The sequence below is a fragment of the Paraburkholderia sp. EG286A genome (genome assembly GCF_040965375.1).
In the GTDB taxonomy this organism is placed as follows: Bacteria; Pseudomonadota; Gammaproteobacteria; order Burkholderiales; family Burkholderiaceae; genus Paraburkholderia.
Genome location: NZ_JBFRCB010000011.1, coordinates 57,304 through 172,646, shown reverse-complemented (window position 1 = coordinate 172,646; position 115,343 = coordinate 57,304). Strand labels below are relative to the sequence as shown.

Annotated in this window: 96 protein-coding genes and 16 pseudogenes (1 of these 112 running past the window's edge); 56 read left to right on the top strand and 56 right to left on the bottom strand. The window is 60.9% G+C overall.

Annotated features, from left to right (window positions below; genetic code table 11):
* The 3 genes in view from AB4Y35_RS37170 to AB4Y35_RS37160 are tightly spaced (at most 34 nt apart) and all read left to right on the top strand, a layout consistent with a single transcriptional unit that may run on beyond the window.
* Positions 1 to 614: the 3' portion of an ABC transporter ATP-binding protein gene (locus AB4Y35_RS37170; RefSeq protein WP_368708352.1), read on the top strand. The gene continues 130 nt to the left of window position 1, outside the view; 614 of the gene's 744 nt are visible here — the last part of the coding sequence; the start codon falls outside the window, past its left edge; it ends in the stop codon at positions 612 to 614.
* A 34-nt stretch (positions 615 to 648) separates the two neighbouring features.
* Entirely contained in the window at positions 649 to 1,656 is a 1,008-nt protein-coding gene (locus AB4Y35_RS37165) for an NrtA/SsuA/CpmA family ABC transporter substrate-binding protein (RefSeq protein WP_368708351.1), read from the top strand.
* A gap of 22 nt (positions 1,657 to 1,678) precedes the next feature.
* Positions 1,679 to 2,920, top strand: coding sequence for an acyl-CoA dehydrogenase family protein (locus tag AB4Y35_RS37160; RefSeq protein WP_368708350.1), 1,242 nt, complete (start codon positions 1,679 to 1,681; stop codon positions 2,918 to 2,920).
* 21 nt (positions 2,921 to 2,941) lie between these two features.
* Here AB4Y35_RS37160 and AB4Y35_RS37155 read toward each other — a convergent pair whose 3' ends face one another.
* A complete protein-coding gene (locus AB4Y35_RS37155) occupies positions 2,942 to 4,003 on the bottom strand; it encodes an LLM class flavin-dependent oxidoreductase (RefSeq protein WP_368708349.1) in 1,062 nt (353 codons plus the stop codon).
* Positions 4,004 to 4,249: 246 nt separating this feature from the next.
* Here AB4Y35_RS37155 and AB4Y35_RS37150 point away from each other — a divergent pair.
* Positions 4,250 to 5,237, top strand: a pseudogene (locus AB4Y35_RS37150) (aliphatic sulfonate ABC transporter substrate-binding protein).
* Positions 5,238 to 5,246: 9 nt separating this feature from the next.
* Here the strand turns inward: AB4Y35_RS37150 and AB4Y35_RS37145 are convergent.
* A complete protein-coding gene (locus AB4Y35_RS37145) occupies positions 5,247 to 6,704 on the bottom strand; it encodes an NAD(P)-binding domain-containing protein (RefSeq protein WP_368708348.1) in 1,458 nt (485 codons plus the stop codon).
* Between the two features lie 226 nt (positions 6,705 to 6,930).
* On the opposite strand from AB4Y35_RS37145, the gene AB4Y35_RS37140 reads away from it, so the two are divergent.
* The 5 genes and pseudogenes from AB4Y35_RS37140 to AB4Y35_RS37120 all read left to right on the top strand — a co-directional run.
* Entirely contained in the window at positions 6,931 to 8,007 is a 1,077-nt protein-coding gene (locus AB4Y35_RS37140; RefSeq protein WP_368708347.1) for an LLM class flavin-dependent oxidoreductase, read from the top strand.
* Between the two features lie 19 nt (positions 8,008 to 8,026).
* The gene (locus tag AB4Y35_RS37135) at positions 8,027 to 8,857 is read left to right on the top strand and encodes a class II aldolase/adducin family protein (protein ID WP_368708346.1); all 831 of its coding nucleotides are present in this window, start codon (positions 8,027 to 8,029) and stop codon (positions 8,855 to 8,857) included.
* Entirely contained in the window at positions 8,857 to 9,453 is a 597-nt protein-coding gene (locus tag AB4Y35_RS37130) for a cysteine dioxygenase (RefSeq protein ID WP_368708345.1), read from the top strand. Before AB4Y35_RS37135 ends, AB4Y35_RS37130 begins: the two co-directional genes overlap by 1 nt.
* On the top strand, positions 9,450 to 11,057 hold the full coding sequence (locus AB4Y35_RS37125) for a rhodanese-related sulfurtransferase (protein WP_368708344.1): 1,608 nt from the start codon (positions 9,450 to 9,452) through the stop codon (positions 11,055 to 11,057). The genes AB4Y35_RS37130 and AB4Y35_RS37125 overlap by 4 nt, the downstream gene beginning before the upstream one ends.
* Before the next feature lie 156 nt (positions 11,058 to 11,213).
* Positions 11,214 to 11,423 (top strand): annotated as a pseudogene (locus AB4Y35_RS37120) (sulfite dehydrogenase); the annotation flags it as partial.
* Positions 11,424 to 11,603: 180 nt separating this feature from the next.
* Here AB4Y35_RS37120 and AB4Y35_RS37115 read toward each other — a convergent pair.
* From AB4Y35_RS37115 to AB4Y35_RS37075, 9 genes are all read right to left on the bottom strand, one after another.
* Positions 11,604 to 11,993 (bottom strand): type II toxin-antitoxin system VapC family toxin, encoded by a 390-nt coding sequence (locus AB4Y35_RS37115; protein WP_368708343.1) that lies wholly within the window; start codon positions 11,991 to 11,993, stop codon positions 11,604 to 11,606.
* Positions 11,990 to 12,241, bottom strand: coding sequence for a type II toxin-antitoxin system Phd/YefM family antitoxin (locus tag AB4Y35_RS37110; protein WP_368708342.1), 252 nt, complete (start codon positions 12,239 to 12,241; stop codon positions 11,990 to 11,992). Before AB4Y35_RS37110 ends, AB4Y35_RS37115 begins: the two co-directional genes overlap by 4 nt.
* Before the next feature lie 39 nt (positions 12,242 to 12,280).
* Positions 12,281 to 12,487 carry a hypothetical protein gene (locus AB4Y35_RS37105; protein WP_368708341.1) on the bottom strand — a complete coding sequence of 69 codons (207 nt, stop codon included), beginning with the start codon at positions 12,485 to 12,487 and terminating at the stop codon, positions 12,281 to 12,283.
* A gap of 29 nt (positions 12,488 to 12,516) precedes the next feature.
* Complete coding sequence (locus AB4Y35_RS37100; RefSeq protein ID WP_368708340.1) at positions 12,517 to 12,999, bottom strand: RES family NAD+ phosphorylase; 483 nt, start codon at positions 12,997 to 12,999, stop codon at positions 12,517 to 12,519.
* Positions 12,996 to 13,502, bottom strand: coding sequence for an antitoxin Xre/MbcA/ParS toxin-binding domain-containing protein (locus AB4Y35_RS37095; RefSeq protein ID WP_368708339.1), 507 nt, complete (start codon positions 13,500 to 13,502; stop codon positions 12,996 to 12,998). The genes AB4Y35_RS37100 and AB4Y35_RS37095 overlap by 4 nt, the downstream gene beginning before the upstream one ends.
* Positions 13,503 to 13,589: 87 nt before the next feature.
* The gene (locus AB4Y35_RS37090) at positions 13,590 to 15,071 is read right to left on the bottom strand and encodes a UvrD-helicase domain-containing protein (protein ID WP_368708392.1); all 1,482 of its coding nucleotides are present in this window, start codon (positions 15,069 to 15,071) and stop codon (positions 13,590 to 13,592) included.
* A gap of 138 nt (positions 15,072 to 15,209) precedes the next feature.
* Positions 15,210 to 15,641 carry a hypothetical protein gene (locus tag AB4Y35_RS37085; protein ID WP_368708338.1) on the bottom strand — a complete coding sequence of 144 codons (432 nt, stop codon included), beginning with the start codon at positions 15,639 to 15,641 and terminating at the stop codon, positions 15,210 to 15,212.
* Positions 15,642 to 15,739: 98 nt separating this feature from the next.
* Positions 15,740 to 16,315 carry a hypothetical protein gene (locus tag AB4Y35_RS37080; RefSeq protein ID WP_368708337.1) on the bottom strand — a complete coding sequence of 192 codons (576 nt, stop codon included), beginning with the start codon at positions 16,313 to 16,315 and terminating at the stop codon, positions 15,740 to 15,742.
* A gap of 389 nt (positions 16,316 to 16,704) precedes the next feature.
* Positions 16,705 to 21,810: an AAA family ATPase gene (locus tag AB4Y35_RS37075; RefSeq protein ID WP_368708336.1), complete on the bottom strand. Its 5,106-nt coding sequence runs from the start codon at positions 21,808 to 21,810 to the stop codon at positions 16,705 to 16,707.
* A gap of 401 nt (positions 21,811 to 22,211) precedes the next feature.
* On the opposite strand from AB4Y35_RS37075, the gene AB4Y35_RS37070 reads away from it, so the two are divergent.
* The 3 genes from AB4Y35_RS37070 to AB4Y35_RS37060 all read left to right on the top strand — a co-directional run bounded on the left by AB4Y35_RS37070 (position 22,212) and on the right by AB4Y35_RS37060 (position 24,146).
* Positions 22,212 to 22,889: a response regulator transcription factor gene (locus AB4Y35_RS37070; protein WP_368708335.1), complete on the top strand. Its 678-nt coding sequence runs from the start codon at positions 22,212 to 22,214 to the stop codon at positions 22,887 to 22,889.
* A gap of 373 nt (positions 22,890 to 23,262) precedes the next feature.
* On the top strand, positions 23,263 to 23,391 hold the full coding sequence (locus AB4Y35_RS37065) for a hypothetical protein (RefSeq protein WP_368708334.1): 129 nt from the start codon (positions 23,263 to 23,265) through the stop codon (positions 23,389 to 23,391).
* A gap of 362 nt (positions 23,392 to 23,753) precedes the next feature.
* Positions 23,754 to 24,146 carry a response regulator transcription factor gene (locus tag AB4Y35_RS37060; protein WP_368708333.1) on the top strand — a complete coding sequence of 131 codons (393 nt, stop codon included), beginning with the start codon at positions 23,754 to 23,756 and terminating at the stop codon, positions 24,144 to 24,146.
* A 25-nt stretch (positions 24,147 to 24,171) separates the two neighbouring features.
* Here AB4Y35_RS37060 and AB4Y35_RS37055 read toward each other — a convergent pair.
* From AB4Y35_RS37055 to AB4Y35_RS37015, 9 genes and pseudogenes are all read right to left on the bottom strand, one after another.
* Positions 24,172 to 24,370: pseudogene (locus tag AB4Y35_RS37055) on the bottom strand (transposase); the annotation flags it as partial.
* A 75-nt stretch (positions 24,371 to 24,445) separates the two neighbouring features.
* Positions 24,446 to 24,563 (bottom strand): annotated as a pseudogene (locus AB4Y35_RS37050) (transposase); the annotation flags it as partial.
* Between the two features lie 106 nt (positions 24,564 to 24,669).
* A complete protein-coding gene (locus AB4Y35_RS37045) occupies positions 24,670 to 26,142 on the bottom strand; it encodes an efflux transporter outer membrane subunit (RefSeq protein ID WP_368708332.1) in 1,473 nt (490 codons plus the stop codon).
* Positions 26,139 to 27,044: an efflux RND transporter periplasmic adaptor subunit gene (locus AB4Y35_RS37040; protein ID WP_368708331.1), complete on the bottom strand. Its 906-nt coding sequence runs from the start codon at positions 27,042 to 27,044 to the stop codon at positions 26,139 to 26,141. The genes AB4Y35_RS37045 and AB4Y35_RS37040 overlap by 4 nt, the downstream gene beginning before the upstream one ends.
* Positions 27,041 to 27,259 (bottom strand): DUF1656 domain-containing protein, encoded by a 219-nt coding sequence (locus tag AB4Y35_RS37035; RefSeq protein ID WP_368708330.1) that lies wholly within the window; start codon positions 27,257 to 27,259, stop codon positions 27,041 to 27,043. The genes AB4Y35_RS37040 and AB4Y35_RS37035 overlap by 4 nt, the downstream gene beginning before the upstream one ends.
* Positions 27,256 to 29,286 (bottom strand): FUSC family protein, encoded by a 2,031-nt coding sequence (locus AB4Y35_RS37030; protein ID WP_368708329.1) that lies wholly within the window; start codon positions 29,284 to 29,286, stop codon positions 27,256 to 27,258. The genes AB4Y35_RS37035 and AB4Y35_RS37030 overlap by 4 nt, the downstream gene beginning before the upstream one ends.
* A gap of 177 nt (positions 29,287 to 29,463) precedes the next feature.
* Positions 29,464 to 30,153 (bottom strand): response regulator transcription factor, encoded by a 690-nt coding sequence (locus AB4Y35_RS37025; RefSeq protein ID WP_368708391.1) that lies wholly within the window; start codon positions 30,151 to 30,153, stop codon positions 29,464 to 29,466.
* An 842-nt stretch (positions 30,154 to 30,995) separates the two neighbouring features.
* Complete coding sequence (locus AB4Y35_RS37020) at positions 30,996 to 31,430, bottom strand: MarR family winged helix-turn-helix transcriptional regulator (RefSeq protein WP_368708328.1); 435 nt, start codon at positions 31,428 to 31,430, stop codon at positions 30,996 to 30,998.
* A pseudogene (locus AB4Y35_RS37015) lies at positions 31,417 to 31,621 on the bottom strand (cytochrome c); the annotation flags it as partial. The gene AB4Y35_RS37020 and the pseudogene AB4Y35_RS37015, both read right to left, overlap by 14 nt.
* An 869-nt stretch (positions 31,622 to 32,490) precedes the next feature.
* On the opposite strand from AB4Y35_RS37015, the gene AB4Y35_RS37010 reads away from it, so the two are divergent.
* From AB4Y35_RS37010 to cyoE, 6 genes are all read left to right on the top strand, one after another.
* Entirely contained in the window at positions 32,491 to 33,435 is a 945-nt protein-coding gene (locus AB4Y35_RS37010; RefSeq protein ID WP_368708327.1) for a LysR family transcriptional regulator, read from the top strand.
* Between the two features lie 108 nt (positions 33,436 to 33,543).
* The gene (gene cyoA, locus AB4Y35_RS37005) at positions 33,544 to 34,449 is read left to right on the top strand and encodes a ubiquinol oxidase subunit II (protein ID WP_368708390.1); all 906 of its coding nucleotides are present in this window, start codon (positions 33,544 to 33,546) and stop codon (positions 34,447 to 34,449) included.
* A 7-nt stretch (positions 34,450 to 34,456) separates the two neighbouring features.
* Positions 34,457 to 36,454, top strand: a complete 1,998-nt coding sequence (gene cyoB, locus AB4Y35_RS37000) for a cytochrome o ubiquinol oxidase subunit I (protein ID WP_368708326.1) — start codon at positions 34,457 to 34,459, stop codon at positions 36,452 to 36,454.
* Positions 36,432 to 37,052: a cytochrome o ubiquinol oxidase subunit III gene (gene cyoC / locus AB4Y35_RS36995; RefSeq protein ID WP_368708325.1), complete on the top strand. Its 621-nt coding sequence runs from the start codon at positions 36,432 to 36,434 to the stop codon at positions 37,050 to 37,052. The genes cyoB and cyoC overlap by 23 nt, the downstream gene beginning before the upstream one ends.
* Positions 37,053 to 37,054: 2 nt before the next feature.
* Entirely contained in the window at positions 37,055 to 37,387 is a 333-nt protein-coding gene (cyoD, locus tag AB4Y35_RS36990) for a cytochrome o ubiquinol oxidase subunit IV (RefSeq protein ID WP_368708324.1), read from the top strand.
* A 36-nt stretch (positions 37,388 to 37,423) separates the two neighbouring features.
* A complete protein-coding gene (gene cyoE / locus AB4Y35_RS36985; protein WP_368708323.1) occupies positions 37,424 to 38,320 on the top strand; it encodes a heme o synthase in 897 nt (298 codons plus the stop codon).
* Positions 38,321 to 38,529: 209 nt separating this feature from the next.
* On the opposite strand, the gene AB4Y35_RS36980 is transcribed toward cyoE, so the two are convergent.
* The 8 genes from AB4Y35_RS36980 to AB4Y35_RS36945 form a co-directional block, all read right to left on the bottom strand.
* Positions 38,530 to 39,171, bottom strand: a complete 642-nt coding sequence (locus AB4Y35_RS36980) for a DUF6436 domain-containing protein (RefSeq protein ID WP_368708322.1) — start codon at positions 39,169 to 39,171, stop codon at positions 38,530 to 38,532.
* A gap of 77 nt (positions 39,172 to 39,248) precedes the next feature.
* Entirely contained in the window at positions 39,249 to 39,551 is a 303-nt protein-coding gene (locus AB4Y35_RS36975; RefSeq protein WP_368708321.1) for a hypothetical protein, read from the bottom strand.
* A gap of 272 nt (positions 39,552 to 39,823) precedes the next feature.
* The gene (locus AB4Y35_RS36970; RefSeq protein ID WP_368708320.1) at positions 39,824 to 40,105 is read right to left on the bottom strand and encodes a hypothetical protein; all 282 of its coding nucleotides are present in this window, start codon (positions 40,103 to 40,105) and stop codon (positions 39,824 to 39,826) included.
* 396 nt (positions 40,106 to 40,501) lie between these two features.
* Positions 40,502 to 41,779, bottom strand: coding sequence for an MFS transporter (locus AB4Y35_RS36965; RefSeq protein WP_368708319.1), 1,278 nt, complete (start codon positions 41,777 to 41,779; stop codon positions 40,502 to 40,504).
* 117 nt (positions 41,780 to 41,896) lie between these two features.
* The gene (locus tag AB4Y35_RS36960; RefSeq protein WP_368708318.1) at positions 41,897 to 42,514 is read right to left on the bottom strand and encodes a DUF302 domain-containing protein; all 618 of its coding nucleotides are present in this window, start codon (positions 42,512 to 42,514) and stop codon (positions 41,897 to 41,899) included.
* 101 nt (positions 42,515 to 42,615) lie between these two features.
* Positions 42,616 to 43,851: a DUF3734 domain-containing protein gene (locus AB4Y35_RS36955; protein WP_368708317.1), complete on the bottom strand. Its 1,236-nt coding sequence runs from the start codon at positions 43,849 to 43,851 to the stop codon at positions 42,616 to 42,618.
* A 19-nt stretch (positions 43,852 to 43,870) separates the two neighbouring features.
* Positions 43,871 to 44,668, bottom strand: a complete 798-nt coding sequence (locus tag AB4Y35_RS36950) for a 3-hydroxybutyrate dehydrogenase (RefSeq protein WP_368708316.1) — start codon at positions 44,666 to 44,668, stop codon at positions 43,871 to 43,873.
* Positions 44,669 to 44,886: 218 nt separating this feature from the next.
* The gene (locus tag AB4Y35_RS36945) at positions 44,887 to 45,816 is read right to left on the bottom strand and encodes a hypothetical protein (RefSeq protein WP_368708315.1); all 930 of its coding nucleotides are present in this window, start codon (positions 45,814 to 45,816) and stop codon (positions 44,887 to 44,889) included.
* Between the two features lie 543 nt (positions 45,817 to 46,359).
* Between AB4Y35_RS36945 and AB4Y35_RS36940 the strand changes: the two are divergent.
* Positions 46,360 to 46,557, top strand: a pseudogene (locus AB4Y35_RS36940) (inorganic phosphate transporter); the annotation flags it as partial.
* Between the two features lie 209 nt (positions 46,558 to 46,766).
* The gene (locus tag AB4Y35_RS36935; protein ID WP_368708314.1) at positions 46,767 to 52,289 is read left to right on the top strand and encodes an AAA family ATPase; all 5,523 of its coding nucleotides are present in this window, start codon (positions 46,767 to 46,769) and stop codon (positions 52,287 to 52,289) included.
* Positions 52,290 to 52,469: 180 nt separating this feature from the next.
* On the opposite strand, the gene AB4Y35_RS36930 is transcribed toward AB4Y35_RS36935, so the two are convergent.
* Positions 52,470 to 52,634, bottom strand: a complete 165-nt coding sequence (locus AB4Y35_RS36930; RefSeq protein WP_368708395.1) for a hypothetical protein — start codon at positions 52,632 to 52,634, stop codon at positions 52,470 to 52,472.
* Here AB4Y35_RS36930 and AB4Y35_RS36925 point away from each other — a divergent pair.
* A complete protein-coding gene (locus AB4Y35_RS36925; protein ID WP_368708313.1) occupies positions 52,599 to 52,835 on the top strand; it encodes an alpha/beta fold hydrolase in 237 nt (78 codons plus the stop codon). The genes AB4Y35_RS36930 and AB4Y35_RS36925 overlap by 36 nt on opposite strands.
* A gap of 61 nt (positions 52,836 to 52,896) precedes the next feature.
* On the opposite strand, the gene AB4Y35_RS36920 is transcribed toward AB4Y35_RS36925, so the two are convergent.
* Complete coding sequence (locus AB4Y35_RS36920) at positions 52,897 to 53,259, bottom strand: BON domain-containing protein (protein WP_368708312.1); 363 nt, start codon at positions 53,257 to 53,259, stop codon at positions 52,897 to 52,899.
* 1,683 nt (positions 53,260 to 54,942) lie between these two features.
* Here AB4Y35_RS36920 and AB4Y35_RS36915 point away from each other — a divergent pair.
* Complete coding sequence (locus tag AB4Y35_RS36915) at positions 54,943 to 55,164, top strand: hypothetical protein (protein ID WP_368708389.1); 222 nt, start codon at positions 54,943 to 54,945, stop codon at positions 55,162 to 55,164.
* On the opposite strand, the gene AB4Y35_RS36910 is transcribed toward AB4Y35_RS36915, so the two are convergent.
* From AB4Y35_RS36910 to AB4Y35_RS36880, 7 genes are all read right to left on the bottom strand, one after another.
* Entirely contained in the window at positions 55,076 to 55,858 is a 783-nt protein-coding gene (locus tag AB4Y35_RS36910; RefSeq protein ID WP_368708311.1) for an inositol monophosphatase, read from the bottom strand. The genes AB4Y35_RS36915 and AB4Y35_RS36910 overlap by 89 nt on opposite strands.
* Before the next feature lie 100 nt (positions 55,859 to 55,958).
* Entirely contained in the window at positions 55,959 to 56,993 is a 1,035-nt protein-coding gene (locus tag AB4Y35_RS36905; RefSeq protein WP_368708310.1) for a hypothetical protein, read from the bottom strand.
* A 69-nt stretch (positions 56,994 to 57,062) separates the two neighbouring features.
* Positions 57,063 to 57,701, bottom strand: coding sequence for an FMN-dependent NADH-azoreductase (locus tag AB4Y35_RS36900; RefSeq protein ID WP_368708309.1), 639 nt, complete (start codon positions 57,699 to 57,701; stop codon positions 57,063 to 57,065).
* 279 nt (positions 57,702 to 57,980) lie between these two features.
* On the bottom strand, positions 57,981 to 58,760 hold the full coding sequence (locus tag AB4Y35_RS36895) for a substrate binding domain-containing protein (protein ID WP_368708308.1): 780 nt from the start codon (positions 58,758 to 58,760) through the stop codon (positions 57,981 to 57,983).
* On the bottom strand, positions 58,676 to 58,975 hold the full coding sequence (locus AB4Y35_RS36890) for a LysR family transcriptional regulator (RefSeq protein ID WP_368708307.1): 300 nt from the start codon (positions 58,973 to 58,975) through the stop codon (positions 58,676 to 58,678). The genes AB4Y35_RS36895 and AB4Y35_RS36890 overlap by 85 nt, the downstream gene beginning before the upstream one ends.
* Before the next feature lie 294 nt (positions 58,976 to 59,269).
* Complete coding sequence (locus AB4Y35_RS36885; RefSeq protein WP_368708306.1) at positions 59,270 to 59,704, bottom strand: carboxymuconolactone decarboxylase family protein; 435 nt, start codon at positions 59,702 to 59,704, stop codon at positions 59,270 to 59,272.
* Between the two features lie 61 nt (positions 59,705 to 59,765).
* The gene (locus tag AB4Y35_RS36880; RefSeq protein ID WP_368708305.1) at positions 59,766 to 60,197 is read right to left on the bottom strand and encodes a GNAT family N-acetyltransferase; all 432 of its coding nucleotides are present in this window, start codon (positions 60,195 to 60,197) and stop codon (positions 59,766 to 59,768) included.
* Positions 60,198 to 60,298: 101 nt separating this feature from the next.
* On the opposite strand from AB4Y35_RS36880, the gene AB4Y35_RS36875 reads away from it, so the two are divergent.
* Together AB4Y35_RS36875 and AB4Y35_RS36870 are read left to right on the top strand one after the other, a co-directional pair.
* Complete coding sequence (locus AB4Y35_RS36875) at positions 60,299 to 61,711, top strand: PLP-dependent aminotransferase family protein (protein WP_368708304.1); 1,413 nt, start codon at positions 60,299 to 60,301, stop codon at positions 61,709 to 61,711.
* 190 nt (positions 61,712 to 61,901) lie between these two features.
* The gene (locus tag AB4Y35_RS36870; protein WP_368708303.1) at positions 61,902 to 63,116 is read left to right on the top strand and encodes an NAD(P)/FAD-dependent oxidoreductase; all 1,215 of its coding nucleotides are present in this window, start codon (positions 61,902 to 61,904) and stop codon (positions 63,114 to 63,116) included.
* Here AB4Y35_RS36870 and AB4Y35_RS36865 read toward each other — a convergent pair whose 3' ends face one another.
* On the bottom strand, positions 63,117 to 63,674 hold the full coding sequence (locus AB4Y35_RS36865) for an Rrf2 family transcriptional regulator (protein ID WP_368708302.1): 558 nt from the start codon (positions 63,672 to 63,674) through the stop codon (positions 63,117 to 63,119).
* Positions 63,675 to 63,738: 64 nt separating this feature from the next.
* Here AB4Y35_RS36865 and AB4Y35_RS36860 point away from each other — a divergent pair, with 64 nt between their 5' ends.
* From AB4Y35_RS36860 to AB4Y35_RS36845, 4 genes and pseudogenes are all read left to right on the top strand, one after another.
* On the top strand, positions 63,739 to 65,091 hold the full coding sequence (locus AB4Y35_RS36860) for an NAD(P)/FAD-dependent oxidoreductase (RefSeq protein WP_368708301.1): 1,353 nt from the start codon (positions 63,739 to 63,741) through the stop codon (positions 65,089 to 65,091).
* Positions 65,092 to 65,106: 15 nt separating this feature from the next.
* Positions 65,107 to 65,184: pseudogene (locus AB4Y35_RS36855) on the top strand (hypothetical protein); the annotation flags it as partial.
* A gap of 35 nt (positions 65,185 to 65,219) precedes the next feature.
* A complete protein-coding gene (locus AB4Y35_RS36850) occupies positions 65,220 to 65,441 on the top strand; it encodes a hypothetical protein (protein ID WP_368708300.1) in 222 nt (73 codons plus the stop codon).
* Between the two features lie 180 nt (positions 65,442 to 65,621).
* On the top strand, positions 65,622 to 66,509 hold the full coding sequence (locus AB4Y35_RS36845) for an urea transporter (protein ID WP_368708299.1): 888 nt from the start codon (positions 65,622 to 65,624) through the stop codon (positions 66,507 to 66,509).
* Positions 66,510 to 66,867: 358 nt separating this feature from the next.
* Here AB4Y35_RS36845 and AB4Y35_RS36840 read toward each other — a convergent pair.
* A pseudogene (locus AB4Y35_RS36840) lies at positions 66,868 to 67,578 on the bottom strand (IS4 family transposase); the annotation flags it as partial.
* Entirely contained in the window at positions 67,485 to 68,078 is a 594-nt protein-coding gene (locus AB4Y35_RS36835) for a transposase DNA-binding-containing protein (RefSeq protein WP_368708298.1), read from the bottom strand. The pseudogene AB4Y35_RS36840 and the gene AB4Y35_RS36835, both read right to left, overlap by 94 nt.
* Before the next feature lie 245 nt (positions 68,079 to 68,323).
* On the opposite strand from AB4Y35_RS36835, the pseudogene AB4Y35_RS36830 reads away from it, so the two are divergent.
* The 3 genes and pseudogenes from AB4Y35_RS36830 to istB all read left to right on the top strand — a co-directional run.
* Positions 68,324 to 68,620: pseudogene (locus AB4Y35_RS36830) on the top strand (transposase); the annotation flags it as partial.
* A 377-nt stretch (positions 68,621 to 68,997) separates the two neighbouring features.
* Positions 68,998 to 70,521: an IS21 family transposase gene (gene istA, locus AB4Y35_RS36825; RefSeq protein ID WP_368708388.1), complete on the top strand. Its 1,524-nt coding sequence runs from the start codon at positions 68,998 to 69,000 to the stop codon at positions 70,519 to 70,521.
* A gap of 7 nt (positions 70,522 to 70,528) precedes the next feature.
* Positions 70,529 to 71,317 (top strand): IS21-like element helper ATPase IstB, encoded by a 789-nt coding sequence (gene istB / locus AB4Y35_RS36820; protein ID WP_368708297.1) that lies wholly within the window; start codon positions 70,529 to 70,531, stop codon positions 71,315 to 71,317.
* 256 nt (positions 71,318 to 71,573) lie between these two features.
* On the opposite strand, the gene AB4Y35_RS36815 is transcribed toward istB, so the two are convergent.
* Positions 71,574 to 71,894 (bottom strand): hypothetical protein, encoded by a 321-nt coding sequence (locus tag AB4Y35_RS36815; RefSeq protein ID WP_368708296.1) that lies wholly within the window; start codon positions 71,892 to 71,894, stop codon positions 71,574 to 71,576.
* A 1,763-nt stretch (positions 71,895 to 73,657) separates the two neighbouring features.
* Between AB4Y35_RS36815 and AB4Y35_RS36810 the strand changes: the two genes are divergently transcribed.
* Complete coding sequence (locus tag AB4Y35_RS36810; protein WP_368708295.1) at positions 73,658 to 74,047, top strand: hypothetical protein; 390 nt, start codon at positions 73,658 to 73,660, stop codon at positions 74,045 to 74,047.
* Here the strand turns inward: AB4Y35_RS36810 and AB4Y35_RS36805 are convergent.
* The gene (locus AB4Y35_RS36805) at positions 74,017 to 74,238 is read right to left on the bottom strand and encodes a hypothetical protein (protein ID WP_368708294.1); all 222 of its coding nucleotides are present in this window, start codon (positions 74,236 to 74,238) and stop codon (positions 74,017 to 74,019) included. The two genes, AB4Y35_RS36810 and AB4Y35_RS36805, sit on opposite strands and share 31 nt — an antisense overlap.
* Positions 74,239 to 74,718: 480 nt before the next feature.
* Here AB4Y35_RS36805 and AB4Y35_RS36800 point away from each other — a divergent pair, with 480 nt between their 5' ends.
* Both AB4Y35_RS36800 and AB4Y35_RS36795 read left to right on the top strand, forming a co-directional pair.
* Positions 74,719 to 75,108 carry a hypothetical protein gene (locus AB4Y35_RS36800; protein WP_368708293.1) on the top strand — a complete coding sequence of 130 codons (390 nt, stop codon included), beginning with the start codon at positions 74,719 to 74,721 and terminating at the stop codon, positions 75,106 to 75,108.
* Between the two features lie 36 nt (positions 75,109 to 75,144).
* Positions 75,145 to 75,621: a hypothetical protein gene (locus tag AB4Y35_RS36795; protein ID WP_368708292.1), complete on the top strand. Its 477-nt coding sequence runs from the start codon at positions 75,145 to 75,147 to the stop codon at positions 75,619 to 75,621.
* 36 nt (positions 75,622 to 75,657) lie between these two features.
* Here AB4Y35_RS36795 and AB4Y35_RS36790 read toward each other — a convergent pair.
* Positions 75,658 to 76,273, bottom strand: a pseudogene (locus AB4Y35_RS36790) (plasmid pRiA4b ORF-3 family protein).
* An 11-nt stretch (positions 76,274 to 76,284) separates the two neighbouring features.
* The gene (locus tag AB4Y35_RS36785) at positions 76,285 to 76,419 is read right to left on the bottom strand and encodes a transposase domain-containing protein (RefSeq protein WP_368708291.1); all 135 of its coding nucleotides are present in this window, start codon (positions 76,417 to 76,419) and stop codon (positions 76,285 to 76,287) included.
* Here AB4Y35_RS36785 and AB4Y35_RS36780 point away from each other — a divergent pair.
* A pseudogene (locus tag AB4Y35_RS36780) lies at positions 76,387 to 76,635 on the top strand (DUF2063 domain-containing protein); the annotation flags it as partial. The gene AB4Y35_RS36785 and the pseudogene AB4Y35_RS36780 sit on opposite strands and share 33 nt — an antisense overlap.
* A gap of 576 nt (positions 76,636 to 77,211) precedes the next feature.
* Here the strand turns inward: AB4Y35_RS36780 and AB4Y35_RS36775 are convergent.
* The gene (locus tag AB4Y35_RS36775; protein ID WP_368708290.1) at positions 77,212 to 77,493 is read right to left on the bottom strand and encodes a hypothetical protein; all 282 of its coding nucleotides are present in this window, start codon (positions 77,491 to 77,493) and stop codon (positions 77,212 to 77,214) included.
* An 825-nt stretch (positions 77,494 to 78,318) separates the two neighbouring features.
* Between AB4Y35_RS36775 and AB4Y35_RS36770 the strand changes: the two genes are divergently transcribed.
* From AB4Y35_RS36770 to AB4Y35_RS36750, 5 genes are all read left to right on the top strand, one after another.
* The gene (locus AB4Y35_RS36770) at positions 78,319 to 79,437 is read left to right on the top strand and encodes a tyrosine-type recombinase/integrase (RefSeq protein ID WP_368708289.1); all 1,119 of its coding nucleotides are present in this window, start codon (positions 78,319 to 78,321) and stop codon (positions 79,435 to 79,437) included.
* A gap of 308 nt (positions 79,438 to 79,745) precedes the next feature.
* Positions 79,746 to 81,083, top strand: a complete 1,338-nt coding sequence (locus tag AB4Y35_RS36765) for a hypothetical protein (protein ID WP_368708288.1) — start codon at positions 79,746 to 79,748, stop codon at positions 81,081 to 81,083.
* Between the two features lie 466 nt (positions 81,084 to 81,549).
* Positions 81,550 to 82,056 (top strand): hypothetical protein, encoded by a 507-nt coding sequence (locus AB4Y35_RS36760; RefSeq protein WP_368708287.1) that lies wholly within the window; start codon positions 81,550 to 81,552, stop codon positions 82,054 to 82,056.
* 427 nt (positions 82,057 to 82,483) lie between these two features.
* A complete protein-coding gene (locus tag AB4Y35_RS36755; protein WP_368708286.1) occupies positions 82,484 to 82,672 on the top strand; it encodes a hypothetical protein in 189 nt (62 codons plus the stop codon).
* 64 nt (positions 82,673 to 82,736) lie between these two features.
* Positions 82,737 to 83,129, top strand: coding sequence for a hypothetical protein (locus AB4Y35_RS36750; protein ID WP_368708285.1), 393 nt, complete (start codon positions 82,737 to 82,739; stop codon positions 83,127 to 83,129).
* A gap of 323 nt (positions 83,130 to 83,452) precedes the next feature.
* Here AB4Y35_RS36750 and AB4Y35_RS36745 read toward each other — a convergent pair whose 3' ends face one another.
* The 5 genes and pseudogenes from AB4Y35_RS36745 to AB4Y35_RS36725 form a co-directional block, all read right to left on the bottom strand.
* Positions 83,453 to 84,409 (bottom strand): hypothetical protein, encoded by a 957-nt coding sequence (locus AB4Y35_RS36745; protein WP_368708284.1) that lies wholly within the window; start codon positions 84,407 to 84,409, stop codon positions 83,453 to 83,455.
* Between the two features lie 621 nt (positions 84,410 to 85,030).
* Positions 85,031 to 85,744: pseudogene (locus AB4Y35_RS36740) on the bottom strand (IS5 family transposase); the annotation flags it as partial.
* A 59-nt stretch (positions 85,745 to 85,803) separates the two neighbouring features.
* Positions 85,804 to 86,406 (bottom strand): hypothetical protein, encoded by a 603-nt coding sequence (locus AB4Y35_RS36735; RefSeq protein WP_368708387.1) that lies wholly within the window; start codon positions 86,404 to 86,406, stop codon positions 85,804 to 85,806.
* A 41-nt stretch (positions 86,407 to 86,447) separates the two neighbouring features.
* Complete coding sequence (locus tag AB4Y35_RS36730; protein WP_368708283.1) at positions 86,448 to 87,299, bottom strand: reverse transcriptase domain-containing protein; 852 nt, start codon at positions 87,297 to 87,299, stop codon at positions 86,448 to 86,450.
* 392 nt (positions 87,300 to 87,691) lie between these two features.
* Positions 87,692 to 88,072 (bottom strand): annotated as a pseudogene (locus AB4Y35_RS36725) (transposase); the annotation flags it as partial.
* Positions 88,073 to 88,246: 174 nt separating this feature from the next.
* On the opposite strand from AB4Y35_RS36725, the gene AB4Y35_RS36720 reads away from it, so the two are divergent.
* From AB4Y35_RS36720 to AB4Y35_RS36710, 3 genes and pseudogenes are all read left to right on the top strand, one after another.
* Positions 88,247 to 88,516: a hypothetical protein gene (locus AB4Y35_RS36720; protein ID WP_368708282.1), complete on the top strand. Its 270-nt coding sequence runs from the start codon at positions 88,247 to 88,249 to the stop codon at positions 88,514 to 88,516.
* A gap of 140 nt (positions 88,517 to 88,656) precedes the next feature.
* Positions 88,657 to 88,994, top strand: a pseudogene (locus AB4Y35_RS36715) (transposase); the annotation flags it as partial.
* Positions 88,994 to 89,254, top strand: a pseudogene (locus AB4Y35_RS36710) (transposase); the annotation flags it as partial. The pseudogenes AB4Y35_RS36715 and AB4Y35_RS36710, both read left to right, overlap by 1 nt.
* Positions 89,255 to 89,311: 57 nt before the next feature.
* Here AB4Y35_RS36710 and AB4Y35_RS36705 read toward each other — a convergent pair.
* From AB4Y35_RS36705 to AB4Y35_RS36690, 4 genes and pseudogenes are all read right to left on the bottom strand, one after another.
* Positions 89,312 to 90,861: pseudogene (locus AB4Y35_RS36705) on the bottom strand (IS66 family transposase).
* Between the two features lie 87 nt (positions 90,862 to 90,948).
* Positions 90,949 to 91,260 carry an IS66 family insertion sequence element accessory protein TnpB gene (gene tnpB / locus AB4Y35_RS36700; RefSeq protein ID WP_368708281.1) on the bottom strand — a complete coding sequence of 104 codons (312 nt, stop codon included), beginning with the start codon at positions 91,258 to 91,260 and terminating at the stop codon, positions 90,949 to 90,951.
* Positions 91,257 to 91,673 (bottom strand): transposase, encoded by a 417-nt coding sequence (locus AB4Y35_RS36695; protein ID WP_368708280.1) that lies wholly within the window; start codon positions 91,671 to 91,673, stop codon positions 91,257 to 91,259. Before AB4Y35_RS36695 ends, tnpB begins: the two co-directional genes overlap by 4 nt.
* A gap of 262 nt (positions 91,674 to 91,935) precedes the next feature.
* Positions 91,936 to 94,278 carry a PAS domain S-box protein gene (locus AB4Y35_RS36690; RefSeq protein ID WP_368708279.1) on the bottom strand — a complete coding sequence of 781 codons (2,343 nt, stop codon included), beginning with the start codon at positions 94,276 to 94,278 and terminating at the stop codon, positions 91,936 to 91,938.
* A 1,229-nt stretch (positions 94,279 to 95,507) separates the two neighbouring features.
* Here AB4Y35_RS36690 and AB4Y35_RS36685 point away from each other — a divergent pair.
* The 3 genes from AB4Y35_RS36685 (at position 95,508) to AB4Y35_RS36675 (ending at position 97,277) form a co-directional block, all read left to right on the top strand.
* Positions 95,508 to 95,771 carry a hypothetical protein gene (locus tag AB4Y35_RS36685; protein ID WP_368708278.1) on the top strand — a complete coding sequence of 88 codons (264 nt, stop codon included), beginning with the start codon at positions 95,508 to 95,510 and terminating at the stop codon, positions 95,769 to 95,771.
* Positions 95,772 to 95,884: 113 nt separating this feature from the next.
* Positions 95,885 to 96,088, top strand: a complete 204-nt coding sequence (locus AB4Y35_RS36680; protein ID WP_368708277.1) for a hypothetical protein — start codon at positions 95,885 to 95,887, stop codon at positions 96,086 to 96,088.
* A gap of 331 nt (positions 96,089 to 96,419) precedes the next feature.
* Positions 96,420 to 97,277: an HD-GYP domain-containing protein gene (locus tag AB4Y35_RS36675; RefSeq protein WP_368708276.1), complete on the top strand. Its 858-nt coding sequence runs from the start codon at positions 96,420 to 96,422 to the stop codon at positions 97,275 to 97,277.
* Positions 97,278 to 97,596: 319 nt separating this feature from the next.
* Here the strand turns inward: AB4Y35_RS36675 and AB4Y35_RS36670 are convergent, their stop codons facing one another.
* Positions 97,597 to 99,345 carry a thiamine pyrophosphate-binding protein gene (locus AB4Y35_RS36670; RefSeq protein WP_368708275.1) on the bottom strand — a complete coding sequence of 583 codons (1,749 nt, stop codon included), beginning with the start codon at positions 99,343 to 99,345 and terminating at the stop codon, positions 97,597 to 97,599.
* A 387-nt stretch (positions 99,346 to 99,732) separates the two neighbouring features.
* Entirely contained in the window at positions 99,733 to 101,478 is a 1,746-nt protein-coding gene (locus AB4Y35_RS36665; protein ID WP_368708274.1) for a methyl-accepting chemotaxis protein, read from the bottom strand.
* Between the two features lie 404 nt (positions 101,479 to 101,882).
* On the opposite strand from AB4Y35_RS36665, the gene AB4Y35_RS36660 reads away from it, so the two are divergent.
* From AB4Y35_RS36660 to AB4Y35_RS36615, 10 genes are all read left to right on the top strand, one after another.
* A complete protein-coding gene (locus AB4Y35_RS36660) occupies positions 101,883 to 102,359 on the top strand; it encodes a RidA family protein (RefSeq protein ID WP_368708273.1) in 477 nt (158 codons plus the stop codon).
* A 631-nt stretch (positions 102,360 to 102,990) separates the two neighbouring features.
* Positions 102,991 to 103,494 (top strand): cupin domain-containing protein, encoded by a 504-nt coding sequence (locus AB4Y35_RS36655; protein WP_368708272.1) that lies wholly within the window; start codon positions 102,991 to 102,993, stop codon positions 103,492 to 103,494.
* Between the two features lie 644 nt (positions 103,495 to 104,138).
* The gene (locus tag AB4Y35_RS36650) at positions 104,139 to 104,828 is read left to right on the top strand and encodes a response regulator transcription factor (RefSeq protein WP_368708271.1); all 690 of its coding nucleotides are present in this window, start codon (positions 104,139 to 104,141) and stop codon (positions 104,826 to 104,828) included.
* Positions 104,818 to 106,098 (top strand): sensor histidine kinase, encoded by a 1,281-nt coding sequence (locus tag AB4Y35_RS36645; RefSeq protein ID WP_368708386.1) that lies wholly within the window; start codon positions 104,818 to 104,820, stop codon positions 106,096 to 106,098. The genes AB4Y35_RS36650 and AB4Y35_RS36645 overlap by 11 nt, the downstream gene beginning before the upstream one ends.
* A gap of 115 nt (positions 106,099 to 106,213) precedes the next feature.
* Positions 106,214 to 107,611: a TolC family protein gene (locus AB4Y35_RS36640; RefSeq protein WP_368708270.1), complete on the top strand. Its 1,398-nt coding sequence runs from the start codon at positions 106,214 to 106,216 to the stop codon at positions 107,609 to 107,611.
* On the top strand, positions 107,608 to 108,675 hold the full coding sequence (locus tag AB4Y35_RS36635; RefSeq protein WP_368708269.1) for an efflux RND transporter periplasmic adaptor subunit: 1,068 nt from the start codon (positions 107,608 to 107,610) through the stop codon (positions 108,673 to 108,675). Before AB4Y35_RS36640 ends, AB4Y35_RS36635 begins: the two co-directional genes overlap by 4 nt.
* Before the next feature lie 52 nt (positions 108,676 to 108,727).
* The gene (locus AB4Y35_RS36630; protein WP_368708268.1) at positions 108,728 to 111,865 is read left to right on the top strand and encodes an efflux RND transporter permease subunit; all 3,138 of its coding nucleotides are present in this window, start codon (positions 108,728 to 108,730) and stop codon (positions 111,863 to 111,865) included.
* A 141-nt stretch (positions 111,866 to 112,006) separates the two neighbouring features.
* Positions 112,007 to 113,488, top strand: a complete 1,482-nt coding sequence (locus tag AB4Y35_RS36625; protein WP_368708267.1) for a cytochrome O ubiquinol oxidase — start codon at positions 112,007 to 112,009, stop codon at positions 113,486 to 113,488.
* Positions 113,485 to 113,994 carry a DUF2127 domain-containing protein gene (locus tag AB4Y35_RS36620; protein ID WP_368708266.1) on the top strand — a complete coding sequence of 170 codons (510 nt, stop codon included), beginning with the start codon at positions 113,485 to 113,487 and terminating at the stop codon, positions 113,992 to 113,994. The genes AB4Y35_RS36625 and AB4Y35_RS36620 overlap by 4 nt, the downstream gene beginning before the upstream one ends.
* An 89-nt stretch (positions 113,995 to 114,083) precedes the next feature.
* Complete coding sequence (locus tag AB4Y35_RS36615; protein WP_368708265.1) at positions 114,084 to 115,289, top strand: MFS transporter; 1,206 nt, start codon at positions 114,084 to 114,086, stop codon at positions 115,287 to 115,289.
* Positions 115,290 to 115,343 lie beyond the last annotated feature (54 nt).

The following is a 115,343-nucleotide window of genomic DNA, read 5'->3' as shown; positions in this document are numbered from 1 at the left end:
ACGCACTCGACCTCGATATCCGCAAAGGCGAATTCGTCGCGCTGCTCGGCGAAAGCGGCTGCGGCAAGACCACGCTGCTGCGAGCGCTCGCAGGGCTCGACAAACCGGATGCCGGGCAAATTCGCGCGCCAGAGCGGCCCTCCGTGGTGTTTCAGGAGCATCGTCTGCTGCCTTGGGCCACCTTGTGGGAGAACGTCGCGCTCGGCAACGAGTCGAGCGTCGGGCGCACCGGTGCCACCCGGGCACTGGCCGAAGTCGGCTTGTCAGGCCGCGAGGACGACTGGCCGCGCAATCTGTCCGGCGGTCAGGCGCAGCGCGTGGCGCTCGCGCGGGCGCTCGTGCGCGACCCCGCGCTGCTGTTGCTCGATGAACCGTTCGCCGCGCTCGACGCGCTCACGCGCATCAAGATGCACGGGCTCGTGAAGGAGCTGGTCGCGCGCCACGCGCCGGGCGTGCTGCTCGTGACCCACGACGTCGACGAGGCGCTCGCGCTCGCGGACCGGATACTCGTCATGCGCGCCGGGCGCATCGCGGCTTCGTTTCACACCAAAGACCGCACGCCGCAGGCATTGCGGCTCACGCTGCTCGAGGGACTGGGCGTTCGGTCGCACTGATCCGCTCCGCTCTCTACAGAAGGAACCGCCACGAATGAACGATGTTTCACTGACTCGCCGCCAGCTTCTGCTCGCGGCGGGAGGTTTGCTTGCCGGCGCCGCAGCCGCGCCTCTTCTTTCCGCGCAGGCGGCCGAGCCGCCCCGCAAGCTCACGCGCAACACCGACACGGTCCGCATTGGCTGGGGTTACGGCGCCCTGCCCGACATCGCCAGGCAGCGCGGCGTGTTCGAGAAGACGCTCGCCGCGAAGAACATCAAGGTCGAATGGGTCGGTCCGTTCCCGAACCATGCGCCCTCGATCCAGGCTGTTGTTGGCGGTAGCGCGGACTTCGGCTTCTGGGGCTCCACCACGCCCGCGCTCGCCGCCATGCTGGCCGGCTCGCCCATCGTCTTCGCCGGCTTCGACGTCTATTCGCCGCGGTCCACGGCCATCATCGTGAAGAAGTCGAGCGGCATCAACTCGGTTGCCGACCTCGCCGGGCGCAAGGTCGCGGTGAACCGCTCGGGGCTCGGCGAGTTCCTGCTCATCGCGGCGCTGGAGAAGCATCATATCGACCGCGACAAGGTCGAGTTCGTCTATCTCAATCCACCCGACGCGGCACCTGCATTTGCGCAAGGCAGGATCGATGCGTGGGCGATGTGGTCGCCTGCCGTGGATATCTCGCGCTATTCGAATGACGCCAAGGACATTTTCAACGAGGGGCGCGACCTCGACTTCCTCATCGACTACAGCTCGCTCGTGACGCGTCGCAAGTTCTCCGAAGAAAGTTCGGAGCTGGTGCGCGCCGTGCTCGACGCGTATTACGTGGAAGGCGCCTGGCAGTCGGCGCATGCCGCCGAATCGGAACTGCTCGTACAGAGGGAAGCGAAGTATCCGGACCAGGTGCGCGACTATCTGACGAGCCTGAAGCGCGTGAACCAGTTTCACGAACCGGACGACGCGGCCTTCATGGCGCAGTTCCAGCGCGCGGCGGACTGGCTCGCGCAACGCAAGATCATCAACGCGCCCATCAAGGTCGCCGATTACAGCGTCAAGGTGTGACGCACCATGAACGGGAATGCGCATGTCTGAAACCTCCACCCTCCAGCCCGGCCGGATCGCGCTCGTCTCGCCCCTGTCCGCCGCGCTCGGGTTCTCCGAAGCGATAAGCGGGATCGCCGCGACGGCGGCGCAGCGCGAGCGCGAGCAGCGTCTGCCGCACGAAGAGATCGCCACGCTGAAGTCGCTCGGCTTCGGCGCGTTGCGCCTGCCCGCCGATGACGGCGGCCGCGGTCTGTCGTTGAGCGAACTCTTCGCCGTGGCGCGTGACGTCGCCGCGGCCGATTCGAACATCGCCCACGCCTTGCGCAATCACTTCTGGCAAGTGGAAGCCGCGCTCAAGCAACGCGCCCTACCGTTCCATGCGCACGTGCTCGACCTCGTGCGCCAGCGCAAGACGATCGGGCCCAGTTTCGTCGAAAGCGACGCGACGGCGGCCGGCGCGCGGCCGAGCCGCGTGTTGAGCCGCCTGGAATGGGACGAGCGCAAACAGGTGTATCTGGGTTCGGGCGACAAGGTCTACGCGACAGGTAATCTGTACAACGATGCATTCATCGGTGTCGCTGTGGAAAGCCGTGCGAACACAACTGTGCAATACGTGCTCGAACGCGGCGAAGGTGTGAACGACGAGGACGACTGGCTGGGTTTCGGGCAGCGCCTGACGGGCTCCGGCACCGCGCGATTCCGCGACGTCGCAGTAAAGGTCGAGCATGTCTATGCGCCCGACCTGCCGAAGGCGCCCGAAGCCGCGCCGTGGGGCTTCACCTTCCACCAGATCTACCTGACCAACTGCATTGCCGGCATCGTTCGGCGCGTGGTGCTCGATGCGGTCGAGGTGCTGCGAGGACGCAAGCGCAACTTCTACCACGGCGGGGCGGCGCATCCCGCCGACGAACCGGCGCTACAGGCCCTGCTGGGCCGGATTCGCGCCTACGCGGCGAGCATCGAGGCGAGCGCCGACCGCGCCGTGCATGCGCTGCAACGCGCGTTGGATAGCGAAGGCACGAACGAGGAATACGCCGCCACGCTCGCCGCGACGCTCGCGGCTTCGGAGGCCAAGGTCGTGATCGACGATCTCGCGCCGCAAGTCGCGAGCTGGCTCATCGACCTCGGCTCCGGCTCCGTGGTGTCGAGCGTGGGCGCGCTGGACAGGCACTGGCGCAACATCAAGGTCATCGCCTCGCACAATCCGCGCCTCTACAAGGAGCGCCTGCTCGGCCAGAACCTGCTGACTGGCCAGCTTCCGCCAACGGGCGCGTTCTTCTGATCGCGCCCGCCGCTACCCGCTTCACACTGCGAGTTCGCGGCGCACGCGCGGGACGATCTCCTGCGCGAAGCGCCGCATATCGTCTTCGAACGGCTGGAACTGGAGCATGAATAGCTCGACGCCCGCCCGGTGAAAGGCCGCGACGCGACGCGCGACCGTATCGTAGTCGCCGACGAGGCCGGCGGCCGTACCGCCATTGGAACCCACGCGCGCCGAGCGGGCGAAGGTCTTGAACATTTCGGCGTTCGGGTCGATGTTGGCCTTCTGGCGCTCGCGAAGCGGCTTGTCGAGTTCGGCCAGAGCGAAGAGATGCTCGAGATGGGCCTCGGCTTCCGCCTGCGTTTCACGTGCGATCACGAACGCGGAGAGGCCAAAACGCAACGCTTCGTGGCCGGCGGGCCGCGCGCGTGCCGACACGTCGGCGATCAGGGCCGCCACGTCGTCGAGCGGCTGCCCGTTGATGAACCAAGTATCGCCGTGCGCGGCAACAAGTGAGCGCGCCGGTTCAGACTCGCCACCCACGTAGATGCGCGGACGCGCACGGTACGGATCGGCCGGAAGCAGCCGATAGTCGTCGATGTGGAAATGGTCGCCGTGATGGGTCACACGCTCGCCGCGCAGCAACGCGTCAACCACCGAGATCCATTCGCAGCCGTAGTGATAGCGATCGTCGTGCTCGGGAAACGCAATGCCGGCGCGTTCGAATTCAGGCCGATTCCATGCGTTCACGAGGTTGATTGCAAAGCGGCCGCCGCTGATGTGCTCGATCTGCTGCGCCATTTTCGCGAGCACGACCGGATGGTAGAGAAACGGCTTGATCGCGGCGATGATCTCGATGCGCGAGGTGAGCGCCGCCAGCGCGGCTGATGCGGTCCACGCCTCGAGCTGGTCGAGCGCGGGATCGTGCGGATTGACCGTATGCTGCGCCACGAGCACCGAGTCGTAGCCAAGCCGCTCGGCTTCGAGCACGAGCGCCTTGTTGCGGGCCCACGAGGCATCGTAGGGTTCATCGGGGTCTTGCAGCGCCGCGCGGCTTCCGTGCACGAGCGCCCAGATGCCAAAACGTGGGAAAGAACGGGACATCGCGTGAGAACGTCAAAGGACGGAAATGATCGGGCATCCATACTAACGCCACGTGCGTCACGGCCAATCCAATATCTGCTGATATCAAAGCCGTGAAAACGCATTAAGGCGAATCACGCCGCTGATATTGCGCGTTCACCCGGCTAAAGCGCTCCCGCGCGAATCCTTAGCAGAATCGCTTCGTTGCGTTGTGCGCGAAGGTCATCCAGCATTTTCGATTCGTCAACTGAATCCGCTGGATCCGCCATGTTCTCTCCCTCCCGCCGCCGCCTGCTCATTCATGGATCGATTCTCGGCGTCGCGGCGACCACGGGCCTCGCTTTTGCCGCACCGGCTTCCACGCTGCGTATCGGCTATCAGAAGTCGTCTACGCTGATCACTGTGCTCAAGGCGCAAGGCAAGCTCGAAGCCGCGCTCGCGCCGCTCGGCGTGAGCGTGAGCTGGAGCGAGTTCGCGAGCGGCCTGCCGCTCACCGAAGCGCTCAATGCGCAAGCCGTGGATTTCAGCGCCGATGTTGCCGACACCGTGCCGATCTTCGCGCAGGCCGCACATGCGCGCTTCGTCTACGTCGCCCAGGAAGCGCCCTCGCCCGGCGCGCAGGCCATCATCGTCAAGCGCGCGGGTGCGCTGCGCACGCTCGCCGACCTGCGCAACAGGGACATCGCCGTGACGAAAGCGGCCGGCAGCCACTATCTGCTGCTGGCTGCACTCGCGCAGGCGAACGTGCCCGCCGAAGCGGTGCGCATCCATTACCTCACGCCTGCAGACGGGAGCGCCGCTTTCGAGAACGGCAGCGTCGACGCGTGGGTGACGTGGGACCCGTATGTGGCCTCGGTCGACCAGCAGCCCGATGTGCGCGTGCTCGCCGACGGCAAGGGGCTCGCCACCTACCAGCGCTACTATCTCGCCTCCACGCGTTTCGCGCAGGCGCGGCCCGACGTGATCGCCGTGGTCTATGCGCAGTTGCGCGACGCCGGCCAATGGGTGCGCAGCGCGCCGCTGGACGCCGCGCGGCTGCTCGCGCCGGTCTGGGGACTCGATGCGCCCACCATCGCGCGCGCCAACGCGCGCCGAAGCTATCTCGTGCGCGAGGTCAGCGCCCCGGTTTTCGGCGAGCAGCAGAAAATCTGCCGACACGTTCTTCAACGCGCATCTGCTGCCGGCCCCGGTGGAGACGGCGCACGCCGAGCGCTGGGACTTCGCGCAAAAGCGTGCGGTTGCGATCGGCGCGTGAGCCTGGCCGTTACCGCGATTGCTCCGGCTCGACGCGCTCTTCACTGTACACACTGTCCACATACAGCGACGGCTCGAAATCGGCGGCCACCACGGCGCTCATCCGCGCCTCATGCGCCTCGATATCGTCGAGAAACAGATCCTCGCTGATGCGCCGGATCACGGCGGGGATATCGCGCTTCATGCTCGGCACGTCGCCAACGGGCAGCCCGCGGCTCACGAACGCGGCCGGATTGAAGACGTGAACATTGCGCAGGAACGGCGCGGCGCCGGGCGTCTTCTCCAGGTATTCGAGCGCCGCGCCGAGGTAAGGATGCGCGCCGAGCGCCTCGTCCTGCTCGTGCGGCGCCGGCGTGTAATGATCGCGCCAGAGCAGCACGTGATCGGCCAGGTCGGCAAGCTCGGGCCGCGCGTGCAGATCGACGGCGTAACCTGTTCCGGCAATCACGAAATCGAATGCGAACGTTGCGTCGTTCACCCGCGCCGCTACGCGCGTGCCCTCCACCGTCGCGCGTTGCCACACGGCGTCCAGATGCAGATGGAAGTTCGGGAAGCGCGTGGCGCGTGAGACTGCGTCGGCGGGCGGCGTCGATCCCGCGCGCCGAAAGCGCAGTGCCAGGCGCCAGCGCAGCGCGTCGGGCAGCGCGGGATAGTTGTCGTAAGCTCCTGGATACGCACGGGCGCGCGTCACAGGAAGGCTTGGCAACAGCGCGCGACGCACGAAGAGATGCACATCGGCAGCGCCCGCTTCGAGCGCCGTCGCCGCAGCGTCGAACGCCGAAGCCGCGCCCCCCACCACCGCGACAGACTTGCCGCGCAATGCGGCGAAATCGATCGCATCGGACGTATGCGCGAGGTGCGTGCGCGGCAGCACGGCCAGCGGCGCGGCGACGTTGGGCTTGCCATTGCCCGCCACGCCGTTTGCGAGTATCACCTTGCGCGCCGTTTCCACACGCCGCACGACATCGTCGCCGTGACGAACGTCCAGATGTAGCCTGAAGTGCGTGCCAATGGGTTCGACGCGCGTGAGCGTCGTGCCGTAACGAACCGCAATGCCGAGGAATTCCCGATACCACGCGAGATACTCGGCCCAATCCTCGCGGCCAATGCGTTCGAATTCGGCGTACGCGGCCTCGCCGTGACGCGCTTCGTACCACGCCTGGAAGCTCAGCGCGGGCAACCCTGCTTCCGGCCCCGCCAGCGTCTTGGGCGTGCGCAGCCGCTGCATGCGCGCGCGCGTGGTCCACACGCCGGCCTGCGGCGCGCCAGCCGCGCCGTCGATCACGCTGACCTTGCCGATCCCCGCGCGCCGCAAGCCGAACGCGAAGGCCGTGCCGCTCTGGCCGCCGCCCACGACGACCACGTTGTGATCGATGCCGTCACGGTTGACGACCCAATCTTCCGGGTCGGGGCCGATTAGGCGCAGTGTGGTGTGCGCATGACGGTCGTGCAGCGCGGGTTCGCTCATGGGAATGTCCTGCGAAGGGGCACGTGGGGCGCAAACGCGCGCCGGAAATTCGAGTATCGGTGAGCGGCCGCGCGCCGGCAAAGAACGATTCGGACTTTCCTTTTTCGGCGCGCTGCATCTCGCCGCATGTCATGTGCAAATGGAATGTTTATCAGCATTCAATATTTAAACCTCGCATGCCTGGGTGGTAGCCTCTTTTGATCGTTCGTCCATCCAGGGAGCCCGCATGAGCATCGAATTCATCGGCATGATCCAGCAGCGCAAGGTGTCGGAGACGCATCTCGCCGAAGGTCCGGCCATCGACGTCGACTACGTTCGCGACTTTGCGCAGGCGCACGAACGCGCGGGCTTCGACCGCATTCTCGTGCCGCACAGCTCGGTCAGCCCCGACGCCACGCTGACGATCGCCTATGCGGCGAGCGTGACGTCACGCGTACATTTCATGCTGGCGCACCGCCCCGGCTTTGTCTCGCCGACGCTCGCCGCGCGCCAGCTCGCAACGCTCGATCACTTTTCCGGCGGCCGGCTCGCCGTGCACTTCATCTCGGGCGGCAGCGACGCCGACCAGCGGCGCGACGGCGACTACCTGAGCCACAACGAACGCTACGCGCGCACCGACGAGTACCTGCAGGTGCTTAAACGTGTATGGACCGAAAGCAAGCCGTTCGATCACGAAGGCCGCTTCTATCGCTTCGAACAGGCGTGGTCGGAGGTCAAGCCGCGTCAGCAGCCGCACGTGCCGATCTACTTCGGCGGCGCTTCCGAAGCCGCGCTCGCGGTGGCCGGCAAGCACGCGGATGTGTACGCGCTGTGGGGCGAATCGAAGCAAGGCGTGGCCGACCTGATTGCTCGTGTGCGTGCCGAAGCCGCGAAACACGGACGCCAGGTGCGCTTCTCCGTATCGTTCCGGCCGATCCTCGCCGACACCGAGAAGGCGGCGTGGGAGCGCGCCGAACATATCCTCAACGAGACACGCCGCCTGCGCGCCGAACAGGGCCTCGACAAGGGCGGCCCGCTTCAGAGCGAAGGCGCGCGCCGCCTGCTCGGCGCAGCGGGCGACGGCGTGCGCGCCGACGACCGCCTGTGGACCGCCGTCGCGAAGGAAATTGGCGGGCGCTCGAACTCGACGGCGCTCGTGGGCACGCCTGGCCAGGTGGCGCAGACGCTCGCTGAATATCACGCGCTGGGTGTGACGACATTCCTGATTCGTGGCTTCGACCCGCTCGAGGACGCCATCGATTACGGCCGGGTGCTGATTCCGGCCACGCGCGAACTGGCCTCGCGCGTGCGCGCCGCCGCCTGAAACGGCTGGAGAGACCGCCATGAGCCACACCGACACCGCAGATATCGGCACCGCTGCGCCGCGCGTCGACTTCCGGCATGCGCCCATCCGCAAGTTCTGGTTCGACGACGAAGCAACGCCCGCGCGCACACTCGACGAAGAGCGCCGCCATCGGCAGGAACGGCTGGCCGGTGCGTTCCGCCTCTTTGCGCGCTACGGCTTCGACCAGGGGCTCGCGGGGCATATCACGGCGCGCGACCCCGAATGGCCCGATCACTTCTGGGTCAATCCGCTCGGGTTGCATTTCGCCCGCATCAAGGTGTCCGACCTGCTGCTCGTGAACCGGCATGGCGAGATCGTCGTGGGCGCGGGCCCCGTGAACCAGGCGGCATTTGCCATTCACGCGGCCATTCACGAAGCGCGATCGGATGTCGTGGCCGCAGCCCATACTCACTCGCTTTACGGTAAGGCCTGGTCGACGCTTGGCCGCACGCTCGATCCGCTCACCCAGGATGCTTGCGCCTTCTACGAAGACCATGCGCTTTTCGACGACTTTCGCGGCGTGGTGCTCAACACAGATGAAGGCGCGCGCATTGCCAACGCGCTGGGCCAACGCAAGGCTGTGATTCTCAAGAATCACGGCATTCTCACAGCCGGCCCGACCGTCGAAGCCGCGGCTTGGTGGTATATCGCGCTCGACAACGCCTGCCATACGCAATTGCTGTCGCAGGCCGCCGGCCAGCCGCAACCCATTCCTCACGATGTCGCCGCGCTCACGCACACGCAGGTGGGGCGCCCCGGCGGCGCGGCCTATGCGTTCGAGAGCCTCTATGCAGGGCTTGTCGAGCGCGAACCGGAGTTGCTCGACTGATGGGCATTCACAAGCTTCGCCGCTTCGTCGGCACGATTGCGGAACTCGTGGACCACGCGCCGCGCGAGTCCAGGTTGATCGATCACGGCCTCGATGCGCTGCGCGAACTCGTGCGCGACGACGACTGGTTGCCCGACGCCTACGCCGCGCCTTCGCCTGAGCGTTATCAGCAATACCTGCTCTACGCCGACGCGCGCCAACGCTTTTCAGTGGTCAGCTTTGTCTGGGGACCGGGCCAGCAAACGCCCGTTCACGACCACACGGTGTGGGGCCTGATAGGCGTGCTGCGCGGCGCCGAATATGCGCAGCCCTACGCGCACGACGCGGCGGGTGCGTTGCATCCGCTGGGCCGCGAGGTGTTGCTTCAGCGCGGAGAGGTCGAGGCCGTCTCGCCGACCCTCGGCGACATCCACCGCGTACGCAATGCCTACGACGATCGCGTTTCGGTCAGCATTCACGTGTATGGGGCGAACATCGGCGCGGTGCGCCGGTTTACCTATCCGGCCGACGCCCCGCCCAAGCCCTTCATCTCCGGCTACTCGAACGACGTCCTCCCGAACTTCTGGGATCTCAGCAAGGAACCCAACGCCTCATGAAGTCATTTCCCGTACGCACGTATCAGGACGTGCGCGACGCCCTGCTCGCCCGCCGCGAGATCGCGCTGCTCGACGTGCGCGAGGAAGATCCGCATGCGCAAAGTCATCCGCTTTTCGCCGCCAATCTGCCTCTCTCGAAGCTCGAACTCGACGCCTGGACGAAGCTGCCGCGCCGCAGCGTGCCGATCGTGTTGCTCGACAACGGCGAAGGCTTCGCACAGCGCGCGGCCACGAAGCTCGACGCGCTTGGCTACACCGATATCGCACTGCTGGATGGCGGCCTCGCGGGCTGGGTACGCGCGGGCGGCGAAGTGTTCCGCGACGTGAACGTGCCGAGCAAGGCGTTCGGTGAATTCGTCGAAGCGGAGCGCCATACGCCTTCGCTGACGGCCGAGGCCGTGAATGCGCTGCTCTCGAGCGGCGAAGATGTGGTCGTGCTCGACGCCCGCCGCTTCGACGAATACCGCACGATGAACATTCCCGGCAGCATCAGCGTACCGGGCGCGGAACTCGCGCTGCGCGCCCGCGCGCTGGCGCCCAATCCCGCTACGCGCGTCATCGTGAACTGCGCGGGGCGCACGCGCAGTATCATCGGCACGCAATCGCTCGTGAATGCGGGGCTGCCGAACCCCGTGGCGGCACTGCGCAACGGCACGATCGGCTGGACGCTGGCTGGGCAGACGCTCGAGCACGGCAGCACACACCAGTTCGAACCGCAGGCGGGACGCGACGCGGCCACGCTCGCGCAATCGAGCGCGGCGGCGGCCGCGCTCGCCAGCCGCGCGGGCGTGCAGCGCACGACGCTCGCGAAAGCCGAACAGTGGGCCGCCGACACGTCGCGCACGACGTATCGCTTCGACGTGCGCACGCCTGCCGAGTATGAACACGCGCATGCGCCAGGGTTTCAGGGTGCGCCGGGCGGGCAGCTCGTCCAAGAAACCGAAATGTTCGCGCCGGTGCGTGGCGCACGCGTGGTCCTTTTCGACGACGACGGCGTGCGCGCCAACATGACCGCTTCCTGGCTCGCACAGATGAACGTCGACGTGTATGTAATCGACGCAGCCCGCACCGAGGATCTCACCGAAGCGGGCGCATGGCGCGCGCCGAAGCCCGCTGCCGCCAGCGTCCCGACGATCACGCCCGAAGCGCTCGCCACGCGTCTTGCCGCGAGCGATCATCGCACCGTCGTGCTCGATTTCACGTCGAGCGCCAATCACGTGAAGGCACATATTCCCGGCGCGTGGTGGGCGCTGCGGTCGCGTCTCGCGCCAGGCTTCGATGATCTGCGCGCGCTGCCTGATGCGCGCCGCTACGTCGCCGTGTGCATGACTAACGCCCTCGCACCGTTCGCCGCGTCCGAGATTGCCGCGCTCACGGGCAAGCCCGTCGAAGTGCTGGAAGGCGGCACGGCGGCGTGGATACGCGCCGGCCTGCCGGTGCAAAGCGGCGACGCGCATCTGGCCTCGCCGCGTATCGACCGCTACTGGCGCCCTTACGAAGGTACCGACAACGCCCGCGAGGCGATGAACGCGTACCTCGAATGGGAATACGGGCTCGTGGCGCAGCTAGGGCGCGACGGCACACATGGATTCTTCGTGATCTGACGGCGACGCCCCGCGATTACCGTTTCGCTTGACCATCCTTTCGCCGGACCGTGCCTCCTTCGTGCCCACACGCGATGACAGACGACCGTTCACCACACTACGCCGCATCCGCATCGGCCTCCGTGCCGGCGCGGCCCACCCGTCGCGGCGCGCTGCGCCGCCAGCCAGCTTCCCGCCGCGAACGCGCAGTCCGCCGGGACCCAGGCTCCGCTCGCCATTCCGCCGTGGACACGCGAGCCCGGCGCCTTACTGCTGTCGCCGGCCTACGGCGCGCCCTCGCCGCACGAAGGCGACGTGATCCGGCGTTCCGCGCGCGCACCGGCGCTGCCGGGTTCCGGCTCGTCGATGACACCGCTCGCCGACCTTACCAGCAGCCCGCGCCGATCGAACTCGTCTATGATTATCACCTCGGTGGCGCAAAACGCCGCCACGTCGAGGTCTTTGACGCGACATCTTTACTGCGTCCTACGCGATGTGGCGATCCCGGGTAAGGATGCTCGTGGCCAGTAAGCAAGCGTCGACAAAAAGCCTACGCCTGAATCACCCTCAGACATAGCGAACGGGCGCGAAGCCATAACGCTTGATCTGGTCGTCGTGCGTGAGCAGTACGATTCCCTCTGCAATCGCCTGACCAAGAAGGAGTCGGTCGAACGGATCACGATGAAGCGGCGGGAGGGTGGCGACCTCGAATGCGTGCTGCGATTCGATCGAGAGTTCCTCATAGCCTGCGTCCAGGAGGCTGCGGCGAAGCACCCGCGCGTCGACCTGGAAATCTTCCCGGCCGAGCGCGCTCTTGATGACGATCTCCCACATGCTCGCTACGCTGAAATACAGCGTGTTATCCATATCTTCGATGACCGCACGGGCCTCGTCGGACAACGTCGGATGATCCGCCGCGGCCCAGATCAGCAAATGCGTATCGAGTAAAAGCTTCATTCGTCTTTTCCTTCGAACGTGTCCGCGATCGCGTCGCCGCCCATCCTGTCGAAGTCATCCGGGACCTTGATCTGCCCCTTCATGAAGCCGATGCGCCGTACGGGATTTTCCCTCTCGGCCTCGAGGCGGACGACCTTCACCAGTGGCTTGCCAGCCTTCGCAATCACGAAGGGCTCGCCACCATTGACAATCTCTTCGATCAGCCGCGACAGGTTCGTCTTGGCGTCGTGGATGTTGTAGACGTGCATGATTACCCTCTGAACTTAGTTCAATGGACTTAGTTTATATCAAAAGGGATTGCTGCGGTGTAGCGCGACGAGCGATGGAATGATGTGTGTTGTCGGAGCGCAGGCCAGGCGGTTGCAGGAAATCGATACTTGTAAATAAAAGTGATCGAATTTTAGAGCGTTCGTTTTTTTATTCGTTGCGTTTCTGAAGAGCGCCTTGACCGCCAGCACGCACATCGCGAACCCTGACATTTGATCGCGGGGCATGGTTCATCCGCCTGCAATCGACATCAGGCTCATCGCGTCGACTGGCCAAACAGCCGCGGATCCAACGTAAAGGGTTCCGTGCTGATCACCTTTACGCTTGCCATCTCCGGATGCATCGGGTTCAGCAGCAGATTGAAGTCGGTAGGACAAACGACCGACGGGACCCGCATCGCCAGTTGCCCGCCCGCCTCAAGCCATTGCCGGCCAAGCGCCCTTGTCGCCGATGGATCGCTCGTCAGGTCTGCCCAGCCCTCCGGCAGGCCGGGTGCGAATGCGGCATCGTAGACAACGTCCGGCACCTCCAGCGTCACGAGGAAATAGCCACCGGCCGGTAGCAAGCCCGCCATGTGCACGAGCGCCTCAAGCAGCGCCGTCGACGCGTGGCAGCAGGTGTAGAGCACCCGCATGCCGCGCGGGTTCCAGCGGCCTCCGGCGATCGCTGCACCATTGCCGCTCAGGTCATCGGCACGGTAATACCCGCGCCGCTCTTTCGCCAGGCGGTAAAGCCTCATGCAGACACGCCGTGAATTACGCGCAGCAGGATCTCACGCACGCGGTCGTAGCCCGGTTGCGAGTCGAGCACCTCGAGCGGGCTGAGTCCACCCAGTTCCGCATTCGATCGCTGCATCCACTCGGCGGCCAGCGCCGGGTCCTCAAACACCTCCACAGCAAGCTGGCGCACATAGAGCACGCGCGCAACACGATCCGACTCGGCTGGCGACAGGCGCTCTGCGCGCGCCATCTTGCGCAGGATCGTCGAACTCGGCAGATTGAGACTCGCGAGCAGCGTCTGCACCGGCACGTGCAGCAGGTCCTTCGCCACGCGCTCGACGATCGCCGCTTCCATGCCTTCCCGGATCAGCCGGCGTTGCTCGAGCGGGTCGAACCTGACGAGGAACGTTTCGATATCGTCAGCGTGGGCGCCGGGTCTGCCAGAGCCGGCCAGGGCCTTGCCGGCATGTGCGGCACCCGGACGCGCGGCCGAATGACGGCCGGACGGTTGATTCAGGGACATGATACGCTCCTCCCAGATGGGAATTCCATGACTCCCATTCTAGATAAATCTCAAACGGGAATCAAGACTTTCCCATTTGATTACTTATTATGCTGACCGGTCCTGGTGCTGGCGACTGAAAAGCCGCAGCAGTTCGTCCCGCAATTCCGAGATATCCAGGACATGCTGCGCCCGTGTCACGGCCACATAGAGAAGGCGCAGCTCATCGTCGTCCGGCATCGGGCTGCCGTCGGCCCCGCGCAGGCGGAAATCGTTGGCAACCCTGACCCGCTTCCATTCGAGGCCCTTGGCACGGTGGACGGTCGAGATCACATAGTCGGCGGCGTCCTCCGCCGCCGAACGCTGCGCCAGGGCCCGCAGATAGCCGGTCCCCAGCTCGTCGACGATGCGCACAACCGACAGCAGGTCCTGACCAAATGCACTGCGCGCAAACGCCTGGGCCTCGCTCCATGTCTCGAACAGCGAAAACGCCGCCGGACGAAACGCGCGCTGGCCGGCCAGCAACCTGTCAGCGCCGTCAGCATAAGCGAGAATCTCGGCGGGACTCATCCGGATCGCCGGTCGGTGTCCCGCCTCGAGTCCCGCGGCGAACTGCCAGATCGCCGTAACGTTCTTCCGGCACAGGATCGCGTCGACCGGCGGCGCGAGCGCTGGGTCTTCCACCATGATCGAGCCGATGGCTCCCTGTCCACGGACGGGCGTGCGCTCACCGAGCAGTGCGAGCAGGCGGCTGGCGAGCGCTGCGAACGTGGCACCAAAGCGGAACGATTCCGTGAGCGCGCATTCGGGCGCGTCGATCCGCGCCATCGCATTGATCGCGCCGCGCCACTCGTAGATCTGCTGGTATGGATCGCCTACATAGATGATCTGCGCGTGGCTCTGCCGGCCAAGGACCGACAGCATGACACCATCGCTGTCCTGCGCCTCGTCGAACAAGATGTAGTCGGCTTCGATGCGAGGCTGTGAGAACGCCCAGAGCTTCAGGAGCACGTCAGGCGAAATAGCGCTCGCGGCGCGCGCAGCCGCGCCCTCTTCCCACAGCCGCCCGACGTAAGGCAGCAGGTAGGTGCGCAGTTGCGCGGCCACCGCCTCGTCGATCTTTTCATCGACGACAACGTGACGCGCTGCCGGCTGGGCATCCGCGGACCGGCAGAACCTGTCCCGCCCATCGGCAATCATCCGCCCGATCTCGAACGGCGCGATCTCGACGGCCTTGCCCGTCACCGTGCGCACTTCCAGCGGGCCAAGCCCGTAGCGTGCGGCCAGTTCATGTGGCGGCTCGCCCTGAAGGCTCACCCGGCTTCTGAGCATCGGGCTGACACAGGCCCACGCCAGCGAATGCATCGTCCGCGAGCCGACGTGAGGCGGGAACCGGCGGGCTGCACTCGCCGCGATTTCCCGGTTGAACGCGAGATACATGCCGCGCCGCTGGCCGAAGTGTTCGGCCACGAGCTGGAGTGTGGAAGTCTTGCCCGCGCCGGCGAAGGCCTTGACCTTCAGGTTCCCGGCGCCACGCGCCGCCTCGATCACGGCCTGCTGCTCTTCCGTTGGAATAATGCTCCTCTTCACGCGATACCAGACCTCATGTGCGCTCGCTCCTCGCGATGTGGTGTCGCGGATTTTCGCATGGCACACCGCCGATCGAGCGGCGCCCCGCGCCGCACGCGGACTCAGCACATCTGGTGTGGCGAACACCCACAGCGCCCGTCACGTCTCAACAAGCTCAAGCCCATTTTCGGCACACCATTGCCTCAGCGCGCTTTCGACAGCATCGGTTTCAAACGAATACCAACGCTCGAGAACGCCTTCACGTTCCAGCAATTCCTTGAAACGCGCATAAGCCCCTCGCCTCCGGAAAAATCCTTCGACCTGGTCGTAACATGCAGGCAGCGTCCGTGCGACAAAGCGCAAGGCGAGACGGCTTCCGAGATCAAGCTCGTTCTTGTGCGGTATCGCAAGGTAGCGGTCAGAGGTTTCGAGGTCGTCAGGTAACTCCTCATCATCGAAAGCCTCGCTGGAATCGGAAGTCCAGTAGACTTCTCCCGTATCGAGCGAGAGATATGCGCTATGTTCCATCGGCGCCGCGCAGCTGACAAAGTCGAACGCCATGGAAAGATCGTCGTGCCTGACTGCGACCATGGCTCTCCTCCGCCTGGGTTATAACCGTTCGAGGCGCCGGTTCGCAAACCGGCTCGGGGCCGGGGATGGCCGCCCGCTTACCGCGTCGGCACCGCGCCTCAAAGCTCATCGCTCGGATCAGCGATCTCGAGCCGGAACTGCCATCCTTCCATGCTCATGAGCATTCGCCCAAGATCGTCCCATGAGACCTCCTTGCCGTCGACGACCACGAGTGGCAGGTGGCCCGGCTGGGATTCGTCCCATTCGATACGCCCGCGCACCGTGCTGTCAATGATCCGGCGTTCACGAAAATCGACGTGCCTGACCGACAGCGCGCGACGAATCTTCTCGACGAGGCGCCCGAGCAGCACGAATACATCGTCGTCAGCTTCGCCGATCAGCTGGAACCGGTAACCGGCGGGAAGCTCCCCTCGAAGCTCGAAGCCATCCAGCGCAATCCGGGCGCCCAGGAGCCGGAGCTGGAAATGGAACTGGTGGGCTTCCCCCTCGCAGTCAATCAGCTGGATGGGGTCAAGCCGAACGTTCTCGAAATCGGTGGATCCGCCGGACTCGGCAATCCTGGCATTGAAGCACGAAGTGCAGAGTAACTCATAGTGGCCATCGCCAGACCCGCAGTGGATGATGTCCCATGGCGGCGTCTGGTTGCCGCATTGTTCGCATCGCTTGTGTGCCATGTCGTGCCTGCTGTAACGTTTTCCCTGCGATCGCCAGGATGTTGATTTCCGGTTGCCGTTTTCGACACTATTGATCGGACGTTGGCGGCAACATGCGGCCCACGAAGGCGTATTGGGGTGCGCAGCAGCCGGCGAACGGATACCGCCATTTTGACAGACGCAGCGAGCTGCGCCTAACTGGTGCCAGGTGTCTTGCGCTAATTGACCAGCAAGGTAAAACGCCATCCATGACGGGTGCGTTCGATGAGGTCGTGCCGCTCGGTGGCTTTCATGAGGTGGCGTACGGGACTGATATGCCCGGAGCTTCAGAATTGGCACCGCGCCGATGCGTAATATATAGGAATACAAATCAAAACCAACGAAACTTCGATCATTATATTTATGTCAAATCAAGCCGGTACTTTGAATCGGAACGTAGTGCCAAAAGGGGTGCGGGGCGAAGCAGTCAAGGTCCCACCGTGAGTCTCGACAATCGAACGGCAAATCGACAGCCCCAACCCCATCCCACTTGGCTTTGTCGTAACGAACGACTCAAATACTCGGTCTGCGATGGCTGGATCCAGTCCCGGGCCCGTGTCCTCGACGGCAACGTCCACCCAGCCGGCCGTATTTGTTTCCACAGTGACGAATAGCCGCCTCTCGCGCACTGTGATTTCAGCCATTGCATCGACCGCGTTGATCACCAGATTCAGTACAACCTGTTGCAATTGGACGCGATCCCCACTGACGAGGACGCGTCTGTCGAGTGCATCTCCAGAGAGTACGATCTGTCTGTCTTCGAGACGATCCCTTGTTAGCAGGAGCACTTCACGAATCGCTTCATTGATATCGAACGTCGCAATTTCAGGCTTCGCTTTCTTCGCGAGCGTATGAATGCCCCGGATAACCTCTCCTGCCCTCGTGCTCTCAGACACTACCAATTCCAGCATTTCACGTGCCCGGCTAATTACCGGCCGCTCCCGGCCTAGCCAGCGCAGCGCAGCAGCGCCGGATGCATTGATCGCAGCGAGCGGTTGCTTGACTTCATGTATGATCGACGTGACAAGTTCGCCCATTGCCGTAAGCCGCGTCACGTGTGCCAGTTCCGCTTGCATATGTCGCAACGAATTCTCAGCGCGCTCACGTTGAAGGCTCTCCTCAAAGAGCTGCGCATAGAGCCGCGCATTCTCGATCGAAATCGCCGCCTGTGAAGCAAGGACTTCGGTAACCGTCTCCCGTTCGGATGTGAAAAACCCAGTCGCCAGGTTGTTTTCCATATAAAGAAGCCCAACGATTTTGGTCTGCTTTACCAGTGGCATGCAAAGCACAGAACGCGGCCGTGTCCTCTGTACATACTGGTCGCGAGAAAACGTGTCGTCTTGAACGGCATCGTCCAATGCAATGCGAGTGCGCGTTCGCAATACGGTTTGCAATAGTTGAATCGGTACCTGTGCGTCCGCAAGCGGCCTTCTGCCAAGCGTGACGCTGACAGTCGCCTCCTCAACACTTGCTTCTGCTTCAATGTGCAACGCCTCGCTGCTGCATAGTGCAAGAACACACCGTTGTGCGCCCGCGTACTCAAGGACCGTACGGAGCAGAACTTCGATCAGTCGTTCTAGGACGATCTCGCTCGACAGCGCACGAGCGGCGCTGACCACGGCTCCTACGTCTATTTGATGCGCCAGAGTTCCGCCTGTTACAGCAGGCACACCGCTATCTCTGACCGGCGGCCCCGGCGTATAGAGCGCCTCCGCCTTGACGTTGGCGCCCCAGCGAAGATAGGCTTGACGCGCGTTGCGCAGGTAACTCTCTGCAATCGTCTCAAGCCCACGAGCACCATGGAACTGCGCGGCGAGTTCATTTGCAAGGGCCTCAACCTGGAGGAAACCTTGCCCGCGCGCATGGCGAATCGCATCGTCGTAAGATCGCTCCGCTTCAATCTCGTTGCCAAGGATCCTGGCCATCTCGGCACTGATCAGCGCGCGACGCCCCGAAAAATTTTCGCCACAAGCCTGCGCCCAGTTTTCCACTTTCGCATGGTGTGCACGCAATGCAACCATGTGAGCTTCAAGTTCACTGGCCGCAGCGTTTCGACAAGCCGCCGCGCGCGCCAGAGCCCCATAAAAATGGAATTCGGCTGCCTCGACAAAGCTGCGGGACGACCACAAAAACGGTGCCGCGAATTGTTCAGCTTCGATAGCAGCAGTCCAATCGCCCGCGAGAAAACTGATCTGAATCCTGTGTGTCCAGTAGGCAAAAACCGCAATCGGCCTCGCCGACGGGTCGATTAAATGCATTTCATTGATCAGATCCTTTTCGCACGTGCTCGCCTCCGGGTGACCGTGCGCCGGCCTATGTAACGCGTCAACCAACATGAGTTGAGCTAGCACCGCGTCGATCACTATGCCAAATTTTGCCGCGCGCGCACAAGCGAGCGCATCTTCTGCGATCTTTTGAACCTCACCCAACGGTTCGCCGGAAAAGAGCAGGATAGAGACAAGGTTTCTTCGCGAGTAGACCGCAAACGTAAAGTCGCGGCTTTCGAGCGCCGCCTGATATGTATTCCTAAGGATTTCCTGCGCGGTGGCAATACGCCGGGTCCACGGCAGCACCAGCAGGCCAAAGCACATGTGCACACGCGCCCTCAGACGGGTGAGCCCTCTTTCGTCGATGAGGCGCATCGCGACTTCGCCAAAATCCAGCCCTGTCTGGTAGTCCCCAAAACGCGGTCCAAAAATGATCATCAGACACACATAGGCGTAGCACGACGCATCGGCATGACCATGCTCGATGCTCAGATTGGCCATCTTGAGCAGGATGAGATCAAGCAGGTTCGCGTCCGTGAAAAGCGCAGGCGGGACAAGATCCGCGAGTACATCAAGGGCTCCCCGCCACGCTGGATTGTCCAGGAGGGGACCATTCACAAGGTCTGCGATGGCGCGTCCTTCGAGCAGTTCCGTCAGCCGCTGACATTCACGATTGACCTGCGCGTCCGTGGGGCGCAGGGGAATATCAATGCCACACCGCCATAAGAAGTCAGTTGCAACAGAGACGGCAACGTCGAGCTGATCCAGCGTGGTATACAGCGCAGCTCTCAGCCGGGCAACCTCCGCTCTGCTCGCCAGATCGATATCGCGTGCCGCCAACGCGGAAAGGCGCGTTTCGGCCTCCGCGATTGCGCCTGTAACGAACTCGCATTCCGCGCGATGCAGCTCGATTTCGTCAGCAAGGGCACTCTCCGTTTCAACACCAAGTAGTGTCGAGGCGGTAGTAAAGTACCCGATTGCAAGCGCATATGCCGCAGAAGATTTGGCCTTTTTGCCCGCCGCGAGATTGAGCGCCGCAAACTGCTCGCGCTCGGCGCGGATCGCAATAAGCGACGCACCCCGGTCGATCTGGCTCGCGATTTCGAACACGGAATCTCCGTCTCCCCATGCCGCCGGATCAGTTGCAAGACGTCTGCCGATATCGAGGTGCATTGCGCGACGTTCCGCGCTCGGAATCGCTGCGTAAGCGGCCTCCTGAACGCGGTCGTGGCCAAATGAGTAGGCGTCGCCAACCTGATGAACGAGACCGGTTGCAAGCGTTTCCCCAATAGCGTCATGGACGGTGTCTTCAGACATTCCGGCCGCGACAGCGAGCTTTCGAGGCGTTGCGCCATTGCCCACACACGCGAGTTTCTTCAACATCGAGAGTGCCGGAGGCGAAAGTGTGCGCAACTTCTGAAGCAGCAAATCGACAACGTTATCGGTGTACGCCTTTGCCCGAATTCGCGCGGTGTCCCAGATCCATTCGGACCGTTCGTAAGTGAACGAAACCAGGTCTTCATCGACAAGCGCGATGACGAACTGGGTCGCGAAAAACGGGTTCCCGCGCGTTCTTTCGTAAACGAGGTTTGCCAATGGCGTGACATGATCCCGAGAACTGCACAGGGCGCTAGACAGCAGTTCGCAAACAGCTTCCTCCGCCAACGGCTGAAGTGCCATGACTTCAGGGCGGGCTGCCTGTTTGCTCAGCACACGTTGAAGGGCGTGCGACGCCAGCACCTCACTGCTCCTGAACGCGCCTATCAACAGCAGACCCTGCAGGGCCGGCAGGGTCATCAAATACCCGAGCAAGTCGAGCGTCCCGCTGTCTACCCATTGAAGGTCGTCCAGGAAGAGAACAAGCGGATTTTCCCTCGTTGCGAACGCGCTGACGAGATTGCCTGCGGCCTGGAGAAAGCGTGTTCTCTCTGCATACCCATCAATGCGCACAATGGGCGGTTGCACTCCAACAATCAACTCTAGCTCGGGAAGCACCGCAGTGAGAAGCCCTCCGTTCGCACCCAGCGCGGTTTGGAGCCGTGCGCGCCATCCAGCGAAATCGGCTTCAGACAGGCCGAGGATGGGTTTGATCAGTCCGCGCAACGCTTGCAGAAAGCTCGCGTAGGGCATGGAGTCTCTCGCCGGCTCGCATTTTCCCGAGGAATATACATGGGGCTGGCCGGCCAGCCGATTGCGGAACTCACGAACCAGCGACGACTTGCCGACTCCCGCTTGCCCCGAAACGAACATGAACTTCGCGGTCCCGCTAGTCACGACCGACTCGAACACGGCAAGCAACTCAGCTATTTCCCTCTCTCTCCCGAACAACGCTTCAGACGATCTTATGCGACCCGAGATGTCAAGCATGTCCAGGACAAACCTCTGGATTTGACTGCCGCTACGGAACGTCGTCAGACATCGCCTGACATCTACAAGCAGGCCTGCCGCCGTCTCGTAGCGCGACTCGGGTGCTTTGGCAAGCAGCTTCATTACGATCGCGGAGATCTGATCGGGGATTCCGGCGACGCGCTCCCTCGGCGGCTGGGGCAAGCGGGCTACGTGCGCATGTACCCACCCCATCGGATCGGCAGCAGTCAACGGAGGCGCGCCAGTCAACATCTCGTAGAACGTACACCCGAGCGAATAGAGATCTGATCGCGCATCCACTGGCCGCTTGCCGCTGCCCGCCTGCTCGGGTGCCATGTATGGAAAACGTTCGGGCATGACATCCGTAACGTCCATCTCGGGCGCGTTTTCGTCCAATCGCACAGCACCGCCAAATCCCGTCAGTCTCACCTGGCCGCTTTCTGGGTTCACCAGCACGTTGTCGGGGCTGATGCCGCCGTGAATCAATCCTCTCGCATGAGCATCCTTGACGGCTTGCGTTAGCGCGGCGGCCAGCACCAGGAACTTTCCGGTGTCCATTGGTGTGCCGCAAAGACCGCGCAGCAGCTGCCCGCCTGTATCGTTCAGCAACAGGGCACGCTTGCCGTGTTGATAAGTCAGCTCAAACGGCAGGACTGACCATTTCGCATCGAGGTCATCCCTCAGTGCATATTCGTGCTGGAGCCGTGAATCCACGTCCGCGGATGTCTCGTCGGATGACGGGATCGCCATAAGGATGGTTCCGCCGGCGTCATCCGTCCCGCGGTAAAGCTCGAACGCGCCTGTCCGCAACAGCAAAAAACGGTATTTCGAAAGTATCGTCATTGCTTGTGCCGATGAGCGCAGATCAACAATTAAATTATCACTTAGCTAATCTCTTCAACCGTGTTGTGGCGTCAGTCATCGATGACCGGGCCACGCGCGTGCCAGAGATCATACGTTAGCTTGAGGTCGCAGAAATGATGCCGGAACCAAAACACCTTAGACGGGTTCGGCCGAAAGATCACCCAACATGCGCGACGTGGCGGGGAGCATGCGCGAATGGAAGCGTCGATGCACTTTCAGCTCGGCAACGCACGCCACTGTCGCCGACAGCCAGGACCAACCAAAGCTAGCTGATTGTTTTGCCTCTGGCCAGATCCCGCATCGCGGCGCTGCGAGTTCGGCGAAGGTGCATATACACATGTTAAACTTGCCAATACAGCGCGATTTTCCCAGGGGGTCGTATGTCTGTTGCCAAGCCTACCACTGTTTCACGCGAAGCGGCCGAAAGCCTTCCGGAATCGATGGTGTACATCGTCGACGACGAAGACGCGGTGCGTAGAGGACTTAGCGGGCTGCTTCAATCTGTCGGGCTGTCAGTCGAAACATTTGCTTCATCACAGGATTTTATGGCGTCCCCGAAGCTGAATGCTCCGAGCTGCCTGATCCTCGATATTAGATTGCGGGGCGAAAATGGTCTGGAGTTTCAAGACGCGATGGGCCGCATCGGCGTGCGAATCCCCGTTGTGTTTGTCACCGGTCACGGTGATATTGAAATGTCCGTGAAAGCGATGAAGGCTGGCGCCATGGACTTCCTGACCAAGCCGTTCCGCGAGCAGGACATGCTTGACGCGGTATCGCGCGCGCTGGCGAAGGATCGGGAACGACTTTGCGCCGAGCGGTCCATCGGCTCGCTGCGTGCAGCCTACGAAAGCCTGACACCTCGCGAACGGGAAGTTGCCGGGTTCGTGCTCGCCGGACTCCTGAACAAGCAGATTGCTGCAGAAATGAACGTGAGCGAAATCACGGTAAAGATGCATCGCGGACAGGTAATGAAAAAATTGTCTACGCGTTCGGTTGTCGAGCTTGTCGGCAAGCTCCGGTCGTTGGGCATTGACCCGCGCATAAAAAATGGCCAGTAATCTATGTGGAGTCGTGGGAACGACTGCAACACACGTGACTATATTCGCGGCGCTGTCGCCGTGAACGATGCGTGCGGCCGTGCTATCCACTCCGAGTCTCCCGGCTGACGACCGCCCCTATTTCCGGTCTTCGTGATGCCGGTGTGGGTTCAGGAGCGTTCAGCCGTGCGGGCGCCGGGTGTTGGCATTCGAAATCGCGCCATACGTGCGTTTAAGTCACCCACGCCAAAGCATAAGCGTTCCCACCCGTTCGTAGAATGGTTTTGCGTCTCCAGAGCACGTACCTTGATTTCATGGCGAAGGCCTAGCGCTGTCGCTCATGATTCAGGGCCAGTCCGATCATGCTGCGGCAACGCGGTTCGCGGAGACGACGATGTTCAACGCTTTGCACCACTGGATTTACGTCGGCAGCAATGCCTATGACGAATACACGTTCGTACCGTGGCTCAACAAGAACGTGTATCGGCGGACAGTCGATCTAAGTCAAATCTGTCTACTGTGAGCCGCCAGGCACCCGCGGCGCGCCGCTTCCATCGCTCGCGCGTGAACTCGCAGGAGCCTACCGGTTTCCGAATTTACGCAACGCAACGAGCACTTGTCGACGATGCGCAACAGCTTGCGGCGGATACGAGCGAGCAGCGGCACCTGCCCGAGCGGCACGAGAAGCAATTCGTGTGCGTCACGAAGAGGCGCGCGGGTTGTGACGCGAGCGAGGTGTCGTGCCCAAGTCACGCCGAAAGCTGCGCTTACCAAAGGGCTACAGCACCCCGTACCTTTGTACGCTTCCTCGACTGGTTTCTAAGGGCTAGGCTAATCACCGGGTCCTTGCGCTTTGCCGATTCAGCGCAAAATGAAAGAGCAAACTTGTCCGAGATTCGCGTGCACACTCAACCAAACAAGATCATTGCTGTCGTCGACGATGACTCAGCCGTAAGGACAGCGATCGCCGGTCTGCTGAATTCGATGGGCTGGGATGTCCGTCTGTTCGCCTCCGGTTCCGAAGTCTTGCGGTCGAACATCATCAGCGACGTGGCGTGCCTGATTACAGACGTCAGAATGCCGAATTTAACCGGCGTTGAGCTGCATGACCGAATCGTAAAGCAGGGCTACGCTGTGCCCACAATTTTTATCACCGCATTCCCGACGCCGGATCTCCGTGCGAACCTGAACAAGGATGGCGTCATCGCAATCTTTGAAAAGCCTGTCGACGCAAACGAGCTGGCGGATTGCATCGATCAGATTCTAGGCAAGCCGTAGCGGACGGGGATCGGCCAGGTTCTGTTCACATTCTCACCAGCGGTTCAAGGGCACAGGCAAGCGAGGCGAAGGCGAGACAGTTCCATGCGAGCTTGTCATGGCGAGGTGGCGACAAGACGAAAATGTTTGATACGACTGAAAAAGCGTTCGACGATGTTCCGGGTCCGATACAGCACGCGGCTGTAGCGACGCTTGGTCTTCCGGTTCGAACGCGGCGGGATTACGGCCTTCGCACGCGTAGCGCGGATACTCTCCGATCTTGGTTTCGTCGGCTACAGGTGGATCACGCGTCCCCGCCCACCCTTGCGACGCCACCGGGAGAAACGCATGTACACCGTATGCCATCGGACGAACGCCTTCGGCAAATCGCGCCATGGGCAGCCGGTCCAGGATCGTTTCGACAAACCAACGATTGTCGGTCGCTACACGTCTTCCAGCCAGCACTACACGTCAACGCGAAGAATACGTTCGATAGGTTCGTGTCCTCTCAAACCGCAATCGCTGGAAAGTCGCAGGACGGACATCATTGTGAAGCAAGACCACTAGTCGCTGGTTGATTGATCGACGTATTCCCGGAGCGCGATACCGACCCACCGTCCTCCTGCCAGCCACCACCCAATGCAACGAAAACGCTTACTTGCTTGTCGATCAGCGTCGCATTCGAAGCTGCGAGTGCAGACTCAGCTGATGCGAGATTTTCCTGCGCACTTAACACGTTGAGAAAGTCGGTACGACCATAGCGGAACAGACGCCAAGCCTGGTCGTTCGCATCGGCCGCGCTATCTCTAGCGGCATGCACGCTTGCATTATGCTGAATCTCCTGTACATAGGCGTCCAGGCTAATCTCTGTATCACGGAGCGCGTCGAGAACGACGCTGTCAAAATTCTTCTCCGCGGCTCGCGCCCCCGCTCCGGCCTCCGCGATTCGTGCCCTTGTCGCGACTATATTGGGGAAAGTCCATGTAACGAGGGGGCCAACGGAAACCGCAATCTGCGATTGCTTACTGAACGCGGAGATCGGTCCGCTCATCCCAAGGCTTCCGCCAAGGCTTATGCTAGGGTACAACGCTGCCGTCTCAACCCCAATTGAAGCCGTTGCAGAAGCAAGCTTTCGTTCGGCTTCGCGGATGTCCGGTCGCCTACGAATAAGCTGCTGGCCATCGCCTACCGGAACCACCGCGAGCAAGGGCGGCGGATTGGAGCACTCTTGCACATCGCGGGGATAGTCGACCGGCAACCGACCCAATAGCGCCGTGAGTGCAAAAACAGCCGCATTTCTTTGGGAGATAATCGGCGGAATCGCGGCAGCACTCGTATCCACTGCAGCATGCGCGCGAGTGACATCGAACGCGGTAGCACGCCCACCCGACTTTAGCTTTTCAGTTGCATGAAGGGTCTGGGTTTCAATATCCAAAACCCTCCTGGCGGAGGCCAACGTCTCGTTGGCCGAACAGGCGGCAATGTAATTACGCGTGATGGCAGCTGCAACAGTAGTGCGGACCTCATCGCGAACCGCCAGCGACGCTTGCGCGTTGTATTTCGCTACCTCAATCTCTCGCCGGATCCCCCCCGCAAGATCTAGCGGCAAGGAGACACTTCCTCCCAGCGAATAGACACCGCCGAGTGGCAAACCAGACGCGCGCGGGAGCGGCGGTGTCGATATCCCGACTTCGCCCGAGAGCTCGGTCTGTGGCAATCGTGCCGACTTTGCTTCATAGACAGCATAAACTGCTCGAGCCAGGTTCTGCTCGGCGGCGCCCAAGTCGCGATTCGCTGCAAGGCCTTCCTGGACTAACGAGTCAAGCCGCGGGTCGTTGTAGAGCCGCCACCAGTGGTCGGGAAGCGGTTCACCTGATAACGACGTATCGGACGCGTTGACAAAAGGCATTTGAGCACCGGGATTTACGGCCACCGCCTCTTTCGGAACATGATAGTCCGGTCCGACAGTGCAAGCCGTCAGGCATACGAACCCCAGAAGCGCCGCGCCAAACTTCACTTCCCGCCTCCCGCAACAGGCTGTCGCCGCTTATCGGCTGAATAGTCGATTGATACTGTGGCAGTTCGCCCTGGTATGAAGGCAAGATCCGCCGGAACACTGTCAACCTTTATGCGAACGGGAAACCGCTGCGCAAGGCGAACCCACGAGAACGTTGGCGTGATCGACGGAAGCAAATTGGCCGTCAGTGACCGCTGATCATCGGCAATCCCGGCCGAAATGCTGTCGACACGACCGCTTAGAACGCGGTTATCTCCCATCAACTGGACGCGCGCAGGGCTACCCACATGGATATGCCGAAGCTTCGTCTCCTCAAAATATCCCTCTACGCGGATGGAGTCGCTGTCTACAATTGCGAGTGCCTGCGTCCCGGGTCCAATGTAGTCCCCAGGGTGAAGATCGAGGTTAGTCACAATTCCATTTACGCTGGCGTGAACCTCGGTTCTCGCCACGTTAAGCGCCGCGGTGTTTTTCGAAGCGATTGTCCGGTTGAGTGTGGCCAGAGCCGTCTCGACCTTCGCACTGTTTTCTTCATGTGTCTCTGTAGCAACCAGGTCGCCGAGTGCGAGGTCTCGCTTTGCTTCTCGACGAGCCTGATTTAAAACAGCCTCTGCACTGTCTATCGCTGCACTTGACTCGGCGAGAGCGTCGGAATAGCGCGGACGGTCAACCACGAAAAGTAACTGACCCGCCTTAACTTCCTCGTTGTCGTGAACAGCAACTGAAGTGACTAACCCCCCAACATCGGGCGCCACTCGCACAATATCCGCGCGCACGTGCCCGTCTCTGGTCCACGGATCCGTTTCATAACGCCGCCAAATTGCTACCGCCACAGCGACCGCTACTCCGACTAGGACCAAAGTGAGAAGCCATCGACCAAGAGCCGTTAGTATCCTTTTCATAGACTTAGTAATTGGAGGTTTGCGCTGCAAGCTACAACAACGCCCATCAAAACTATGATTAACGCGACATCGACCAAAGGCCTGTGGGCGAAAATCCGATAGATGCCAAGAATCGACAGCAGCGACGAAAGAAATCCAAAAAGCACCAGCGTAACGATCCCCAAGAATATGAGAGATGGCAGATACACGCCGCCTATCGAAACTTCACCAGTCATGACGTCCATCCGGGCAATTCAGCCGCGGGAAACAGATCCCGGCGCAGGCTAACCGCGAGAGCGACTGCCGCTCTACGCCTGGGCACCTGAGGATCAGCCCGAAACTCGGTTGCGAGTTCTTCGATTTGCGCCAGCAATACAGACGCGGGCCTCTCACTGGCGTTTCGAATTCTCCTGGAAAAAAATCCGACTAATGAGCGCAAAATGCCGTCGATAATCTCCTGCTGTCGCTTTGTTGACGAGGCCGACAGCACCTTCAAGTCTCCTGCTACAACTCCGACTCGGAGGTCTTGCAGGGCCTCCGTCACCTCATCGCCAGATGTGGGCGATTGCGCCGTTGTCCGAGTGATTAGGATGCCTATACGGTCCAACATTCTGCTCGTCCACCGCGATTCTTCAGAATCATCACCCTGTATTCTGCCAATGACATCCCGAAACCCTGCGCGGCGCAGACGTCTAATGGCCTCTTCGCCACCTAGCGTTCTGAAGACGACAAACATCACAATTGCAAACGCCGTCCCGACGTTCTGAGCGATCGCGCCATTGACGAAGGCCAGGAAGTCGCGGCTATAGGTTGCGTTCAAGCCAACAGAATTTATCAACCCAAGCAGCACCCCAAGCGCATACGACGCCGTCTGAGGACGAGCAAGCGCGCTCCCAAATAGCAACAGCGTCGGCGCCAGCACGGCACCAAGCAAAACAAAGTCGGTAACGCGTGGAAAGACCACAAAGCCATAGATCGCAGCAAGGCAGCATCCCCCGATGGAACCTGTCAGAAACTTCCCTGCACGAGCGGCCGGATTATCCAAAGACCCGAAGAGGGCGCAAGTAACGCCGGCGATAAATGCCGCCACCGATCCATCGCGCCATTCGGTTGCTATCCAGAAGCTGCAAACAAGCAGCACGGTCATGATCGCTCCAAGTGCTGATCTTGCCGCAAGCCCGGAATCGGTGTGGAACGAGCGTGACCCCGTGCGGTCTAGTAGCGCTTCAACTACTGCGCTGTCGCGTGGTCCAGAATTATCGATGGCGTTGACCAGATAGAACGCGTTGCAATGCCCTGTCACTAACGCAACGAGTCCTCCAGCGAGGTTCACCACCACCATCTCGCGCCACGTCCATGCAGGTGATGCATCGGGCTCAAGGGCGTGAATCATCTGAATGAGTTCGCCTGCTCGCCTCCCATAAGCCGGGTCGTCGTCGCTAACTACCCACTCCTGGATCCGCTTGATCATGTCCTGCCACTCTTGAGGCAGACCTCCTGGCTGTTCCCTGAGGAAGCTAATTCTATCCTCGGCCGCGCGCACCACGCCGACCACGAACGACAACTCATGCTGAAGTGCTCTTATAACCTGGCGTCGCGGTACGAGGCGACCGGTATCAAAAGGCAAGTGATAAGACAACTGCTGCAAATCGTTGATATCGACAACTATCCGCTGTCGCTCCCGACGGAACTCAGCTGTTCGATCACCGGCCAGCGCACGCTGCGTCCACTGTTCTGCGGACGCCCTTATCTGACGAGCGCGTGAAGTAAATTGTCGCGTAACGGTGGCCGGCAACACCAATCCGTGAATGAAAGCAGCCGCCAGAATACCGATGACAATTTCCTGAACACGCAGAATCGCTATGTCAAACATTGCACCGGGCGCATTGACGCCTGGAAAGCCGATGATACTTGTCGTATAGCCGGCGAGCAGAAATGTGTATGCGCGGGGCGTGCGGTCGTGCACTGAAATGAACATACACAAACCAAGCCAGATGGCCATTACAAAACTGAGCACTGCCGGCTCATTTACGAAGTTTGGCACAAGTGTTACGGCGGCGGCTGCACCAAGAATCGTCCCCGCCAACCGATATGCAGACTTCGAAAGAACGGCACCCGCCAGGGGTTGAGAAACGAGATAAACGGTGGTCACTGCCCAGAAAGGACGCGTAAGCCCGATTTCCAAAGCGACCCAATAGGCGATCATCGCAGCGATGAATGTGCGCAATGAGAAAATCGAAGGAACCAGGTCGAGTTGATTCATGCGTCGCTCACATGGTCCGAGCTGCGTCCCGCTTTCCGAGCTCGCGCAATAAGATGGTTCTGGATCAAGCATGCCGTGAAGTGGCGCTGAGCAACCGTGACAGACATGGCTACCCAGGAGAAACGTTGGTGCCAGACGAAGTCAAGTGGGTTGAGCAATGCCATGGCTGTTGCGTCTTCACGCGACGCTTTGCAGCGCTGCCCCTGGCGCGCGGTCAGGATGAAGTCTCCACGCCATGCCTATCAGTTCGGCGAGCGAGCGCGCTTTCATCTTTCGCATGACCTGCCTGCGGTGTATCTTCACCGTGAGCTCGCAGATGCCCAACTCGCCTCCCACCTGCTTGTTCAGAAGGCCGGTCACCACCAGTGCCATGACTTCGCGCTCGCGACTAGTGAGTGAGGCGTAGCGATCCCGGATCGATTGCATCCCGGCTTCCTCGCGTAGTGCCACGCGGCTGCGCTCGATGGCGTGCCGGATGGCATCGAGCATCACCTGGTCGTCAAAGGGCTTGGTAAGAAACTCAATCGCTCCAGCTTTCATGGCCCGCACCGTCGTCGCCACGTCGCCGTGGCTGGTGACGAAGATGATCGGCGTGTCGGTACGCTCGGATGCGATGAGATTCTGCAGGTCGAGGCCGCTGAGATCGGGAAGCATGACGTCCAGCACGAGGCAGCTCGGGACCATCGCGCGCGGGTGCCCAAGAAAGTCCTGCGCACAAGCAAACGTCTCTGCCCTGAGACCGGCAAAGTCGATCATGCTTTCAAGCGACTCACGCACCGAGACATCGTCGTCGACGACGAAGACTACCGGCGTCGCCTGCGCCGACGAAAATTCCGATTCGCGTTTAGCTGCATGGGCTGGTGTCATTTCGAACTCCATTCGTAGGCACCTGGATGAATCAATTGACTTAGAGTGCGGCCTGGATCGTCCCGAGCAGAGCGGTGTCGCCGAATGGTCTGAACAGACATTCGACAGCACCTTGTTTGAGTATGCGTGGGCGCAGGGCCGGGTGTCCCCATGCGCCGTGATAAAGACGACTGAATGGTTTGCGGGCGCCGCTGCTGCTCGCGCTGCAGGTCCATGCCCGACTTGCCGGGCATGGCGATATCGAGGATCAGGCAGCGACTCGCGCACCAACTCCTCGTCGACCACCGCGCCAAGCAAGCGTTCGGCCATCACAGGTTCCTCTCGGGCTGCCCCGTGTCCGCGCGCCGGCGGGCCCGGGTTAACAGGACGGGCCACGAGGTACCTCAGCTCCCACAAGGAAGTGACCCGGTCAGTAAATGATGACAAAGGGTTGTGCTCGCTAGTCATGGAAGCCTCCTGACGGTGGCCCTGCACAACGCAAGTTACGTGAAAAGCGCGGAGGCCTCAAATGGGCGATGGTGTTGGCGACACCAGACCAAGGTATGTTAACCAGTCCGCAAACGGGGATCGTTGCGTCACTGATCCTGCGTATGGAATCGGGATCGCACAAGCGCTCTGCCTCCTCGAGTAAAGATCGATCGCATGCAGCTTGTGCAGGCTGTGGCTGTCATGCTGGGTTGCCATAGTCCTGCACGTCGGCCGCTATCTGAATAGCTGTTAAGGGGGCGCAGAACTGTGCCCCTTGACCTGAGTTCGTAGATCAACTAGTGAATACGCACGCGATAGTCTTCCGTAGCTCACCCATCAATGCTTCGCAATACAAAGCATTCGTTGCTTTTTGGTTACTCCTCGGACACGTTACCCGTCATGCGGAACAGTTCGGTTCGCAGATGAGCGGCCTGTTGCTTCCCAAAGCTTCGCTCGAAGCGGGCCTGTGCAGTTGCCCAGTGAACGACCGCTTCGTCAAGCTTCATCAAACCTCTTCCCGTAAGTACAACCCGAAGTCGTCGATGACTTTGCCCTTCGCAAGGAGCCACCACAAGGCCACGCTGGAGCAAAGGTTTGAGTGCGCGCACGAGCGTCGTTCTATTCATCACCATCGCCTCGGCGAGCTTGGCCATCGTCACGCTCGGACAGTGGCCCACCGTCCTGAGAATGCTGAGCTGTGTAGGCGTGATGCCGGCCTCGGACAAGTGACGCTCATATAGATTCGAAATGTGTCGAGAAGCCTGACGGATGGCAAAGCAGTCGTCGCTCTGAAGATCATTTACGTGCATGGGCAGTTGCCTCGTGCAATGTGCCCACATCTGACGCGCTTACAGCCGTCGAAGCGTTGTTCCAGTGCGACCGCACGAACGTCAGAACGTCTGCGACCTGCTGGTCTGTCAGCACGCTCGAAAACTTTCGGCATCGGATCCGCGGCCGGCAGCCCGTTGATCACGAGCTCCTGCGCCCCGTTCAAGGTGACACCGTCTGCCTTGATTTGTGCGTCGAGCAATGCTTGCGACGTATCACAGGACGGCCCACGAGGTACCTCAGCTCCCACAAGGAAGTGACCCAGTCAGCAAATTATGAGAAAGGGTTGTGCTCGCTTGTCATGGAAGACTCCTGAATGTGGCCCCGCACAATGCAAGATATGTGAAAAGCACAGAGGCCTCAAATGGGCGATGGTGTTGGCGATACCAGACCAAGGTATGTTAACCGGTCCGCAAACGGGGATCGTTGCGTCATAGTTCGACGCCGCCACAGCGAGCAGCGAGGTGGCGTTGATCAAGCCGCCGGGTTCTAGCGGTGTCTCAATCAGTGCCCAGCCACAGACAACCACGACGGATGCCTTGAACAGGCGTTCCGATTCAAGCGTCAACTCGACGGGATACTTTGGACAGCGTTTCGAAAAGAACCTTTCATAGTCCATCGGGTTGATCGGGTTGGCTGTTTTCCGGGGATCTATGAGAGATTCTCCGCTGGGAGGATATGCGGCTACTACCATCGTGCGCTGGCGCTCTGCACCGCCTTCGGCCTAACCTCGCTTCGTGGACGACGACTTTCCGGAGTTTTCCATGACACGCGAGTGTAAGCCCTTGTTATTCCAGTTGCAGGGTACCGTGCGCGCACTCCCCGTCAAAGTTCGCGGATCAAACGTCCGCATCCCGATCGAGGTCAAGCGAATCGTGATCGACGCTGGGTAGCCGCGTCCGTCCGGATCGAATTAAAGACTCGAGCGGCTGGGCTCCGGACAGGTTCGACCACACGCCGATGATTGGCGACAGGCGTTCCATTAGTGATTGTGATCACAGCGGATATTCGACATGGTTTCTCCATTTTTAGGAATGCTTAATGGACACCTTTCAATGCATACGCATCTTTGTAAAAGTCGCGAGCGACGGAGGCTTTGCCTCGGCGGCCAGGAGGCTGAACTTCAGTGTGGCCGCCGTCTCACGTGCCATCAACCACCTCGAAACGCATCTGGGCAGTCGGTTGTTAAACCGGACGACAAGACAGGTCGCTTTGACGGAGGCGGGAGAGCGTTACCTGCGACGATGTGAGGAGATTCTCTCGAGCCTCGATGACGCGGAAGCCGAGGCGCGATCGGCAACCGCCAATCCCACCGGACGGCTGCGTGTGCATGCGCTTTCGAGCTTCGGCCATCAACTGGTGGTGCCTGCAATACTGAAATATCAGCAGCGATTTTCCGAACTCAGAGTTGAGGTCACGATGAGCGGAACTATTCCCGACATGCTGGAGGACGGCTATGACGCGTCGATCGTTCTCGCGCCAGAACTACCAAGCTCCGGGTTAGTGAGTCTTAGGCTCGGGACTATCCGCGGCGTGGTATGCGCGTCCCCGCGGTATCTGGCAAGCCACGGCGTACCGCAAGCGCCCGAAGACTTGCGCGAACATCAGTGCCTTCAATTGACCACGTCCGTATTTCCGTTTGATAAATGGGTATTCAGTGGCGCCGGTGAGTCGTTCCCGGTGAACATCGGTTCGGCTCGCTTGACAGTCAACGCGATGGAAGCGCTGGAGCCCGCGGTAACGGGAGGACTCGGCGTCGCGATCCTGCCGGCTGGCATCGCACTGCCCGGTTTGCACTCGGGTGCATTGGTACGGCTTCTTCGAGGATATGAGGCGCAGCCCGTGAACGTCTATGCCTTGTATCCATCTCGGCGATTCCTCGACGCAAAGATACGGACGTTCATTGATCTTCTTCGCGAAGAGGTGCCGTCGACGTTGGAGGCGGACGAGCATGCGCTAGCACGCTTGACGGACGTAGGAGCGTGAGGACATGAGGCATCCGCCAGCCATGTGCCCACCGTGATGCAAGTTGCGCAGTCTTTCTTCGCCCGTTTCCCTGCTGCTTTCAGAGCGGCCATAGAGCAAGGTGCCTTTATGAGAGAAATCTGCCGGAAAGTTCTTCGTCCCGCTGCAGTAATCGCGGGGCTGTCAAGCCTCGGTGGCTGCAACTGGGTCCTGTTCAACACGAAGGGCAGTGTCGGCCTTCAGGAGCGCGACCTTATCATCCTGTGCATCGGGTTGATGCTGATCGTGGTCGTACCGGCCATCGTGCTGACCTTTGTCTTTGCGGGGCAGTACCGGGCGTCGAATCACAACGCCACGTATATGCCCGAGTGGGCGCATTCAACGCGGATCGAAGCAGTGGTGTGGGGTATCCCGATCCTGATCATCGTTACACTGGCAACCATCGTGTGGAAATCGACACACGAGCTGGATCCGTACCGGCCGCTCGACGTGCCCGGCCAGCCCATCAACGTCGAAGTCATCGCAACCGACTGGAAGTGGATCTTCATCTATCCAGACCTCGGCATTGCCACAATCAATCAACTGGTATTCCCCGCACGTCGCCAGGTGGCGTTCAGCATCACCTCGAACTCGACGATGGGGACGTTCTTTATTCCCCAGCTCGGCGGCCAGATCTACGCGATGGCGGGCATGCGAACCCAGCTGCACCTCATGGCAAACGAGGAGGGGAAGTTCCGCGGCATGTCGGGCAATTTCAACGGACCCGGCTTCTCCGACATGAAGTTCATTGCGACCGCCACCAGCGAGGATGACTTCCAGCGCTGGGTGAAGCAGGTCCAGACCTCACCTAACCGGCTCGATTTCAACACCTTCCAGAAAGTGGCAAAGCCCAGCCAGGGTGCTGCCATCGTGCAATTCTCGCGGGTCCAGCCAGGCCTTTTCAGGGCAGTGATCGACCAGTTCGTTAGTCCGGGAGCGGACGCCGCGGCACATGCAGCCCTCGACGTCAGCGCTTCGTCGAAACGAGAGGAGTAACACATTCATGTTCGGCAAATTGACATGGGCGGCCGTGCCGTTGCACGAGCCCATCATCGCGGTCACCCTTGCGGGCATCGTGGTCGGGGGAGTGGCGGTTCTGGCCGCGATCACCTGGTTCAAAAAATGGGCGGCGCTCTGGAACGACTGGATTACCTCAGTCGACCACAAGCGCATTGGCGTCATGTACATCTTCGTGGCAATCGTGATGCTGGTCCGTGGCTTTGCCGACGCCATCATGATGCGAACGCAGCTTGCGCTTGCCGGGCCCGGGCACTCGGGCTACCTGCCGCCGCATCACTATGACCAGATCTTCACGGCGCACGGCGTGATCATGATCTTCTTCGCGGCGACGCCGTTTGTCGTGGGCCTGATGAACATCGTCGTGCCGCTTCAGATCGGGGCTCGCGACATGGCGTACCCCTACCTGAACGCCTTCAGCTTCTGGCTGTTCGTCGTCGGTGTCGTGCTCGTCATGCTGTCGCTCGGCGTCGGCGAATTCGCGCAGACGGGCTGGGTCGCCTATCCGCCATTGTCGGGAATAGAGTTCAGCCCGGGAGTGGGGGTGGACTACTACATATGGTCGCTACAGGCATCGGGTCTGGGAACGCTGCTGACGGGCGTGAACCTCTTCGTGACCATTCTCCGGATGCGCGCGCCGGGCATGACGCTGATGAAGATGCCGATCTTTACGTGGACTGTGTTCGTCACCTGCGTGATCATCATCGCCGCCTTCCCGATCCTGACCGTTGCGCTGGCCGCGCTCGCGCTTGATCGCTACCTGGGCTTCCATTTTTATACGAATGAACTCGGCGGCAATCCGACCATGTACGTGAACCTCGTATGGGCGTGGGGGCACCCAGAGGTGTACATCCTCGTTCTCCCGTCATTCGGAATATTTTCCGAGGTTACCTCGACGTTCGCCCGCAAGAAGCTGTTCGGCTACAAGTCGATGGTGGGCGCGACTCTGGCAATCGGTATCCTGTCGTTCCTCGTCTGGCTGCACCACTTCTTCACTATGGGTTCGGGCGCGAACGTCAACAGCTTCTTCGGCATTATGACGATGATCATCGCGATTCCGACCGGCGTGAAGATCTTCACGTGGTTGTTCACGATATACCGCGGGCGCGTCGAGTTCACGACGCCCATGCTCTGGACGCTGGCGTTCCTCGTGACGTTCACGATCGGCGGCATGACCGGCGTTTTGCTCGCCATTCCGGGGGCCGACTTCCTGCTTCACAACAGCCTGTTTCTCGTTGCCCACTTCCACAATACGGTCATCGCCGGCGGGTTGTTCGGCTATTTTGCCGGCCTGAACTACTGGTTCGCAAAGGCCTTCGGCTTCAAGCTTAACGAGCGTCTCGGCAAGTATTCGTTCTGGTGCTGGGTCATTGGCTTCTATCTCGCGTTCATGCCGCTTTACATGCTCGGCTTCATGGGCATGACCCGGCGCCTGAATCACTACGACAACCCCGCCTGGACGCCGTATCTCCAGGTCGCGTGGATGGGCGCGGTCTTCATCCTTGCGGGAATTGGCCTCCTGATCGCGCAGATTGTCGTCAGTATCCGCGACCGCAAGCAGAACCTCGACGTCAGCGGCGATCCGTGGAATGCGCGCACGCTGGAGTGGTCGACGTCGTCGCCGCCGCCGTTCTACAACTTTGCCGTGGTGCCGCGCGCGGATACCGTCGATGCACTCTATGAGGCGAAGAAGCGTGGACTGCTGCCGCGCACCAGGAAATACGAGCCGATTCATATGCCGCGCAGCACCGGTGTGCCGTTCATCCTGAACGTATTCATCCTGCTGCTGTGCTTCGCGCTGATCTGGCACATCTGGTGGCTGGTGGGCACCAGCTTCGTTGCCACTATCGCGGCGGTGATCCTCCGCTCTTATAACGACGATACCGATTACTACGTTCCGGCCGACGAAATCGAACGGATCGAGAAAGCACGCCTCGCCCTCCAGACACGAGATCTGAACCATGTCTACGCAATCGCTGATTGAAACAAGCGCTTCCGAGGATGCGCACGCGCAGGATGGCCACGACACGGGCTCGCGCAAGGTGCTGGGCCTGTGGATCTACCTGATGTCGGACTGCATCCTGTTCGGTTCGCTGTTCGCGTCGTACGCCGTATTGAGCGGCGCATTTGCAGGTGGTCCCGGCCCGAAGGACATCTTCGAGCTGCCGTACGTGCTCGCGGAGACGTTCGTGCTGCTGCTTTCCAGCATCACCTGCGGCTACGCGATGCTTGCCGTGCACCGGCACAATCAGGGCACCGTGCTCCGGTGGCTGAGCCTGACCTTCATTCTGGGCGCTGTCTTTATCGGCATGGAAATACACGAGTTCCATCATCTGGTCTCGCTTGGCTTCGGACCGCAGCGCAGCGGGTTCCTGTCTGGCTTCTTCGCGCTCGTCGGCACGCACGGTCTGCATGTCGCGTCCGGCCTGCTCTGGATGGCGGTGGTCCTGCACCAGGTGGCGACCAAAGGACTGACGTCCACCAATGTGACACGCCTGTCGTGCCTGAGCCTTTTCTGGCACTTCCTGGATCTGGTCTGGATCTGCGTGTTCACGATTGTCTATCTGATCGGAGCATTCTGACCATGGCAAACGCTGCGACCAGCCGCGCCGGGCAAGCCCACGGCAGCGCGAAGTCCTACAACACGGGCTTCATCCTCTCGATCGTCCTGACGGTCATCCCGTTCGCGCTGGTCATGCATCCGGTGCTGCCGCGCGCGACGACGCTGCTCGTGGCGGTGATATTCGCGGTCCTGCAACTCGTGGCGCACCTCGTGTACTTCCTGCACATGAGCCGTTCCTCGGAGGGCGGGTGGAACCTGATCAGCTTCGTGTTCACGCTTGTGATCCTCTTCATCGTCGTGGCGCTCTCGGTCTGGATCATCTGGAGCATGCACTTCAACATGATGATCCACTGATCCACCGCGCACATCCGACGAAGAACACCCCGGACCATGTATCGACCTTACCTGCAACTGACGAAGCCCGGGATAGTGACCGGCAATCTTATCGCTGTCACGGGCGGTTATCTGCTGGGTTCGCATGGCAGCGTCGACTGGTTCCGGGGCGGCCTCGTTGCCGTCGGTGTCATGCTGGTCGTCGCGTCCGGGTGTGTGATCAACAATGTGATCGACCGGGATATCGACGGCCTGATGGCGCGAACACGCAATCGTCCCATGGTGACCGGCTGTGTATCGGTGCCGTTCGCGTTGCTGTATGGTGTCGTGCTCTGCCTCGCAGGCATGGGCGTGCTCTACGCAGGCACGCGGTGCGGCCTGCCCCTCGCGCTGATACTCGTCGGCTATGCCGTGTATGTCGGGCTGTATAGCCTTTACATGAAGCGCAATTCGATTTACGGGACGCTGGTCGGCAGCATTGCCGGTGCGATGCCGCCAGTGGCCGGATACTGTGCGGCGAGCAACAAGTTCGACGCCGCCGCCGTCACATTGCTAGTGATGTTCAGTCTCTGGCAGATGCCTCATTCGTATGCGATCGCCATCTTCCGGGCCCACGATTGTCGCGCGGCCTCGATTCCCGTTTTTCCTGTTGCCCGCGGCTTTGCGGCCGCGAAGCGCCACATAGTGGCCTACATCGTCGCATTTATGGCGGCCACCCTGATGCTTGGTTTCCTTGGCTATGCCGGCAAGGTCTATATGGTCGTCGTGCTGCTGGCGGGGTTGTACTGGTTTCGGCTCGGCATCGCGGGACGCGCCTCGGCAAATGAGGCAAGATGGGCACGCAAGATATTCTCTGCGTCGATCATCATCGTGACCGTATTGAGCGTCGCGATGTCGGTGGACGGCTCCCAGCCCCAACCGCCGACCCATTTCGCGCTGCTTGCGAGGAATTAGCGCAGAAGTTTCAGGTCTTTGGCGCGGTCCTCGGCACTTTCCTCATACTGCAGCGCGAAGCGCACCACGCCCTTGGTGTTGACGGAGCACTTTGGGACGGGCGACGCTTCACGGCCTCGGACTCGCTGAAACTCCATGAACAGGAGGTACGGGCGAAGCTGGTCGCGAGCGGAGCACAGCGGGTCGTTAGGGCGACCAACGATACACCGCTATGCGTGCTGGCCGCGGGCGGTATTCCACGGGCAATAGCAGCCATCGGCGACCATCGGAGCAGGCTCGACATGTGCCCCTGCGACCAGCCTGTTGAGAATCGGCTCCACGAAACTGTTGCTCGAACTGCAGACAAGACCCGCGCTGTAGGGTCCCGCGTAGGCGAGCTTTCCATCCGCAGCCCAAATGGCAATCGCGGGACTGGCCGGTATGCGCTCCATTCCTTCAATACCCGGTAATGGCTTGAGCTTGCCTCGCAGAAAGGCCGGTAGCTGTCCGTGGGTACCGGGCTTGCGCACGCTGTAGAAGTCAATATTCTCGCCTCCGAACATCGTAATGAGGTAGTTCAGGTGGGCGTAGGTATTCTCGTTGCAGGTATTGCAGTCAGGGTCCCAGAAGTGCACGACGCGAATGCGTCCGGTATTGCCGGCAAGGTCCGGCGGCAGACGCAGATCGGAGTCCAGGAAAAGGACGGCCTGATTCGAGTAACTGGCCACGCCGCCGACGCCAAAACTAAGCCAGAGTGCAACACCGATCCCGATCAGAATGCATAACGATGCGCAGAGAAAAAAGATGATCGGGCGGCGACGCAGCAGCGGGATTGTTGATTGAGGAGTTTCCCGATCATCGTTCAGGAACATGTCTGGTTCACTCCACCTGGCGTTTGGCACAGCAACTCAGCCCCGGTGCGGCGGGTTATAGAATTGCTTCCTGGAAGTCACGCCCTCCGAGGCTTACGAACGAGGTCGATAGCCTCCCTCAACGTCGTGGCGGTTACACCATTTTTCTTCGTCAAGATGCGGGGCAGCGTGATGTAGGTGCGGCACATCTCACGATAATATTCATCATGAGCTTGCTCACTTAACCAGTTGAGCCGTTCGCTGTCCGCATTGCTGGCATGCGCCTCAAATAGGTGCTTGCGAAGCAGTTCGATCTCGTTGGCAACTTGCCGAAGGGTATCCGCCACCTCGCCCGGCATAATTTCCGCTTGTTTTCTTATCTTTTCGAGATCGACGCACATAATCAGGTTTCCAGATTATTCAATAAATGGTTGATTTCTGGCCCGGAGGCTGGATCGTTATTGGTGACGGGCTCGTATTGCGATGATGATCACACTGGTAGATGTTGCTGCGCTGGGTGCTCCAGAAAGGCGTTTTGGCGGTATCATCTTCCGCGAAATAACGCCGTGAGAGCAAGTAAAGTGCCGCCGCGAGTTACTTCTTGTTTCAGATCGGAATTCCGCGAATTTGGATCTTCCCGGACTAGATCGTCTTCTTACGCCAACCGCAATACCTATTCGGTTTCCGCACTCAAGTCGCTGCTAAGCATGGCAGCCACAATCAACGGTGCGACGATGAGCACGACCTCGAATCCCACCAATAGGTTCTGAAGCAGCGGAGACCCTATCCCTTTCGGCACCAGGATTTCCACGAAACTCAGGGGCATGCGTGTGACGAGCCGGCCGAGGAGGTTCAGCCCACAAAGCAGGGAGACACCCCACGTCGTGGCGTAGATGGCTTTAAAGAACATTAGTCTCTCGAATTGATCAAGTCGGCTGCTTTCCTGAAAATCCATAGCAAGGCTTCCACCTACGACGCAATTTAAAGGAAGCCCAACGCAGTCGCAATAACACTTTGGGTGCAAAGTTCCAACAGAGCAGCCGTACATTCAAGTGCGATTCCAGCAAGGCAACATGCCGGGTAACCGCAGACGGTGGCATCTCGAACTTTGCAACTTCCGCTAAAGCAATGTCCCAATGGGCGACGGCGGTGGGCGTGCCAGTGACCGCGCAGGTTTGGGGATCGAGGACGAGGCCTGCTGGCAGCGGCTGGCTCTGCTCCTCGCACCCCGGCTCGTCGCCGATCCAGACCATCACTCACATACCGTCTGGTCAGATCCTTTCTAGCCAGATGCCGGTAGAGCTCGACAGCACCCTGCCTGTTGGGCCTATCCCAATCCCAGGATCGAACCTCATACGGCGGCACGGCCTCGTGGTCCGGTTTCGCGCAGGAAGAACGCAAGGACGATCGCGATCGCGATACCGCCTACCAGCCACGCGCCCGCAGCGCGAAACACGGCCATGTCCATTGCGCCGCCACGCGCAATATGGGCGAGCAACCTGCCATACAGGGGCGTCAGGCAAGCACTGAACGTGAACACGAGGAAATTGATCGCGCCAGTCGCGCTGCCCTTCACATTGTCCGAATTGACTTCCTTGATCACCGTGTAGGGCAGCATTGCGGCGCCCGAGCCAATCCCGAGTAACATGCCGAGCACGTACGGCGGTGCCACGCCAGCGGGCAGGAAAAAGACGCCCGCGCACGACACAAACATAAGGAGTGCACCGCAGATCAGTACAGGCTTTCGACGGCCAAGACGGTCGGCCAGATAGCCGAGCAGCGGGCAGCCGATGACCCAGCCGAGCGGTACCGTGCTTGCACGGTTGACTGCCTCTGCGTAGCCGACATGGAGGCCATTGTGCAAGAACGGTATGCCCCAGATCATGTCCCCTATCGTGGTAGGCAAGAACAGCAAGCCCGCGCAGAAGCCGCAAAGGTACGACTGAGGGTTGGAAAGCACCTCCTTGTATGGCGTGAACATGGTCATCCACGAGCCCTGACTTGCCCTCGTGCCGTCATGATCTTTCGGTGTCGCAAGCAGGACTAGTGTGGCGATGACAAAGATCCCCAGGCCGGACATCCACCAGAACTTCTGCCACGTGATCACGCCATGAATGAGCCGACCGACGGCGAACTGCCCCGCGGCACCACCCAGCATGCCAAAACACTGAGTGAAGCCAACGGCCGTCGCGAGGTACCGCGGCGGGAAGCCGCGCGTAGCCAGGTACGTGGCACCGATAAACCCGCACGCCGAGCCGGCTCCTTGCAACAGGCGGCCGATCTGCGCGGTTTCCACGCTGCCGAGTCCGAACAGGACCGCCCCCGCGGCGACCAGGACGATGCCACCGGGAATGACTACCCTGCCACCGAGCCGGTCGAGCGCCGCGCCGACGACGATCGAAAGCAGCGAATAGCTATAGTAGTAAAGGCCGACGAGCGCGCTAACACCGACCAGGTCGCGAGCGAACGCCGCACTCAGCTCGGACATCATGACGCTCGGTGCGGAGCGCAACGCATACTGCATGAAGTAGAAGACGACGCACAAGGACCACGCAGCTACAAAACCGGTTTGCACGGCCTCCCTGCCCGGTGCCGATGCAGGCGTCCTTGCCACACGACTGGACATCATTCATCCTCCTCTAGACCACGCCGGCCCATAGCTCGACGCGCACGCCCTTGATGCAGATGGCATTGGGAATGCGCCCAATGGTCAGCACAACCTGGCAAGGGGCTCCAGCGGAGTCTTTCAGGGCTTTGCGGCCAGCGACGCCGCATGTTCGATAACGCTGGCGAGCTTGCCATCCAGCTCGCGCCCTACTGCGGCGACATCCGCGTTGCCAAACTGCCCAAACAACATGGAGGGTTGGTCGTACTCCACCCGCACCGTGCCGGGCGCAACTTCATAGACCAGCACGGAAAGCGGTGCGTAAAGGCCGGCGCGGATATCATGTTGCGTCATCCGGAAGGCAACACGGGGGTTTCCTATGTTGTAACGTATGGCATGTCTGGCGGTTCCGACCATGCCGAACAGCGCCCCGTGATTCTGCATCGAGAAGATCATCAAGCCCTGATCCCCCTCCATCTGAGCAAGGCGAGCGTCCGCCGCGGCCGGGTCTGTCTGTAGCAGCGTCTTCAAGACAGAAGGGTCGAACCGCCCCAGCAAGGCTTCCAGGTGCTGCGTGAACGATCCAAAGTCGACTTTGGCTTCCACAGTGACATGGTTAGCGGCTATTTGTCTCGCGGACGTTTGAATGAGCGTATCGGTGTGCATGGTAGCAGGTAGCGCTTCGCCAGATGCCGTTATAGAAAGTACTCCTAAGCCAATCATGACACCCACGAAAGCTATGCGCAGTGAACTGATCATTTCGTCCTCCTACGTCTCTCTGACCGATTCAGTCTTCGTCATTTGATATCTCCATCGAAGTTGAGTTGTCTCACGAGGGGCATCTGCACCGTGCGAGGGCATCAATCGTGCCGATGGATGTCGTGCGTAACAAAGCTGAGGTCGTTGGTCGGCATATCCAACCAATCCCGATTCTGCAAGGTCCTCCTGATATCGGCCAAGCCGGTTCGCCAATGTTCCCGCATCGTCGAAATACCAAACTGATAGTCCTTGTAGTGTCCTTCGTAGTCCTTATCGCGGTAGATTAAATGAATGATGTTGTAGCGCTTGTCGCATGAAACTTCCTGCGCGAGTTCGTACCAGCGATCCTTGTCGCTGCCCGCCGGCAACCTATCGAGCAACTCCCGCACCACGCGCCGAAAATGTTGAGTTCGTTGTAGCCAGTCCGTCACGAGACGGGTGCGGCTGGAGTACTGGACATCTTTGACGCGTCCCATAACTTCGCTTAGATCGCTCGGCACCGGCCCGGTCGCGCTCCACAGATCAACCTGAAAGGCGAGCGTGTCGCGACGTGGCGTCGCTTGCAAAACCTCGTATAGCGGAGTGTTCGACATAAGGCCGCCGTCCCAGTAATACTCGTTCTCGATCTGCACAGCCGCGAAGCCCGGCGGCAAAGCACCGGACGCGATGAAATGCTCGGCACGCAATGGTATGCGGGTATTGTCAAAATAGGCGAAGTTCCCTGTGCGGGCGTTCACGGCGCCCACCGAAACCCGCACCTCCGCCGCATTGATTCGGTCAAGGTCGCACAACCGCTCGAGCGTGGCCTTGAGCGGCCTCGTGTCGTAAAAGCTTGCCGTTTGCGGATTCCCGGTTGAGTGCAAAGCGGGCGGCGGAAACCTGGGTACGAAGAATCCCTTTTGGCCATTGACAATCGCACTCGCAGCCTGAAATGCCGTAAAGCTCTTGCGCACACCGTCATGCACGTTGAACAACGTGTCCTCGATCGCGGCCGGTATGGGTATTCCGAACGCAGGCTGGCAGATCGTCTCCCAGAATTCAGAGAGCCGTGCCACCCGGTGCTCGGGCGCATTGCCGGCGATAATCGCCGCGTTCAACGCACCGATTGAAATTCCGGCCAGCCAGTTCGGGCGAATTCCTGCCTCTTCAAGGCCCTGATAGACGCCTGCCTGATAGGCCCCCAGCGCGCCCCCGCCCTGTAACATCAGCGCGATCGTCTCGTACTGGGGCAACTCGATACGCGGACTGGCGCGAACGTCCGCCGCCGCTCGGGCACGCTCACCTTCCCCATTTCCGGGGGCGCCGACGCCGACCCGCCTGACGTTGCTTTGCACCATGACGCCTCTCCTTGCGGGCTTACTGCATATACCAGCCATGGCTTACGATGAACGATTGGCCGGTCAACGCTGCGCTCGGGAACGCAGACAGGAACAGCACCGTCTGCGCCACGTCGTCCACCGTCGTGAACATGCCGTCTACGGTGTTGCCGAGCATCACGCGTTTGACCACTTCTTCGTCGCTGATGCCGAGTTCTTTGGCCTGCTCGGGAATCTGCCTGTCGACGAGCGGCGTGCGCACGAACCCTGGGCAAACGACATGGGAGCGTACGTTATGTTTCGCCCCTTCCTTCGCAAGAACGCGCGCGAGGCCGAGCAACGCGTGCTTGGCGGTCACATAAGCGGATTTCAGCGGCGAAGCTTCATGCGAGTGCACGGACCCCATGTAGATCACGACACCGCCGCGGTCGTCCTTGTACATGTGCTTCAACGCGGCCTTGGTAGTCAGGAACGCACCATCGACGTGAATCGCCTGCATATTTTTCCAGTCGGAAAATGCATAGTTTTCGATCGGATTGACAATCTGGATGCCGGCGTTTGAAATCAGGATGTCGACTGAGCCCAATTCCACAGCCACCGTGTCGAATCCCTGGTTGACGGCATCTTCCTTCGTGACGTCCATCGCCACACCAATGCTTTTGCCGCCAGCCTGCTTGATTTCTTCGGCAACCGCGTTCGCCCCGCCCTGATTCAAATCGGCGATAGCAACCGCCGCACCCGCAGCCGAGAGCGTCAACGCGATCTGTTTGCCGATGCCGCTTGCGGCGCCGGTAATTAGTGCAACTTTTCCGGTGAGACTCTTGTTCAACATAGACATCAGCATCTCCAAAATTGACTGTGACGGCTCGAATGTTCCGCGCACACGCTTTGCACTCAACGCCCGTTGAGATAGTCGAATACAACTTCGCCAAAGCCCCAGCCTTAGGTCCGCCACGGGACGTACACCTTCACGACCTCGAAGGCCCGGCGCAACTCCCGGCAACGCTGCGCCAAACAGTTTCAACCATCTGCACGGGCAGCCCCACGGGATCGGACTTAGATAGCGTAATCTATACCGGTCAGCACACCCAGATGAGCCACTGTAGTGAAACGCGACTCTTGCTTCGTATCGATGTTCAGCTCGCGAACGTTGCCACCCAGATCGGTCACAAATGCGCGGCGCCCCAGTGCGTCCAGAGACACGCCAATGCCCTCCTCCAGCTCGCGGGCGAGCACCTGGTGATCAACCAGTCCGGACGCCGTGATTTTTGCGCGATTTAGTGTATTTCCGTCATGCGTGTCGTCGCCGCGGTCAGTCCAGTACAGTATGCCGTCGCGGTGATCGATATCGAGATCGATCGGCTCGGGCAGATCGGCCAGCAAACATTCGACATCCGGGCGCTGATCGGGTGTCGCACCAGGCGGCAGCGCAATGCCAGCCCTGAAGATGCGGCCCTCTCCGGCATCTGGCGGTCCCTTTTGAGTCCAATAGACATGTCCGTTTGCCTTATCCAATGCGATGCCTACACAATGGCGGGTCGCGTCGCCCGTATGCTCCGGGAAACTCCCGGTGCGGACGAGTTCCGTCACTTCCGTACCGTCCAGCCGCGCGCGCATGACCCGCATGCCTTCGCGATCGCACCAATAAAGATGACCGCCCTCCTTGTCCAGCGCCAGTTCCTTAGGCGTTCCGGCCAGACCGGAAGGCACCAGCACACGATGCTCGCTTCCATCGAGCTTCGCGCTTTCGATCGTTCCATCGTTCGGGGGAACTGCGCCGGAAGCCGGATCGCTGTCGACCAGATGGATGCCGGTTCCCATGTTCGTCCAGTAAACCACCTGGTTTTCAGCATCGACCTTGATGCCGTCGGGCGTGCGCGTAAGATTCGCGATAACGACCTCGTGTGAACCGTCCGGCAACAGAGCGATGATCGCTGGTGGACGTGCCTGCAGGACATACAGCGTACCGCCATTCTTCGTAGCCACAGTAAGTACCCTCCATCTGGTCAAAATAATTGTCGTCGTACAGCTCGGAGTCGGATCCTTAGTCCCACAGCAGGCCGCTTCTCGATGTTCAACGGACATTCGGATTCAATCGTTAAACGTTTTCAACGGGTCGTCTTCTGCCTGACGCATTGCACCGAATCCGCCATTCGCCGACCGCAGAACCCAGTGACATCTGGATGACCGCGAGGGCCGAACGACGGCTCGACTGCCTGGCCAATCAGCATATATCGTTGCGCTTGCCCGATACATTGCATGTCTAAGTAATGCGAAACACGTTCGGGTACCTGTCCTCGTTGCTCAACAAGCTCCGAGCGCCAATATGCACCTGCAATGACATGAAAATACATGTCGATGCATATACACAGTAAATGCCCGAGCATCGGAAAAAAGCCCCCGGCATAGCGGGAGGACCATACAGGTGACATGGAGGGGGACCTCTTTTGGAGCGTCGGCCTACGAACCAATTTAGGGTATGCCGAGGACAGTCACAATCCCACCTTTGGATTAGGTATGAGTCGACACTCTTTCCGCACTCAACAAAATCACGCGACCCAATTCATCCCAACCTGGGTCAAGGTGGCCGTCGCCATTGCGTTGAGCCTCGGCACAATGGTCGGCTGGAAGCGCATCGTCGTAACCGTCGGTGAGAAGATCGGCAAGCAGCACCTTACATATGCGCAAGGTGCATCTGCCGAAACCGTCGCGATGCTGACGATCGGTTTGGTGCAAAGCTAACACCTGCTCCCCAAAAACTTTCTGCAATTCTTGCGATCCTCAACGGTCACCGGCCGAACTTCGCTGGCCGCGGGATGCGGGACGCGAATCGTGTCGCGCAAGCGCTCCGCTCGGGCCGGACCTGTTTCGCCTCAAAGAGCGGGCTCCTTTATAATTCGTCGCGTGTATTCTGACGCTTTGGCGCAGGGCGATGGATGAATGCGACCCATGGTTACGGCGAGATGGTCAACGGCCTCGAAACCTTGTGGGAGGATGGCGAGCGCGTCTTCAGCCGGGTGCGGCGGCCGGCCGACAGCGGCTACGAGACGCGACTCATTGCGCGGCCCGCCGTCGCGCAGCCCTCACCCGCCAGCCTGGATCGGCTCGCTCACGAATTGGAACTGAAGGACGAACTCGATGGCGCGTGGGCGGCGCGGCCGCTGGAACTGGTGCGCGAAGGCGGTGGGACGCTGCTGGTGCTTGAGGATCCGGGCGGTGAGCCGCTCGAGCGGCTGCTCGGCGCGCCCATGGCGGTGGGCATTGCTCTGCGCCTCGCCGTCGGCATCGCCGCTGCGCTGGGCAAGCTTCACCAGCGCGGCCTCGTCCATAAGGACGTGAAGCCTGCCCATATCCTCGTGAACTGCAAGGACGGACAGCCGCGGCTGACCGGCTTCGGCATTGCCTCGCAGCTGCGACGCGAGCGAGCCGCGCCCGAGCCGCCCGAGACCCTCTCCGGCACGCTTGCCTACATGGCGCCTGAGCAGACCGGGCGCATGAACCGCTCGATTGACGCCCGCAGCGATCTCTATGCCCTCGGCGTCACGCTCTACCAGATGCTCACCGGTTCGCTGCCGTTCACCGCAACCGATCCGATGGAGTGGGTGCACGCCCACATCGCGCGAAAACCGGTGCTGCCCAGCGAGCGGTCACGCACTGTCCCGGCTATGGTTTGTCGCATCGTCATGAAGCTGCTCGCCAAGACGGCCGAGGAACGTTACCAGAGCGCCGGCGGCGTCGAGCGCGATCTGCGGCGCTGCCTCGCCGAGTGGGAGGCCCAGGGTGACATCGACGACTTTGCACCCGGTCAGCAGGACACGCCCGACCGGCTGCTCATCCCGGAAAGGCTCTACGGGCGCGCCAATGAGGTCGAGACCTTGCTGGCCTCCTTCGATCGCGTCGTCAAAAACGGCGCGCCGGAGCTGGTGCTGGTCTCCGGCTATGCGGGCATTGGCAAGTCCGCGGTCGTCAACGAATTGCACAGGGTGCTGGTGCCGCCGCGCGGGCTCTTCGCCGCGGGCAAGTTCGACCAGTACAAGCGCGACATCCCGTATGCGACGCTTGCTCAGGCTTTTCAGGGCCTCGTGCGACCGCTTCTCGGCAAGCGCGACGCCGAGCTTGCCGGATGGCGCGACGCCTTTCTCGAGGCGCTCGGGCCGAACGCACGGCTGATGGTCGACGTCGTGCCCGAGCTCAAGCTCATCATCGGCGAGCCGCCCCCCGTCCCTGAGCTTGAGCCGCAGCAGGCACAACGCCGCTTCCAGCTGGTGTTCCAGCGCTTCATCGGTGTCTTCGCCCGGGCGGACCATCCACTGGCGCTCTTTCTTGACGACCTGCAATGGCTCGACGCGGCTACCCTGGATATGCTCGAGGACCTGTTGACCCGGTCCGATCTGCAGAACCTCATGCTGATCGGCGCCTATCGCGACAACGAGGTGAGCCCCGACCATCCGCTGAAGCGCAAGCTCGAAGCCATCAAGGCTAACGGTGGCAAGGCCACGGAGATTGCGCTGGCGCCGCTCGGGCAAGCGCATCTGCAGCAGTGGCTTGCGGACGCGCTTCACTGCGAGTCCGCACACGCCGCACCGCTCGCGCAACTGGTCCACCAGAAAACTGGCGGCAATCCGTTTTTTGCCATTCAGTTCCTGTCGTCGCTTGCCGACGAGGGCATGCTCGTCTTTGACCACGATGTCGGCCGCTGGTGCTGGGATCTGGAGCGCATTCACGCCAAGGGATATACCGACAACGTCGTCGACCTCATGGTCACGAAACTCACGCGCCTGCCGGCCGAAACACAGAAGGCATTGCAGCAACTGGCGTGTCTTGGCAACAGCGCCGGGACGGCGACGCTCTCACTGGTCCTCGGGACGCCGGAGGACCAGGTGCATGGGGCGCTCTGGCCCGCCGTCCGGCTGGAACTTGTCGAGCGCGGTGCGGCCAGCTACCGGTTTGCCCACGATCGCGTTCAGGAAGCCGCGTATTCGCTGACCGCCGAAAGTGAGCGGGCCAGGACGCACCTTCGAATCGGCCGGCTGCTGGCGGAGCACACGCCTACGGGCAAGCGTGACGAGGCGATCTTCGAGATCGTCAATCATCTGAACCGCGCAATCCCTTTGATTACGTCACGCGCGGAGCGGGATCAGCTCGCCGGGTTCAACCTGATCGCCGGGCGGCGCGCCAAGGCTTCCACCGCCTACGCCTCGGCGCTCAAGTATCTGGTCGCCGGCGTGGCGCTCGTGGGCGACGATGGCTGGGCTCGCCTGCGCGAGCTCATCTTCGCGCTGGAGTTGCACCGGGCCGAATGCGAATTTCTGACCGGTGCACTGGCGGCGGTGGACGAGCGTCTGATGGCACTGGCCGCCCGCACGAGCGATCCGGTGGAAGCTGCGCGCGTCGCGTGTCTGCGCATGGACCTGCTCGTGACCCGCGATCAGAGCGGCCGCGCGGTCGCCGTCGGTCTCGAATACCTCCACAAGCTGGGCATCGAATGGTCGCCGCATCCGACGGAAGAGGAAGCGCGCCGGGAGTACCAGCGGATCTGGTCCGCCCTCGGAGACCGCCCGCTCGAGGCACTGGTCGATCTGCCCTTGATGACTGACCCAGCATCACTCGCGACCCTCGATGTTCTGGCCAAGCTCGCGGTGCCTGCCTTGTATCACGGTCCGAACCTGCTTTGCCTCGTCACCTGTCGCATGATCAATCTGAGTCTCGAACGCGGCAACGCTGACGCGTCCTCTTTCGCCTATGCGTCGCTCGGCTTGATCGCCGGGCCGCGCTTCGGCGACTACGAGACAGGATATCGATTCGGCCGGCTCGGCTACGAGCTGGTCGAGCGGCGCGGGCTGAAGCGCTTCCAGGCCGCGACCTATCTCCTCTTCGGAAACCTCGTCCTGCCGTGGAAGCGGCCTGTCCGGGCTGGCCGTGAACTGCTGCGTCGTGCGTTCGAGGCGGCCAATCGAAGCGGGGACCTGAATTTCGCGGCGCACTGCTGTAACCAGCTGAATACGAACCTGCTTGCCGCCGGCGATCCGCTCGAGGAGGTGCAAGGCGAAGCCGAACGGGGTCTCGCGTTTGCGCAGAAGATGCGATTCGGTGCCTCCATTGACGTCATCAGTGCCCAGCTCGGCCTGGTACGGACGCTGAGGGGGCTCACGCCGGTGTTTGGCCGCTTCGACGATGCCAATTTCGATGAGCTGCGGATCGAGCGCCGCTTCACGGAGAACCCGGATCTGGCGATGGCCGAGTGCTGGTACTGGATCCGCAAGCTGCAGGCGCGGTTCTTCGCCGGCGACCATGGTGCGGCGGTCGATGCCGCCTTGCGGGCGCGACGGCTGCTTTGGGTGTCGCTAACCTTCGAACTGGCCGAATATCACTTTTACGGCGCGTTGTCTCGCGCGGCCTCATTCGATATGGCAACGGCTGAGGAGCGACAGGTTCATCTGGAGGCGCTTGCTGAGCATCAAGGACAACTCGAGGTTTGGGCAGCTATTTGCCCGGAGAATTTCGGGAATCGCGCGGCCCTCGTGGGGGCGGAGATCGCCCGGATCGAAGGCCGAGCGCTCGATGCCATGACGCTTTACGATCAGGCGATCCGCTCGGCCCAGGCAAACGGCTTTGTGCACAACGAGGCGCTTGCCAACGAACTGGCGGCGCGTTTTTTTTCGACGCGAGGTTCTGAGAAAGCAGCGCGCGGCTACCTGCAGGATGCCCATGACGCTTATCTGCGTTGGGGAGCACATGGCAAGGCGCGACAGCTTGAACAGTGCTATCCCAATCTCAAGCCCTATGCGGACCATTCGCGCAAGACGGCCACACCCGGAACGCCAATAGAACAACTGGATCTTGCTACCGTGCTGAGCGTCTCACAGATCGTGTCGGGTGAAATTGTGCTCGAGAACCTGATCGAGGCGCTGATGCGCACCGCAGTGGAACACGCGGGTGCGCAACGCGGCCTGCTCGTGCTCCCGCGGGGTGCCGAGCGGGGGGGCGAACTGCGGATCGAGGCGCAAGCCGATACCGACGGCAGCTCGGTCACGGTCGCGCTGCGCGAGGCACCGATCTCTGCCGCCGAGCTTCCCGAGTCGATTCTCCAGTATTGCGCGCGTACCCAGGAGAGCGTGATCCTCGACGATGCCTCAGCCCGAGGCGCGTTCTCCAACGACGAGTACATTGCCCGCGTGCAGGCGCGATCAGTCCTCTGCCTGCCATTCGTCAAACAGGGAAGACTGATTGCACTGCTATATCTTGAAAATCACCTCGCTGCCAGTGCCTTTACCCCGGCACGGATTGCGGTCCTGAAGGTACTGGCTTCGCAGGCTGCGATGACGCTGGAGAACGCCCGTCTGTACCGTGATCTCGCGGAACGCGAAGCGAAGATCCGGCGCCTCGTCGACGCCAACATCGTCGGGATCTTCATTGGGGATTTCGACGGTCGGATCCTCGAAGCCAATGACGCGTTTCTCCGTATCGTCGGATACGACCATGACGATCTCCTGGCGGGACGTCTACGCTGGACGGACCTGACACCACCGGAGTGGCTCGAGCGCGACAGAAGCGAGTGGGTGCCGGAGCTGAAGAAGACGGGGACAGTACAGCCCTACGAGAAGGAGTACTTCAGGAAGGACGGCAGCCGCGTGCCCGTGCTGCTCGGCGGTGCGATGCTGGAAAGCGGGACTCAAGGTATCGTGTGTGTGCTCGATCTGAGCGAGCGCAAACGGGCGGAAGCGAATGCACGCCAGATGCAACTCGAGCTCGCGCATGCAAACCGCGTCACGGCGATTGGGCAGCTCGCGGCCTCGATCAGCCACGAAATGAAGCAACCGCTCGCTGCGATCAATGCATCCGGCGCTGCTGCGCTGCGCTGGCTAGGCCGGGAGCAGCCGGCAATCAGCAAAGCATGTGAAATGCTGGAATTGGTCGTGTCTGAGAGCACGAGAGCAGGGGAGATTATCCGGGGCATTCATGGCCTGGTAAAAAAGGCCCCGACGTGCAACGAGATCCTGCAGATCAACGAGGCGATTCGCGAGGTCATGGCGCTCACGTCGAGTGAAGCCAAGAGAAGCGACGTCTCGGTACGGCTGCGGCTTGCAGAGGACTTGCCGCTCATCAAAGGCGACCGGGTGCAACTCCAACAGGTGATGCTGAACCTGATTATCAATGCCATTGATGCGATGAGCGCCGTTGACGATGGGCCGCGGGAATTGACGATCAGCTCCGCCATGCATGAACCGGGTGCCGTCCTCGTGACGGTGCGCGATTCCGGGCCGGGTGTCGCTCCCGAGCACATCGAGCGCCTCTTTGAGCCTTTTTATACGACGAAGGCTAGCGGGATGGGCATGGGACTGTCGATCTGCCGCTCGTTCATCGACGCACACGGTGGCCGGTTGTGGGCGAGCGCAAACGTACCCCGCGGTGCCAGCTTTGAGTTCACGGTGCCCGTCCATCCGGCTGTTTCAGCGTAAGCCGGCCTTGCATTGCGGGGTGCCCTTGAGTTTCGTGCAGATTTCCGGTTAGGCACACCTATGCCTGGCGCGGGTCTGCCTTGTGGCCCTGTATAAATTTCGTTTCAAATCAAACGCCTGCTGACTACCCCTGCGGTTTCCCATTGCGTGGATGGCTGTAGCAGTCCAGCGGTTTGATCCTCACGCCGTGATGAAGGACCGAAAGACCAGCTTCGCGCCGAAGTACGAGCCCACCTTCGCTGCGTTCTCCACGAGCTTTTCGCGCTCGATGATCGCCGGATTCGCGAGCGCGGCGGCGGCGCACACCGGGTGGCCCGAATAGCGTTCGGCGTCCCGATCACGCACGCCGCGTTGAGAACGAAGCCGAACTGGGCCCTCGTGGCGACCGCGGACCGCGCGATCAACCCCGATCTGGAGCGCTTCATGACCCAGCGCGCTGGCAGCAAGACGGTCGAGATCAACTCGAGCCACGTGGCCTACATGTCGCATCCGGCCGAAGTCGCGAAGCTGATCGAGCAAGCCGCAGCGCAGTCCAGCAAAGAATGACGAAACCCGGCTCGCCGCCTGGCCACGGCATTACGCCAGGCGGCCTGCTGTCGCGGTGTGTTCAGCCATTGCCGCCGTGAAAGAGCGTGAGCTTGTTCGTGACAGAATTGACGCCCTGCACCGAGCGCGCGACTTGTTCGGCCTGCTGGATCTGGTTGCTATCGCGAACCGAGCCGCTCAGCGTTACGGCGCCGTCTTTCGCGTGAACGAAAATTCCGGAGACATCCAGCCCTTGCGCTTTCGACAATGCGCGCCGGACGGCATGGGAGAGCGCGCGGTCCGCCTTCTTCCCGCTGGGAGCCGCCGCCATCGCGCCCTGAGACATCGATGCGTCCGAAGGCGCATTCGCGGACTGGGCATGAGACACGCCCGCAAAGATCAGCAGAACAGACGCACACAGGGCACATCGCAGATTCGATTTCATGGCCAGCTCCTATAGTTGCCGCGCAGATCGCCATCGCGCAAAGTGCAATTCGGCCGGCAAGCCGAAATGGTTACGCCCGCCGCGATGAATATTGCATCGCGATCTGAAAACGTGCTTATAGGGCGTCCGGGTGGACGCCAAATCAGTCGCCCTTGCGGTGCGCTGCGTGACGCGCCAGAAAACGGTCGAGTTGCCCGGCAAAGGTCTTGCTGTCGCGCGCGTCATAAGGAGCCGTGCCCCATCGGCCCGTGCTCCTGCGAGCCGCGCGCGATCACGTCCCAGACCTTCTCGCCCACGATCACGCCCGAAAGCGGCGCATGGGGTATTCGTCCTTTTCGTGCATTTTCTGGCGGTTTGCACGAGAAAACGCTTTCAGATCAACCAGTTGAAAAACCGTCAAGTTGCAAAAGCGTGTGAGGCCGCTCAGCCTAGCTGCAAGCGGCTTCTAACGCCGTTACCGCCAGAAAATTCACGAAAAGGACGAATACCCCGATCAGCATGACAATTAGAACGTTCTAATACACGTAAGATATCAGACAACAAAATCGCCGCCAAATTGGTGTTTACCAGACCATCAACCACTGATATATCGCCGATTACTGCGCTCCCACTGTGACGCTCATCGGCATTTTGTGATATGTTGTCGTACAACTACCGGCATGCATGGCGCGAGATCAGAGTTGACATCGCCCCACCCGCCCGCAGGACGCAACAGCCGGCGTGCGCAGTCCACTACCACCTTGCATCCGGGGCTAGCTTCCACTGACGACGGTCGAGGTTGACTTGGGCCGCAAAAGCGATGAACGAGCAGGGGCGCCCACTCGGCTGTACCGGATGGCCGACGGACGGCGAGAGATTCGATTCAGGCAAGTACAGCGACGATCCGTTTGCGCTCGCGCCTGGATTAGGACAGAGCCTGGATCATCGTTCGGCGCCTCCCGCAGACGCACAAAGCGCACAACCGCGGGCGTCTCATAAGCGGCGCAACTGGTCCCGCGCCGGCGCGTTATAGACGACGGTAACCGAGGGCGCCCGCAAAGTGATGCCCATCATTTCCAGCCTGATAGACACCACTTTGCACAGTGTGCGGAGAAGAAGCCGGGTTCCCGAACGAGGCGCCCGAATTACACCCGGGCGCTTCCTGAACGACTACAGCAGCCGCTTGCGAGCCTGGCATCAGTCGAAAAACTGGTCGCGACAATGGCATCAACGCAAACATCCTGTTCACCTTGCGGCGGCGATATCTGCAAGGCTCGACGCACAGCGTTTCGAAACGCTACCAGAACTCGTGACGCGGCTGGCGAAACTGGCCATGGCCCGCGAGAACGTGACGCCCGGTTGCCATCGATGTTGTGTAGCATCGGCTCGCCTCCCCGGGGAGTCGGGCGTGTTTGGGAGCCCGTCGTACTGGCGTGAGGGGATCCTCTGTACGCGAGATGAGTTCCTGTGGCTCGTGTCGGGGATTCCGGGATAATGCAACGCGGCGGACGGTTCGTTCGTATGCCAGCCTTGCACACCTATGCATTCTGGATAGCCAACTCCTCTTTCGAAAAAACTTGACTAAATGAAATTAATTTGATGAACATATCATGGCGACCACCACGGGAGATGATCGGTGGCAGAAGAAAAAGTACGTCCGAGGCGGCATGCCGGGGCACCCGTTGAACTGTCTCAACGTCAGCAATCGCTTTCTGTTTTTTTGAACTCAATAACGCGATTCAGCGAATGACCACGCCGAAGGGCGATAACGTACCGCGCCGCTCGCTCGCCGGGATTTATCACAGCGTTCTGCGCGAATGGCGCGAAACATGTCGCATCAAGGGTTCAGCAAAGTTTCCATCCATCCACGAAGTCCCGGCGCGCATGCGATCACCTGATTGCCCTGCGCCAGACATTCTTGCGTGAGGAAATCATTGACCCAGCCACCGGCCTCTTCGACGATCAGGACTGCCGCCGCCGCGTCCCATGCATTGATATGCAGTTCGCAGTAAGCATCCTGCCGCCCCATGGCCACATAGGCAATTCCGAGCGCGCCAGACCCACGCCGCTTCACACCTGCGCCCAGCGAATGCAACTTCTCGAGAACCTTTGCATACGGTTCGAATGGAACACGCGACGACCACCCGAGTTCGACAACCGACTGCCGTATATCGGCTATCGTCCTGACCTCAATTTTTTTCGCATTCACGGTAGCGCCGTGTCCTCGGCGTGCAGCAAATAACTCGTCGAGCATTGGGTCGTACAGCACACCAATCTCCGCCTTGCCGCGTCGGACAAACGCAATCGACACGCAAAAATACGGAACGCCGCGTGCGAAATCCGCAGTCCCGTCGATCGGATCGACGATCCAGACGTCATCGCTCATCTCGCCGCCACTTTCTTCGCCGAAAAAACCGTCGGAGGGAAACGATTCAGCCAGTCGCGCCGCAATCAAGCGCTCGGCCTCAGCGTCCGTTTCGGTCAGATAGTCTTGAGGACCCTTGAACTCGAAACTCAATGCGTCGTCGCGAGCAAGGAAACGCTTACGTATCAATTGCCCCGCCTCTCTGGCGATCGCACACGCAACCAGGAACCGCAGATTCATCGATGTGTTGCCCATGAAATCCTCCATTGATATACACACGGCTTCTCGCGCCTCTCACAGCTGCAAGGTGCTTTGCGCAAAAGCATCCTGCCTGAAAGCCCCCGACCGCGATACCCTATATCCTCACATCGCACATTCCCGCGGCAATGGCCACAGCTATCACGCCACCCACGGTAACGCCGGCAAACCAGATCCTGGTTACGATGCGCCGGTCCACACCATGAGCGTTAAGTACGACTCTTAAACCTGCAACGAGGTGCCCCAGTACGAAGAAGACGCCAAGCGCATAATGCGGAAGCAAGCGAACGTTCCACGGGTCATGAATAAGACCTGTTGGGGCGCCAGTTGCAAAATTCCAGTCGGTCGGAATACCAAGATACCAACGCGCATAGATAAAAACCGAGTTCATATGCCCGAGAATGAAGAGGGAGAGATAGGCACCGGACGCGATCTGGAAAGTACGAAAGAAATCGTGCCTTGTCTCGCTCCAGCGCCAGGTCAGGTAGAGTCCGCTAACGATCTGGAACAGGAAAGCGGCGACCAGCACAGGCTCGACGAATCTGGCCCGATAGACTGACCTGCCGACCTCCATGACCGCGGCATGCGTGCTGGAGCCGATCAACCCGGCCAGATGATTCCCCAGATGGAACAGTACATAAACGCAGAGGATCGCGGCACTCGCGCCGTGAGCGATCCGCCACTTCCCAAGCCGAGGCGTGACTCCAGAGCATGTTTCGCTGCCAGCAAAGCGGAACGCAGACAGGACTGCCGCGAACCATATGACACACCAGAGCCATTGATCTGGGATGGGACTGCTCAGCAGGGTCTGCACAACGCCGAGGAAGACATACAAGGTCGGCGCGACTACGCTGAAGTAGGCAAGGCGACGAAAACCGGTATGGATGAGCGGCCGGCATGCGACAGCAATACCAAGAACGGGGACAGTAAACGAAAGCAAAAGCACGAGTGCTGCAGCGGCGATATCGGATGCTCCCGGTTTCGACCCTGGGGACCCGACAATCCCATGAAAAAGCATTAACAGGAAGGGGTAGCCTGCCGCCGCCAATGGTGCAACGAATACCGTCGGGTCAATGCCGCGTATCGCCGGGCGCCCGGTACCGCTAATGGTATTCTCATTTCTGGTGAACATTGTGTGATCCGGGAATATCCGTCGTTTCGTCAATTGATTTGACAGCGTAGAAGTGTCATACACGACCAATTACCTGGCGCAATTTCGCAGACCAACGTCGATCCCCGTCGTATCCATTTTCGCGACCAGCGCATCGCAATGCGTAGCCAGCCTGTCAGTGTCGAGGAACGCTGTTCCCTGAAGGGGGAAAAACTGCAGGGATTTCAACCCCACGCAGCCAAACGCAGCCCTCAGATAAGGGATAAGGAAGTCTGGCTGTTTCGCCCGGTCGCCGGTAAAGACTCCTCCAGAAGCAATACCGATATAAACCGGCTTGTCCTGTAGCAGGCCGATTTTCTCCCCTGTCGGCGAGGCACCAATCGTACGGCCCATCCGGAGAATCTGGTCGATCCAGGCTTTAAGTACAGAAGGCACAGTGAAATTATTCATTGGCGTCCCGAGGACAACGATATCCGCGGCCTCAACTTCCCCGATCAACTGCTCCGACAGGTGCGTAGCCTCGTCCGCCTGCGTGGAAGCCAGCGCACCTGGCGAAGACAAGGCCATTGCGTAACCGGCCTCCGTATGGGGAATGGGGTTCCGACCCAGATCGCGGCGCATGACGGACGCATCGTGATGCATGGCGAAAAGTCGTGCGACGATCGCAGCCGAAAGTTTTCGGCTATGCGAGTCTTCTCTTGGACTGCAATCGATGTGCAGAATTTTCATGACACCCTCTCCAGTGGCTTTATCCCGATTGGTGGCGGGAGCGCCGCAACTCGGTTGGACACAGAATTTCCAGTCCGCTTCATATAACAGCGACCACAATTATCGCTGTTACGCTTTTCAAATCTCTTGAATATCCTCGGTTTGTTCAGGCAACGGAAACCTGCATGACGAGTACAAGCCTCCCCGATCTGAAACCCGACACGTAGACCGTCATCGTCGCGTTATTCACGCACACAGCCGGCTCGGCCGAACATGTGATAGGGCAACGTGCCCAGGCACTCAGACATTTACGCTGCGCCCATGCGCCACAAACCTTCCACCATACTCGCCGGGGGCTGAAGCGTTCGAACCCGTTTTCCAGACACCATCCGCGCCGGCCTCTCCAGCCACGTACGCACGCAGACATTCCAGCCATGTCCTGATCTTCGCGTCCAGATACTTTCGTGAAGCGTACACAGCGTAAATGGTCATGCCCTGCAGTTCGAATTGGGGCAGCACACGGACGAGTTTGCCGCTCGCAAGCAACGGCACCGCAGCGGGCATGGGCAGCGGCCCAATACCCGCGCCATACGCAAGCGCGCTTGCGAGTGCTTCTGGAGAGTTCACACGCAATCGCCCCGGCGGTAATGCGATTTCCATCGAGCCATCAGGACCTGAGAACTGCCAGCGACTGACCGGAAAATACGGCGTGACAAGCTGCAGGCAGGTATGCGTGGCCGGATCGTTCACGTCCCGTGGCGTGCCGGCGCGCCTGATATAGGCGGGCGAAGCACACAGGACACTGGGCATCGTGCAGATACGCGTGGAGACGAAGGCCGAATCGGGCAACTGCGTGCTTGTGACCTGCAAGGTCACGTCGAAGCCCTCATCGATCAAATCCGGTGTCTCCTGGGAAAGCTTCAGATCGGCGCGGACATCGGGATAGACCTCCAGATAGCGAACCAACGCGGGAACCACATAAGCCTGACCAAAGCTCAATGGCGCGTGAATACGCAGCACGCCCACCGGCAAAGACTGCGCCGCACGGACTTCGACTTCGGAGAGTTCATCAGCGTGCAAATCTCGCCGCAGCGCTGTAAATACCGGTTACCAGCCTCCGTTATCGCGACGCGACGCGTCGTGCGGTGCAGTAGCCTCGTGCGCAGATGAACTTCCAGATCCGCAATGGCACGCGAGGCCTGTGCGGTGGTGATCTCCAGTTGCCGGGCTGCAGCGGTGAAGCTCGCGGCGTCCGCTACCCGCTTGAAGATTCTTATGCTTCGCAGCAGGTCCATGACGCTTCCAGGTGATTGATTTTCCGGCCTGCGCGCCCGAGCTTGCCGGGCCACCCGGCGTCATCTTCAGCGAAACGGCTCAACACAGGCATGGGACTCTCTCTTGCTTCCACACGGGAAGTATATCCCATAACTCCGATTCATGTAGTCGCTGTTTACTGGATCCTCGCCACGAGATTATCGGACTTCGCGCTGGCAGACTGGCGCGCATGCTCGAGATCGTCCATCACCGAACAACCATTCCGCAGCGCAAATGTATTGCAGGTAGATCGTCCGTGAGCTGCGCGCCATTCGTTATTGCCGCATTCCGATCGCCAGCCTGTTGAATGCGCTCATCAATGCAATGGCGAAACACAGATCCGAAATTTCGACATCGCTGAAATGCGCCTTGAGGGGCTCGTAGTCCTTGTCCGGTGCATGGGTCTGGTCCACGTGCGTCAGCGCCTCCGTCCAGGCCAGTGCCGCACGCTCGCGTTCGGCGAAATACTCGCTCACATGCCATCCCGAGAGACTGTCCAGCTTGCCATCCGGCACGCCACCGGCGCGCAGCACCTTTGCATGCATTTCCAGGCAGTAAGCGCAGCCGTTAATCTGCGACATGCGCAGCCAGACGAGCTCGATGAGCTCTTTGCCAAGGCTGCTTTTCTCCAGAGCGACTTTCGTCGCGGCGAACCCACGGTAGGCTTCGGGCGAAAGGGTGTGATAAGGCAGACGTTTTGGGATACTCATAAACAGGCTCCAGCAACAAGGGAAACTATTGGAACGAGGTCGAATTCGTGCCGCGCGCGACCTATAGCGACTGGCGGAAATGCATGCCGGTCGCCAGAAGACCCTGACGGAAATAGAAGCGTTGTCCCAGCGAATTGCCCAGCCCAGTGTCAAGGACAAGGTTCGCACAGCCTTGCCTGCGTGCTTCGTCGCGCAAGGCATCAATCAGCCTGGCACCAAGGCCATGGCCGCGCGCATCGGAGGTTGTAATCAGGTCATCAATGTAGAGGAAGCGCCCGTAAAGCAGGTTTTCCTGAAGGCGGTAGCCCGCCAATGCCTTAACCTGATCGCCTTGCCACGCAGCCAGCAGGCGATATCCCTGTTCGGCCTGACGACGCACTTGCGCGGAGAACGTGGCGGCATCGGTCAGATGCGGGCGCAATTCGCGCATGACGCCGAAGGCAGCCTGATAGTGCTGATCGGCGTCAATGAGACTCAGTCGAAAGGTGCTCATGGGTGTCCGTGTTCGTTGTCTATCCGTTCAGGCCATAATTTAGGGCAATCATGGCCTACTCGACAGGGCCAAAAACTGACTGAATTAATGGGACATTGCCAATGGATTTGCACCTGAAGCCGAGCGGCGAGCAAGATGCGCCGATCTACCAGCAGTTGTATTGGCGCTACCGGGAAGCGATTGCTACCGGCAAGCTCCAACCCGGAGATCGCGTGCCGTCCGTGCGCAGCCTCGCCAGTGAGCTGAACCTGGCACGTGGCACGGTCGAAATGGCCTACCAGATGCTGGCTAGCGAGGGGTATTTCGTGACGCGAGGCGCCGCGGGAACCATTGTTTCCCCCCGGTTAGCGAACCTGACCGATAGGGGCACGGCCAGGACGGCCGTTCATCCCGTTCACGAGCCCTTCCGTCCGAAAGCCGTATCGGGTGACGTGCCGCCATTCCAGCTCGAACTACCCGCACTGGATGCGTTCCCGCGGAAGATATGGGCGCGCCTGGCCGGACGCAATCTGCGCAGCCTGGAAACGGCGGCCATGACTTACCCCGACCCCGCGGGATACGCCCCACTGCGACGCGCCATCTCGACCTATCTGGAGATCTCCCGGGGTATCACGTGCTCGCATGAGCAGGTATTCGTGACGGCGGGCTACCGGGGCGCCCTTGAACTTATGTGCCATACCGTGCTACAGCCGGGAGACCTGGGCTGGTACGAGGACCCGGGGTACATATACGCCCGGGAGTACCTGGAACGGGCGGGAATGCACCTCGCACCGGTGCCTGTCGATGATGAAGGCCTGGACATCGCACTGGGTCAGCAAAGCGCCACGCGGGCGCGCTTTGTCGTGGTCACGCCCACCCACCAAAGCCCCACGGGGGTGGCCTTGTCATTGCCACGAAGACTGGAACTGCTGGAGTGGGCAAAGTACCAATGTGCATGGATCATCGAAGATGACTATGACAGCGAGTTTCGATACCACGGCCACCCTCTGCCTGCGCTAAAGAGTCTGGATCGTAATGGACGGGTTCTCTACACCGGCACATTCAGCAAGGTACTGTTTCCCGGCCTGCGGCTAGCATATCTGGTCGTTCCCGAGGCGCTCGTCGGGAGGTTCAGGGATGTGGCAAACCATCTTCCCGGCTCCGGTTCCATATTGCCTCAGGCGATCGTCGCTGACTTTATGGCGCAGGGGCACTTCGCCCGGCACTTGCGCAAAATGCGCTTTCTCTATGCAGAACGGCGAGGCTATCTGATCGATGCTCTGGCACAAACGGTTGGACGCCTCCTGCATGTCCAGCCGCAGGCAGGAGGCATCCACGTGCTGGCTCATCTTCCCCTCCGGCGAAGCGACAGGCGCCTGTCGGCGGAGGCTCAAGCCGCAGGGCTCGCTGTCGAGGCATTGAGTCGCTGGCGGATGCGCAAATCGCCGCACGGCGGCCTGTTGATGGGCTTTGCCAACTTTGCAACCGCCGAAGAAGCTGCCGCAGCCGTTCGGCGTTTGCGAAGCGTACTGTAAGCCGCGCAGCCGTCTCTCTGGCCAGAGCGTGCGGCAAATCCTGTGTGAATGGCCGATCTCGGATCCCACTGACTGGGTTTCCGGTTGGAAAAAAAGCTTGCACACCATAACTGCGACACATAGAATCGTAGTTATCGGCACCCGTGATGCCGCCCCTCACTTGCGATCGTCCAATCAGGAGCAATCAAACATGAAACAACGCATTCTCGTTATCGGCGCCGGCTTTGCCGGCTTGTGGAGCGCTCTGGCTTCGGCGCGTCTGCTCGACATGGTTGGGCGCACCGACGTGGAAATCGCCCTCGTCGCACCCGAGCCCACCCTGCACGTCCGCCCTCGCCTGTACGAACAGAACCCCGGCAGAATGAAAGCCCCTCTGCTGGATCTCTTCAAGACCGTCGGCGTCCAGTTCATTCAGGGCAAGGTGGAACATATCGACGTCGAGAAACGGAAAGTGACCGTTGAAGGCAGCGGTGCCGACACCTCGCGCCAGGAACTCAGCTACGACCGCCTGGTGCTGGCAGCTGGCAGCCGCCTGTTCAGCCCGCCGATTCCCGGCCTCACGGAGCATGCGTTCAACGTCGACCAGATCGCCGACGCAACGCGGCTCGAAACCCATCTGCATGGCCTGACAAACCGCCCCGTACGCGCCGGGCGCAATACGGTGGTGGTCGCCGGCGCCGGCTTTACCGGCATCGAAACCGCGGCGGAAATGCCCGCCCGCCTGCGCGAGGTTCTCGGCCAGGATGCGGACGTGAACGTCATCATGGTCGAGCGCAACGATGCGATCGGTCCGGACCTCGGTCCCGGCCCGCGGCCGGTCATCACGCAGGCACTGACCGAACTGGGCGTGAAATGGAAGCTCGGCTCGGGCGTGGCGTCGATCGACGCGCAAGGCGTGACGCTGGAAAGCGGCGAGCGCATCGAGGCCGACACCGTCGTCTGGACCGCAGGCGCCCGCGCGAATACGCTCACCGCGCAGATCCCCGCCGAGCGAGATGCCTTCGGACGTCTGCATGTGGACAGCAACCTGAAGGTCAAGGGAGTTGATGCCGTGTATGCGACAGGTGACTGCGCCCGTGCCGCCACCGACGATGAAGGCAACCACACGATGATGGCCTGCCAGCACGCAATCAGCCTGGGCCGCTCGGCAGGCCACAACGTGACGGCAGACCTGTTGGGAGAAGAGCCCATTCCGTACTGCCAGCCCAAATACGTGACCTGCCTCGACCTCGGGCCGTGGGGTGCGGTTTATACGGAAGGCTGGGACCGCCAGGTCAAGCTGACCGGCGTCGAGGCAAAGAAGCTGAAGACGGAAATCAACAGCGTGTGGATTTATCCGCCAAGCGGCGCCGACCGTGCCGCAGCACTGGCCAGCGCGGATCCGCGCCTCGTTGTGGTGGCCTGATCAGACACGCTTGCGGCTGCGGCCGCTTGCCGGTTCGGCTTTTTCGCCGCGCCGGTTAGTGGCCCGATCGGACAACCATTGCACGACTTGCGTACCGTAGGCGGCTGGAGCCTTGTCTTCGGTGCGCTGGGCGAGATCGGCCAGCGTGTGCCGCTTGAGCTCCGCGCGCATGGCCTTCTCCGCTGTCTGCATCACCGCGTGGATCGAACAGACACCGCGCGTGGCCCACGCCGGTACCTCGTCGCCAAATACCGCGCAGCGGGTACGGATTTCTCGGCAATCGAACAAGGCTTTCTCCCCGTCGATAGCGATTACCACGTCATGGACAGTGATGCGACTGGCAGCCCGGGCCAGCCTGAAACCGCCCTTGATGCCCTCGGTGGAGACCACGAGCCCCGCTTTCGCGAGTTTCGTAAACAGCTTCGCCAGATAATCGGCAGGAACGCCCTGCAATTCGGCGAGATCGCGCACACTCGCTTCTGCGGCGCACGCGTCGGAGTGGGTCAGATACAGGAGGCAATGCAGACCGTATTCGACCCCAGAACTGATATGGGACATACTTAACCAGGATTCATTAAATCGTAGTTAAAAGTCTATACGAGTCCCTGCCCTGGCACAAGCTGTGCCAGCTTTGACCTGGCAGCGACTGGGCAACCTGTGCTACTGGGGGCAATTTCCGGTTGACAACGGTTTAGTTTCAATATTTTTTATCCAGAAGATCATCATGAAGAGAATATTGATAATTGGCGGCGGATTTGCCGGCTTGTGGAGCGCCCTGGGGGCCGCGCGCAAGATCGACGAACAGAACATGAACCCGGAAGTCGAAGTGGTGCTGGTGAATCCGACGGCCAATCACAGCATTCGGGTTCGGAATTACGAAGAGAATCTCGAGGAGATGCTGGTTCCTCTCGAAGATGTGCTCGATCCGGTTGGCGTCGAATGGATGAAAGGGGAAGCGACGGACATCAATCCATCGGAGAAGCGTGTCACCGTGAAGGTCGACGGCAATTCCAGATCGATCCCCTACGACAAGCTCGTATTGGCATCAGGAAGCCAGCTGGCTTACGCGCCGATTCCCGGTCTCGCCGACCATGCGTTCGACGTAGATACCTACGCGGGAGCGAAGCGGCTGGAACAGCACCTTGAAAAGGTCGTGACTTCCGGAAAGGTTGGGAGTCTGACCGCTGTCGTAGTTGGCGCCGGCCTGACTGGAATTGAAATCGCGGCCGAATTGCCCGGCAGACTGCGCAGCCTCGCTGCATCTCGTGGAGATTCCCCGATCGACGGTCCGCACGTTCACGTGATCCTCGCGGATCGCGCGCCGGAGATCGCTTCGGCCATGGGCGGTGCGCAACCTGTCATCGAGCACGCACTCACCGAACTTGGCGTCGAGTTGATGCCGGGCATGGAGCTTCGGGCGGTGGACAGCAAAGGGCTGACACTCGCCGATGGAAAGCGAATCGAAACATCGACGATCGTGTGGTGCGGCGGAATGCGTGCGAGTGCCTTGACGAAATGTCTTCCTGTCGAACACGACGCGTTCGGTCGCGTTCCCGTGAACGCATACATGCAGGTCGAAGGCATCCGCGACGTATTTGCGTCAGGCGACGCGGCGCGCGCGCTTTTCAATGGTGGACATGCGTCCGTCATGTCTTGCCAGCACGGCCGCCCAATGGGGCGATTCGCCGGGCACAACGTCGTTTGCGACTTGCTCGGTCTGCCCATGTTGCCGCTGGACATCGACTGGTATACGACTATCCTTGATCTTGGTCCGTGGGGTGCGGTCTACACCGAAGGCTGGGACCGCAGGCTGGCTGCGCAAGGGCAGCAGGCGAAGAAAGTGAAGAAGACAATCAATCGGGAACGCATTTATCCCCCACTCACCAGGGATCGCGCTGCCTTAATCGACGCGGCGGCCCCGACCGTACAAGCTCCCCCGCCAATTGGCGCACAAACTAGCTGGAGTGGGGAGTAGAACGATAGAAGAAGCATTTCACTCCAGAAGCAAGCTGCACGGCAGATCCAGAAAGCCAGAATCACGGTTCGCCTGGCAGAGTTCGCGTGGTCGCAACTCGAGCCAACCGAAGGCAATTTCGAGTTCGAATGGCTCGATCAGGCAATCGCAGCGCCGGCGCCGGCGGAATCTCGGCAGAATTCTTTGATGCGGTGCTCAAGGCCGTTCATGCGCACTACGTGCTGGGCCAGACTGCCACGCCAGGACGACGCGACAGCCAACTGCCCATGATGTTCATGCTGTGCGGGCCAAGCAGGCGACGCATCAATGAAAATCCACGTATCCTACGCGCGCTTCTGGCCGGTGGTTGAGCCACTCTCGCGGGCCCCGCGATGCAGTCGGGATAATAGTAGGATTACTCCGGCGAACTAAAATTCCTGTTTTTCGCCAGATCGATGCCGGTCGTTGTAATTTCCGTGGATGCCCGAACTGGCCCAGTGGTCTTAGGGGTGTCTGTCCGATTGCTTGCGCCATCCAACCCTTCCCGCACCATGCACGGCACCCCGAAAGCATTCATCGCGCTTCGTACGTTATTGCGCAGCCTCGGCCAGGTCGTATTGCAGCCGAACGCAGTCACTGGCGCATGCATGTTCGCGGCTTGGCTCGCCTGCGATCGGCGGCTCGCGTTCGCGGCGTTGCTGGGCGCGGTCACAGCAAACATCGGCGCGGCGGGCGCCGGTCTCGACGCCCACGACTCGCGTATCGGACTGCATGGCTTCAATGGCGCACTGGCCTCGCTCCTTGCCTTTACGTTCATCCCGACTAACATCACCGCGACGGCGATCGCCATTCTGGCCTCGACGGGTCCTGTCTGTCTGCTGGGACCGTGGACGCGCTGGTTGCGCTCGCACGGCCTGTGCGCTTACTCGAGTCCCTGTTTGATCGCGACGTGGATCTGGTTACCCGCCGTGAATACCGTCACGCCTGTGGCACCAAATTCAACTGCTCATGCCTTCACGCTCACGAACGCTACCTCTGTCGTCCTCGCCGGGCTCGCGCAGACGGGGTTCGCGTCAGGTGCTTTATCAGGGTTATTCGTGCTGGCCGGGATTGCCGCCGCGTCGCGCCGGGCCGCGTGCTGGGCACTTGCTGGCGCAGCCATCGCAAGCGGCTCCCAGTTGCTGCTCGATGCGGGCGCGACGTCGTTCAGTCTCAGCCTGTCAGGCTTCAACGGAGCGCTGGCCGCGCTCGCGCTGGCCGAATGCGGGGTGATCGCAACACTCGGTGGCATCGCGCTGTCCGTTGCCCTGCAGCAGCTCGCGGGCCACTATGGCTTGCCGGCACTCTCCGCACCATTTGTCGTGGCGGCGTGGGTCGTGCAGTTAGTGAATCGCCGTCTGCGCGCCGCCACCGTGGGCTTGTCTTCCTCACCGCCATGACGGGCAGCAAGATAACCGGTTTGTCGGCTCTGGTTGAAATTGACCCGATTCGACAGGCGGATTTGCGGTCAGCGTACGCATTCTTGATCGTATTGTCGGCCTCGCGCCGCTCCGGCAGGACGGCTCGCGTCGGACAGGGTTGAACCGCCCCGCGTTTCCCCTCAGGATTACCCACAAGTAATGCAATCGTGCTATTCGTTCTGCCTGAATATTCGGTACATCGTTGTAATTTCGTGCAGAACAAGAAAGCCACGCCAGATGACGGTAAGACCCGGCGGATGATCACGCTTTCGGGCGAGATGCCACCGAGTCTTGCGATCCACAAAATGACCTGTGCGAGTGATGGCAGTTCATCAGGAATTTCGGTACTACCATGCGTACGGCAGTAGAGGGCCTGCCACTCGATTGGCTGCAGCAGAACTTCGCATGACAGGTTTCCATCAAGCCGTGCAAGCAGCATGGCGTACAGGATTCTCCAGCTTACTACGGCGAACAACGCGGTAGCGCGTACAAATCGTTCGACATTGCCAAATTGGCGGGCTTGAATGCGACAGCCGCTTTTAAGCACACGATGCCACGATTCAATTGTCCATCGGCGTGCATACCATGCCAGACGCTCGAGGGCCTGTGCTTGCGTATAAGTAGGTACCGAAGTCAGCAGAAGCCATTCCAATGGCTCTGCTCCTTTGTCTTGGTTGGTTTCCAACGCATGAATCGCAAATACTTCAATTTCAGGAAGCTTCTCGCGACGACGATTTTGCGGCGGACGAAGGCGTACGGGCATGCATCGCACAACCAGCCGTGCGGTGCGTGCCTGCCGGTTTTCGCGTGCAGGCACTTGCAGTTGCGTTTCTCCAAGCACTGGGGAGGCCAGCACAGTTTCCCACAAGTATCGATCGGGGTGCGCAACGCGTCGGTTCCACGACGCGCGCACCAGCCAGTCGACACCGGTAGGCCGCGGTGCTGGGAACACATCTATACATCGCCTTCGCGATCGCTCACGCCGATGACTTGCGTGTGCGGGCAGTGTGTCTTGAGTATGCCCAATTGCTCGATACCTTCGAGCCATTTCGCGCTCTCTTTCTCTTGTACGCTTCGTTGTCCGCGCAGATGTTTCTTGCCCAACTCCTGCGGCCTACGTATCCAGGTCGTCATGCCAATCACGCCGAGTGGTAGCCCCTCAGGCGTGAGCGTAAGCAGACTGTGCATCAGGAAACCACGAACGTGTGGATCGGAGCCATACCCCAGACCTTCCGTTGCCCGCAGATGAGACAAATTGAACTCGGTGGTGTCCTGAACCGCAAGTACGACCGGCACCTGCTGCATACGACACAGCGTTTGGCCGATGTGCGCACCCAGCACACCATCGACATCCACCTGCGAGTTATCGAAAAACCGATAAGCCGCCTTTAGCTCAGAAACACTGAACGATTGCGGAAAAGAGCAATGCGGGCTCATCGAAAGTCTGCGTGCCAGCGTCACGAGCCGTCTGGTCAGGCGAGCGTCGCCAAGTTCGGCAGCACCAAACTCTTCACTTGCCCAAACATCGAGGTCAGGAGTGTCTGTCAACGCCTAGCATCACGGATCATGAATCGGTCCAAAGTTAACATCCACCGTCTTCGTTTACGAGCCATCCCATCGCAGAATTACGAACAATTTGTGGGTAATCCCGAGGGAAAACCCGGGGCGGTTCACTTCCCCTCCTGCTGGCGTTGATGAATACTCGACACTCCATCATGGCACTTTGATGCCGACATTCGCGGCTTCCGCCGCAGCCTCGGGACGGGGAGGTCCCTTTCATTCGATTACCCCATCTTGGCCTCGTCCCCCGACAGCATTCCTCGGGTGGCAACCAGCGTCTGGCCCACATCAGTAAAAGGGGTGACCCGTATTTGCGAACCCTGCTGATTCACGGCGCACGCGCGGTGGTCCGTATGTGTCAGGGAATCCAGCGACGCGGATCTACCGCGATCGATCCCTGGTTGGAGCATTTGTTGGCCCGCAAGCATCCAAACCAGGCGGCCGTGGCACAGGCCAACCGGAATGCACGCATTGCATGGGCGTTGCTCGCAGGCAACCGCGCGTACCGCTCGCCAGTTACCGCGACATGAGCAGTGTATCGAATCGTTCGAAGTCCTCTCCTCACACGACGGTTGCACAAGGCAAGCATGCATGATGGCGATACAGGTCAGACCTCGGTGAGCAAAGCCTGATAGTCGGCCCGGGCATCAAGCCCGATGTTCAAATGAGGACCTCACTGTCAGCGGGCGGCGTTATAGAGCCAATCCGGGGGCGGCGTAATCGGGCCACCTGAGGGGCGGCGCAATGAAGCCAGTTCAGGGGCGGCGTAATCGAGCCACCTCATGGGCGGCGTAAAGAAGCCACCCTGTGGCGCCAGCGGTAGCGGGCACAAGCGCAGTTCGAACTTTCCAAGTCGGTACGCTCCGTTCTTTTGTGCGGAGCGCCTATGGCCAACAGGAGGTTCGAATTGTTTGAGTATCGTCATATCCTTGTGCGCATGCGACGCGGTGATTCCGACCGCGACATCGCGCGGCGACGCCTGATGGGCCGAGCCAAGCTTGCAGCACTACGGCAGGAAGCCCAGTCGCGAGGCTGGCTCGATCCGGCGCATCCTATGCCGGAAGACCCCGAGATCGCCAGCGTCCTCAACAGCGTTCCGAGACAGGTGCCACGCAGTAGCGTCTCGACGGTTGAGCCGTACCACGAGCAGGTTCGCGAGTGGCTCGCCGCCGGCGTCCAGGGCACCACAATCCATGCAGCCCTTCAGCGCAATCACGGCTATACCGGCAGTTACGATGCCGTGAAGCGCATGCTGCGCCGTCTGGCAGCCGAACGCGTCGTCAAGGCAACGACGATCCTCGAGTTCGCGCCCGCCGAAGCCGCCCAGGTTGATTTCGGCGTCGGCCCCGTGCTCACGCACGAGTCCGGTATCCCGCTCAAGACGTGGATCTTCGTGATGACGCTGTGCTGGTCCCGGCACCAGTATGCCGAGGTCGTCCTGGACCAGACCGTCGAGACGTGGCTGGCCTGTCATCGCCGTGCCTTCGAATGGTTCGGGGGCTGTCCTTCCCGGGTGACGATCGACAACGCCAAGTGCGCGATCATCCGGCACTGCCTGCACAGTCCTGAGGTTCAGCGCTCCTACGCGGGGCTCGCCGAAGCATACGGTTTCCGCATCGACCCATGTCCGCCGCACGACCCGGCCAAGAAGGGAATCGTTGAATCCGGAGTCAAGTACGTCAAGAAGTCCTTCGTACCACTACGCGAGTTCCGCGATCTGGCCGACGCGAACCGGCAGTTGCGCGAGTGGATCATGCAGCGCGCCGGCGTGCGCGATCACGGCACCACACACGAGCAACCGCTCACGCGTTTCGCGATCGAGCGGCCGCTGCTCACGCGCCTGCCCGATGTGCCGCCGGTACTGGCTGTGTGGTCTGAGGTCAAGGTGCATACGGATGGGCACGTCGTCTACAGGAAGGCGCTGTACTCCGTGCCCTTCACGCTGGTGGGCAAGCAACTGTGGCTCAAGGCCACGGACACGGTCGTGCAGGCGTTCCACCGGCACGAGCTCGTCGCCACTCATCCGAGGCTACGCAAGCCCGGGGACCGCCATACCGTGCGCGATCATCAGCCGCCCGAAGCGCAAGCGTGGCTCGAGCACGATCCCCAGTGGTGCCTCGCGCGCGCGAAGGATATCGGCCCGGCCTGCCACGCCGTCATCCTCGCGATGTTCAACAACACGGTGCTTGAGAACCTGCGCGGCGCCCAGGGCATCGTGCGGCTGCGCGAGAAGGTCGGCGATGCACGCCTGAACGCTGCGTGCGAGCGCGCGCTCGCGTTCTCCAGCCCCCAATATCGCACCATCAAGACGATCCTCGACAAGGGACTCGACAGCGAGGCGGCGGCGCCATCCACGACGACGGCGCCCACTGATACCTACCTGAACGGTGGCCGCTTCGGCCGCGACCTTCAATCCCTTCTGATCCATTGAGCCGACCATGAATCCGAGTCCCGAACTGAACACCATCCTCAAGCAGCTGCGCCTCTCGGGCATCCTCGACTCGATCGAACAGCGAAACCGTGAAGCCATTGACGGGCAGCTTGCCTACACCGAGTTCCTCGCCATGCTGCTGCACGACGAAATCGCGCGGCGCGACACGAAGAAGCTGGGCGTACGGCTTGCCCGCGCCGGCTTCGCGATGGGCAAGACACTCGAGACGTTCAACTTCGATCTGGTGCCCAAGCTGAATCGAACCTACATCCACGATCTGGCCACCGGCCGCTACATCGACGAGAAGGTCTGCGTTCTACTGGTCGGCGGAACAGGCGTCGGCAAATCCCATCTGGCGCAGGCACTGGGTCACTGCGCGGCCAGGCAGGGGCGTGACGTGCTGTTCATCTCGCAGACGGATCTGCTCAAGAAGCTGCACGCGGCCCGCGCCACGGGCTTGTACGAGCGCAAGTTCCAGCAGTTCGTGCGCGTGCCACTGCTCATCATCGACGACTTCGCTGTCAAACCGCTACACCCGCCCCACGACGAAGACTTCCACGATCTGATCGCCGCCAGGTACGAGCGGGCGGCTTCCATCGTCACGTCAAATCTAGATCTGAGCGAATGGGGAGACGCGTTCCCCGACAACCGCATCCTGGGCGCCGCGACGCTGGACCGGCTACACCACGGCGCCTATCGCGTCGTGATCGAAGGTGAGAGCTTCCGCAAACCCAAACCGATGCCAGGAAACAATGAAAACGCGGTTGCCAAACCGGGCAAAAAACCGCATTCTTGAGCCCGTTCGAATCTGCGCTTTACCCCCGTTTCTGCTGGCTCCATTACGCCGCCCATCCCCGGCTCGATTACGCCGCCCCGTGACACCTCACCGGTGCATTCCATCAAGGCCAGGGCCCATGCCCAATTTGCGGTCCGAACATAAGGATGCAATCGATCTAACCGTCAGAATGCAAGCTCTCCTTGGCAAACGGGTGTGCCCATATAAGGGGCGACTACCTTACGGAGCTTGAGAGAAGACTACTAAGACTGCGCGATCAAGCCGACGCCGTCAAACTTGGGCGACGAACGCAAAGAGTACGCAGCGCAGCTTCGTGGCGCTCACCCACCTGGCAGTAGACGAGAATCGAATCGCCGTTCTTGGCATCCGAAAACGTTTGGCGCAACTGGTCTGCAACGCTCGCCGTTCCACCCAAGACCACGACATGTACGTCGACCCCAGGCGAAAAGTTGTCGAAGTCGCTCAGCGCGGTAACCCCAACGCCTCTACGAATTACAACAGTGAAAGTTTTCCCGTTGAAACCGCACGTGTAGCGCTCGTCGATAAGGTCGAGTATGCGCGCGCTATTGATATTCATGCTTGTCACTAATCTCACTTGTCACAGACCACTTCCCCGCTGCCAGCGCATGGTAGCACGCACAACCTTAGGATAGGAATCTCCCAGATTTCTTGCTCGCGATCAGGGAAATCGCCACGCGTACTTCGTTCAGAGTACGTAACGCTCGCCGACTGTGAAGACTCACTGTGCAATAGCGCGTATCTCTGCAGTCGGCCTGCTTGGCGTCGCAGTAGGAACCGTTTAGTTTTTACTTGTCTCGTTACGCTAGTACCCTGTGATGGCGTTTATCCGATACGCTGCGCTTCGACGCTCGCGATGCTTGCCGTAGTGGTGCTTTGCGCAACTGTGCAGCAGCGGGGTGAGCGGGACGTAGCAACTACCCTTGCCTGCCAGTTGCACCGTCGCACCTGATCCCGTAAAGGCTCACCGATGATTATCTTTTTTGCTTAGTTATCCTGCTCGTTTCGAGCGTGGGGTTCTGCACGGGATTCGTTCCCGGTTCTTTGCTCGCGACGGCCAGCTGCCTGACCCTCCGGGCCGAAGAACAAGAGTTCGCTGCAGAGCCCTACCCGCGTGTGTGGGGGTGGTCACGATGCGATGCCACGTCTGCAGCCGCCACTGCGCAACGCGCCGCTGTCTGAAGCGAGAGCTGTCCGAATACCTGCGCCTGCCTGCGTGCGAAGTCTGCGGCAAGCACATTACCATGTCGACCGCTGGATGAATCGCCGCAATACGACACGCTTGACGTGCACGCGCGCTGGCTACTGGATCCCGCGTCGGCAAGGTCGCTGTTCTGCTGGAGCCGCACGGACGGCTCACCGCGATACCCCCACGACCCTGACTTCGCCGAACGCAACTACGACAGCTTAACCGCCGCATAGAACAGTTTCGCGACGGCACCCCCGAGGGTGACATTGTGTGTCTTGGCAGGCGCCCGTATGGGCTGGTACTTTATCGGAAAGAGTTCGCGAACAGCATGAGCCTACATGTCAATCAGACGCTGCAATTCCTCATCGGACTCTTCGTAGTTCACAAGGATGTAGCAGCAGTGCGCTTTGCGCTCATTTTGGCTGAGGCCTACGTTCCGCGCGAATTCATCCCAAGCCGACTTGTGAATCGGATGCGCGTACCCCGCGCCTTGGCGAACTCAATCTGTTCATCGCTCGGCGAACCCATCATCAATTTGTCACGTTTGAGTTTGTACTGCTCTTGTTGGTTTACGAGCACGCGTAATGCGGAACTGCATCCTGATCCACAGGCATAGCATTTTCCCTATGGTGAGCGAGACAATCCTAGCATGACTCACCCAAGCGCTTACCCGGCATTACTCGCAGTCGCGGCTACCGTGACTGCTGAGTGCCTCTCGATCATGGCTGCCAGCGCAGCGGTTCTGGCCGAGCTCGTGCTCTGGATCGCATTCGGCGTCGTGCTCGTCGCGGCGGCTCCCCTGCCTTCTGCCGTCGGCATAGGTGGCCCGTACGGATCGCCGGTGCGGTGGGTCGGCTGCATGGCTGCTACCTGCTACTGCCATACTGTCTTTTTTCTGATCGCGCAGAAGCATGCTGGCGAACTGCGCGCCGCTGCTTCAAGCCGTGCACGATTCTTCGGGTTGAGCGCATTACGCTCCCCGCGAAGCTCGAAGCGATCGACACCGAGAAGGCAGAAGCCCAGCGCACCGAGGCCACGCGGGACCACGCCGAGACTGCTCGCGCTGCCGCCCAAGCTGATCCGCTGCGGGCACCCGGATCGTCTTTGGCGTAGCCGCACCGCGCACCGAACTCGTGACCGGCCTCGCCTTCGCTGCCGTGCTCGAAGCCGTCGCGTGCTTCAGCTGGCTGCTGGCGCTGCGCGCCGCCGCCGTGACTCAAAACGCGGTAACGCCCGCCCAGCAGGGCAGTCACGCAGAAGCAGTAACACCAGTTACGCCCGAAAGCAACGCTGTAGCGCCAGTCGCAGAGCCGGTCGAGGTCGAAGCCGCTCCGGTGCTCCGCTTGCCGGTAGTCGAGCAGCCCGACGGCGTGACCCGAGTCACAGCCGCCATTGCCGCAGGAGCCCTGCGCGCGACCGTGACCGAGATCCGCAAGTTTCTGGGATGCTCGCAGGCGCGCGCCGCGGCAGCTCGCAGACAGCTTGACCGACCCTACTCGCAGTCGATCATCCGCATCGCCTGAAGCTTGCCGATCTCCGCCGCCTCCTCAAACGTGCCACGGAACATCAGGAGCCCAGTAGATAACGGCACACTGCCGGCCCATACCGAGTCGTCCTTCGCGATCGTCCACCGCGCTCCGAAGCATTTGCTCCCAGCGTCGAACGGCGCGAAGTCGACGATGTATCCCTTATAGCGAATGACGTAATCGTTCATCAGCTTCCCCTCCCGGCTTGCAATCTAACACCGCTGCTGAGGGCGAACGTTTAGAGATCGTCAAGAGAAGTTCGTACTCACGACATGCACCAGGCTCGGACGTAGGCGCGACGCCGCAGGGCAGTATCTTCCCGGCGACGAAATCCAGTCGCACTCGACCATTCCCCGTCGCCTCGCGTTTATCGGCGAGCTGCAGCAAGTTCTTTTGCTGCCTCCGCTCATGCCCCGCGTCTATCCCGTGCCCGACGCTACGCTGCGAGGTAGGGGCGGCCCGCGCGCTTCAGCTATTCGTCTGTCACGCTGCGCCTGGGCGGCCAGATGGCCGCATGTTGACCGCATATGCATCATGCTGGAGCTGTGTACAGGCGGATACGCAGAAGCCGTACCCGCCGTCTGGCGCGTTCCATCGGCCCCGTCCGGCCGGGACTCGCTTGCGCGAATCATCTGCCTAACCGCAGGCTGCTGCTGATCGACGGTAGTGTGCCGGCGCTGTCGATTGCCCTGCTGGGATGGCGCCTGTCCAAGGAGCAGCGCGTCAGTATCCAGACACTGACGCGCTGCCAGGGAGACTATCCGCCTTTTGGATTGCTCGAATGGCAGGCCTTCATGCCCGCCCATTTGCCGCCACCCCGAGCACGTGACCGGGAGGGCTGGCTGCTTCGCCACTTTGTTCACGCACTGGATGAAACCTGGCGAGCATGGCGCGCAATCGCATCCGGCATGCAGGGAGGTGGCGGCTACGTCATCTCTCCACTACTTTTCCCCACGCGCCTGCTCTGGGTGCACTACCCTGCAGTCGGAGATGCCCTGGGCATCGCGCAGTCGTGCATGCCTGTCGTCCCGCGCTGCGAGGCGTCCGATGGCGTCTGACCGGACCCATGATCGACTCTGTTGCCATGCGGCAACATGGATGGTGCCATCACGATGATGGCCGTAGTCACGATGGCTGCTTCAGCCTTTGGGGTATCGCTGGGGTGGCCGACTTTTGCAACAGGACTCTTTATTTTCCTTGGCGTTTGTATATCCGAAACGGCGGCTATCTCCCATAAAATTTCGTGGTCCTCATTGCTGGTGGTCGCTGGTCGCTTCGTGCTTGCTGTGGGTCTCCTGCGTGAGTGGCGTCACAGGCTGGCTCGCACACGCGGTGAAAATCCGGTCGTTGCATTCGGTGGTGTACGCGAGTCCTTTGCCAGGCATGACGGTCGCATTACCGACAGGCCGAACAATGACAAACGAATCATCGTCAGCTCTGACAACAGGACGACGCCAATTGGGGGCAAGATTGCGCTTTTGGATACGGCTGCAGAACTTGCCATCGTCCGCTGTGTCCGGAATCGGCCCCGAACCAGAAAGAATATTGTTCCCGACCTTTGCCATGCCTGATTCCATGCAGCTTCGGGGCCACTATCATCGTAAGCGTCAATCCGACGCCGTCTTGACGATTGACGACCAGAACTTGACGTCTGAGAGCAGCTGATTCGCGAGCACGAGATCGAAGGCGGCGGGATCGAAGCTGCCGCCACACCACTCGAGGAAGTGGTCGTGCTCCTCGTGCGTCGGATCGGTGATCGCTTCGAGGAAGTCGGCATATCCTGGCACTCCACCGACGTCTTCCGGTGGACACGCATTCTGTCCGTCCAGGCACAGCGGCCGGCGCATGTCTGGATCAGGTAACAGAGGCTTCTCGACCTTGATCCGATGCTGCCAATTGTCACCGTAGTCGTAGATATAAGTGAATGACTTCAGCCCGCCCAGCGCCTTCGCCAGCGTGACCCGTGCTTCATTGAGCATTGGCGGATCGCTCTGGAATCCGAAGTCATCCGGGGGTTTCGCCGAAGACGAACTCGTGCAGGTGCCCGCCTTCCCAGCCCATGGCCAGTTGCAGCACGACATGCAGCTTGCCCAGCCTGATCGAGCCGGGAACGATGATTCGTCGCCAGATCGCCCGCTTGATGTACTTCAGCTCAACGCGCAGCACATAATCGGGCACTGGCGCCTTGACCAGACGCACGGCAGGTTTGCGGGGTTGGACCATCGGATTGATTGTCAGGCGGCTTGCTGCTCGATGTGTGCAGCCGGCATCAGGCGCCACGGCAGCAACTCGTCGATGCGGTTGATGGGATGATCGGCGATGCGCTCAAACACCGTGCGCAGGTACCGTACCTCGCCGACGTCGCACATCTCGAATGGCAGGTGAACGGCGTGCTGCATGCACCGGACGCTCCGGCATTCGATGTTGCACGCCTGGCATCGCTTGATGAGGGGGCGCTCGCTGCGCTGCGTCTCTGCCCGCATCCGGCGGTCCGGCCGGTGCGCTGCGCGTTCCCGGCCGATGCGATCTGGCGCGCGGTGCTCGAGCAGGACGAATCTGCGATGCGCGCGATCCGGCTTACCAACACCTTTGTGGTACGGGTAGCCTGTGGACACCTCCTGTTTGCTCGCATGTCGCAAACGCAAGCCTTTCGGACAGGCTAACTGGTCCCGGGTTGATCTATCCTCTTCCAATATCAGGGATGCAATGTTCGGAGCTTCCCCGGGGGGAAGCGGCGATGGACGACATCAGGATCAAAGTTGGGCCAAGCGATTATCTTGTCCTGGCCACGGCGCTTCGGAGACGAGTCATTGAATGTTTGCCTGTGGATCGGGGCCCACTGCTTAATGAAATTACGCGACTCGTGGAGTTCATGGAACCGGTTGTATCGGGGGACCATTGCTTTGACACCCACACGGCTCTGGCTCGCTTGCTGATTTCGAAGGACGATCCGATATCTGCTCTGGACCATTTAGATGCATTGCTCGTCAGGTGTGGTGCAATTCGGACACGACCACCGTTCCTTAAACCTTGATCCTATCATCAGCTCCAGTCTGAAACAGGATCGCCGGTAGGCCCATCAGGAGGAATAACCGGGGTTCCCATCGGGAGTCAAAGTACCGTGTATGGCGGATGGAGATCGATGAACGTCCGCAGTGCATTCATGCGGCCCGATCGGCGCGCGAGCACTCCCGAACCGCAGACGCCGCATCAGGATTCGCTCTCTCCTCAAGGCGACGGGCGAGGATTTCAACGAACGCGGGGATGTCCCCCGTGCCGTACCATGCCTCAAACTCAGAGAGTATTTCGCTAATCGCCGCCTTGCGCGACGCTACCGTCAGCGTACTGTCGATATGCGAGCTGCCCCGTGCCAGCTCAACGACATACAGAAGCTGGCAACGTGACAGATCCGCCGTCGAAGGCTGCTTCGTTCTGGTTGGCATTTCGTTTCTCCCAGTTTTGATGCTGTGAGCTGCACTCAATCGCCGGTCCTGTCTTTAGCCATAATCATGGCGCACCGATCGGGGCTGACTAAAGCTACCGTTTCCAGGGACGAGTTGTTCAATCATCCGCCGATCGGCTCTCGACACGCATCGGTTCTCGGCCGGCCTTGCGCGCAGGCTTTTTCCTGAGGGCTTACCGGACGGTTCGGAACTGGGAACCGATGCACTTATTTGGCACGATTTATCGAGGTGCGAATACGACCAGCAGCCGCTCACTCTCATTAGTCGTCGTGCGGCACAAAGGGCCCACCCGCAGGTGGGGCTCGGAAAGTCAATCACACACGCACCGGCATCCGGGGAAGCAAACACCGGTTCAAATACTGTAGGCGATTAATCAGACAATTGATTGTAAAATGAGGTGAGCCTCGTTCGTTGGCGTCACAGACGACACGGTGCGCAGCTCAAGCTGCGGAGATATCCACATACCAGACGGCGCGTAGTGCTTGAATGTCGCTAGATCCCTTCTATTCTTCATGCTGGCATAAAGACCAGTAGTGTAGAAGGATGGCCGCTGATTACCGACTCCGTCCCCGCTTCTTTCTACGGCGTCCGCCCGCAGAGCGCGGTGCCGCGTTAGTTGTTGACGAGCAGGGACGTGCACATCGTGAGCTGAGCTGGTTTGTACGCGAACTGGGGGAGCAGTATGCATCGACTACGACGCGAACCTATGCCGCTGCTCTCTTTCACTATTTTTCGTGGCTGGCCGCCAGGCGTCTTTCGTGGAACGCTGGGCCTGATACCGCACGAGCTCAGTTTGAGCGTTTCTTGTGCGACGAACTCGGCTGCCAGCTACGACTGCATCGTCACGGATTCGTTCTGCTAACGATGACGCGCGAAAACAGCAGTCAGGTAGGCCATACGTTGGTAGCACTCCGTCATTTTTATGCGTTTTCCATTCGCAGGCATCTGTATCCTGCACCTCACCCGTTTGAGCGGATTCAAGCGGCAATCACTTCCTCCGCTCCGGAATTCCCGGCGACTGATGTTCCAGTAATGCCCGCCGCAAGCGGGATCGAGCCAGCTCCCCCGCTCAGGAACAGGTTAACGAACACCTATTACGTACGGTCCAATGGCCTCTGGGTTCCAAGGGTCATCGATGACCCCGATTTCCCACGTCAGATCTTCGCTGCCGGCGCCGCCGTGGGGTGGCCCCTGCGAGATCGACTCATCACACGTCTGCTATTTGAAACCGGCGCGCGTGTCAGCGAGATTTGCGCCCTTACTCTTGCCGATTGGCTCAACCGCGGCGGGCGCACGGAGGCCTCTGCCTTCAGCAAAGGAAGCGCCGGCCGACGCGTCAAGATTGTGTGTTTCAGTGAAACAACCGCCAAATGGATACGACAGTATTTCGACAATGATCGTCGCGCAGTTGATCCCGAACACTGGCGCCTCACCGACTATCGTGAACACGGCGATCCACAAAAGTGGCAGCGCGTTCCTCTGTTCCTTACTCGCCTGCAAACAGCAATGTCGCCAGGCGCGTATCGGGATCAGGCCTGGCGGCCAGCGTGTCTACTGAAGGGGATACAGGCGAACGTGCATCAGGCACGACACTGGTATGTCACGACAGCACTGACCGAAATTGACGCTCAAGCTCAGGATATTGCCGAGCGTGATCGACGCATCCGAGCGTTGATTGTCTACATGGGATGGCGTAGCGGTGCTGCCACGCTAGCAGGCTATGACCATCATCTTGATCGGTTGCGGCACGCCGAGATCCAAGTCCAGTTGCAAGAAAAGCTGGATCGGGCGCTACGCCGTCCGCCGACAGTACCACGCGATCGCGAGGCGACAACGATCATCTGGAGTCAGTCACCGCACGATCCCGATTGGCGATTGTTGATGCGTTTGGGGCGACCATCCAATGAGCCGACGGTGGGTTAATCCGGTTCCAACCGAACTCGCGACCATAGACGGGTTACTCCGCACTGCCCGATGAAATTCGCTGCGCCCCTTATACCGAACTGGATACGACGGTGCATAACGCTCAGTATCGCGTCCCGCTGAACGCCGTTCGATATCTCTGTCGAAACGTTTATCGTCGACCATGGTACCCACATCTCGTACTAGCGGCGTTGATTCTGGCGGGCCAGCGATACGATCCGGTAACGATATATAGCCTAGTTGCAACGTTACACAGCGGACTGCGGGGTTTGTTTGATTCCCCATTACTCGCGGCACGCCTACCCAACATGGGCGCATTGACTCAAGCAATTGACGAGGCATTGCATCTGTATTTGACCGAAGAGATCAGTCAACCGACTCGTGCAACACGATTACAGTTTTACCGGCGCTACCAATCTGTCAGCAGGATTGAGCAACGCTGGCTGCAGAGTTTGCCGGACGATCGGCGTGACAGCTATCGATCGTGGCTGTTGCCACCACCTAACCGCCTCATTCACACGCCGTGGCTGGACTTCAGTACACACGAGCGCGAATGCAAGCAGCGACGCAAGGAGGAAACCGATGCCTTGATGCCAGTCTACCCCGAGCTGCGAAGTGAAGCGCACCTTCGGTGGAACTGGTTCTCAAAATTCAGGCAGGCGTACCAGCACGCTCCGGCACGAACTGTCAACGATAGCCACCCCGTTGAATACGAATATGCGGACGGCACGCGCCGATGGCATCTGCGGATCTGGACGGCCGGCATGCTGATGAAGGATCAACCAGGCTTATATGACTGCCGACATCAACCGCCCGATACACTATGCCTGCTCGAAGTCGTTGGCATCATTGAGCTGCCAGAGCACCAACAAATCGATCCAAACACTGCGCTCTGGTTCGCCGACATTCTCCGCCACATCGATGCACCCCAATCCGATGCGGAGGCCCAAGCGTGGCGAAAGAGTTGGGGTTATGTGAATTCTGCATTTACGACGAAGCATGCCGAACTCTTAGCGAGCCAGTATCGCCAGTTCGTTCACGCGGCACAGAAAACGCTCCAGCGCCCGTTGCTGTCGATAGACGCGTTGTATTCTGGCCTGACCTTCGGCCTGATGGCCATCGACGTGTTCACGACCACCGGTGCGCGGTTGAACGAAGTCATGCAAATCAGCTTGAGTCATGAATGCCTGGTACGACTCAAGATGCCGGCACCTGACCCGATATCGAAAAATTCGTCCACTCCCCCCATCCGGTATTTGTTAAGAACGATTCCCAAGGGTGAGCGCAAAAATCAGCGGCACGATTATTTCATTGGCACGGAGACAAAGCGTCTCCTCGCTCGCACGGCGCAAATGCTTGCTGAGCACTACCGCCTGGAAGGGGACGAGCGATTGCCATCTGTGCCGTTCTATCCATTGCATCGGCGTGCTCACCGGTTCGGACCCGCGCCGTATCTATTTCAATTGGGAAATCGGCACTTGTCCGATCAGGCGATCATCAGCTGCGTCCGCTTCTTGTTGCACGGCATGGCTCTTCGTACAACTTCTGGCCGCATCGTAACGCTTCGGGCACATTTACTCCGCCACGGCTTTGCGACACATGCGGTGCAGGTCGAAAAGATCCCCGTCGATATCGTCGGCGCGTGACTTCATCAGAAAAGCCTGCCTGTCACCGAATATTATTCGCAGCCCACGGACTCTATGATTGCTGATGCCGCGGACCTCTACCTGTCCCGGACCGCACGTTCAATTGATGTCGAACAAGCGGTGACACGATCACCAGCTACGCTGCGACGACTCTATGACGATGCGCTTCGAAAAACTGGCACTCTTGCCAACGTAGTCGGCGGGCACTGCACGAGTCACGGACTATGCAAGGTCCAGTTCGCTTGCGTCGGATGCGCCGCGAAAGTTCCGGATCCAGCGCGGCGCTCACAGGTGGAACATCGGCGTGTCTGGGCGGAAAGTGAACGCGTCTATAACCGCGAGCAGGGCCTCTTGCCCAAGCTGTCGCGGCTTGAGCATCTGATCGAAGCTGCGGACATTGAGCTCCGAGAAATGGATCTTATTGAACAGTATCGCGCCGACGAACCGCCGTTTGAGGGGATGAACGATGTCGCAAACAACCCGCCCGTGGCTCAAGAAGGTCCACAAACGCCGTCGCGACCATACGGTCGCGCTCGTAAGAAGCGCGGTACAAACACTGCGACGTAGCGCCCGGCGCATCTCGATCGCCGCAATAGTAGCGACAACTCGCGAAGTCGATCCGGAACGCGTCGGGATCAGCGCAACCACGCTACTAAACAATCCAGTTGCTTACGATCTCTACACTCAAGCCCGGACATGGCAACCAGCACGAGGAAGGAGGATCCAGCCAGCCATCGATACAACCGCCCTTCCCGATCCGGTCAAGCTTGAACGGGATATCGATGCTGCCCGACATCGCCTTGCCAAGCTGACGAAAGACGTACTGATCACAAAACTCCTCACGATCGAACAGGCGTATGGAAAGCTTTATCGTGCCACGATGATCGAGCAAGCGCGAAACGTTGACGAGTGGATAAGTCAGCAAGCGGCCAGCTTGTCCACAGAAAAACTGCATAACCCTGTGGACAAGTGAGGCAAGAGCCCTTGCGTCATTGGGGAATCGTTGGCTGAGCTATTTCGTAAGCAGTTCGCAATTCGTACACACGCCTTCGACACCTCGCTGTGACCCATGCCCATCAAGATAAATTCGACCTACACGCCCACGGCTAACCACTACTATCGTGTAGTCAGCGCCCCGAAACACGGGCTCCACAGCGACTTTGCTGAAGTCCGCTATAAAGAAACTGTGGATAAGCTTGTGAACATTCGCCAAAACCGCGGCGTGATCGCCGGCGGGCGATGGTAGGAGATCAGTACCGTTCTCTGCCAGGACTCGCGCCAAATCGGCATGTCAAGAGGTCAATGCCGCATCAACTGCATGCGGGATCGACCTGGCAGAATCACGTGTTGCTGCTTGAGGCCGGGTACTCTCTGCGAAGCTCGCGTGCGTCGCCGCCGCGGTGGCACTGGGCGGCTTGAACCGGTGGAGGGTCCTGCCTGATTTGTGCGCCAAGGCGCGGCAGGATGGCCCTGTTTTCATCGCCGCGCTGGGCCGCTTCGACGCCTTGCTGACTGTTGAAGCGCTTGTCATGCTGGTCGTTCTCGTGTTCGCGGAAGTGCTGGGACATACGTCTCCAACGGGCGGATGACAGGACAGGGAACCGCCCCCCCGTCGCGCTTCTTCAATAGCGCTCAGGCGAGTTCCACCGCACCGTGGTCATCGCAGTGGTCGCCGTGCGGGTGGTGAAGATGGCCGTTGACCAGATAATCGACGTGATCGCCATGCGGTACCGGTTCGTGTCCGCAGCCAGGGCCGTGGACGTGGCCCGGTTCATGGCCACCGCAGTCGGGTGTGCATTGGTCCGGATTCTTTGCGCTGACCTCGATCCTGTGTTCGTCGACGTGATCACCGTGCGGATGATGCAAATGGCCGTCATGCAGATAGTCTACGTGGTCGCCATGCCTGACGGCGGTGTGTCCGCAGCCCGGGCCATGCTGATGCTCATGGTGAGCGTGATGAGGTTCGTTGCAAGTGCTCATGCCTGTCTCCTTTGTCCGTCTGGCTGCGCGGGAACCCTCGACGGCCGCCTGCCTGCTTTCCATTGAAGGAGGGCTTTGACGCGTGAAACCTGCCGTGCAGGCAGTTGCGCGTCCGGAAAACGAAACCGAAATGCGTTGGCCTCCCTGCAAGGATACTCCCGGCTGGAATTCCTGGCTGCTCCGAGGACGACACGCACGACTTCCATGCAGGTGCGAGACCCTTCAATGATTGAAACGCGTAGTTCTTTACATTGTTCATACGCCGTTCTTCGGTCCGAAGTCCGGCGTGAAGCCGACGCTCACCGGTCACACCGGAATGACTCAGTTTGGCCCGAACTGAGTCCGGCGATCAGACAGCGTCGGCCCGATCAAGCCCAGATTTCTCCACATCAGGGCAGACATGCACTGGTCGCGAGCCAAGTGCATGGCTTGTGTTTGCATCCCGATGCCATTGGGCACGACGAAAATTTCGTAGTGCTGTCCCTCAAGCTCATCAGCTCATCGCGCACGCGCGCCATCGTCGCCGGATTGTGGCGCGAACTGCGCGCGCGATTCGAGGTTGTTTGCGATGCCGAGTGCCCAATCGCACCAACGGCTGTATTCAGCCTGTGCGGCTGGATCCTCCGGCGAGACGTTTGCTCCACCGCCACAACATACTCCCGAACCACGCGGGCAACGTTCCACTTCTGAGCGCTCTCGATTAACATGTCGCGCCGCACGCGCTCCGCCGCAAGTTCGCGGTCCGCTTTCTGACGCTCCACATGAGCCGCCTGGAAAGCCAGATCGCTACGGCGCCTCTTTTCCCAGAAGGCGACCATTACAGCGTGAGACGTCTCGAGTTTCGACATCATCTCGGGAAGTCGCTCGATTAGACCATCCGTGCTGGACTTCTCTTTGAATCGCAATGGCGCGTCGGAGTTCTCATTGAGCAGCAGCTCAAGCCATCCAGTACCTACTGTCCCGACGCCACTGATCGACCTTCGTTCGGCCTCCGAGAGGAGACTTGTGTTCGTACGGAAACTCGGCTCGACAATGCGCAAGCCCGAGGCTGCGCCATTCCGGGATAGGTCGATCCGTGTGCACCGGTGTCCCATCGAAATATCGAAGCCGCGGGAGCGTGCCGCCTTGCAAGTCACGTTGAGGATGACGATTGCGCGCTTATAGGTCGCTGCCGTGCACCGAATTGCCTCGGCATCGTACGCGCGGATCTCCTCAATCCCCGGCGCCCTCGGGAAAAAGTCCTTCCACGACGGATACGTGCTGGTGGCGTGCTTCGCCCCCTTGCTGCCGTACAGTGCATCGAATCGATCTTTGACGCGTTTTACGAAAGGGTCCCAATTATCCATCGTCGCCCCGCTCTGGAAATGACGTTTCGTGCAGCGTCAAGCTTGCTTAAGCCCGCGTACTCTCAAGGTCTACCGCAAGCCGCTTCTTCCCTTAGAGTCCCATTGACACTCTTTCGCGTCTGGCTCCGTGTCGGATTCACCCTCATGCCTGGCTGCGGCTCGCTCCTCTAGCCGCTTCAGTGCCTGCTTGAGGCGTGCGGCGTTCGTTATCGGTCGAACGAACTCCATTGGCTCTTCGTTCTCGCCCCTCGTCTCCTTAGCCATAAGTCACCCCATAGAGTTACGCTCAACTTGTACCCGTCTGCGCCACCGCCCGGCGACGCACTGCTGCCCCTCTTATTCTTACGCAATGTAAGTTAAACACCTTTTGCATACAGAATCAATACATCCTGATTACAATGCATAGCATGTGGCGGGAGTCCGCTCAGATGTGCTCGGCACCGAAACGACGTTTGCGGGCCCTAACAGGTTGCGGAAATACGCCCCCGGCGGAAGCTGCCTTCCTCGATTTACGCGCCCACCGTCTCCAAATCTTTCGCATTGTGCAATTTCAACGCGAATCAACCTTGTTTTAAGCGCTGTGAGGCCGACTTCTGGCCTCAATGCCGCCTTTTCCCGCAGCTATAGGCGGATTTGTGCCAGGGATCGCATGCGCACGAGGTTGTAGACCGTCATGTTCAACACAAACATCTGGTCCACCTTCTTCAAGCCGCGCACCATCACCTGGCGCATACGCCCCACGGTCTTGGCCCAGCCGAATCCTTGTTCGATCAACTTGCGCTTTTGCTGCGAAATGGCGTAGCCCGCGCTTGATGCAATCGTATCGGGCACTGCCGAACGCCGCCTCGAGGTGTTTTGCGCAACGTGCGGTGTGACCTTCATCTGTTGGCATGCCTCAATGAATTCCAGGGCGTCGTATCCCTTGTCTGCACCCAACGTAATTTCTACGTCCGGATCCTCTGCCGCTTGCCGTGCGTCGTGGATCATGATCTTGGCTGCTTCACGCTCGGCATGCCCGTCGGCGCGTGTCACGCGCGCATTGACCACCAGGGCGTGCCGGTTATCGGTCAGCGTATGGCCCATGTACCGCAATTCACTGGCCGTTTTGCCTTTGCGATAGAGTCTTGCATCGGGATCGGTCCTGGACTGATGGGTCTCGTTGCTGCGTTTGTCGCCCTTGAAGCCGCCCGCGCCGCCACCGTCGCCGTCCCGATCGTCGCCGTTCTTGTGTACAAAACTCTTGTGCCCGGCCCACGCCTGGATCAACGTTCCGTCCACGCTGAAATGCTCACCCGAGAGCAGGCACTTCTTCTCGGCGATGGCCACTACGGCGTTGAGTCGGAGTAGGAATGACAGTCACCCATCACCCCCTCCACAGATCCGTACGTGCAGAGTTACCGCATACGGCTCCTGCCTTGGGTCGTGACGATCAGACGCTGGTGTGGGTACGGATGACAAATGTGAGTGGGAGGCAACCACAGGCGTACGAGACGGTCCATGCGCTCACGGGTCAGTCGGCAAGTCTGACTACGACGGCGCAGCGTGCGGTACCACAGACGGGCAACACGGCCCCGGAAGCGCCCGAGGCGCGTTCCGTTTCGTGGCACACCGAAGTACCTCACATGCCCAGCTACCACGGCGCGCAGATACCGTCCCTGCTCCGCAATAGTCCGGCACATGCGTCGTCGCAGTTGTTCCTTGACTGCCAAGAGCTTGGCTCGCATTCGTTGGCCACTGGTCAACCGCAGTACCGCGAACTTCCCGTTCCGAGTCTTCCCGCAGCAATGCGTGAAGCCCAAGAAGTCCAAGGTCTGCGGCTTGCTCCCGCCGCGACGTTGACAGTTCTCGCGCGCAAAGCGTCCGAACTCAATCAGCCGCGTTTTGCTCTTGTGCAGCGCCAGGCCGAAGCGGGCCAGCCGTTCAGTCACTTCGCGCTGGAAGCGCATCGCATCCCTCACGTTTTGGAACCCCGCGACCCAATCGTCAGCGTACCGCACGACGATCACATCGCCTTCGGCGTGCCGCGCACGCCATTGATTCACCCATAGTGAAGATAGATATTCGACAACAGCGGCGAGATGCTGCCGCCCTGAACGGTACCAACTTCACTTTGCGTCACCCTGCCGTCTTCCAGCACACCCGCATGCAGCCACTTCTTGATGAGCCGCACAACCCGTGTGTCTGCTACCCGGTGCTCGATGAATTTGATCAGCCAGTCGTGTTCGATTGTGTCGTAGAACTTGCTGATGTCCGCATCGAGTATCCACCTCACTTTCCTGCGCTCGATACCCACGCTCACGGCATCGAGAGCGTTGTGCGCACTCTTGCCGGGGCGGAAGCCGTAACTGAATCCGACGAAGTCCTGCTCGTAGATCGCGTTGAGTACCTCGACCGTGGCAAGCTGGACGAGCTTGTCCTCTAGCGCCGGCACGCCCAGCGGGCGCTTGCTGCCGTCTGCCTTGTCGATGTACACGCGTCTGACAGGCTGGGGCCGGTAGGCCCCTCGGGCCAGCCGGTCGGACAGGTCCAGAAGTCGCGCTTCCAGGTCCAGTCCGTACGACTGCCACGTCTCGCCGTCCACCCCGGCTGCTGCCTTGCGCTTAAGCGCAAAGTAGGCTGCCCGCAGGCGGTCGACCGCGTAGATGTGATGCATCAGGGTGGTGAACTTCGCACCCGGTCGGCCTTTGGCCGTCTGTCGTATGCCGTCGAGCGCCGTTCCCATGTCATATTCCCGCCTCAATCTGCGGGACATGCGCGCTGCGACTGCATTGCCCTTGGCCTGCCGCCTTCCCTCCACCGCCTCCGCCGTCGTGGGAGTTTCACCCTCGACCTTGTTCGGCAGCTTCTCCGGTACTACGCAGCAGTCCGACTTCCCGCGCCCGTAGCTCATCGTCGTGCGCCCTCAGGCTTCACGATGCGCACTGCACCCGTCGCTTCCCAGCGGGGTGCAGTAGAGCGCGGGATCTCCCGGTTCCCGAGCAAAGTGTTTCCGCACGTGCGCGGGGTCTCTGACCGCGCGGGGTCCGGCGCTGCCTCGCCATTACGGCAGCGCCAGTGTGACCTTCGGCGGAATTCTAGCGCCTCGGCACCCCGATCAGCTCGTAGCTCACGCCACGAGAGGTGTATTTCGCGGCTCAATACCCGGCCCATGCGTACCCCTGTCAACGCTTCGCCTGCACCCTCGCGGATGCACACGCATGACTCGGGGCCGCCGTGGCTGGCTAGGCCTTCAACGTATGACTCTTTCATTCACAACACTTCGCCGGTTTTGACCGGCGCACAGAATTCGATCACGGCATCGTGTTTGATCAGACGCTCCCGGTTCTTCGTGAAGACCGTGGGCTCCCACACCTCATCATCCATGGCCAGGCCGATGAACCAGCGAAACAGCAGGTTGTACTGCACCTGCTCCATGAGTTGGCGCTCCGAGCGGATGCTGTAAAGGATCTGGATCAGCATGGCTCGCAGCAACTTCTCTGGCGCGATGCTCGGCCGTCCACCCTTTATGTCAGCTTCGTACATCCCCGCGAACAGTCGATCCATCTTCGCCAGCGCTTCGTTCGCCATCACGCGGATCGAACGCAACGGATGCGACTTGGGGACGAAGTCGTCCAGTTTGGTCATGGAAAACAGACTCTCAGTGAACGTGTCGGCGCCGCGCATAATCCAGGGGAAGTGGTGGTCCATCTATCAACGCTTCACGAACTCTGCGCGATGACGTGCTTCAGCGGTACTTCAGCAGCCTGCTAAGCGTCTCGTCTAGGTGGTAATCCAGAACTGGAGCCCCCCCAAAACGGCCAAACCTATCGGGAATTCGCGCTCCCGAACGGGCTCACCATGACATTGTTTGTTGACCGACAACGCGGTATCAACGGGGCCAACATGCTCGGGCTGCAGTACGTGAGACTGGCGCTGGACCACTGGAAGAAGTGGCGGCCGAAGGAGTACCGGCAAATGCAGCAGGACGGGACGCTGAACGAGGAAGCGCAAAAGGCAAGCAAGGAAGCAGCGAAGCAGGTCGCGGACCTCATGCAGACGGGATATCAGAAACACGAAGCGGAGGAGGTGGTGCTTCCGGAGTACATCCTGCTGCCGCCCGAGAAGTAAGTGGCAACAGTTGACGAGGCTTCGGGCATACCCAGCGACTAAATGGGGCTTAGCAGGTTGCTGAAGTACCGCTGAAGCACGTCATCGCGCAGAGTTCGTGAAGCGTTGATAGATGAACCACCACTTGCCCACTGGAGATCATGCGGGGCGCCGACACGTTTACCGAGAGTCTGTTTTCCGTGCGCAAGCTGGACGACTTCGTCCCAAAGTCGCATCCATTGCGTTCGATCCGCGTGATGGCGAACGAAGCGCCGGCGAAGATGGATCGACTGTTCGCCGAGATGTACGAAGCGGACATAAAAGGTGGACGGCCGAGCATCGCGCCAGAAAGTGCTGCGAGCCATGCTAATCCAGGTGCTCGACAGCATTCGCTCGGAGCGCCAACTGATGGAGCAAGGTGCAATACAACCTCTTGTTTCGCTGGTTCATCGGCCTGGCAATGGATGACGAGGTGTGGGTGCCCACGGTCTTTACGAAGACCTGCAGGCAGGGATCATTGTTGACGTCGAGGCGACGCCCGCGAACCGCTCGCATGAAGTGGAATCTACCAAGACAATGATTGACCGCGTTGAGCGGCGAAACGATCTCAAACCTCGACGTCTTGCAGGTGATACCGCGTACGGCTCAGCAGCGATGCTTGCCTGGATGATCGGGCAGAAAGAGATTGCGCCGCATATTCCAGTCTGGGACGAAACCGCGCGCAAGGACAACACATTGTCGAGCAGCGAGTTCCAATGGGAGTAAGCGTTCGAACGAGGCCGTACTTCCGGGAGTTGACGGGCGTTGGGGGAGCGGCTACCGAATGGGCCTGGCGTTCGCGGCTGCAGGCAAGTGCGGTGCGACGTTCCAGGGCAGCAGTTCGTCGATGCGGTTCGCCGGATGCTCGGCAATGCGCTCGAGTACGTAGGCGAGATACGCTTCGGGATCCAGACCGTTCAGACGTGCGGTCCCGATGAGGGAGTACATCGCTGCCGCCCGCTCGCCTCCGCTGTCGGAGCCAGCGAACATGAAGTTACGGCGACCAAGAGCGACCCCTCTTAATGCTCGCTCGGCAATGAGGTTATCGATTTCCGCACGACCGTCGTCGCAGTAGCGCACGAGCGCCGGCCAGCGGTTCAGCGCGTACTGGATCGCTTTCGTCGTATCAGATTTCGCCGAGAGCGTGACGAGCGTCGCCTCGAACCAGCGTTTGAGGTCATCGAGCAACGGCAACGCCTGCGCCTGGCGCACACCGCGACGTTCATCCGGTGGCTTGCCGCGGATCTGCTCCTCGATGGCATAGAGCGCACCGATGCGGCGCAGGGCTTCCTCTGTCAGCGTAGTGGGTCGTACTGCGTGCAGGTCGTGGATTTTCCGCCTCGCGTGCGCCATGCAGGCAATTTCCTGAATCCGGCCGTGACGATACAGTTCCTGGAAGCCAGAGAACCCGTCGGCCTGAAGCAGTCCCTCGAACTTCGCTAGATGCTGCTGCGGATGTTGGCCCGACCGGTCGGGGGAGAACGCAAACCAGACAGCCGGCGTCTCTATCGAAGCGCTGTTGCGATCGTCGCGCACGTAGACCCAGAGGTAACCGGTTTTGGTGCGACCGTTACCCGGTGCCAGCACCGGCAGCGGTGTGTCGTCCGCGTGCACCTTGACACCGCCCAACACGTAGCGGCGCACCGCGTCGACCAGCGGTTTGAGCAGCCACGTCAGGCTGCCAAGCCAGTGCCCCATCATGCCGGGCTCGATCTGGACGCCGTCGTGCGCGTACATGACCGCCTGCCGGTAAAACGGACGTGGTACATGAACTTCGATGCGAGGACGTGGGCGAGCAGTCCCGGGCCCGGCATGCCACGCTCGATGGGACGGCTGGGAGCGGCCGCCTGCACGATGCAGTCGCAGCACGAACACGCGAGCTTCGGACGGCGGTGGCGGATGACACGGAAGTGCGCACGCACGTATTCGAGTTGCTCGGCGACATCCTCGCCCAGCAGCTTGAGTGTGCCACCACATTCGGGGCAGTTTTCTGCAGCCGGCAGATGAACACGCTCGTCGCGTTCGAGGTGGGCGGGCAGCGGTTCGCGAACGGGAGCTTCGCGGTGCGCTCGTGTTTTCTTCGGCGCTGCGGCTGCGGCGGCTGCACCCTCGTCGGCCTGCAGGTCTTCGAGCCGCAGTTCAAGCTGCTCGATCTGGCGATCGAGCTTCTCCGACTTGCGGCCGAACTGCATGCGGCGCAGCTTCGCGATGGTCAGCTTCAGGTGCTCGATTTCGATGGCGCGCGATGAGAGCTGCTCGCGCAGATTGGCAACCATCGCCTTGAGCGCGTCAACGTCATCGGAAAGATCGGCGGGCAGAGCAGACATTCAGCCAGTCTACACGGCGCTGTCTTGTAGAGTCCTCCACGTAATGAACGTTTACAACGCGCTGCGCGGGCGCACCGCTTCGACTGGCTACCGCCAGTCGAAGCCTTCCAGCAGGAGGGATAGCTGTGCGGTCGTCAACGCAACGACGCCGCCATCGGCACTTGGCCACGCGAAACGTCCTTTTTCCAGACGCTTCGCGAACAGACATAGGCCACCATCACACCAGTAAATCGCCTTCAGCAGATCGCCGCGACGCCCTCTAAAAACAAAGACATGACCCGAGTATGGGTCACGGTCGAGCACCGTCTGCACTTTCACCGCCAGGGAATTGAAACCGCAACGCATATCAGTTGCGCCCGCAGCAATCCAGATCTTCGTATTGCCTGGCAATCCAATCATTTCAGGCAATCCCGAAGGAAACGCTCGGCCAGTTCCATCGACAGTCCGCAGATTCGCACACGCCGCTTGCCGACTTCGATCCCCACTTCGCAACTTGCGACCGTGCCGACCGGTTGTCGCTCAGTTGCTGCCCTCGCAGCCGCATCGATAATATTCACCGGCAGCATCACAGCATTGTCAGCGCCCGGCACGTCACCCGTGTGTACGGCCACTGACACTGCAACCTTAGCCTGCGCTTCGAGATACCGCCGCCGCCACTTAAACACCATGTTGTCGTTCAGGCCTTGCTCGCGTGCAATCTGCGCCACGTATGCTCCAGGCTTGAGCGTCATTTCGACAATCGAGCGCCGGAACTCCGGCGTAAAATTCGGGCGCTTGGGCGCCGCAGTTACCACTTCGTCCGACCTGTCCACAATAGCGTCCTCCAAATATTTGGTGGACTCTATGCTGCCCAGCTCCCGTCATGCTTTCACGACGGCCATGATCGAATGCTTACCCTCCAGACGTGGCGGCCGCTTTTTTGCCCGATGCGCGGAAGAGACGAGGGGCGGCTCGGCAACCTGGGAGGCGGTTGCACGAGGGCCAGTCGGGCAGCGATCTCGCTGGGCTTCAGTCGCTTATTTGATCGGGACATCGACCGTGAGTCACGCCCCGATGCTGGACGCGCGTTCGCAATCAGGAAAGCGCCCTGCGGAGTTCCTCGGCCGTGTATGGCTTACGCAGCGCGCGCCACAGGAACGGCAGTTGTCCCGTCAGCGGAACGTCCAGCCCGGATCCGAAAATGACGCGAATACCAGGATGCGCTTGCACCGCCTTCAGTGCCAGGTCGATGCCCGACATACCGGGCAACGAAACATCAGTCAGCAGGACGTCATATTCCTGTATGCCCAGTGCATCATCAGCGCTTTCGGCCGAGCTGTGCAGCTCCGGACGATGCCCGAGCAATTCCAGGAGCGCTCCTACGGCATCGGCCGAGCCCGCGTCATCATCGACCACCAGCACGCGCAACGGGCCGGGCGGCACCGAACCATGCATCGTTGAATCGTCAGCTGCTTCGAGATCCGTGCCCGGCGTACCCAACACGCTCCGGATCTTCCGCGCAAGTTGATCCCGGCTGTACGGCTTGCTGATGAGCTCGACGCCGTCGTCAAGCCGACCGCCATGTACGATGGCGTTCTGGGTATAACCGGAGGTAAACAGCACCTTCAGGTGCGGCAGCATTTCAACAGCCTGCCGCGCCATGTCCGGACTCTTCAGCGGGCCTGGCATGACCACGTCGGTGAAGAGCAGGTCGACATGCACGCCGCTGCGGATAATAGCCAGTGCCTGCTGCGGGTCGTCAGCCTCCAGGACCGCATAGCCGAGCCCACCCAGCATGTCAACGACGGTCGATTGCAGCTTCGTGTCGTCCTCGACGACGAGTATGGTTTCCCTTCCGCCGCGCATGGGCGCATTAACGGGCAACAGCCGCTCGGTTGCGCTTGCCGCCGACCGCGGCAGATAAACCTTGACGGTCGTGCCGTGACCAAGCTCGCTATAGAGGCGCAGATGACCACCGGACTGCTTGACAAAGCCGTACACCATGCTCAGGCCCAGGCCAGTACCGGAGCCCTCGGGCTTTGTCGTGAAGAATGGATCGATCGCCCGCGCCAGTATGTCGGCAGACATCCCGGCACCCGTGTCAGTCACCGCGAGCATCACATATTGTCCTGCCGGCACATCCTCCAGTCCGGCCACATAACGGTCGTCCAGCATGGCGTTGCCAAGCTCGAGCGTCAGCTTCCCACCGTCCGGCATCGCGTCGCGGGCGTTGATCGCAAGATTCAGAATGACGTTCTCAAGTTGATGGACGTCCGCACAGGTGTTCCAGAGGCCACCTGCGTTTACCGTTTCAACCTCGATCGTTTCGTCGAGTGCCCGCCGCAACATGTCGTCCATGTTTCGCAGCGCGGTTGCAAGATTGATGACGACCGGCTGCAACGGCTGACGTCTCCCGAACGCAAGGAGCTGCGAGGCGAGTTTTGCCCCTCGCTCGACGGCGTCGATCGCCTTGTCGAGACGTTCCCGTACCATGCTCTCCCGACCGAGCCGGCCCTCGATCAGTTCGAGATTGCCGCGAACCACCTGCAGAACGTTGTTGAAATCATGCGCGACACCGCCGGTAAGTTTGCCAATTGCCTCCATCTTTTGCGACTGGTACAGCGCCATGCGCGTTTCTTCCAGCGCGCGTTCCGTCTCGCGCTGCTGCGTGATGTCGCGCGTGATCTTCGCAAAACCGGCCAGCGCGCCGTCGTCGTCGCGAATCGCATCGATGACCACGTGCGCCCAGAAGCGGCTGCCGTCCTTGCGCACGCGCCAACCTTCGGATTCGAAACGGCCTTCGCGTGCCGCCGTTTCCAGTCCTCGCTGGGGCAGCCCTGCAGCAACGTCCTCACGCGTATAGAAGCGCGAAAAGTGCGCGCCGATGATTTCCTCCGCCGCGTAGCCCTTGATACGCCGCGCGCCCTGATTCCAGTTCGTTACGTGCCCCTCAGGCGAGAGCATGAATATCGAATAATCCGTTACGCCGTCCACCAGCATCCGGAAACGTCGCTCACTTTCGACCACCGCGTCGTGCGCGCGCTTCTTGTCACTCATGTCGCGCACGATCTTGCCGTAGCCCAGGAGCCCACCGGCGTCGTCGCACAGCGCCGTGATGATCATGCTCGCCCAGAAAAGGCTTCCGTCCTTGCGCACGTGCCAGCCTTCTGCTTCGCAGCGACCCTTCTGCCGGGCGTCGCGCAGCACGCTGTCGGGCACCCCCACGCGACGGTCCTCGTCCGTGTAAAAGACGGACAATGGAGAGGCTAGGATTTCGTCCGGGGAATAGCCATAGATCGCTTTACCTCCAGGATTCCAGCTGGCGACGCGACCGTCGGTCGTCAGTGCGAAAACCGAATAGTCTGTCGTCGAGTCAATCCACCGGGCCGCCCAGAACGGCGCTTCCCATCGTGTGTTCGGGTCGTAGGTATTTTCCATGCCGGTGCGCCTCCATCGCTACCAGGACGGCGTCGCTTCGAACCGGCGGGGATGGCCACCGTCGCTGCTTCGCGACGCCAACGGAAAAGAGTGATCCGTTCCTTTTGCACGTCCAAGGGTACATCGTTGCGGCCTCGGTGAGAACGTATCATACGACCAGGCCTGGGTCAGGCGCATTTTCACTCTCACAAGACAAGATCCGCCCGGTAGAGCCCGCGACCGCATGCAGCCAGGAGGCAAAACGATGCGATTGGCAGGCGGGCTGACCACGCACACTCTCCAGCGTGCCGGCCGGGTGACCGTGGCGCTCAGCAACCAGTCGCTGCCTGCGTGATGGCGGGCGCGCTCGGCGTCGCGCGGCGCAACACGTGATCGCCGTCACGCGCCAAGCCGGGTCGATTTTTCGACCGCTGGCTGCTTCCTTGCCAAAATGACGTGTTCGCACGGGCCATGCCGGATGATCCGCTTGATATGGCGAGCGGGAGTGCCGGATACCGAACTGCCTTTCAATGAGCCCGATAGTGGCTTCCCAGGTCCAGCGGGGGTCAGCGAACCCGTGTCGCGAGGCGCATGCTTTACTGCGGCAATGAGCCAGTTGTTGCCATTTGCCGGAAGCTGCGTGTGGCGCCCCACGTTGCCGATCTGCTGCAGGGAATGCCTGGCAGCGGGCCATCGCGCGGCTAAGGCTGAAGGTCGCCGCGACCTGCTGGTTCGAATTGCCTTTTTCGAGCGTCGCCGCGGCGGCGTCACAGCGTTTGGCGTACGGCGGACCGCCAAATCCATTTTTTCTTCCATGATGGCGACCGTCACCGGGTGTTTGCGGTTGCTGGATTATTGCAGCCATGGCTCCCCGGCGGCGATCAGCCCCAGGTCGTCGCACGACATTGCGCGCGCCCTGGGTAAGGCATCCTGGGATACGCGTGCGCTCAGGTCACGCCACTGGTTTCCCGCTACTTGCCAGTGCAGCGACTGCTTCCGGGCGCCGGTTCTCCCTGAATCCATTGAAGACACCGTTCTCGCCAGGCGCGGAACCTCCAGTCGATGCCGCAGCGCCCGTGAGGGGCGGTGGCTTGCCAGATGGAACCGCGAAGTGCGGCCCTCCGGCTGGATAATATTCGTTCTACTTCCACCCGAACGCCTGCGGCCATACACTGGCAATGCACAATCGCAGCCCGAATCGTCGGCGTAGCCCACGAAGAGGGTCGGCGCAAGGCCAGAAGGAGAAACCAATGCTCACGATTGTCGACGAACGTCGTCGTCTGCGTCTTGCCGACGATCACCTGCGCGTCGCTGTCTATCTCGTTACCGGCCAGGAAGATCGCCTCGCGCGATATCGCGCTGCCGGGCTGGACACCCAGCTGGCCGGGGAACTGCTGCTTGCGATGCAGGCAATCCTTCGGAATCTTGTCGTCAATCATCGACTGCTTTGCGATGCGATCCGGGACGACCACCGCGCGTTGCTGCGGCTAAGCGCAGCAGGCGATCCGGGATAAGCTGTCCTGCCGGAAGCGTGCGTAGAAGACGGCCCCTCGCGCCGACCGACTCCATGCCGGTGTCAGGTCCCCGGGACGCACACGTTCAGGCCTTGCATCGGGAGGCAAGTATTGTGAACCGAGAGCTTGACGAGTTCTGTGACGCGTACCGGGCCATGACGGCCGCCCGCCGCCTCTTCCAACGGTGCTTCTCCGAGAGCGAGGCGGCGAACCAGGACGGTCTCGATGTCCGCATGCTGACGAGCACGCTCAACGAAGCAACATTCCGGCTCCTGTCCGCCCGTAACGAACTGCGCGCGGCTGATGACGGGAACTGATGCGAACGACGGACTGGATGTTGCGCCCCAGGCTGAGCGATTCTATTAACTTTTCGGGAGCTTCGTGCCTGATCCCGTTCGTGGCACCCGGCGAGACGGACGCATTATCCGCGAAATGGCGCTGGGAGCCGTGCGCGACCACACTCACGAGCTCCTCCAACTGGAAGCCGGTGCCTCGGACGCAAGCTCGAGTCACCGGCCGCGAGCCTGCGCGCATGGCACCGGTTGCAGCAAGCAAACTGGTCATAAACCGCGCCGTAGTGAGCAGGTCTGGAGATGCCGATGTACCAACGCGCTACCATAAGCAAGCGCGACGATAATGCAGTGGCGCATGGCTCCTTCCCTGAGACCCACCGCTGTAGATCGTCAACAATCCTGGCCGGTCGAGAGGGCTGCTGTCGCCAAGGGCGCAGCGAGGGTCGAAGAATGCCATGTCTGGACACGCGCGCCCCAGATCGACAGTATCGGAACAGGAGAATCGATGCCGTATGCGCATATCGGCGTAAACCTGTTAGAGCAACGTGGTTCCACGAGACGAAGTTCGTCACTGTCTGCCAGGCTTCATGCCGTAGCATGGCAACACTTTGTCTGCGTCAACGGGTCACCAGATGACGATGTCAATGCGGGCGTGATCCGGGAAACGATCCGGCACTCCCAGCGCGTCGCATTGCTTTCCTACCGTATGGCATGCAAGATGGGCGATACGGATTTCCGACTGCATGGCACGGAACAAATCAGACCGGGAAGTCTGGCAGTCGCGGCCCTGTTCCACGACATAGGAAAAGCCAGCGTGCCTGCGATTATCCTGGCCAAGCCCGCCGCTTTGGATGAGGCGGAATATGCGGCGGTGAAGTGCCATCCGGTACTGGGTGTACGGCTGCTCGACGACGTCGCGCGAGGCCGCTCCGCGTCCAGTCTGTTAGCCATGTTTAAGGATGTAGTACTCCACCATCACGAACGATGGGATGGAACCGGTTATCCTGACTGCCTGTGCGGCGAGTCAATTCCCCTGGCAGCGCGCCTTGTATCGGTTGCGGATGCCTACGACGCCATCCGCTATGCCAGGGCCTACAAGAGCTCGCGTACCAAAAGCGAAGCCGTGGAGGCAATTGTCAACGGAGCCGGCTCGCAATTCGATCCGCACATGGTTCAGCAATTTCTCTGCGCAGTCGCACCCCGACGTCGATGAGAGAACGATTCCACTTCGGCAATCCTCCGGCAGATGTGCAAGGGTAACGCGCGCGGATACGCTGTAACACATTGTGTCGAGAAATGCCGGATCGACAATTGCATATCAGACGTTGCGTCATACATTTCGATATCCTCACTACGTGTGCGGATCCAAATGGATTCGCCCGTCGCTGCAGATAGCGGAGCCAGTGCAAACCATCGAACCATCGACACCCGGGCGGCGGCAGTCCTGCAGGCAGCAAACCACGGGCGTCACTACGCCCGTTTTCCGGTCTACCAGTGAACGCGCGCATTGCGAAAGAACACCGGGCTCCTGTTCAGGAGCAGGCCTCCGCTTCCGAATAGTACCGGTTTGGCGCGGGATAGACGCCTGTCATGACTTCAATCAGGAACGGGCCGTCATATTGAGATGCTTCACCGAGCACATCATCCAGCTCGTCGATGCCGTTAACCACGCGTGCCGCCACACCGAGCGACGATGCAAACGCCGTCCAGCTATGACGGGGCAGTCTGGTGAACTGCTCCGCAATCTGACCGCCCCTCATCGCGTCGATGTGGATTGCGCCGTGTGCAGCGTTGTTAAGGACAACGTAGATCACCTTGATGCCGTAGCGAGCCGCCGTCTGAATCTCCGTTCCATGCATCATCATGCAGCCGTCGCCCGTGACTACGACGCAAGGGCGTTCAGGGGCCGCAAGCTTGACGCCGATTCCGGCTGCGACAGCCCAGCCCATCGGCGCGAGTGAGCTGGACGAAAAGTAGTTGCCCATGCCCGACGTCAGCCAGTAGTGAGCCATGAATATCCGATGGGCACCGGAATCCACCACGACGTTGCTGTCCCTGGGCAACAGCTCGCACAGGCGCTTGACGACGGTGCCAGGATATAGCGGTTCATTGTCGCTGGAAGCCCTTGCGGCAAAGTCGTCGAACTGGCTGTCGTACAGGGGAATCTGGTTGAGCCCGTCGACCCATGCCCTTCTTCTTTCGAGCACTCTCTGGAATCCATCGTGGGCGCCCGTGTTCATCCGGCCGAGCAGCCGGAAGCTGCCCCCGATTCCGGAGAAAATACTTCGCTGCGCAATGTGCCCCATCGGGGGGTGATCGAAGCTGTCATCGAAGATAAGCAGATCCTTCCCCTCGGTCAGCTTCCTGCTCCAGTTCATGCTGTCACGCTGGTTCAGATCGCTGCCGAATACGACGAGCGCGTCAAGCTCGTCCGAATTGATCACTCGTGCAGCACGCGAATGGCTTGAGAACCCGTAGATGCCGAGCGCGAGTTTATGTGCCTCGGGAAATGCCCCCTTGCCTGCCAGCGTCGTCGCGACCGGAACGTGAAATTTTTCCGCGACCTCAAGAAGGGCCCTCGCAGTCTGCGCGTCATTCCCGCGACTCCCAACCAGAAACGCGACTTTCTTCGACTGGAGCAGATAGAGGTGGCACAGGGCTTCCAGTGCGGCATGGTCAGGCGGAACTTCGCCCAGATTGAATTCATGCTGGGCGTAGGGTTGCCGTGCTACCTGCGGGCCGGGAGGTACATCCTGCCTTTGAATGTCGACAGGAATACTGATGAATGATCGCGCCCGACGCATCCAGTTCAGCCCCTCCGTCGCACGACGCAGCTCAGCCTGAACGTTTTCCCTGTTCTTCAGCTCGACCACGTCCGTCATCATCCCTCTGACCACGCCACTTTCAAAGATGCCACCTGACGTCGCATCCTGGAAGGCCCCTTTACCCTCCGCGCTCGACGAGATGCCTCCCGCGATATAGAGCATCGGAATCCGGTCGGCCTGAGCGGCCGCCATGCCGGGCACGAAGTTCATGGTGCCCGGACCGGAAATGCCTGCGCAAACGCCGAACTTTCGGCTGGCACGTGCGTAGCCATCGGCCATGAAGGCGCTGCCCGTCTCATGAGCGCCAACGATGCCGCGAATGGAAGGCGAATCATCAATTGCGGCCAGCAGCGGGTAAATGAGCTTTCCGGGAACCAGGAACACATGATCGATTCCTGCAGACTCCAGCGACTTGACAATGATTTTTGATACGTTGAGTGGAGTGGGTGATCTCATGTTGCTAGTTGACGATCCGGTCAGAAGTCGATTCTCGAACCCCACCGCATTCCAGCATGAGGACACACGGCCTGGCGGTTTGCAACCTACCCGAGCCGGCGATAACCCATCTCTGGACACAGCAGGATGGCCTTTAGCACGCTGCTCTTTCCATGCAGTAGTGCCCCGCGTTACGTCCGCGCTCTTGAAAGCGTGCACGCGTGTCTCCGTCCATGAGCTCTCTTTCGTGACCGCACCGTCACTCGACGGCGCATCCTGCACCGCGGACGCGGCTCTTATGGCTGTCGATGACCTAACTGCGCACGTCATCGTGGGTCGTTTTTACCGGTCGACCTGGACCGCTGCGCGCGACGAGTGTGGCTCCTCGCCCCGGCATCACAGTCCTGTTCAGAAAGTCTGCCACTCCGATGTCCCGGTAGCGGGAGCAGCAGATACCTTGCCCCCGCGCTCCGATGGGACTGGCATCGACGCAAGCCTTGTTGCTGCTGCCGGAGGAGACGGAAGGCGTCGCGGTGCGCCACCTTGAAACGCCGTCTGCGGCCTCGTCTCGCGCGATGAAATCGTCCTTTCGCCACGGTTCCTGAAGAACGCCACCGTCTTGCGCAGGCTCTCCGCCTGCTGTGCCATTGCCTGGGCTGCGGCCGAAGCTTCTTCCACGAGGGCCGCGTTCTGCTGCGTGACCTGGTCCATCTGGTTGACCGCCTGGTTCACCTGCTCGATCCCGGTGCTTTGCTCGCTCGATGCCGACGAGATTTCGCCCACGATGTCGGTTACGCGCTTCACCGCCTGCACGATTTCCTTGATGGCGCCGCCGGCTTCTTCAACCAGCATCGAGCCCGCTTCCACCCGGTGAACAGAGTCGGAAATCAGTTCCTTGATTTCCTTCGCGGCAGTCGCACTGCGCTGCGCGAGCGTGCGAACCTCACCCGCAACGACGGCGAAACCGCGCCCCTGCTCTCCGGCGCGAGCCGCCTCGACTGCTGCATTCAGTGCGAGGATATTGGTCTGAAAGGCGATGCCCTCGATGACGCCGATAATCTCGGACATCCGGGTCGAACTCGTGGAGATGTCGCGCATCGTCTCGACGACGCGGCCAACGATTTCGCCGCCGCGCTGCGCCACGCCCGACGCGGTACCCGCGAGCGTGGCAGCCTGCGTTGCGTTGTCCGTGTTGTGGCGGACCGCTGCGGTCAGTTGCTCCATGCTCGAGGCGGTTTCTTCGAGCGACGCGGCCTGCTCCTCGGTGCGGCTCGATAGATCGAGGTTGCCTTGTGCGATCTGCGCGCTCGCAGTCGCGACACCTTCAGCGTTTTCGCGCACGTCCGACACGACGCGCATCAGGGCCTCGCACATGGACTTCAGCGATGCCATGAGGCTGTTTGTGTCACCGGCGCGCAGGTCAATGCTGACGTTCAGGTCACCTGCCGCCACGCTTCTGGCCACGGCGGCGGCCGTCGCAGGCTCGGTGCCCAGTTGCCGGGTTACGCTGCGCATCATCCAGATGCCGATACCGAGGCCGACCGAGACGGACATCGCCACGAGAACAAGCATCAGATTCCGGCCTTCGTCGTACACGGCATCGTTGGATTCCGCCGTGCTTTGCGCGTCGCCCTGCTTCAGGGCAACCAGATTGCCCATCAGGACGAGCGTCCTGAAACCCTTCCGGTGGTACTCACCCAGCATGAATTCAGTCAGGCCATCCCGGTCCTGTAACGCTGCGGAACTGATCTTGCCTTTCATTTCGTTGAAGGCCTGGATGTAGTCCTGCCAGTTCTGGTCGAGCTCGGCAAACGTCGCCTTTCCTTTGTCGGTATAGACGAGAGGCTCTGCCTGGTTGAGGTGATCGCGCGCCTGGGCCAGGGCTTTATCGGCCTGGTCCAGCGAGCCCGCTCGCTGCTCGGCCGTTGTGGCCAGAACCGCATTGCGCAGATAGGTCCCGACGCGCAATACGTCCGCGTTAGCCTGCTGGATCAGGTTCAGTCCGACAAGATCCTGTCGATACGTCTTGTCTGCATTCGCGCTGATTTGCGCCATATTGTGCAGACCGATTCCGCTGACGGCAGCGCTGATCGCCGAAACCAGGATGAAAGCGCTGATCAGTTTGGTGCCGAGTTTCATGTTGCCGAAATTCATGATCCACTGTGTTAAGGGTGAAAAAACAGATAAGCGGACCGGCGCACAGTCTGGTCGCGGTACAAATTCGACAGGTCCGTCAACCCCGACCGGACTCCACGGACACCTGCAAGCCCAATCTCATGGTGCGCCTGGCGCTGGCATGGTGCGACCGCAAGGGCAGCACAGCGCGGTAACAACGTAGTTATCGGCGGCATGATTTATTTATTCATACAAATTAGTCATTTGCCGGTGAAGATTTTTTATATTGGTGTAACGCCGTTGAAACAGCTCTCCGGTACAGCTGGCAGAATGGTCCACCGGTCACGAAACTGAGGCGTTGCTGGTCGCGATGATCGCGGACGCGATACGGCATAAGCACGTACACTCGATCTTTCAGACTTCACCGTGCTCGAAAGGCCGCCATGACAAGGGATGAAAGGTTGCTGCAGCTCGCAGCTGAAACCGGTTTTGATCCGCGCGACAAAATGAAGGTAGGCGGAAATTACAGACCTGTCCTGATCGACGGTAACGACGCTCACATCGCAGGCCAGATTCCCCGCGTCGGCGACGTCGTTCGCTTCGCGGGTATTGCAGGAGCCGACATTTCCCTGGACGACGCGCGAAGTGCAGCAGCAATATCGACACTTCGTGCTCTATCGCTGATCTTCCAGCAATGCGGGACCCTCGACGTGATAGCCGCCGTACTGCGCATCAATGTCTTTGTACGCAGTGCGCCCGACTTCACGATGCAAAGCGAGGTCGCCGATGGCGCGTCCGGCGTGCTTTGCGCTGTCCTTGGCGAAGCTGGCGTGCACACGCGAACGTCCATTGGCGTTTTGCAATTACCGAAGGGCGCGTCAGTCGAAGTGGATTTTGTTTTCAGGTTGCGGACGATATAGCATCTTCCGACCGGGGTAAGCCACCCGAGATCACAGAGCTTTTGACGATAACGGCGAGTGCTGGACGCTCGCCGGGGGACCGGAGAGTTCATGCCTGTCACAGGGGGACGGCGAACGAGGACTGGCCGCACTGACTACACCCAGTCTTGCCCTATCTCCCGTAGCGAACGTCGCTGATTCCGGTAGACCATTGCCCTCGCCGAAGTCCGGCTCCATGGCGCCCGGCTGGCAGGCAGACGCATGGACCCTCCCTCGACTGAGACATTCATCCTGCCGTATGAAGCGCATGTCAATCTGACTCGCCTGTAATGGGACACCGCAGGCACTTTCGGCATGCTTTCCACGTGGGCCAACTATGCAAGCTGATTCAAGAACGTCCTGGAAAACGCCGTAAACGCGGCTCATAGCACTCACTTCGCAAACGCATAAGATAGCCAGTCGACTGAAGAGCAGCCGAGCAGCTGTTTAGGGTCGAGCCGGGCCCGAAGATCAGTGGCAGAGTCCGTCGGGCCAGAAACTGCAGCTCAACAACTTTCCCGGATTAGTCTTGTTTCGGTAATACTGACTGTCGTGACAGGTTGCTACATCCCCCCCTTTGCGGCCGACACCTTTCCTGTTCGGAGTATTCACGATGACCACAGACACATACAATCTTGGGCCAATCACAATTGGCGGCGTGACAGTTCGCTATCTCATAGACGGATCCGCCACGAAGGGCATGGGCGTCTTCGAGTTGACGGTCGCGCCGGGAGCAAACGTTCCGCCGCCTCATAGTCACACCCACAATGAAGAATGCGTGTACGCCCTGGAGGGGCTCATCCGCTATTCCGTTGACGGTGTTGTGAGGGACCTGGCACCGGGTGAGTGGATGCATACCCCCAAGGGCTCCGTCCATTCGTTCAGCAACCCTCATCAAACCACTGCCAAGGCACTTGTCGTCCTTACCCCGGACGTGGGTGCGCAGTACTTTCTGGATGTACAAGCGGTAGTGAATGCCGGCGGGCCACCAGACCGCCAGAAGTTGTTGGCGGTCATGTCCGACTACGGGCTCGTTCCTGCCGCTCCAATTCCAGCGGTCGCCCAACAATCGGTTCAAGGCGATGTGCCCGCTTCGCAAGGACGCCCCTTAACTTAAGCGTTGAATGTCCGCTTTCGGCTTCGTCGAAAGGCAGCTTCGGGTCGCGTGCTGCCGATCGCAGGCCGCGGAGACCGAAGCCGAGTATGCAACTCGCACGAGTCGGCACCCGGCCACTTTCGGCCGCTCGCAAACACTTCGGCGTAGACATCCACGCGTCCCCTCCGGGCCGGCCAACAGCCATTCGATTCGAGTTCGTCAGATCCTCAATGCGAAGACTTGAGAAGGTATGACCTGCTAAAGACTCTGTGGAACGTTGAAGGACTGAAGCTGTTGAGCGACACCTCTAACAACATCCGCCACCAATTTTCACCGCTCACACGGAACACTGATTAATAGTCAGGGCGGCCCGACCAATTCCAAATCTTTCGTGCAGCCGTCAGCTCATGGTCACGGGTACGCTGAAAACACGTTCGCCCCGACTGCCCTGCGCAGTACCCGATGCGGTCGTTAGCGCGTCCAGCCGGTCGAGTCCTCGCAATCGACAGCGATGCGGTCCGCGCGGCCCCATCGCTTCGCTCCGTGCGAGTCGCCGAGACGGCGAAAGAGAGTCACGAGCCAATCGCGACTTACGCAGCCGCGATGCATGAAAGAACTGCGGTAGCATCACCCTTCCTGCTACCCGAGGTGATAAACGGATGTCTATGAAGGTGCTCATCGTCGAAGACGACTCCACGATCGCCGCGAACCTGTACGACTATCTCGAAACAAGCGGCTATGTCGTCGATGTAGCCGCCAACGGCAACACGGGGCTGCAGATGGCACTCGCCGACTCATGGGACGCCATTTTGCTCGATCTGTCACTGCCGGGCATGGATGGACTCACACTATGTCGCAGGCTACGGGAAGAGGCGGCCCGCGATACACCCGTGCTGATGCTGACCGCGCGCGACGCGCTTGATGACAAGCTCGCGGGATTCGTGCACGGCGCCGATGATTACCTGGTCAAACCGTTTTCCCTGAAGGAAGTGGGCGCACGGCTTGGCGCCATGATCAAGCGCTATCGCGGCCGGGTCGCCACCATGGATCTGCGGTTTGCGGATGTGCGCCTCGACCTGTCGACGATGACCGTCGAACGCGCCGGACGCCCGGTCAAGCTACCGCCCAAATGTCTACAGCTGCTGCGTATCCTGATGCAGTCGCCCCATCGCACCTTCACCCGCGCCGAGCTCGAGTCCGAAGTCTGGGGAGAACAGCTGCCGGACAGCGACACGCTGCGCACGCACATCTATACGCTGCGCCGGGCGCTGTGCGGGCCCGGTGAAGCCGATGTGATCGAAACGCTGCATGGCGTCGGTTACCGGCTCGTGGCGAGTGGTGATGATGCGAAATAGCCTGCGATTCAAGGTTGCGCTGGTCTTTTCGGTGCTGACCATTGCACTGCTGGTCGCCCAGGCGCTGGGCGTGCGAGCACTGGCCGAAGCGCAGGAAGAGCGGCTGATCGCGGCGCTCATCCGCGACGACATGGCGAGTGTGCTCAAGAGCTACCAGGCCAATCCCGCGCTGCTGCCACCGTTCGACGTACGACTGAATGGCTATGTTTCGAGTGCGGACCGCGTGCCCATTGCCCTGCCCGAAACTGTCAGGACTTTGCCTTTCGGTACGCACGAAATCATTGTCGACGACCGGGAGATCCACGTCGCCATTGCGTCCATGGGCACGGCACGCCTGTACCGGGTCTATAACTTCAATATCTACGAAAAGCATTTCAAGGAAGTCATCAACGCCCTGATGGGCGGCACCGGCATCTTTGCACTGCTGACGATCTGGCTGTCCTTTGGTCTTTCCGGACTGCTGGTGCGGCAGGTCGCGGGACTCGCCCGGCAGGTCAAGACACTGCGGCTGGGTGAATCGGCTGCGATCCATCCAGGCAAATACGACGAAACCGAACTCGCCGGACTCGTGGAGGCGTTCAACGACTACCACCAGCGCATGGCCGACATGATGGCGCGCGAAAAGGAGTTCACAGGCAACGTCAGCCACGAGCTGCGCACGCCGCTCACGACCATCAAGACGAGCTGCGAACTGCTCGAGCAGGATACGGCGATCCAGGGCAAATCGCGCGCCCGTCTGCAGCAGATCGAGCGGGCAGCAGACAACATGCGCGAACTTGCCAACGCGCTGCTCATGCTTGCGCGGGAGGACTCGGCGCGCGAGGTCGAGCCGGTGGCCGTCGCGAAGATGATCGAAACCGCGTTGGCACCGTTTGCCGCCCGGCTCGAGCAAAAAGGACTCGAGTCGGTGAATGATATCGACGGCGAACTTCGTGTCGTGGCGAACCGCCCTGCGCTTGCGATCGTGCTATCCAACCTGATCGACAATGCCGTACGGCATACCGACCACGGAAAGCTGCACTTTCGCTACGCCAACGGCTGGCTTTACATCGAGGACACCGGACCCGGCATTCCGGCGCATGCGATCCCGCATGTCTTTGACCGGTTCTACCAGGCACCATCGCCCGATACCCCGACGCCTGGGGTCGGGATCGGCCTGTCTATCGTCAGGAAGCTGTGCGAGCGCTACGGGTGGTCAATCGAGATTGGCAGTGAGCCCGGCAAGGGAACCAGCGTGTCGCTTCGGCTGCCGGCTGTGAGCCGGACCTGAGCCCGTCTCCCCCGGATCGGGTGGGCTCTTGACGAAAACTTCACAACCGCTGGCGTAGCCTCCAACCCGAAAGCCGCCCGCGTGGGCGGTACATCGTCCGGGACGGAATGCCAGAATGCGCCGCGCGTTGTCGATTGTCTTCATCGTATTGACCGGCGTGGCCGGCTGTACCACCTATCATCCCCACCCGATCGCCCCTGACCAGCTTGCCCGGCAATTCGAGCAGCGCTCGCTTGCAAGCGAGGAACTGCATGCCTGGATCGCACGTGAAGCTGGCCATGAAGTCAGCCCGTGGCCGCCGGCCGCCTGGAACCGCGAGCTGCTTACCCTGGCGGCCTTCTACTACAGCCCCGCCCTCGACCTGGCCCGTGCGCAATGGGGCACGGCCAAGGCCGGCATCGATGTCGCCAACGCGATTCCCAACCCTGTCCTGCAGTTGCCGTTCCAGTTCAACACGCCCAACCCAGGGCCCGGGGCGCCCTTCACCTGGGGGCCTTCGCTCGATATTCCCATCGAGACCGCGCACAAGCGCGGCTATCGCGTCGACCAGGCGAGCCACCTTTCTGAAGCTGCGCGGCTGAACCTCATCACCGCAGCATGGACGGTCAGTGCGCAGGTCAGGGACGCCATGCTCGCCCTGTACGCCGCCCGTACGCGCATCGCCTTCCTGTCCACGAAGGCCGATGCCCAGCGGCAGATCACGACCATGAGCCGCCACCGTCTCGCAGTCGGCCAGTATTCGCAGCCCGATGTCGATGCAGCGGTGCTTGCCGACACCCAGGCCCAGAGCGACCTTGCGTCCGCGCGAAGTGCAGAAGAAGACGCGCGCGCCCAACTGGCCGCCGCCATCGGCGTGCCGGTCACTGCGTTCGACGGCGTCACACTCGACCTGAGCGCCTTTGGCACGGTTCCCCCTGCGCCACCCGCAGCCGATGCGCAGCGCGCAGCGATCTTTCATCGTGCCGATCTGCGCGCCTCGCTGGCCGACTACGCCGCGGCCGAATCGGCGCTTCAACTCGAGGTCGCGAAACAGTATCCGGACATCCATCTCGGTCCCGGCTACACCTACGACACCGGCACCAACAAGATCGGCTTTGGACTGGCCGGCATCACGTTGCCGATCTTCGACCAGAACCAGGGGGGCATCGAACAGGCCGAGGCGAAGCGCAAGGAAGCAGCGGTTCGCACCGGCGCGCTGCAGGACAGGATCATCGGCGACCTCGCACACGCACTGGCGCGCTACCAGGCGAGCGGCGAGGCGCTGCAGATCTCCGACGCCCATCTGGCGAGCGCCCGTCGGCAGCTCGACAGCCAGGCGGCTGCATTCGCGAGCGGCAATGCGGACCGGCTGACCTACACGCAGGCGAAAGCCGACTATCAAACGAGCGAGACCGTCCATCTCGACGCAGAAGTCGCCGTCCAGCAGGCCGCCAGCGCACTCGAAGACGCGATGCAGGTACCCCTTGTCCACGAGACAACAAGCCCCACCCTCAGCGGGGGAACAACACGATGAAATACCGGCTGATCCTCCTTAGCGTTCTTTCGCTGGCCCTCTGCGCCGGCGCTGGCTGGTACATCATCAACCAGGCGTTCGACGACTCCGGTGCGTCGACAGCCACCGCAGCACCGTCTGCGCCGCAGGCCGCTGTGCAAACGGTCCACGGCGAGACGGTCGTGGTCGTGAGCCCCGACGCGCAGCGCGCCGGCCACATCGAAGTCGCGCCGCTCGCGGCCGTCACGAGCCAGTCCGGCATCCGCGCGGATGCCATGGTCATCGATCTGCAACCGCTCTTCGATCTGCGCAACCGTCTCGCCAGCGCACGCGCCGACGTCGACACGTTCGCCGCACAGGCAGCCAGTTCACGCACGCAGTACGAGGGCAGCCGTACGCTCTTCGCCGACGACCGCAATGTTTCGCAGAAGACGCTCCAGGCCGCGCAGGCGACGATGCAGGGCGATGCGGCCAAACTGCAATCCGCCCGGGTCACACTGAATGGTCTTGATGGCACGATGCGGCAGCAGTTCGGCGAGGCACTCGCGAACGCGGCAGCGACACCGGCCTCGACGTTGTTCCAGCGTCTCCAGGCGGGTCAGTCGGTTGTGCTGCGTGTGACGTTGCCATCCAGCTTCGGCAGGACGCCGCCCGAGAGTATTGCGGTCGATACACCCAGCGGCTCCACGGTGCCCGCCCAGAGGCTTTCCGCCTCGCCCGTCGCCGATCCAGCCATACAGGGCACGCCATGGCTGTACGTCGCCGGCACCGCGCTGCCCGCGAACCTGCGCACGAGCGCGCGCGTGCCGACATCGAGCGAGGCCGTCTCCGGATTGCTGATCCCGGAGCAGGCGGTGGTGTGGTACGGCGGCCAGACCTGGGCATACGTGCGCACGGCGCACGACCGCTTCACGCGGCGTTCCGTGCCGGCGGCCAGTGAGGACGATCACGGTTTCATCGTGACGGCGGGCTTCCAGGCCGGCGACCAGATCGTGACCCAGGGCGCGCAATTGCTGCTCTCCGAAGAGATCAAGCCACAAGGCATCGGCACCGCGTGCAAGGATCCGCCCGAGTGTGACGACTGATCCCGCGACTGAGCTCGCATGCCCCGCCCGGAACAACGCCACACACCGCCCCATGCTTGACGCAATCATCCGCTTTTCGCTGCGCTTTCGCGGCGTCATCTTCTCGCTGGCCGTCATGGTGGCTGGCTACGGGCTCTTTTCCCTCACGCGCGCCAGGCTCGACGTCTTTCCCGAGTTCGCACCGCCGATGAGCATCGTGCAGACGGCCGCGCCGGGCATGACGAGCGAACAGGTGGAGACCCTCGTGACCCAGCCGGTTGAAAATGCCCTTGGCGGCATGACCGGCCTGCAGTCGATCCGCTCGCGGTCCATGCAGGGCCTCTCCTCGGTCACGCTCGTCTTCGACGACCACGCGAACGTGATGCAGGTCCGGCAACTCGTCACCGAGCGCATCAGCGCGCTTGCGGGTGCGCTGCCGGCGGGCGTCACGGCGCCCCAGCTCCTGCCGCTCACCACGACGACGAGCGTCGTGCGCACCATCGGCCTGACGTCGAAGACGCGCTCGCTTGCGGACCTCTACGACATCGCGCAGTGGACCGTCAAACCGCCGTTGCTGGGTACGCGAGGCGTGGCCGATGTAATCGTGTTCGGCGGTCAGACGCGCCAGATGCAGATCCAGGTCGATCCCGCCAGGCTGATGCGTCACGGCCTGTCGGTCCAGGATGTGATTGCCGCGGCGCGCCAGGCCACAGGCGTGCGCGGCGCCGGGTTCATCGAGAACAGCAATCAGCGCATTGCCGTGAACGCCGATGGCCAGATCGCGACGCCACCCAAACTCGCGGGTGTTGTGCTGCGTTCCAGCAACGGCGCAGCCGTGCGCCTTGGCGACGTTGCCAGCGTGACCTGGGGTAATGCACCTGCCGTTGGCGCGGCATCGATCATGGGCAAGCCCGGCGTGATGGTCGTAATGGAAAGCCAGTACGGGACCAACACGATGGCCGTGACGCGCGACATCGAAAAGACGCTCGCCGGGCTTGCGCCGGTGCTCGCGCGTCAGGGCGTGGACGTGAACGCGAACGTCTTCCGGCCCGCCAACTTCATCGAAGCCTCTGTCGGCCACCTGCGCATGGCGCTCGTCGTCGGCGCCTTGCTGGTCGTTGCGGTGCTGTTCCTGTTTCTGCTCAACGTGCGCACCGCTGTAATCTCTGCCGTGGCGATTCCCATGTCGCTGCTGGTCGCGATCATCGTACTCACGTCGTTCGGGGTCAGCCTCAACACGATGACCCTGGGCGGCCTCGCCATCGCCCTGGGCGAAGTGGTCGACGACGCGATCATCGACGTCGAGAACATCTACCGCCGCCTGCGTGAGAACCGCATGCTGGCCCAGCCGCTTCCCGCCTTTCGCGTCGTGCTGCGCGCCTCGCTCGAAGTGCGCAGTGCCGTGGTCTTCGCCACCTTCATCGTAATGCTGATCTTCCTGCCCGTGCTCACGCTCTCGGGTATCGGTGGACGGCTCTTCGCCCCGCTGGGCATCGCCTACATTCTCGCCGTGCTCGCGTCGCTGGGCGTCGCGCTCACGCTCACGCCCGCGATGGCGCTCGCGCTGCTGGCCAAGGGTCCGTTGCCCGAACGCGAGCCACGCTTGATCGGTCGCCTCAAGGCGCGTTACATTGCGCTGCTGACAAAGGTCGAACAGCACGTGAAGGGGATCATGGTCATCGTCGCGGTGATGTGCGCCGCGGCGCTCGCGTCCCTGCCCTTCATGAGCGGGAGTTTCATTCCGCAACTGCGCGAAGGCCATTACACCGTTCACATGGGGCTCGCGCCAGGCACCTCGCTTGCCGAATCGATGCGCATCGGCACCCGGGTCTCGCAGGCGCTGCTGCAGGTGCCGGGCGTGCGGCTCGTGGCGCAGCGTGCCGGCCGCGCGAACGGCGTGGTCGACCCGACCGGCGTGCAGCTCTCGGAATTCGAAGTCGACTTGAAGCCGATGGGCGCGTCGGGCCAGAGCTGGGCGCTCTACCGGATTCGCCAGGCGCTGGCGCGCTTTCCAGGCCTCTCCACCTCGGTCAACACGTTTCTCGAGGAACGCATCGACGAAACCATTTCGGGAACGACAGCCCCCGTGGTGGTGAATGTCTTCGACAATAATCTCGACGTCATCGATCGCACGGCGCAGCAAATTGCACAGCTCATCGGTACGATCCACGGCGTTGCCAGCGTGCGGGTGGATTCGCCCCCCGGCATTCCCGAGCTCGATGTGAGGCTCAATCCCGACGCACTGAGCCGCTGGGGCTTTCGCCCCGTCGAAGTGCTCGATGCGATCCAGGCCGCCTATGCCGGCGTGACCATCTCGCAGATTTACGAGGGCAGCCGCACCTACGACGTCGCCGTCGTGCTCGACCCGGCACAGCGCAGGTCGATCGGCGACGTGGGCAAGCTCATGGTGCGCAACGCCGACGGCTTTGCCGTGCCGCTCTCCACGCTCGCGACGATCCGGCAGATCGCCGGCCGCTACCAGATCACGCACGACGGCGGCCAGCGCGTGCAGACGGTATCGGTCAATCTCGGCAGCCGGCCGGTCAGCGACTTCGTGAAGGAAGCACAGGCGCGTGTGAATCGCGAGATCAGGATGCCGTCGGGTACCTATGCCGTTTTCAGCGGCGAGAGCGAAGCGCGCGCGCAGTCGCAGCGAGATCTGCTCGCGTACGGCGGGATTGCGCTGGTGGGCATCGCATTGCTGCTGTTCATGGCGTTGAAGAACCGGCGTGCCGTGCTGCTGGTGCTGATCAACCTCCCGTTCGCGCTGGTGGGCGGCGTCCTGGGCGTGATCCTCAGCGGCGGGAATCTGTCACTGGGCAGCATGGTGGGCTTCGTCACGCTGCTCGGCATTTCGCTGCGCAATTCGATCATGCTGATCAGCCACTACGAGCATCTGGTGTATGCCGACGGCCTGGCCTGGGACATGAACACCGCCGTGCGTGGCGCCTCGGAACGGCTGGTGCCGATCCTCATGACTGCATTGGTCACTGCGCTCGCGCTGGCGCCGCTCGCTGCGACGAGTGGCGCGCCGGGCAACGAAATCGAAGGGCCGATGGCGATCGTCATTCTTGGCGGGCTCATCACCTCGACCGCGCTGAATCTGATCGTGCTGCCCACACTCGCGCTACGGTACGGGCGTTTCACGCCCGACGAACTCCCCGAGCCCGGGCCGTCTGCGGCACACGGCGAAGCGGGAGGCGGCCGGTGATCGGGCAGCCCGCGATGCCGGCGCTTCCTGAGCGCGACCCGGCCGCGGTCGTCGCACGTTTGCGACACGGCGAGGCAACCCGGGTCCGGGTACCGGCGAGCCACGACCCGCATGCCATGCACCGGTAAGGAGGCAAGTTTCGTGCATACCTGGCTCATACCGATCAGCGACCACCCCTGGCCCGTGCTGGCGAGCGTCGTCATGTTTGTCGCGGGTGCACTCATTGGTGCAGGTGTGCTCAACGTCTGGCTGAGCGTCGCGTCCGCGATACTGGGCGCCATCGCAGGCGACGGACTGGCCTACGAACTGGGTCGGCGCTATCACGCCGACGTCGGGCCGTGGATCACGGCGAGCGGTCACGGCGACAGCTGGGCCAGCGGCGAGCGGTTCGTCGAGCGCCACGGCGTCTGGAGCCAGGTGCGCGCCCGTCTTTGTGCACCGGTGCGCCCGATTGTGACCCTGCTGGTTGGTTCCGCGCGCATGGGGCGACTGAAGTTCTGGTCAATCAACCTTGTGTCCGCACTGGTCTGGGCTCCGTTGAGTCTCGGGCCTGGAATGATCGTTGGCGCGGCGGCCAGGGTGGCTGGATCGATCAGCCCACGCGCGGCCTTCGCGATGATGCTCCTGCCCATTCTGCTTTACTTCGTCGTCCGGCTCGCGATCACAAGAGGCATACCGCTTCTCAAGCACGCCGCGCTGCACGGGATGCTCGTTCTGATGCGCCGTTTTCCCAGGTTCGCAGACAGCCTGCAGCGCTGCATCAAGGTCGACGCCCCTGAGTTTCCTGCGATCTGCGCATTCGCCTTGCTCTTTCTCGCCAGCGTATGGCTCTTCGGAGGCGTCCTGCAGGATGTCGTTGCCAACGATCCGTTGATGCAGGTTGACACTGCGCTCTACAGCTTCCTGCGCTCGCTGCATACAACGCCGGTCAATGCGCTGGTGGCGGGCTTTGCGGCGGTGAACGGGCGCACACCGGGCTTCGTGATGGCAGCCGCAGTATCCGGATGGTTCATTCTGCGGCGAAGCTGGAAAACAGCCGCATGGTGGGCAATCGCTCTGGGCGTGGCAGCCGTGTTATCGCCGTCCGGTTGGGTGGAAACGGCCGGAGTATTGCCGGCTAACTGGCAGGCCGGGACCCCGCACACACCGCTGCCCGATGGCCAGGCGGCCTTCAACATCCTGCTTTATGGGTTGCTGGGCTGGATTGCCACGCGCAGGCAGAGCGCACCTTGGCGAAATGCCGTCGCAACGACGCTCGCGCTCTGGATCGTTGCCGGAGGCCTCGCGGATCTCTATCTCGGCAACGCCTGGCTGAGCGGACTCCTCGGCGGCTGGGCGCCTGGAATGGCGTGGCTGGCCATCCTCGGTGGGGCCTATGGGCTCTGGCATGTGCATGACGAGGTCCATCCGAAGGGCCTCGCCATCGTCGCCGTTGGATCACTGACCGTCGTTGCATTGTGGGCCGTTCTGGCGGCATGGCAGACCGCGAGGCTGTCTTCGGTTTCCGCCATCCAGCCCGTACCTTCATTGACTCCCGGCAGCCTGATCAACACCATCCTGCAACAGGTCCCGGCTCTACGCACGGACGTCGGCAGTGAAAATAAAGCGGAGAGTCTGCATTGATTGCCCTGAAAGAGCTCCTCGACGAAGAAAAACTGCTTCTGGTTTTTGAACTGAGCCTGTGGTTCAAGGCAATTTTTGCGGTGTCGGAAATCGTCGCTGGTGTAGCCACCTGGTTCGTCCCTCATCGGCTTTTTCTGACACTTGTGCTCTGGGTCACGAAGGACGAGTTCGCCGAAGACCCGCACGATCTCGTGGCCAACTTTCCCCTTCATACCGTTCAGCACCTGTCTGTCGATACCCAGAAATTCGCAGCAATCTACCTGCTCGGACACGGTGTGATCAAGCTGTGGTTGATCGTCGGTTTGCTGCGGGAGAAACTTTGGTACTTTCCCGTTTCCATCATTGTCTTCGGTCTGTTCATTGGCTACCAGGTCTACCGGTTCACATTCACGCACTCAGTCTGGCTGCTGCTCATCACGGCACTGGACGTCGTCATTGTCGCGCTTACGTGGCACGAGTACCGCTATCTCCGAAACGAGCGAGAAGCAGTCGTGTCGAACTCCTGAATGAATCCAGCGACGCGCACCTGCCCGGGCATCGTAACGGCCAGCTGAACGATGGCACACAAACTTTCTTCCCGCTCCTTAGACGAACGATGCTGCCTGATACCCCTACCGCCAACCGCATTCCGATCCCTCGTGCAGTCCTGATGCTTGGCTTCGTCAGCCTCTTCATGGATCTTTCGTCCGAGCTGATTCATGCATTGCTGCCCATCTTTCTCGTCACCACGATGGGCATGAGCGTGACGGCGCTCGGCTGGCTGGAAGGGGCAGCCGAAGCCACCGCGATGATTGTCAAGATTTTTTCGGGCCCGGTCAGTGACTGGCTTGGCAAACGCAAGGCGCTGCTGTTGCTCGGCTACGGGCTGGCCGCGCTTTCGAAGCCGCTTTTCCCGCTGGCTGGTACGCCCGGGATTGTCGCAGCTGCGCGACTCATCGATCGCGTCGGCAAAGGGATTCGCGGTGCGCCGCGTGACGCCCTCGTCGCGGATGCCGCACCACCTGAGATCCGTGGCGCCTGCTTTGGACTGAGGCAGTCGATGGATACGATTGGGGCATTCGCCGGGCCGCTTGCTGCAATCGTCCTGATGTTCTGGTTCTCCGGTCACATACGCACCGTCCTGTGGTTCGCGGTCGTACCGGCCTTTATCGCGGTTGGGTTGATCCTGTTCGGCATCAGAGAGCCGGCTGATGAAAGCGCGTCCCGCCGCTTCCGGTCCCCGCTGCACTGGCGCGCACTGCGAGCGTTTCCCGGGCGCTACTGGTTCGTGGTCGCGATCGGCGCCGCCTTTACGCTTACACGCTTCAGCGAGGCGTTCCTTGTCCTGCGCGCCCAGCAGACAGGGTTAGACATCGCGTGGATTCCCGGCGTGATGGTGGTCATGAGCCTTGCCTATTCGCTTTCCGCGTATCCCGCGGGCGTACTGTCAGATCGCCTCGACCGCCGGATTCTGCTGGCAGGTGGAATCGTGCTCCTGATCGCGGCGGATCTGGTACTGGGCGCGAGCGCGTCGATTGTCACGATGCTCATCGGCGTCGCCCTGTGGGGCCTGCACATGGGCTTCACACAAGGCATTCTCGCAGCGATGGTAGCCGAAACTGCGCCCAAGACGCTGCGCGGCAGTGCCTTCGGCGTTTTCAACCTCGCGAGCGGCGTCTGCATGCTGCTTGCGAGCGTCATCGCTGGCTGGCTATGGGACCATCACGGCGCGCCGATGACGTTCTTCGCAGGAGCGGCGCTGGCTGTCGTTCCGCTCGTGATGTGCCGCTTCGCGCCACGCCTGGCGAAGCGCAACCGCTGACCTGTCATTATCCTCACGACGAAAGCCACTTATGGAAGCATTCGAAGCACTTAA

Bases quoted from the DNA above. Each gene is read 5' to 3' on its own strand.
- AB4Y35_RS37165 (WP_368708351.1), top strand. From the start codon at position 649: ATGAACGATGTTTCACTGACTCGCCGCCAGCTTCTGCTCGCGGCGGGA.
- AB4Y35_RS37160 (WP_368708350.1), top strand. From the start codon at position 1,679: ATGTCTGAAACCTCCACCCTCCAGCCCGGCCGGATCGCGCTCGTCTCG.
- AB4Y35_RS37155 (WP_368708349.1), bottom strand. From the start codon at position 4,003: ATGTCCCGTTCTTTCCCACGTTTTGGCATCTGGGCGCTCGTGCACGGA.
- AB4Y35_RS37145 (WP_368708348.1), bottom strand. From the start codon at position 6,704: ATGAGCGAACCCGCGCTGCACGACCGTCATGCGCACACCACACTGCGC.
- AB4Y35_RS37140 (WP_368708347.1), top strand. From the start codon at position 6,931: ATGAGCATCGAATTCATCGGCATGATCCAGCAGCGCAAGGTGTCGGAG.
- AB4Y35_RS37135 (WP_368708346.1), top strand. From the start codon at position 8,027: ATGAGCCACACCGACACCGCAGATATCGGCACCGCTGCGCCGCGCGTC.
- AB4Y35_RS37130 (WP_368708345.1), top strand. From the start codon at position 8,857: ATGGGCATTCACAAGCTTCGCCGCTTCGTCGGCACGATTGCGGAACTC.
- AB4Y35_RS37125 (WP_368708344.1), top strand. From the start codon at position 9,450: ATGAAGTCATTTCCCGTACGCACGTATCAGGACGTGCGCGACGCCCTG.
- AB4Y35_RS37115 (WP_368708343.1), bottom strand. From the start codon at position 11,993: ATGAAGCTTTTACTCGATACGCATTTGCTGATCTGGGCCGCGGCGGAT.
- AB4Y35_RS37110 (WP_368708342.1), bottom strand. From the start codon at position 12,241: ATGCACGTCTACAACATCCACGACGCCAAGACGAACCTGTCGCGGCTG.
- AB4Y35_RS37105 (WP_368708341.1), bottom strand. From the start codon at position 12,487: ATGCCCCGCGATCAAATGTCAGGGTTCGCGATGTGCGTGCTGGCGGTC.
- AB4Y35_RS37100 (WP_368708340.1), bottom strand. From the start codon at position 12,999: ATGAGGCTTTACCGCCTGGCGAAAGAGCGGCGCGGGTATTACCGTGCC.
- AB4Y35_RS37095 (WP_368708339.1), bottom strand. From the start codon at position 13,502: ATGTCCCTGAATCAACCGTCCGGCCGTCATTCGGCCGCGCGTCCGGGT.
- AB4Y35_RS37085 (WP_368708338.1), bottom strand. From the start codon at position 15,641: ATGGTCGCAGTCAGGCACGACGATCTTTCCATGGCGTTCGACTTTGTC.
- AB4Y35_RS37080 (WP_368708337.1), bottom strand. From the start codon at position 16,315: ATGGCACACAAGCGATGCGAACAATGCGGCAACCAGACGCCGCCATGG.
- AB4Y35_RS37075 (WP_368708336.1), bottom strand. From the start codon at position 21,810: ATGACGATACTTTCGAAATACCGTTTTTTGCTGTTGCGGACAGGCGCG.
- AB4Y35_RS37070 (WP_368708335.1), top strand. From the start codon at position 22,212: ATGTCTGTTGCCAAGCCTACCACTGTTTCACGCGAAGCGGCCGAAAGC.
- AB4Y35_RS37065 (WP_368708334.1), top strand. From the start codon at position 23,263: ATGTTCAACGCTTTGCACCACTGGATTTACGTCGGCAGCAATGCCTAT.
- AB4Y35_RS37040 (WP_368708331.1), bottom strand. From the start codon at position 27,044: ATGAAAAGGATACTAACGGCTCTTGGTCGATGGCTTCTCACTTTGGTC.
- AB4Y35_RS37035 (WP_368708330.1), bottom strand. From the start codon at position 27,259: ATGACTGGTGAAGTTTCGATAGGCGGCGTGTATCTGCCATCTCTCATA.
- AB4Y35_RS37030 (WP_368708329.1), bottom strand. From the start codon at position 29,286: ATGAATCAACTCGACCTGGTTCCTTCGATTTTCTCATTGCGCACATTC.
- AB4Y35_RS37025 (WP_368708391.1), bottom strand. From the start codon at position 30,153: ATGACACCAGCCCATGCAGCTAAACGCGAATCGGAATTTTCGTCGGCG.
- AB4Y35_RS37020 (WP_368708328.1), bottom strand. From the start codon at position 31,430: ATGCACGTAAATGATCTTCAGAGCGACGACTGCTTTGCCATCCGTCAG.
- AB4Y35_RS37010 (WP_368708327.1), top strand. From the start codon at position 32,491: ATGGACACCTTTCAATGCATACGCATCTTTGTAAAAGTCGCGAGCGAC.
- cyoA (WP_368708390.1), top strand. From the start codon at position 33,544: ATGAGAGAAATCTGCCGGAAAGTTCTTCGTCCCGCTGCAGTAATCGCG.
- cyoB (WP_368708326.1), top strand. From the start codon at position 34,457: ATGTTCGGCAAATTGACATGGGCGGCCGTGCCGTTGCACGAGCCCATC.
- cyoC (WP_368708325.1), top strand. From the start codon at position 36,432: ATGTCTACGCAATCGCTGATTGAAACAAGCGCTTCCGAGGATGCGCAC.
- cyoD (WP_368708324.1), top strand. From the start codon at position 37,055: ATGGCAAACGCTGCGACCAGCCGCGCCGGGCAAGCCCACGGCAGCGCG.
- cyoE (WP_368708323.1), top strand. From the start codon at position 37,424: ATGTATCGACCTTACCTGCAACTGACGAAGCCCGGGATAGTGACCGGC.
- AB4Y35_RS36980 (WP_368708322.1), bottom strand. From the start codon at position 39,171: ATGTTCCTGAACGATGATCGGGAAACTCCTCAATCAACAATCCCGCTG.
- AB4Y35_RS36975 (WP_368708321.1), bottom strand. From the start codon at position 39,551: ATGTGCGTCGATCTCGAAAAGATAAGAAAACAAGCGGAAATTATGCCG.
- AB4Y35_RS36970 (WP_368708320.1), bottom strand. From the start codon at position 40,105: ATGGATTTTCAGGAAAGCAGCCGACTTGATCAATTCGAGAGACTAATG.
- AB4Y35_RS36965 (WP_368708319.1), bottom strand. From the start codon at position 41,779: ATGATGTCCAGTCGTGTGGCAAGGACGCCTGCATCGGCACCGGGCAGG.
- AB4Y35_RS36960 (WP_368708318.1), bottom strand. From the start codon at position 42,514: ATGATCAGTTCACTGCGCATAGCTTTCGTGGGTGTCATGATTGGCTTA.
- AB4Y35_RS36955 (WP_368708317.1), bottom strand. From the start codon at position 43,851: ATGGTGCAAAGCAACGTCAGGCGGGTCGGCGTCGGCGCCCCCGGAAAT.
- AB4Y35_RS36950 (WP_368708316.1), bottom strand. From the start codon at position 44,668: ATGTCTATGTTGAACAAGAGTCTCACCGGAAAAGTTGCACTAATTACC.
- AB4Y35_RS36935 (WP_368708314.1), top strand. From the start codon at position 46,767: ATGAATGCGACCCATGGTTACGGCGAGATGGTCAACGGCCTCGAAACC.
- AB4Y35_RS36920 (WP_368708312.1), bottom strand. From the start codon at position 53,259: ATGAAATCGAATCTGCGATGTGCCCTGTGTGCGTCTGTTCTGCTGATC.
- AB4Y35_RS36910 (WP_368708311.1), bottom strand. From the start codon at position 55,858: ATGGGCAACACATCGATGAATCTGCGGTTCCTGGTTGCGTGTGCGATC.
- AB4Y35_RS36905 (WP_368708310.1), bottom strand. From the start codon at position 56,993: ATGTTCACCAGAAATGAGAATACCATTAGCGGTACCGGGCGCCCGGCG.
- AB4Y35_RS36900 (WP_368708309.1), bottom strand. From the start codon at position 57,701: ATGAAAATTCTGCACATCGATTGCAGTCCAAGAGAAGACTCGCATAGC.
- AB4Y35_RS36890 (WP_368708307.1), bottom strand. From the start codon at position 58,975: ATGGACCTGCTGCGAAGCATAAGAATCTTCAAGCGGGTAGCGGACGCC.
- AB4Y35_RS36885 (WP_368708306.1), bottom strand. From the start codon at position 59,704: ATGAGTATCCCAAAACGTCTGCCTTATCACACCCTTTCGCCCGAAGCC.
- AB4Y35_RS36880 (WP_368708305.1), bottom strand. From the start codon at position 60,197: ATGAGCACCTTTCGACTGAGTCTCATTGACGCCGATCAGCACTATCAG.
- AB4Y35_RS36875 (WP_368708304.1), top strand. From the start codon at position 60,299: ATGGATTTGCACCTGAAGCCGAGCGGCGAGCAAGATGCGCCGATCTAC.
- AB4Y35_RS36870 (WP_368708303.1), top strand. From the start codon at position 61,902: ATGAAACAACGCATTCTCGTTATCGGCGCCGGCTTTGCCGGCTTGTGG.
- AB4Y35_RS36865 (WP_368708302.1), bottom strand. From the start codon at position 63,674: ATGTCCCATATCAGTTCTGGGGTCGAATACGGTCTGCATTGCCTCCTG.
- AB4Y35_RS36850 (WP_368708300.1), top strand. From the start codon at position 65,220: ATGGCTCGATCAGGCAATCGCAGCGCCGGCGCCGGCGGAATCTCGGCA.
- AB4Y35_RS36845 (WP_368708299.1), top strand. From the start codon at position 65,622: ATGCACGGCACCCCGAAAGCATTCATCGCGCTTCGTACGTTATTGCGC.
- istB (WP_368708297.1), top strand. From the start codon at position 70,529: ATGAATCCGAGTCCCGAACTGAACACCATCCTCAAGCAGCTGCGCCTC.
- AB4Y35_RS36815 (WP_368708296.1), bottom strand. From the start codon at position 71,894: ATGAATATCAATAGCGCGCGCATACTCGACCTTATCGACGAGCGCTAC.
- AB4Y35_RS36805 (WP_368708294.1), bottom strand. From the start codon at position 74,238: ATGAACGATTACGTCATTCGCTATAAGGGATACATCGTCGACTTCGCG.
- AB4Y35_RS36795 (WP_368708292.1), top strand. From the start codon at position 75,145: ATGGATGGTGCCATCACGATGATGGCCGTAGTCACGATGGCTGCTTCA.
- AB4Y35_RS36785 (WP_368708291.1), bottom strand. From the start codon at position 76,419: ATGTGCGACGTCGGCGAGGTACGGTACCTGCGCACGGTGTTTGAGCGC.
- AB4Y35_RS36775 (WP_368708290.1), bottom strand. From the start codon at position 77,493: ATGCCAACCAGAACGAAGCAGCCTTCGACGGCGGATCTGTCACGTTGC.
- AB4Y35_RS36765 (WP_368708288.1), top strand. From the start codon at position 79,746: ATGGGCGCATTGACTCAAGCAATTGACGAGGCATTGCATCTGTATTTG.
- AB4Y35_RS36760 (WP_368708287.1), top strand. From the start codon at position 81,550: ATGTCGCAAACAACCCGCCCGTGGCTCAAGAAGGTCCACAAACGCCGT.
- AB4Y35_RS36745 (WP_368708284.1), bottom strand. From the start codon at position 84,409: ATGGATAATTGGGACCCTTTCGTAAAACGCGTCAAAGATCGATTCGAT.
- AB4Y35_RS36730 (WP_368708283.1), bottom strand. From the start codon at position 87,299: ATGAGCTACGGGCGCGGGAAGTCGGACTGCTGCGTAGTACCGGAGAAG.
- AB4Y35_RS36720 (WP_368708282.1), top strand. From the start codon at position 88,247: ATGACATTGTTTGTTGACCGACAACGCGGTATCAACGGGGCCAACATG.
- tnpB (WP_368708281.1), bottom strand. From the start codon at position 91,260: ATGATTGGATTGCCAGGCAATACGAAGATCTGGATTGCTGCGGGCGCA.
- AB4Y35_RS36690 (WP_368708279.1), bottom strand. From the start codon at position 94,278: ATGGAAAATACCTACGACCCGAACACACGATGGGAAGCGCCGTTCTGG.
- AB4Y35_RS36685 (WP_368708278.1), top strand. From the start codon at position 95,508: ATGCTCACGATTGTCGACGAACGTCGTCGTCTGCGTCTTGCCGACGAT.
- AB4Y35_RS36675 (WP_368708276.1), top strand. From the start codon at position 96,420: ATGGCTCCTTCCCTGAGACCCACCGCTGTAGATCGTCAACAATCCTGG.
- AB4Y35_RS36670 (WP_368708275.1), bottom strand. From the start codon at position 99,345: ATGAGATCACCCACTCCACTCAACGTATCAAAAATCATTGTCAAGTCG.
- AB4Y35_RS36665 (WP_368708274.1), bottom strand. From the start codon at position 101,478: ATGAATTTCGGCAACATGAAACTCGGCACCAAACTGATCAGCGCTTTC.
- AB4Y35_RS36660 (WP_368708273.1), top strand. From the start codon at position 101,883: ATGACAAGGGATGAAAGGTTGCTGCAGCTCGCAGCTGAAACCGGTTTT.
- AB4Y35_RS36655 (WP_368708272.1), top strand. From the start codon at position 102,991: ATGACCACAGACACATACAATCTTGGGCCAATCACAATTGGCGGCGTG.
- AB4Y35_RS36650 (WP_368708271.1), top strand. From the start codon at position 104,139: ATGAAGGTGCTCATCGTCGAAGACGACTCCACGATCGCCGCGAACCTG.
- AB4Y35_RS36645 (WP_368708386.1), top strand. From the start codon at position 104,818: ATGCGAAATAGCCTGCGATTCAAGGTTGCGCTGGTCTTTTCGGTGCTG.
- AB4Y35_RS36640 (WP_368708270.1), top strand. From the start codon at position 106,214: ATGCGCCGCGCGTTGTCGATTGTCTTCATCGTATTGACCGGCGTGGCC.
- AB4Y35_RS36635 (WP_368708269.1), top strand. From the start codon at position 107,608: ATGAAATACCGGCTGATCCTCCTTAGCGTTCTTTCGCTGGCCCTCTGC.
- AB4Y35_RS36630 (WP_368708268.1), top strand. From the start codon at position 108,728: ATGCTTGACGCAATCATCCGCTTTTCGCTGCGCTTTCGCGGCGTCATC.
- AB4Y35_RS36615 (WP_368708265.1), top strand. From the start codon at position 114,084: ATGCTGCCTGATACCCCTACCGCCAACCGCATTCCGATCCCTCGTGCA.